Here is a 113,274-nt window from a genome sequence, read left to right as displayed (position 1 = left end):
AGCACGGGATCTGGCCCGGTGTATGGCACAGCCCACCGCCTCGAAGCACAAACACCGTTCACCCGCCATACAAACCCCCAACACCTCCCGCACCGAGGCATGGCAGGAACTGGCGCAGGACGGCTGGCTCGACCTGCCCGACCCCCGGACAGCGCCGTTGCAGGTGCGGCTGCTGGATGACGCGGCGCTGAACCAGGCCCCGGGCCGCAGCGCCCGCCGACGCGCCGCCCACTGGGCCCTCAAGCCCGCCCCGCTCATCGTTGCCGCAGCGGCAAACCCCGCAGACCGCCTGACCGCCCTGGTCCTAGCCGTCCACACCACCGCGACCGGCCCCGCAGCCGACATGGCCGTCATTGCCCGTCTGTGCGGGCACTCCCCCCAGCAGACCGAAGTGCTGCTCGACCGGCTGGTCGCCGACCGCACCCTGGCGGCCTGGCACCATCAGCGCGACACCGACGAGGTGCACTGGCAGCCAGCTGTCCTGCACCGGCCCGCCTCCGGCTCCGGACTCGTCTGCGCACTGACGCCGCCAGGCTCGGCCCGCCTGCCCTGTGCCGTTCGGAAACTCGTCATTCCTGGTCAGGCGGCGTATCTGTACTCGTTGATCACGCCGCCGAGTATTCGGGTGCGTAGAATCCGGTGAGTGGACGGGCCGACCATGGGCGTCGGGTGCTCCTGGGCGAGGGGAGGGAGCTGTCCGCGAGCCTGGTGGGGGCGATGACCGTTGTAATGCTGGGCATAGGCATCGAGGACCTGCCGAGCGTGCGTCTCGTTCCAGATCAAGAGGTGGTCGAGGGCCTCGCGGCGCAGGGTGCCGATGACACGTTCGCAGTGCGCGTTCATCCGTGGGGACCGTGGCGCGGTCCTCATGACCTGGATGTCGTCGGCTTTGAAGACCGCGTCGAAGGACTCGGTGTACTTCGCGTCCCGGTCGCGGAGCAGGAAACGCAGCGAGTCCACCCGAACACCCAACTCGACGGCGAGGTTTCTTGCCTGCTGCACCGTCCAGGGTGCGGTGGGATGGGCGGTCACTCCCGCGATGTGCAGTCGGCGTGTGCCGTGTTCGAGGAACACCAGCGCGTACACCCGGCGCAGATCGACCAGGTCGATGTGGACGAAGTCGCAGGCGATGATGGACTCGGCTTGCGCGGTCAGGAAATGGCGCCATGTCGGATGGCTGCGGCGTGGGGCTGGATCGATGCCCGCCGCGGTGAGGATCTCCCAGATCGTCGTCGACCCGATCGGGTATCCGAGCCGGACCAGCTCGCCCTGAATTCGTCGACAGCCCCAACGTGGATTCTCCCTTGCGAGCCGCAGCACCAGAGCCTTCACGGCACCCGCCGTCGAAGGTCTCCCGGGCCTGCGTCGGCGCTTGCTGTAGTCCCACTTCCTGGCGATCAGCCTGCGGTGCCATGCCAACAGCGTCGCCGGCGTCACCGGGAACACCTGCGCCCACCGGCGCCGGGGGATCAGCGAGGACAGCGCTGCGGACCACAGCCGGTCCGCATGCTCGTAGCGCACCGGCCTCGTGAGCTGCCTGCGCAGCGCCGCGTTCTCGTGCCGCAGCACGAGCAATTCCGCGTTCTTGGCTGTGTCCCGGCGCAGCAGCACCGCCGGGACCGTGAGCAGCTTCCGAGTCACCTGGTATACGAGCGACACGATCACCCGAACAGGGTTCCAGCAGACTGTGATGCACGCCAGACCACCCGCGAGCAGGGGCGATGAGTTTCCGAACAGCACACCCACAGGCCGGGTTGGAGCGGGAAGGCTTCACAGTCACCAAGCCGCCGCGGACGTTCATCAGGCGCATCGGTGACGTCCGGCCAGCACAAACAAGAAATGGCCCTGCTCCTCATAGGCCACTACTCCTGCTGTGTGCCATTGGCCAGGCCGTGGCTGGTGCACCGCGCCAGCGCTCATGGTCGGATACGCGCGCCGCGCTGGCCCCGCTTCTGGAGAAATACGGGGATGTCCAAACGGAGCAAAGGCTGCCCTGTACCCGTTCAATGCGCTCGTCAATGATGCGCTGTGGGTTATCTCGCCGAGCGACGCTTCGGGGCTGGTACCGACAAGCGAAGGGCGCCGTCACACACTGGAATCACTGAATCGCACAAATCCGATGGCCGGATTGCCTCAGGCTGACGACCAGTTGTTGCAATCCCAGCCCGAAGAAGCTGCCGAAGCCGCAGCCGGGCTGCTTCTTCGGTACTTCTACCCGCTGCCAGCTGAACTCTTGGATGATCTCGGACTCCGTGAACTACTCACGGGCAGATGGGCCGATGCACTTACGCCGGGAGAGTGAATCAGCGCGCCCCGCCGCCTCGGACAGCGCCGCAGTCGTACAAGCCGACCGACGATGGACGCCATGACCAACCGGGCGATCTCCGGGCCATGAGCACACCGCAGCCGCCCGGCTGGGCGCACTGCGGGCACGGCGCTGACCCCGCGACCGACCCGGTTGGCTGCCTATGAAGCCCAACCGTGATCGACAAGTGCGGCCCGTGGCGTAGCCGCACGCTAAGAGTAGCTAATGAAGAGGAGGTCAGTTCATGTCGAAGCGAACGATTGGCTCTCTCGAAATCCACACTTTCCCCCTGTCTCCAAAGGACTTTAATCCTCTCTCCGCGCCGCAAGAGGAACTTGCGCATCACGGGTTTCCGAGGCGGCCAGATATCGTAGAGATGCCGGATGCGGCAGCCAAATGGGTCTCGGCGCTTCGCCGCTACCCGCGGCTTGAGCACATCACACCGGAGTTTACGCTCATGAAAGATCGCCCCGGGCCCAACGTGAACATCCAGCCGAACGTGCCCATCCAAAAGGGAACGGAGGGACACGTTGACTCCACCTCAGACGTTTGGTCAGGCTCGGTGCTGTATGTTAGTAAAGAGGATCGGTTCATTTGGATCGGGGGCGCTTGGACAGTTCCGCATGCATACCAGAGCCCGAGCTCACCGGGCACCCAATACTCCTCGGTATGGCTTGGAATCGACGGCGTCCGCGAATCGAGAGACGTCATGCAGGCCGGCACAGAGACTGACTCCGACGGCACCTGCTACGCATGGTTCGAGTGGTTCCCTGCCAACACTATCCAGATCAACAACTTTCCAGTCAGCCCAGGCGATGTGGTCCACTTGCTCCTCTGCGCTACCAAACCCACGACAGCTTCTGTGTTCATTATAAATCTTACCTCGATGACCTACACTAGCTTCTCTTCCTCCGCGCCGCCCGGTACCTTTCTAGTCGGCAATTCTGCCGAGGCAATCGTGGAGCGCAGTACGGTGGGTGGGGTGACCAGCCAACTGCCCCGGTACGGCGAGGTCTTCTTCGATGACGTTATTGCCGGGACAGTCAATGGGCTCACATATCCCATCGGCTTGGGCACCCCGGTGCTGATGCTGGCTGACGACCTTAAGACGGTAATTTCGACTCCCATCTTCGAAGGGGATACGGACGCGCTCAAGGTGTCTTACACGGGACCCTAACCTGTGCCGTTCAGAAACCCGTCGCGGCAGGTCAGGCCGTGTACCTGTACTCGTTGATCAGGCCGCCAAGGACACGAGTGCGGACTAGCCATCGCCTGGTGCCCAGGTCGGTCAACGGCGCGGTCCGGTCGTCGGCGAGGGGAGGTAGTCGCCCTCGGGGCTGATGCGGGCGATGCCCGTTGTAGTGCCCGGCATAGGTCTCGAGAACGCGTCGAGCGTGGGCCTCATTCCAGATCAGCACGTGGTCGAGGGCCTCACGCCGTAACGTCCCAATGACTCTCTCGCCAGTGTGCGTTCATCCGCGGGGTCCGTGGTGCGGTCTTCACGGTTTCGACGTCCTCGGCCGCGAAGACCGCGTCGAAGGACGCGCTGTATGTGCCGTCCCGGTCGCGGATCAAGACGCGCAGCGACTCGAAACGCACGCCCATTTCGACGACAAGGTTGCGAGCCTGCTGAACCGTCCACCGCGCGGTCGGGTGTGCGATCACCCCAGCGACGTGCAGGCGACGCGTGCCGTGCTCAAGGAAGACCAGCGCGTAGACCCGGCGCAGGTCCACCAAGTCGATATGGAGGAAGTCGCAGGCGGTGATGGAATCGGCCTGTGCTGTGAGGAACTCACGCCACGCCGGCCCGCCGCGGCGGGGAGCCGGGCCGATGCCGGACGCCGTCAGGATCTCCCAGACCGTCGAGGCGCCGACCTTGTACCCCAACCGCGTGAGCCCGCCCTGGATCCTGCGGCAGCCCCAGCGCGGATTCTCCCGAGCCAACCGCACCACCAGATCCCTTACCACATTCGCGGTAGGCGGCCGCCCAGGACTGCTCCGGCACTTGCTGTAGTCCCATCTGCGTGCAACAAGCCTTCGGTGCCATGCGAGCAGGGTCCCCGGAGTCACCGGGAAAACCGCGTCCAGCGCCACCGGGGTATCAGCGAGGACAGAACCGCGAACCAGAGCCGGTCCGCCTGCTCGAACCGCACCCGGCCCGCAAGCTGCCCGCGCCGCACCGCATTCTCATGACGGAGCACCAGCAGTTCAGCATCCTGGGCCGCCTGCCGACGCAGCAGCACCACCGGGACCGACAACAGCTTCCGCGTCACCTGACACCAGCGAGACGATCACCCCGGCGTGTTCCCAACATCCCCGGTCTCGCCAGCCCCCTATGAGCAGCAGCGACGCATTTCTGAACGGCACAGGCCAGCCACTCAACCCCTACTCCCTGGTTTGACAAACCACCAGTAACGAGTACAGGTACACCACCGACTGCCCGCTACCCGCCCCTACCGCAGAATCGTGAGGCGGGGAGAGAGGTTGGGTGGTCAGTCGTTCAGCAAGTCTCGGGCTACCTCGACGTCAGTGATCAAGATGTTGATCCATCCACCCCGTGCCGCGCCGCGGATAGCGGCGACCTTGTCCATGCCGCCTGCCACTCCGATGCGGCGTTCCACCGCATGCAACCGTTCAGGCTCGATGCCGATGAGACGGTCGTTGAAGGGCGCGTCCACGGGATTGCCGTCGGCATCGAAGTACCGGGCGCAGACGTCGCCCACCGCGCCGAGCTTCTCGAGCTGCTGCTGGTCTTGGGCGGTGATGGCATTGCCCGAGCGGCGCAGCAGCGGTGAGGGGGCGAGGCTGCCGATGCCCAGGAGAGCCAGTGTGAGGCGGGACCACGCCTGCATGACCTCGGCCATCGCCGGCTCCCGTGACAGCAGGTCCCGCAACTCACTGCTGCCTACTAGGGCGGCGGACGGAGCGAACACCGGCCGAGCGCCAGTGAGTTCCGCCAGACGACTGGTCAGGCGGGTGGCGTGCAGCTGTACTTCCGGGCTGCCGGAACCGCCGACGATCTGGACGACCTCGTGTGCCACGGACGACGTCTTGGCGCGCATGACCTTGACCGACTCCAACAGGGTCGCGCTCCAGGAGGAAACGCCGATGACGTCCCCTCCCTTGAGCGTCGCATCGAGGTATGTAGCGGTTGCCGCAGCGAGCGCGGGAATGACATCGATCCCCGCGCCTTCCACCTCGACCACCACGGCGTCTCGCAGGCCGAACCGCTCCACGAGCGCGTCTTCGAGTTCGGCATGCACGCCCTCTGGGGGAACCACCACGGTGCGTACGACACCGCGGTCGACAGCTTCCTTCAACAGGCGGGAGATGCGCGGTTGGGACATGTTGAGATGCGCCGCGATCTCCGGCTGGCGTACTCCGCGCTCGTGGTACATGCGGGCTACTTTCACCAGCATCCGCATGTGGTCGGAGCTGGGAGTGGACGACGCTGCCGCCACCATGCCTCCATCCTCGTTCCTCCTGGCGGCCAGGCTGATTGCCGGGCTGCGTGTCTACGCCGCGCAACACCCTATCGCCGAGGGTTTGTGCGTGCTGCTGACAAGTGGCACGCACAGTCCCGTGCCTCAGCGCTTGGCGAAGACGCCGTACTCGTCGGCGTTCTTCTTGGTGATCAGCTCGCAGTCGATGGCCTGCTTCTCGGGCTGTCCGGTCTTACCCGTCTTGACGAACTTGTCCGCCTGCTCTACGGCACGCTCGGCACCCAGGGCGGCGGGCTGGAGCGCGGTCGCTCGCATGGTGCCGGCCTTGATCTGGGTGATGGCGTCCGGGCTGCCGTCGAAGCCGACCACGGTGACACCGGTTCGCTTGGCGGACTTCAGTGCGGCCACCGCGCCCAGGGCCATGGTGTCGTTTCCGGCGATGATCCCGCGGATCTTCGGGTGCCGCTGCAGGATGGTCTCCATCTTGGTGAAGGCTTCTTGCTGGTCCCAATTGGCCGTCTGCTTGGCCACCTGCTTCAAATCCGGGTACTGCGAGATGACGTCGGCGAAACCCTTGGAACGCACGTCGGCGTTGGTATCGGATTCCTTGCCGGTGAGCTCCACGTACTGGCCCTTGCCGTCCATCGCTGTGACGAACTCCTGCGCAGCGATCTGCGCTCCCTGGGCATTGTTCGACACGATCTGGGCCTTCGCGATGCCGGTCTGGTTGATCTCCCGGTCGATCAGGAAGACGGGGATGCCGGCCTTGGTGGCCTTACGGACGGGGCCGATCGAAGCGTCGGCTCCGGCGTTGTCCAGGATGATCGCGGCGGCCTTGCGGGAGATGGCGGCGTCTATCAGTTCGCTCTGCTTGTTGGGGTCGTCGTCGTGCGAGGCGACCGAGGTCTTGTAGCCGAGGTTCTCGGCCTTCTTCTTGGCGGCGTCCCCTTCCGCCTTGAAGAACGGGTTGTCCGGGGAGGGCGTGATGATGGCGACCAGGTTGCTCTTTGAACCGCTCTTGCTGGACTTCGAGCCGTCCGTCGAGTCGTCGGAACTCCCGCACGCGGTCAGTAGGAGCAGTCCTGCTGTGATGGCTGCGGTGGTGGTGACGAGTTGGTGGCGGGTGCGGTGGAACATTCTGGTCTCCTCACAACGGCGTGCGGATATGCAAACGGACAACGAGTCAGGGATAGGCTGAAGAGGTGCTGCGTGCCGACTGTGTCAGTGGGCCGTCGTCTTGCTGGAGCCGACTGGATGCTCGGCGTCGGGCTCTGACGGTTCGGCGTCAGGTTTGACGGCGACCGCGGACGCGTCCGCGCGGCGGCGCTGGAAGCGCTGTTGGCTCTGGTCGAGGATGACCGCGACGATGATGACGGCCCCCTTGATGAGCATCTGCCAGAACGTAGAGATGCCGAGGATGACGAGGCCGTCGGCGAGGAAGCCGATGACGAACGCCCCGACAAGGGTTCCGCGTACGGTGCCTCGGCCGCCGGACAGCGCGGCCCCGCCGATGACGACTGCGGCGATGGCGTTGAGTTCGAAGGTCTCGCCCGCCTGCGGTGCGGCGGAGGTGAGTTCGGAGGCGATGATGAGGCCGGACACCGCGGCGCAGGCGCCGGAGATCACATAGACGATGAGTTTGACGCGCTTGACGGGAACACCGCTGAGCTCGGTAGCGCGCTCGTTGCCGCCGGTGGCGTAGAGCCAGCGGCCGAAGGGGGTCGAGCGCAGCAGTACGGCGACGACCACTGCCAGCACAATCATGATCCAGATTGCGACGGGGAGTCCCAGCGGGCGGCCCTGGCCCAGCCAGTCGAAGCCGGTGTTATGGGTGCTGGGGTTGCCTGCAAGATCCGGGTAGGTGGCACCATCAGAGATCAGCAGAGCGGTGGCCCGGGCCACGTAGAGCATGCCGAGGGTGGCAATGAAGGGCGCCACGTTCAGACGGGTGATCAGGATGCCGTTGACGGTGCCGACCAGTGCGCCCACCGCAGTGCACAACACGATGACGGCCCAGACCTGTGGGTAGGCCACAACGTCCAGCAGGCTCAGGTGCAGCCCTTGGAGGAGTTCTCCGGCGATCACCCCGGACAGGCCGACGGTTGATCCGACGGAGAGGTCGATGCCGCCCTTGAGGATGACCAGGAGCATGCCGAGCGCGAGGATCGCGTTGATGGCGACGTGCTTGGTCATCGTGATGACGTTGTCGACGGTGAGGAAGGAGTCGGACAACAGGCTGAAGATGACGATCAGGACTCCGAGGGCTATGAAAGCGCGGAGTTCGAAGATCGAGTCGACGGTCTTGAGGCGCCGGGCCCGCGCCGCAGCTGCACGGCGCTGCTGGAGCACCACTTCGTGGTCCTTGGTCGGGGTGTCACTCATCATGTGCCTTCTCGGTGGTGTCGGCGCCGTCGGCCAGGCTCATCAGGCGGTCCCGGGTGATGTCACCGGCCTTGAGGTCGGCGACCAGCCGTCCACGGACCAGGACCAGGAGGCGATCGGGTATGTGCAGTGCCTCTTCGGCCTCGGATGTGGTGAAGAGCACAGCAAGGCCGCGCTCGGCCTGCTGGGCCATCAGCTTGAAGACGTCGGCTTTTGCGCCGACGTCCACGCCCCGGGACGGCTCGTCGAGGAGCAGGACTCGGGGGCCGGTCATCAGTGCTTTTCCGATGACGACCTTCTGCTGGTTGCCTCCGCTGAGGGACCCGACGGGCGCGCGGGGACCGGCGGTCTTGACCGTAACGTCAGCGATCATCGCGGTGACGGCATCGTCCTCGGCGCGGCGATTGAGCAGCAGCTTGCGGACGAATCGGGTGACCGAGGCCAGTGACAGGTTCTGGCCGACGGACATGGTCTGGACGAGGCCGTCGCGCTGGCGGTCCTCGGGGACGAGGGCCAGTCCGGCGCGGATGCGCTCGCGGACGCTCGCAGGGAGAGGGTCGCCGTGCAGGCGGATCTCCCCGGAGGCGGCGGGGAGCCGCCCGGCCAGGCATTCCAGGAGTTCGGTGCGGCCGCTGCCCATGAGGCCGTAGATGCCTACGGTCTCACCGGCGTGAACGGTGAGGGTCAGGGCGTTCACAGCCAGCCGTCCGGGGACGGCGGGGTCAGCGACGGAGAGTTCGGTGAGCTCCAGGGCGGCAGGTCCCAGGGCGGGATTGCGTTCGGGGAAGAGGTCGTCCTGGTTGCGGCCGACCATCTTGCGCACGATCCACCCCAGGTCGACATCGTCGGCCCGTGCGGTGGCCACCATCGTGCCGTCGCGCAGAACAGCGACGTCATCAGCGATGGAGAGAGCTTCCTCCAGGTGGTGCGAGATGTACACGATCGCTACACCCTCGGCCTTGAGCTCGCGGATCACGTGGAAGAGGATCTCCACCTCCGGAGCGCTGAGCGCGGAGGTTGGCTCATCCATGATCAGGACACGCGCGTTCTGGAGCAGAGCGCGGGCGATTTCCACCAACTGCTGTTGTCCCAGTCGCAGTTCGCCTACCAAGGTCTCCGGGCTCAGTTGCTTGTCGAGCCTGCCCAGCACCCCCTGTGCCCGTTCGCGCTGGACGCTTCGGTGGATCAGGGTGCCGCCGTGGCGGGTGTGTTCACGGCCGAGAAAGAGGTTGTCCTGGATGCTCAGATTGGGACACAGGCTGAGCTCTTGATGGATGATGGAGATGCCCTGGTCGGAAGCCTCACGGGCACTTGCGAACTCCACTGCTGTGCCGTCGAGTTCGATGTGCCCGGTACTGGGCGACTCGACGGCGCTGAGGATCTTCATCAGGGTCGACTTGCCAGCGCCGTTCTCGCCGAACAGCACGGTGGTGCGGCCCGCCGAGATGTCCAGGGAGACGCCTTTGAGTGCCTGGGTGCCGCCGTACACCTTGGTGATCTCCGCAGCGCGCAGGACGGGTGGGGCCGGTGCCTGGGTCTCGGCGGTCATGATGCCGCCTCGATGGAGACGGGGGTGATGGTCAGCACGTCGGCGGTCAGCGGGGTCACGGCTCCGACGACTGTGATCTTCTTGCCGCGAACCGCCGCTGCGTCGAAGGACTTCAGAACCTTCGCTTTCATCCGGGTATTCAGGGCGGTCGCGGCATCGGCGTACTCGACCTGATTGGTGAACTGGCCGAAGCTGACCAGGCCGGACGCATCTCGCAACGATGTGCCGTTGATGGCCGGGCCGATCTGCACGGACAGGCGCGCCTTGTCCAGACCGGGCACCGTCACCTGCATCAGACCGCTCTTCACGGCACCCGCGGTTCCAGTGAGTGTCACGGCGTAGGTGTAGGGGCCCGTGCCCGCGCGGTGCCCGTACTGTTTGCCGGCTGCTTCCGGGTCTGCGTCGATGGCCCGGTGGAGCTTGACGACGTCGACGGCGTTCTTCTTGATCGCCGGCACGATCTTCGGCTCGAACGTTGCGGCCGCGTACTTCGCGGGGTCGAATTTTGGTTTGCTGCCGGCCCTGGGCTCGCTGTCGGAGCGGTAAGTCGTCGTGGCTGCGATGGCAATAAGCAGGAGCGTGAGTGCGATGAGGGAACCGCGGCCCAAGGTAAACAGGCCCGGGCGAACCACCGTGCTCCTTTCCTCCTGCGTCACATCAGTTGTCGTCATGGTGTCCTTCGCTTTCCACGTGTCCCGAGGTGGCGAGCGGCTGTGAGGCGCTGATGCCAGTGCCCCACCGCACTGCGGCGCTCTGCGTCGTTCCAGGTAGGCATGAATGTCTGCAGGCCGCTGTCAGCGCGCTCTTCCAGGTCAGCGGCCGTCCACAGGCCGAGCCCGAGTCCTGCCAGATGCGCGGCGCCAACGGCGGACAGCTCGTGATATCGGGTGCGCGCCACGGTGACACCATTGACATCGGCTTGAAGTTGCATCAGTGTGTCGCTTCGGCTCAGACCGCCATCGGCGACGACCTGCCGCAGACCGGGCAGGGCTGCCAGGGCGTCGCCGACCTGGAAAGCGACCGATTCCAGGCAGGCGCGTGCCAGTTGGGCTCGCCCGGTTCCCAGGCTGAATCCGGCCAGGAGGGGGACGGCTTGGGCGTCCCACCAGGGTGCCCCGATGCCACCGAAGGCCGGCACCAATGTCACGTCGCCTGCATCAGTGTCGGCCGCGAGCCGGATGAGTTGTTCTGTCTCAGTACCGAGCAAGTCCGCCAGCCAGGTCAAGGTGCGTCCGGTGGAGCGGATGTTGGCCTCATGTGCATAGGAGGGTTGACCGGTGGACCAGGCGATGGTGCTGCACACGCCGTCGGCTTGTTCGGGCGAGTCGGCGATCGTCATGACGGAGGAGCCGGTGCCGTAGGTAGTCTTCACGGTGCCCGGCCGCCAGCCGGCGTGGGCGAACAGGGCGGCGTGCGAGTCACCCATGACGGCCAGCACCGGGGTGCCGTCGGTCAGTGGCGCGAGCCCTCGCAGCGCCCCGAAAGGGCCGGTGGAGGGGACGATCCGGCTCAACGCTGCCCGGGGGATGTCGAACCAGCCGAGCAGGTCGTCGTCCCAGTCGCCGGTGGCAAGACTGAGCAGTTGGGTCCGTGAGGCGTTGCCGATCTCTGTGACCAGCTCTCCGGTGAGCGCGTGCAGCAGATAGGCGTCCACAGTGCCCAGGTGGAGCGTACCGGCCGCGCTGCGTGCACGGGCGGGGTCATGGCTGTCGAGCAGGGCCGCCATCTTCAGAGCGGAGAACATCGGATCGAGCGGGAGCCCCGTCCGGCGACGGATCTCCTCGCTGACGCCTGCGGCGGTGAGCCGGGCCGCACGTTCCCCTCCCCGCTGGTCCTGCCAACTGACCAGCGGGGCGACTGGCTTGGCGGTCGCGGAGTCCCACAGCACGACCGATTCACGCTGGGTGCTCAGGGCGATCCCAGCCACGCTGCGCGGGTCGACGTCCCGCATGCAGTGGGCAACGGCGGTGCGCACACTGTCCAGGAGCGCTGTCGCGTCCTGTTCCACCAGACCGGGACCTGGGTGGGACTGCGGCAGGGCCGCTTGGCCGCGGGAGACGATGTCGCCCGCGGCATCCAGGAGCAGGGTCTTGGTGGAGCTGGTGCCCTGGTCGATGGCGAGAACGTGCGGCTTCATCACACCCGTCCCAGAACCTCACGGGCGGTGCCGGCGATACCGTCGGCGGTCAGACCGAAGTGGTCGAGCAAAAACGCCGCGCTGCCGGTCGGGGCGAAGGCGGGCACGCCCACCATGCGTACCGCGACCGGGTGGCTTTCTGCCACGACCTTGGCCACGGCCGCCCCCAGACCGCCGGAGAGCAGCCCCTCTTCCGCGGTGACGATGGCCCCGGTCTCACGCGCGGCAGCCACAACAGCGTCCACGTCGAGCGGCTCCACGAAGGTCATGTTGAGGACGCGAGCGGAGATGCCGTCCTTGCCGAGAAGGTCTGCTGCCTCCAGCGCGCGCGAGACCATCGTGCCCACCGCGATCAGGGTGACATCCGTGCCCTGGGTGAGGCGCACGGCTCGGCCGGCTTCGAAAGCCGCGTCGTCGGGGGTGATTGCCGGCACCTTGAACCGGGGCACGCGGATGTAGGTCGGCCGGCCCGATGCGGCCGCCCAGCGCACAGCGCTGCGGGTCTGCGCCGGGTCTGCGGGCACGATGATCTCCAGGCCCGGGATGGCGCGCATCCAGGAAAGATCCTCGATGGAATGGTGTGTGGGGCCCAGCTCGCCGTAGGCCATACCGGGGCTCTGGCCGCACAGGACGACGTGCCGGTGGGTGTAAGCGATATCGGCCTTGATCTGCTCCAGGGCGCGGCCGGTGAGGAAGGGCGCGGCAGCAGACGCGAACGGGATGAACCCGGCGTTGGCGAGGCCGGCTGAGACGCCTACCAGGTCTTGTTCGGCGATGCCCACGTTGACCAGGCGGGTGGGGAACTCCTCGCGAAACTTGACGAGGTTACTGGAGCCCACCGAGTCGTTGCACACGGCCACGATCCGCTCGTCGGTGCGCGCCAGCGCGGCGAGCTCGTCGGCGAAGTCGACCCTGCAGTCGAACGTGGGGGCGGGGGCAGGGGCGGCCACGGTGCTCATCGGTTCAGCTCCTCGAGCGCACGACGTACCTGGTCGTCGGTGGGCACCTTGTGATGCCATTCGACGCGGTCTTCCATGAACGACACACCCTTGCCCTTGGTGGTGTTGGCGATCACGGCGACGGGGCGCCCTGTGGTGGAGGGCGCGTACGCCTCCTTGATCGCCTGGTGGTCGTGGCCGTCGATGACGCGGACTTCCCATCCGAAGCTCGCCCACTTCGCGTCCAGCGGCTCGAGGGACTTGGTGTCCTCGGTGCGGGCGCCTTGCTGCAGCCGGTTTCGGTCCACCACGGCGGTCAGGTTGGCCAGTCCGTAGTGGGCGGCCGTCATCGCGGCTTCCCAGTTGCTGCCTTCCTGGAGTTCGCCGTCGCCGAGCACCACGATCGTCCGCCAGGTCTCACCGCGCAGCGTCGCGCCGAGCGCGCAGCCGGTGGCGACGGGGAAGCCATGGCCGAGCGGGCCGGTGTTGGTCTCCACGCCGGGAACCTTCAGTCGGGCGGGGTGGCCGTTGAGCGGCGACAGCGGGCCCATGAACTCGTTCAGCCGGGTTCGGGGGAAGAATCCGCAGGAGGCCAGCGTGGAGTACAGAGCTGCGGCGCAGTGCCCCTTGCTGAGAACGAATCGGTCGCGTCGAGGGTTGTCTGGTTCGGTGGGGTGCATATGCAGCGTGCCCCACATGGCGGTCACCAGCAGATCGGTAACGGAGAGGTCACCGCCCACATGTCCCATACCGGCGGCCTGGATGGTGGTGAGGATGTCGCGCCGTACGGATGTCGAGATCTCGGCGAGTTCGGCCGCCGCCTCGGCGGGTGCCGCGGTGCGCAGTCGTGCGCTGCGCTGGTGGTAGGCGCGGGCAGCGCTCTCGTCGACCTGCAGCGGCGCGGCGGTGTCCGGGGTAGCGGTCACGCGGACTCACTTTCTGCGAGGGCGCGAAAGAGCGCGCGCTTCGCCAGGCGCTGCGCCTTGAGGGCGTCCTGCGCCGCTTGCGCTGTGGCAAGTTCCTCTCGATCGAGGTAGGCGAGGGCCTGATGGAAGGCGCGCATCGTGCGGATGCCGGTGCGGGCGGCCTCGACCGGGTCCTCGCGGAAGGGAAACTGGTCGAGCTGCCAGACCCCTTGCCAGCCGGCGTCGTGCAGGGCGAAGAAGAACTCGAAGGTCTCCAGCAGGTGGACGGAGCCGACGACCATGTCGTCGTCCCAGCCGCGAAAGTTGTCGTTGACGTCGATCGCGAACAGCTTGTCGCGGGCGATCGCCAGCCGGGCGGCTTCGGCCGGCGTTTCACCGCCGTACAGGGAGTGTCCGAAGTCCAGCAGGACTCCTACGTTGTCCACCCCCATGTCCTGGATCGCGAGCAGGGTGCGGGCGGCGGAGGAGAAGACCATCCGGTTCCGCGGCTCGCGCGGCTTGTACTCGATCGCGAACTTCAGGTCGGGGTGGCCCTGGGCGAGTTCACGCAGCGCGTCGACCGACTTCGACCACAGGTCGCTGTAGTCGGCCTGGAAGGGGTAGTCGTAGCCGTCCTGTCCGGGCCAGATCTTGATGTAGTCCACGCCCAGTTCACGGCCGACCTCGGCCGAGGCGGCGACCAGATCGATGGCCTGGCGGCGAACGGCGGGATCGGGGTTGGTGAAGCCGCCCTTGGCGAACTTGCCGGTATAGAACTCCGGCGTCACGGCGATGGCCCTGAGGTTCTGCTCGGCCAGGGCCGCACGTACCTCGGTGGTGCTGATGTCGCCCGGCGGGAAGGGCCAGTTCAGGTCGAGAACAGACAGGTCACCGACCGCGCCGGCCAGCTTGATTGCGTCCAGGATGGTGCGCGGTTCGCCGTACCCGTCCGTGGCATACCGGTCGACGTAGGTCGCGAAGTGCCAGACTCCGGCGCCATAGACCGGCTCCTCCCGACCCGACTCCCGAATTTCTATGCGTTGTTGAGTCGACATGCGGGACAAGTTACGAACGCGAGTCCAGCGCGTCAACCCCTCTACCGCAAGGACGACTACAGAGTTTCTGCCGGCCCTTCCTGCCACCCGCAAGCCTCTTGAGCGACTTGCGTCCGACCCGTTGACAGGGTCGCGCGCCCCTCCCAGAATTCTGGCCTGTCAACTCAAGCATGAATAGACATGCGTAACGCGTCGTCAGACAACCACCCACGCCCGACCGGGCCGGAGGAGGCAACAGGGCGCAATCCAACGGAATGCCCCAGCGAGCGGACCACCCCGGCCAACACCGCGAACTGCGGTGCACCATGGGCCGTGCGCGCCCTGAGCACGCACATCAAGTAAGAGCACACAGCGTCAGGCCAACGCGGCACCACGCGGTAAGCGTCGTGTATGCGACAGCCACGCCACCGGCCAGGCGGCGCCGCTGGATGCGTCCACGCAATCAGCTCGAATCCAGGAAGACACGGGCGCTGCGGCAAGTTGGCTGCCACACAAATCTCAACACCGCCAAACTCACCGTTGCCACCCACACAGCCACCGAGGCGATCACCGGCCTCAAAGAACGCGAACGATGACGCCTCAACAACAGCGTCCGTTACGCCTCGCCAGGGGCGGTCCCCTCTGCGCCACCGCCCGAGGCAAGGCGGCGCCGGCGACCCTCCATCGACACCTCACCCAGCAGACACGCCGGCAGGCGCCGCACGACATCCGCCGAGAGGTCCTGCACCTCCCGCCGGAATCCACCGGACCCGCGGCGCCCGCACCTCCAACAAGGGAGACACATGTACGCACGTGCCTCAAGCCCCCGCCGACGTCGAAGGCTTGCCATGGCGACCTTGGTCGCCCTCACCGCTGCCGTCCTGCCGGCCGCAGCGCAGGCAGCACCCAACGTTTCCGCCAGCACGCTCTCCACGACAACGGGTTCGGGTCATCAGCAAAAGCCTCGTGTCATCCTGACGACAGATGGCGAGGTCGACGACATGGACTCGTTCATCCGCTACCTCTACTACGCCAACGAATTCGACACCGCCGGCATCGTCCTGACCAGCTCCCGCTTCCACTGGGCAGGCGACGGCGACACGGTGAAGCCGTACCGCTGGACCGGAACGAAGTGGGTCAACGACTACATCGACCGATACGCCAAGATCTACCCCAACCTCCGCAAGCACGCGGCCGGCTACCCCTCCCCCGACCACCTGCGTTCGCTGTACAAGATCGGCAACATCGCGAACGTCAGCGATACGGCCGCCCCCACCGCAGGATCCGATCTGATCAAGAAGGCCATCCTCGACAACAAGCCTGGGCCGCTGTACGTGCAGGCCTGGGGCGGACTCAATACCGTCGCCCGAGCGCTCAAGTCGATCGAGGCAGAGTACTCGGGTACCAAGAAGTGGGACGCCATCCAGCGCAAGGTCAACAGCAAGCTGGTGCTCTACAACATCCTCGAGCAAGACGCCACGCTGAAGGACTACATCAAGCCCAGCTGGCCGGGCGTGAAAGTCATCGACAACCAGTCCCAGTTCTGGAGCTTCGCCTACGCCTGGAAGCCAACCGTCCCGCAGCCCTTCCAGTACACCCTTCGCTCCTCCTATATGGAGGACAACTTCCTCAACGGCCACGGCCCGCTGCTGAAACAGTACCGCACCTACCGAGACGGCAACCCGACTCCCGGGGACGATGAGAACCTGCGCTGGCGGCCGGAGGCCAGCGAGGAGAACGAAAACGCCGGCTACGACGTCCACGACTTCATCTCCGAAGGGGACTCCCCCGCGTTCCTGCACCTACTGGAATTCAACGGGCTGCGGTCGTCGGAAGACCCGACGTTCGGCGGCTGGGGCGGTCGCTTCACACCGAACGCCTCAGGCTGGGGGGACACCTCTGACGCCAACCCCTACACGGGAAACCAGACGGACCGCAGCTACCCCCAGACCCGCTGGGTCGAGGACATCCAGAACGACTTCGCGGCTCGGGCCGACTGGGGTCGCGCCTCCTCTTATGCCGATGCGAATCACGCCCCCAAAGCTTCTGTGAAGCAGGGCACGAACCTCAAGGCCAAGCCGGGGTCCAAGGTCGCCCTGCGGGGCATCGCCAGTGACCCCGACGGGGACCGTGTGTCGTACAAGTGGTGGCAGTACACCGACGCCGACACCTATCCCGGCGAGGTGCCCCTGAACCACACCGACCGGCCCAACGTCGCCTTCACCGTGCCCGCGGATGCGACGCCGGGGTCCACCATCCATCTCATCCTCGAGGTCAGGGACGACGGCAGTCCTGCTCTCAAGCACTACCAACGCGTCGTCGTAACCGTTACCGGCTAGATGTATTGACCCGGAGCGTTGTCTACGCGGCTGATGGGTGGCCGGCCGCCGAGTGTGGTGTGGCATCGGTGGTGGTTGTAGGCGCGGAGGAAGCCTGTCAGGGCGGCGGTGCGCTCGTCGTTGCTGGTGTAGGGCCGTAGGTAGGCCCACTCGTCGAGCAGGGTGCGGGGTAGGGCCGGCCGAGCGGCGAGGTCCCTGCTGGGCAGGGCCTTTTCCGCTCGGCCTCCCTCCGAACCGGACGGGCCCGATTTCCGAGCATCCGGCTCTCCAGTGACTACTGTATGATCGTCGTGTCCGGCTTCCCGGTGTGGACGCGCTCGTGTCAGGCGCCGCAGACCACGAGGGCCTTGCGCCGACGCTCGGCCATGGCTTTTCACCCAGTCGGGGGATGGCCCGGCCACTCGGCTGAGGTCGTTGAGTGACCGGATGTGGTGAACCTCCGCCTCACCAGTCCGCTCGCAGATCTCGCCCGCCCGCAGGGTGAGACGGACGCCGCCGCTCTGTACAGGAATCGACGGGCGTGCTGCATCGGTGCCCCGAGTGCCCGCCCGATCAAGCTGAACGACTGCCCCTCGCGCCAGCGTCTCCAGATCTCATCCTGCTGAACTGGCGAAAACCCGTAGTCACGCACCCGTGCCTCCACGATCACATGATCATCCGAAGGTGGTGCGTTGATCACTTGAGAGTGCCATCGAATGACGACAGGCGTGGCGAGCGTCCAATGAATTTGGACTTTTCAGAACCTGACGACACAGCGGATCCAATGAGGTCCGATGGCGATTGGATGCCTGTGGCTTCAAGGAGACGGCAGCCGGACTGATCGCCCTATAACGCGGTGGGCCAAGCTCTTGGCCTGTTACACGGAATCTCAGTCGTCACGCACAGTGGTGTCACCACACAAGTTGAGCCAGAGCCTTTCAGGGGGACACCCGCGCTGTTCTGCCAGCGGCAGAACAGCAGCCCGACCGGGCTTGACGATCACTACAGTCCAGTCTCATGACGACGATTACGACGCGTACGGTCGAGTACCCGGCCGACGGTTTGACGATGATCGGGCACCTCGCGCTCCCGGCCAGTGTCGACCGCCGACCCGCGGTGCTGCTCGGACCAGAGGGCATGGGGCTCAGCGACGTCGAGCGCCGCCGGGCCGATGCTCTCGCCGAGCTGGGATATGTAGCGCTGGCCTTCGACCTTCATGGCGGGCGCTATTTGGGTGACCCCGAGGAGATGCTGGCCCGTTGCCTGCCGCTGCTCGCTGATCCCGAGCGGATGCGGGGCATCGGCCATGCGGCGCTCGACGTGTTGCGCACCGAACCGCGGACCGACCCCGACCGGATCGCCGCCGTCGGTTACGGCACCGGGGGCGCCATCGGGCTGGAACTCGGGCGTGATGGCGTCAGCCTGCGCGCGATCGGGACAGTCAACGCACTGACCACGGGCCGACCGGGCGAGGCGGCGCGCATCCGCTGCCCGGTGTGGGCCGGGGTCGGGTCGGAAGACCCGATCATGCCGCCCGCGCAACGGAACGCGTTCACCGCTGAGATGCAGGCCGCGGGCGTCGACTGGCGCCTCGCGGTCTACGGCGGCGCCTTGCACGCCTTCCACCACCCGCCGGTCGACCACCCCGCAGTCCCCGGCGTCGGCTACCACCCACGGCACGCGCAGCGCGCCTGGCGCGACGTCGTCGACCTGCTCGCCGAGTGCTTGCCCGTGACGGAGGATCTGGGGCATGACCCAGGTAAGCATGCTGGCTTCGGGCACTGACAGTCCACTCCCCTCAAGTCCGCACAGCAGAAACGCATTCGGGCGGTTACTCGATCGCGGAGACGTATGCACAACTACCTTAGTAAATACCGGATTTACTGCGGCAGAGCCCCTACCGTGATCACCGCGACCTGCGGCGGACCAATCCGGCCGCCGGGGCGAGGTGTACGCATTTACTGCGGCAGTACTGGAAGGGCGGGACGGCGTGACGATCGAACCGGTGACCGAACTCGGGAGCGGGGGCGCACTTCGGTTGCCGCACGCTCGGGTCGTGCCCCTGTCCGCCCCGCCGTCGTCGTACACCGCGGCGGTCGAGCGGTACCTCACCAGCGCGGGCATCGCGAAGTCCTCCGCCCGGATCTACCGGATCTCGTTGACGACCTGGGGGTGGATGCTCGCCGGGGCACCGGCGCCAACCGGACCCGCTCGCCGAGGCGCGAAACCGCCCGTCTTCCCCGTCACTGCGATCGACGACCCCGCGCTGCCGGAGGTGCTCGCCGAGCTGGCGGCGGCGCGGGCGGACGAGATGGACGCCGAAACCGTCAACCGGGAGCTGTCCATCGCGCGCAAGGCGATCGGCTGGTGGCAGCGCCAGGGCTGGATCGAGTGCGATCCGACGATCGGCATCGAGCGGCGGCCGGCACCGCCCGACCGCACCAAGGCTCTCGCGGAGAACCAGATCACCGCCCTGTGGCGCCTCGACGTCGCACTGCGGGAGAAGACGCAGTGGAAGATGCTCTATGAGTCCGCCGCACGGGGCGACGAGGTGCTGTGCCTCAACGTGGAAGACCTTTGCCCGCAGGACAAGCGCGGCAGGATCACCGCCAAGGGCGGCGCGACCGAGTGGATTCACTGGCAGTCCGGCACCGCCCAGCTCCTGCCCCGCCTCTTCGCCCGCCGCACCCGCGGCCCGCTGTTCCTCACCGACCGCAAGGCCCCGGCCGGAACACCGACGCTCGACGTGTGCCCGGAGACCGGCCGGGCCCGGCTCTCCTACCGCCGCGCTGAGGAGATCTTCGAGGAGAACACCCGGCTGCTGGCCAACCCCCTCGCCTCACCCGACGACATCGAGGGCCTGGACGGCTGGACGCTTCACCGGCTACGTCACAGTGCCCTCACGCACGACGCGGAAGACGGCACCTCCACCCCGATGCTGCTGGCCCGCTCCCGCCACGCCTCCGTCCGCTCCCTGGAGCGATACGCACGGCCCGGCGTCGACTCGGTCGCTCGGCACGTCGCCGAACGAGACCCCGCTGCACGTCGCCGCACGTAAAGCCGAGCGGATCAAGGCTTCAAGATCATCCCGTTGCCCCTTTGGCGCGCATCTCGGTCACACCCCTACGACCTGTTCCGCCGCTGGCAGCGGAACGGCACCTGGGAGCGGATCTTCACCGAACTGCAGGCCCGGGCCGACGCGAAGGACCTGATCACCTGGGACCTCAACGTCGACTCCACCATCGTCCGTGCGCACCAGCACGCTGCCGGGGCGCGAAAAAGGGGGGGATCTACAGAAGGAGCCGGCCCGGCGGCGTCGCCGCCGAGCCGGTCGACCATGGCCTCGGACGCTCGCGCGGTGACCTGACCACCAAGCTGCACCTGGCCGTCGAGCAGCGGCAAAAGCCCATGTCGATCGTCATCACCGCAGGGCGACCCGATTGACTACCGCGAGCGGCACGCGGTCGAGTGCGGTATTAACCGCCTCAAAAGACACCGGGCCGTAGCCACGCGGTATGACAAGCCAGCGGTCCGCTACGAGGCGACCGTCCTTGTCGCGGCCATCAACGAGTGGCTGTGACCAGCACATTCGATCCACGGCTAATGGGGGGGCGACTCGTCGGCGAGCTGGTTGCTGCGGTCGATCTCCGGCATGTGCGTCTCGGCCCAGACCCGCAGGGCGGAGAGCGGGATTTCGAGGGACAGGCCGAGCTCGGTGAGCCGGTAGTGGACGGCGGGCGGCACGGTGGGTTCCACGCGGCGCGCGACCAGGCCATCGCGGACCAGGCTGTGCAGGGTGACGGACAGCATCTTCTGTGAGATGCCCGGGATATGGCGCCGCAGTTCCGCGAAACGGAGCTCACCCGGAGCCTCCTCGGCCAGCACCTTGACCGCCATCGACGTCCACTTGGTGCCGATACGGTCGAGCAACTGGCGGGTCGGGCAGCGCGGATCCAGCAGGTCCCCGCGCTCACCGGGTCGCTGGTCACGTCCGCCGGGCCTCGACGTGGTCACCTGGGGCTCACCACCTGAAGGGAAAGTGCCGTCTTGGGCAGACCAGAGTAGTTCCCTAGCGTGACCTAGTCACCATCACTCACCAAGCACCTGGAGTCCCTCCATGCCCGAGCTGCGACGCGTCCTCGCCAACGGTGTCGAACTGAACGTCGCCCTCTCCGGATCGGGCCCGGCTGTCCTGCTGCTGCACGGCTTCCCGCACACCTGGGAGCTGTGGACGGACGTCATGGCCGATCTGTCCGGCCGCTACCGCGTCATCGCGCCGGACCTGCGCGGGTTCGGCGCGAGCAGCCGGGCCGCCTCCGGGTACGACGCGGGCACCCTGGCCGAGGACGCCGCGGCGCTTCTCACCACGCTCGACGTATCCTCGGCCGCGGCGGTGGGCATCGACGCGGGCACCGCGCCGGCCTTCCTCCTCGCCCTGCGCCGCCCTGGTCTCGTCCGGCGCCTGGTCGTCATGGAGTCCCTTCTGGGCAGGCTGCCTGGCGCCGAGGACTTCCTCGCCGACGGGCCGCCTTGGTGGTTCGGCTTCCACTCCGCCGCGCCCAGCCTTGCCGAGACCGTGTTGGAGGGCCACGAGGCCGCCTACGTCGACTGGTTTCTGAGCGCCGGCACGCTCGGCGACGGTGTGCGCCCCGCCCTCCGGGACGCATTCGTCCGCGCATACACCGGCCGCCAGGCGTTGAGCTGCGCGTTCTCGTACTACCGGGCCCTGCCCGAGAGCGCAGTACAGATCGAGCAGGCGGTCGCCACTGCCCGCCTGACGGTGCCAACGATGGCGCTGGGCGCCCGGCCCGTCGGTCCTGCGCTGGAACGCCAGCTCCGCCCGGTCACCGACGATCTCACCGGACACGTCATCGAAGACTGCGGCCACATCATCCCGCTGCACCGGCCGCACGCCCTGCTCACGCTGCTGCATCCGTTCCTGGCCGGTGAGGACGCGAAAGCGGCGTGACCGGGGTGGGGCTGACATTCGATACACGCCCTGGATCCGGCGGAGATCACGGGCGGAGCCAGAGTCGGATCGAAGCGACGATGACGGTGCCGTGGAAGATGTAGCCACGCTTGTCGAACCTCGTGGCCACGGCCCGGGAGTTTCGAAGGCCACGTCCACGCGCTGCGGACCTTGGGCGGGGTCCCGCGGAGCAAGGTCCGCTACGACACCATCATCGAAACCGGCACCGACTCCTACCGCCTCGCCTCCACCCGGGCACGAGCCGAGGAGTCCGCCAAGACCGGCTGACCCAGAGAGCTGCCTGCCTCGATTGCCAGCCGCCCTCGCAGGCGGCAGGCAATCCCATATTCGCGGTGCTACCGCCCAGGCACTTCCGGTCCAGGCCGCGCTCGGCCGCCGCGTTGTGTCAATGGACCTCAAGAGTCGAGCACGGCGGCGACGGCCTCAATCTCGACGAGCTGGTCCTTATAGCCGAGGACAGTGACGCCCATCAAGGTGCTGGGGACGTCGTGGTCAGCGAACGAGTCCCGGACCACCTCCCAGGCAGACACCAGGTCCTCCCGCCGGGCCGATGCGACGAGAACCCTTGTACTGATGACGTCCTGGAGTGACGCGCCGGCGGCAGCGAGAGCAGCCCGCATGTTCTCGACGGCCTTCAGCGCCTGACCCGCGTAGTCCCCGATCGCTGCCGTCGAGCCGTCGTCGTTCAGGGGACACGCCCCGGCGAGGAAGATCAGGCGGGAGTCGGCGGGCGCCGTAGCTGCGTAAGCGTACTCGGCGACGTCGGACAGGGAGGCGGAGCGGATCAGAGTGATGGCACGAGCCACGGTCGTCGGGTCCTTTCCCATCGAGTGTTGAGCGTGGACATCCTGCCAACGGCCCGTTGGCACCCGCCTCCCTTTTCCTCGCCGCGCCCACGGCAACGCCGTCATTTCTGGTCGACACTCGTGGACCCGGTGATCATCAACTGACTCCGGAACCCGTCGAGAAACGCTGTTCCTAGAGATCAACGAAGCCACTGTGACGGTCGCCGAGTTCGCGGAAGAGATTAGCGGCCTGGGTGTGAGCGTCGATGGCCTCACTGAACCGGCGCGGCAGCGAGCCGCCGCCGGAGACTGGGCTGCCTACGCCGCTGATGTGAGCCAACGAAGCAAGGAGGATCCGGCCCCATGATCCCGCCCACTACCGACCAACCAGCGAACCGCAAGCAGCCCACGGCTACCGGACCGAGCACGAGCCAGGAGATCTACCTCATCACCGGAATCCCCGCGGCGGGCAAATCGACGATCGCCCAACTGCTGGCCGAGCGGCTCCCGAGGTCAGTGCACGTGCGCGGAGATCTGTTCCGGCGCATGGTGGTCAACAGCCGAGCCGAGATGACTGCCGACCCGTCCGAGGAAGCAGTACGACCGGCTGCGTCATCAGCTGACCGCACAGACCATCGACAGCTACTTCGACAACGGCTTCACCGTCGTTGCCCAGGATGTCATCCTCGGAGAAAACCTTGCCAGGATGATCGCGCAGATCCGCAGCCGCCCTCTCCACGTGATCGCCTTTACCCCACACCCGGACGCCATCGCCACACGCGACACCGCCAGATCCAAGACCGCCTACGACGCGTGGACCATCGGCCCCCTCGATCACGCTCTGCGGCAGGAGACACCTCGCCTCGGACTTTGGATCGACACCTCCGAACAGACCCCCACCCAGACCGTCGACGAGATCCTCGCCAGAGCCCCGGGAGAGGCACGAATCGAGCTCCGCAACACGTGATCCGCCAGGCATTCGGACACTTCCAATGCCCGACTCCACCGTTATGCGTGTCCTCGGACTTCCGCACCCGCACCCTGCGGCGACTTCTGGACTCCACCATCGCCGCCGCCCTTCAGACCCGGACCGGGAGGCAATCATGAAACGCAAGGTCGGCTACACCTGGCGGCTTCGCGAGGTCATGGCCCAGCACCAGATCTTCACGGCCACCGAACTGGTGCCGCTGTTGCGCGAACGAGGCATCGACCTGTCCGCTTCCCAGGTGCACCGCCTGGTCTCCGGCACCCCCGAACGCCTGTCGTTGCAGGTCAGGACAGGAGGTCGGCGATGAGCTCGGCGAACTCGCCGGGCGAGACGATGCGGATGCCGAGGTCTTCGGCCTTGGCGCGTTTGGCGCCGGCGCCCTCTCCGGCGACCAGGAGGGAGGTGCGCTTGGAGACGCTGGAGGAAGACCTGCCGCCGGCCTGTTCGATGAGTTCGTTCATCTGGTTGCGGCCGAGCTGTTCCAGCGGACCGGTCATGGTGCCGGTGACGACCACCGTCATGCCATGGAGCGGGACTGCCGTCTCGGCGGTAAGGGCCGCGCCGTTGCCGGCAGGTGGAGTGGCGCCGGGTTCGTTCGTGTTCACTCCGGCGGCGATGAGTTTGTCGATGACGGGTGCGAGCTGGGCCAGCTCGGCGACAATCACGGGTGCTTTCTCGATTCCGATGCCGTCGACCTGCTGCATCGCATCCGCGTCAGCGGCCCGGACCGCCTCCATGGTGGCGAAGTGGCGCGCGATGCGGCGGGACATCGACCGGCCGGTGCCGCGCACACTCAGCGCGCACAGTACCCGCGACAGCGGCCGGGTCTTGGCCTGCTCGATCGCGGCCAGGAGGTTGTCGGCGCTGGTGGGGCCCATCCGTTCCAACGTCAGGAGCGCATCGCGGGTGAGGGAGAACAGGTCGGCGAAGTCGCTGATGAGGCCCGCGTCAGTGAGCTGGACGACTCGGGTCAGGCCGAGGCCCTCGATGTCGAGCTGGTCTCGGCCGACCGCGTAGGAGACGGAGGCGACCAGGTGGCAGTCGCGTCCGCGTTCGCACCGCCAGCGCTGCTCGGAGGCATCGATGCCGGATCCGCACTGCGGGCAGGTCTCGGGGAACGCGATGGGCTGCTCGGCCCCGGTGCGCAGGTGGGCGACGGGGGCTTCGACGCGCGGGATGATGTCGCCGGCCTTGTAGACCATGACCTGGTCGCCGATGCGCAGATCGCGGCGGGTGATGTCGGAGGGGTTGTGGAGGGTGGCGTAGGTGATGACGGAGCCGTCGATCTCGACCGGTTCCAAAACGGCGCGGGGAGCGATGATGCCGGTGCGGCCCACGTTCCATTCCACGTCCAGCAGTCGGGTGATCTTCTCTACCGCGGGAAGTTTCCAGGCGATGGCCCAGCGAGGCGCCCGGGATCCGGATCCGGCGGCCTGCCGGTCGGCGGCCAGGTCGGCCTTGATGACGATGCCGTCGATACCGAACGGCAGGTCGGCCCGCAGGCCCGCGAGCTCCTCGACGCGGTCCTGGACGGCCATCACGGAGGTGACGGTGCGGCCGGGCACCTCAGTGGCTGCCGCCGTTTGCACACCCCAGCCGACTATGCAGGCCATCACCTCGCTGTGAGAGGAGCCGGTCAGACGCTCCGCGAGCCCAGTGTCCGTGGTGGGCAGAGGCAGGCAGCCGTAGCCGAAGAACGTCATCTCCAGCCGGTACGCACGGTCTCTCGCCCGCAGCGTGCCCGCCGCGGCGTTGCGCGGGTTCGCGAACGGCTCCCCACCATGCTGGGCACGCACCGCGAGCGCCGTCTCGAACTGGACCGAGGTCATCAGCACCTCGCCGCGCACCTCCACCGTGACCGGCTCGGCCAGCTGACCGGGCAGGCCGCTCAGAGTGCCGATCGCGTGCGAGACGTCTTCCCCGGCTGTCCCGTTGCCGCGAGTGATCAGCTGCACCAGTCGGCCGTCGCGATAGCGCGCGGCTATCGCAAGGCCATCCAGCTTCGGCTCCACGCTCCACGCCTGAACCGGCCGGCGGATTCTCCGTTCCAGCGAGGCGGCCCAGGTGGTGAACTGCTCGCGGGAGAAGACGTTGTCCAGACTCAACATGGGCTGAGTGTGTGGCACATCCCCCTGCCCAACGCCTCCGGCCACCTTCCCCGTCGGCGACCCGGGCACGATCTGCTCCGGGTGGTCCGTCTCCCAGGCGGTGATCGCCCGTATCAGCCGGTCGTACGCGTCGTCGTCCAGCGCACTGTCCCCACCCCCGTAGTAGGCAGCCGCAGCCTTCACCGCGGACTCGACCGCTTGCACGTACCCAGTGTTATCGGCAATCACAGCATCAGTGATGGTCATGACCGCCATCGTGACTGCCACCACTGACAACGCTGCGAAAGCCGCAGCCGAAATGGCCGCCACCAGATGCGCCGAGCTCAGCCGCAGATCACCGGACTCAGCCAGGAGGTCGCCCGTGCTGTTCAGCGCGGTCCGTGCGCCATACGTGCAGTCGCAGCGCGAGCGGCGCACGCCAGGGCGTCTGTACGGGCCGTTCGTTCTACGGCTGGTTGCAGGCCGCGGTGTTCTCGCGGATGGCTTCGGCAACGGACCGCGCATATCCACGAAGGGACGGAGGCTGCCGTTAGGCCGCAACCGGACTGTTCCTCCAGAGCCTGGGCACGATGGCGTAGGACGGCACCATGCGGGACACCGCCGACAGCGCAGCGAAATGCGTGGCGTTTCTGATGACGACAGCCAGAAAGGGAGCGCGGTGATTAGGGTCCCCGGCGTTCGCGTCTGAGCACCAGTCCGGCGAACGCGGCGATGCTGGCGCCGAAGACACTAGTTGCGCAGGCCGGGGCATCGTGGTCGACCAGGTAATTCGTCAGCCAGAAGACGCCAGTGATACCTGTGGCCGCCAGCACGGCGCCGAAGACCCGGAAACCTACCTCCACTCGGTCCAGCCAGCGCCGGTGTTTGTAGTCGCTCGCCCTGCACCTGCTCCAGTCCAGTCTCGTGCATGTCAACACCCTGCTGCTTCAGCAGGTCCTCACCGAACCGGCCCGGGCGAAGAAGCTCACCGAGGAGGCCCGGCGCGGGCTGACCGCCTTGTTCTGGTCGAACATCAACTCGTACGGCACCTTCCGCCTCGATATGGACAAGCGGCTCGATCTGACGCCCATGGCCATTCCCCACCCCCCCCCGGCAGGCGGTGGACCGCATGGCACAGGCGGCGCGATCGACGCCGTAGGCGTCAAGGCATCGCAGGTGGCAGGTATAGCGGGCCTTCGAGATTGAATGGGGTCTGACCGCGTATCAGGGTCCTTGGGGGAAGTGATCTTGTCCGGGTTCATCCGGTGAGGCCGAGGCCGGTCAGGGATCGGCGGTAGTCGCGGGCGGTGTGGCGGAGGGCTGCGGCGATGTTTCGGTGGCCGTTTTGGCGGTGGAGGCCGATCGCGAGATTGCTGAGGCTGGCCATCATGCGGGGCAGACCGACGGTGCGGACCTTGAAGGCGTCCTCACAGCCTGCTGGGCTCGGACCGCTGCCTGGTGCCCTCGTTGACCAGGCGCTACACGCGCTGTGGTGTTCGGCCAGCAAGCTCACCCGGCCGTTCCGGTACCTCCAGCGCAGATCAGGCGGGGCACTTGGACGGGGGTGGTGTCCGGGCTGGTCGCTACGGTGTCGGCATGCGTACAGCGGAGCTCTTCGACAGCGGTGAACTGGCAACGATTTTACGGGAGGATCAGGACAAAGTCGGGTATGCGGTGCAGTCCGCGGCATACGACGATCGTCTGGATGTGCTCGAGTTCGTCCTGCGGCACGAGCCGTTGCAGTTCGATCTCGATGCCGCGTTGTCGACGGCGACCGAGCGTCGAGGGAGTGCGGCGTTCGTGCAGGCGCTCCTGGCCGCTGGGGCTCGGCCGACACCGGGGTGGCAGAGGTTCCCGCTGTGGGCCGCGGCGACAGCGGGGGATGTGGATACCGTGCGGCTGCTCCTGGAAGCCGGCGCGGACCCGAACGCGCGCACGGACGACCGGGACAGCCCGGACGGCTGCCGCCTCCCGCTGGTCGGCGCCATCCGCGCCGACGCGCACGCCGCGGTCGCGGCCCTGCTCGACGGAGGCGCTGACCCGAATGTGCTGACCGACGCTCTGCGTCGCCCGCTCGACGTCGCCCTGGAGACGGGCGACACCGCGACAGCGGAGCTGCTGTGCGCCCGGGGGGCTACGGTCTTCGCACCTGAAGAGGCTGACCTGGTCCAGGCGACACGGCGGGGCTTCCTCGCCCGGGTGCGGGAACTGCTGCCGACGCAGGAGCCGGCCGCACAGGGCCGCGCGCTGATCGTCGCCGTACAGGAGCGGCAAGTCGATGTCGCGGTGGTGGTCTTGGACCGTGGTGAGGTCGGGTCGAACGACCTGGGGGTGGCGCTGGGCCAGGCGATCGCTTTCGACGTGCCTGCGGTGGTACCGCACCTGATCGCCGCCGGGGTCAACATGGATGCACCCGACAACTACTACCGCACACCGCCGATCGTCCTGGCCGCCGACCGCGGGCGTGTCCAGGTGGTGCGCGACCTGCTCGACGCCGGGGCTGACATCCAAGCCCGCGACGAGGACGGCCGCAACGCACTCGCAGCGGCTCGGCAGCAGGGCCGCACTGAGGTCGAGCGGCTGCTGCGCACCGCCGGTGCGAACGCGCGGACGCCACAGGAGATCGCACGGGCGGTGAAGGCCAAGCTCGCCCATGTCGCCCGCCTCGCATGGAGCCCGCTCATCGGCGCCACAGACGGGGACGGCGAACCGGGCGCCTCGCGGTTCGGCGGCCTGCCCTGGCTGGGTGCGGATGAGCCGTGGCCTGGCTGCGCCGACTGCGTGGCCCCGCTGACGTTCTTCGTGCAACTCGACCTCGCGGGCGCGCCCAAGCAGGCGCGGGATCTGGGCACGGGGTTGTTGCAGTTGTTCCACTGCACCGCGTGCAACCCGTACCACGCCTTCTCGGGTGGCCACCTGGTTCGGGTCGTCGACGCGGCCGGCGAAGCGTCGTCGCCGACACCGCCCGACGGTGTCCGAGTGTTCCCGGAGCGGCCGATTGCCGGGTGGGCGCGTGCGGTCAGGGACTATCCGTACCGTGAGGCAGACGAGTCGGAACTGCTCCCGGAGGAACGTGCCGCCGTGTTCGGGCTCAACCGTCAGGGCGACAAGCTGGGAGGATGGCCGAACTGGGTCCAGGACCCCGGGTACCCGAACTGCCCCCGCGGGGACCGCCGCATGACGCAGCCGATCCTCCAGATCGACTCCGGACGCGGGGTGCCTCATGTGTGGGGCGACAACGGTGCGGGCTACATCGTGCAGTGCCCCACGCACCGCGACCAGGTCGCCTTCCTGTGGCAGTCGGCGTGACCGCAGCGCCCGGTCGAGGCGAAATTTGACCCAGGAAGGAAGACCGGGGGGCGTTTCATAGGTGGTCGCTCATGAAACGCCCCGCCGCGCAGTGCTCGACCTGCGGCGATCATGTTTCGTGAGTTGTTGCAAGAGACTGGGCGCCTGAAACACCCTCACGAATCAGGGCGTTCCTGGTGGCAGCGGGGTTGAGGGGGTCCCCCCGATGACCGAGACACTCATGATCCGTTCCAACCGGTTCAGGAGCGTCGCAGACAGTTCCGCACGGGCGGTATCAACATCGCCCAGTGCGCGATTGAGGGTTTCGGTCCGTCTGGCCTCCAGCGGAGGAATATTCTCTCCGAATCCCACCTGCCGGATCACTTCCGAGCGTATGAGGTCGGTCAGGCGGTTGAGAGCCTCCAGGACACGGAACTCGCCATTGTCGGGGACGGGAAAGGGAGCCCCGTAGTTGGTCTGGCTGACCCAGATGCCGTCGTGCAGGGCGTGGTCGAGGGCGGATTGCGAGGCGTCGCGGCAGATGGTTACCGCTTCGTCGAAGGCGGCATGGGTCACGGGAAGCCCCAGCCCGAGTGAGGTGATGGTCTGCGCCAGGTGATTGCGCCAGGCGCGGGTGGTGTTTCGCATGAGGATGACGCGCGTGATCTCGGCTTCTCTACGAGTCCGCGCTGCGGTTTCGCGGGCATCCTCGCGGGCGGCTTGCGCAACCCTCCAAGGGCCCCAATAGGCGGCGGCCGCGGTGATGAGGGCCCCACCGAGTGCACCCAGTAATCCGTAGATTGCCTCCGACACGAACTTGCTCCCCCTTCAGGGCGATGCGCTTGCGCGACTGCCTCGTGCCTGCCTGTCGCAATGGTCACACGGTGAGTGAACCGCCACTAGCCCATCAACCTGAGCGTGCTTCGCGCGTGCTGGACAGGGCGAGGTGCCCCAGACCCACTCAGTCCCCGGAGCGTCCACGGACACGCCCATGAGTGCAATCAGCCCGCTGCCACCACCCGCGAAGCCCGCCGGGCCTCGCACTTCCCACCGAGTTCACGTACCAGCAGCGACCCGAGAGCGGATGTGCCGGCACAGGTAGTCCGCTTCTTTCTCCAGCCTCTGGGTGATCTCCTTTTCGATCTCCCGGACCTGCCCCTGGAGGGTCTCGTCCTCCAGATGGGTCTCGTAGCAGCTGTTCAAAGCGGTGCGCGCCGCGTCGTCCGGGCTCGCGTCTTTGCCGCCGAACGCCAGCAGCCGCGGCAGCTGTGTCTCGAGGTCCTTCGGCAGCGGCTGTCACTCGTCGATCTGCGGGACCATCGTGGTTGGCGCGCCGAGGTCGAGCCGGTTGGCGATCCGCCCGGCGGTGACGTTGGCGAGCATCCCGGGGGCGTGTGTGGTGAGCGCTGCCAGCAGGTCTTCCTTGAGCGTGCCGGACGGGGTGAGGCCGTACTCGGCGACCGGTTCGGTCAGGTCCTTCTTCTTGAGCTGGCCCAGGCGCTGTATTGCGCCAGTTAGCGTCCGGGCGAGGAGATGCTGAGCCTCTCCGCCTGAGGGGCGGAACGCCGCATCCCGGTGAAGCCGGGCGCTGCGCCGGCACAGGGTTCGGCGAGCGTCTTGACCAGCGCGAACCGAAAAATGCACGTTTCCGCGCACTGCGGCTGTGAGCCGAGGTTATGGACAGGGCTTGTTCTTGTCCGTTGTCCATGGCTGAACGGGCTTGAGGTCCTGCCTGCCCGGGGCTTGGAGCTTGTGATCGGCTCAGAGGCTGCCGGGGCGGACCAGGCCGGTCCTCTTCACTCCGGTGAGGATGGGTGTGACCTCAAGGGTGGTGATGTGTTCGAGGGCGCCGATGGTACTTCACCATCACCGCAGGCCAGGCAGGTGATGCACCCTTCGAGACGGTGATGTCCCGCATCCGCGTGCCCCGCGCTGGCCCTGGCAGGCCCCAGACCCGGCCCCTGGCCGTTCTGGCCGACCGCGCGTATTCCTCACGTGCCATCCGCATCCACCTGGGGCGCCGGGGCATCCGTGCGCTCCTCCCACAGCCGTCCGCCCAAGCCAGCCACCGTCTGCGACGAGGCCGACTCGGTGGCCGCCCGCCCGGCTTCGACAGCGAGGCATACAAGCAGCGGAACACCGTCGAGCGGTGCATCAACCGCCTCAAAGCAGTGGCACAGCCTGGCCACACGAACCGACAAACCCGCGATCGCCTACCAGGCCGCACTCCACCTCGCGAGCATCGTCATCTGGACCCGACGCTGACCAAAGAGACAGAACCTAGGAGCGCGTCTCAGTAACCATGCGGGTTGATGGCGGCTTCTAGGTTGTTCAGGGTTGGCGGCGGGCTCGGAGCTCACGTACTCTGCGCGGGTGAGTGAGATCTTGACCTACGTCGAGATGACGTCGTGTGACCAGCTCAAACCGGCCGTTTCCGTGCCCAGCCTGGCTCTGGAGCCGCTGGACCGCGATTCATCGCTGATCACCGACCTTCAAGCCCGTATCGGCGCACCTTACGGCTGGGAGAGCGCCAGCCGCTCCGCCGAGGAGTGGGAGGCCTGGTTCGCCGGGTGCCCGGCCAGGAGATTCTGGCTGCTGTCGTTCGGCGGCAAGCCGGCGGGCATGGTCAACTACGACCTGCATCCTTCTCGCGAGATCGAGATTGAGACCTTCGGTCTTCTGCCGGAGTTCATCGGCAAAAGGTTGGGCGGTTTCGCGCTGACTCTCGCAGTACGACAAGCGTGGGAACTGCTGCCGTCGGCAACGCGTGTCTGGCTGCACACCTCGTCACTGGACCACCCCGCTGCGTTGCCCAACTATCACCGTCGAGGCTTTCGCACTTTCAAGATCGAGGAAGGCGATCGAAAGCCATTGCCGTACGGCGTCAGCTGACGCTGGTGGTCGATTCGCGCTCGGTCCCGGCGATTTGGCCGGACAGAAGCCGGCCAGCGCCCTGCGCGCATATCTCGGGCTCGACCACCTGCTGTCGCCGGTGCCCGATCCCGGGTCAGCGACGTTCAGGCCGTTCGCCCCGGAGCTGACAGACGCGGTCGCCTCGCGATGCTTTGCCCCCCCCTGATCAGTAACGGCGACCCGCATACAGATCGTGATCATTCATACGGGATGATCATGGCATCCGTGCTGAGGAGCGACTGTTTGAGGCCGAGCTGGTCGAAAAGAAGCGTCTGCAGGCCCGTGCAACCGGCGTGGGCAAGCGGTTCCGGGCGTTCGACCCGCACCAGGTCTTGCTGCTGCCGCAGTCGCTGGACGACTGGCTCCCCGAGGACCATCTGGCCCGGTTCGTCGCTGACCTGATCGACCAGACACTTGACCTCACGCCGATCCTGGACGACTACACGGAGAAGCGCGGCTACCCGCCCTATGACCCGCGGCTGATGGTGCGCCTGCTGATCTGCGGCTACACCACTGGCGTGCGCTCCTCCCGGGCGATCCAGCGCCGTTGCGTCGACGACGTCGCCTTCCGGTTCCTGGCCGCCGACCAGGCTCCCGACTTCCGCTCAATCGCCCGGTTCCGCCGCCGCCACCTGGACGCGCTTGCCGGCCTGTTCCTGCAGTCTCTGCATCTCGCGCAGAAGCTCGGCATGGCCACGATGGGCCGCGTTGCTCTGGACGGAACGAAGCTGGAAGCGAACGCCTCCAAGCACAAGGCGATGAGCTACGGGCGGCTGGTCCACAAGGAGGAACGCATCGAGGCCGAGATCCCCGCACTGGAGACGAAGGCGGCCGCCCTGCTGCCCGATGCCGAGGCCACCGACATGGCCGAAGACGCCAGGCTCGGCGTCGACGGCAAGGAGGTCGCTCTGCCCGCCGAGCTGGGCCGCCGCGAGCAGCGCCTGGTCAAGCTGCAGGCCGCCCGCGCCCAGATCGAGGCCGAGGCCGCCGAGAAGGCCCGCCGCCACGCCGAGGACAAGGAACGCCGTCGCCAGGAACGCGCCGGCAGCGGCGACGAGCAAGCCGTGACGAACGCCGGGAACAAGGCCGCAGACAAGGCCCGGCCCAAGCCCAAGGCGCAGGCCAACTTCACTGACCCCGCCTCGCGGATCATGAAGAACGGCGACGGCACTTACATCCAGGCCTACAACGCCCAGGCCGTCGTCGACGAGCAGCACCAGATCATCGCCGCCGCCGACGTGGCCACCAACGCCTCCGACGCCCTGAACTACACTGCCGTGCTCGACCAGTCTGCGCAGAACACCCGCGCCCACCCCAAGCATGCCCTGGTCGACGCCGGCTATTGTTCCGAGACCAACCTCGAAGCTGCCGGAGAGCGCCAACTGGCCTGCGGCACTGAAGCGTTCATGGCCACTGGCCGACTCAAGCACGATGAGCAGGTCCCGCCTGCACCCCGCGGACGCATCCCCCCAAGGACGCCACGCTGAAGGAGCGCATGGCCCGCAAGCTGCGGACCAAGACTGGTAAGGCCGCCTACGCTCGCCGAAAAGCCATCGTTGAACCCGTTTTCGGTCAGATCATGACCTGCCAGGACGGCCACCGGCTCCCCCTGCGCGGCGAGGACGGGGGGGGCGAGCCGAGTGGCGACTGCCGGCCGCATGCCACAACCTCCGCAAGATCTTCCGCCACGCCGGGACCGCGGGACTCGCCATCACAACCGGCTGACCCACCGGGCTTCTCGGCCCGGTCACCGGGTCCCGCCAGGTCGGCTTCCCACCCGACAGGCCCCCGAGTGTCGCCCCATCACTGACGCACCACGCTGCTGCCTGCCCGTTACCGAGACACGCTCCTAGCCGATATGTTCGGCCAGAGCGACGATGACTCCCGAGGGGCCGCGGAGGTTGCAGAGTCGGTAGATGTCCTCGTACTGCGCCACCTCGCCGAGGAGTTCGGCGCCATGGCGGCGCAGGCGGGTGATCGTGTCGTCGATGTCGTCGACGGCGAACATGACACGGTGCAGGCCCAGAGTGTTGGGTGGCGGGTTGAGCGGTCCGGCAGTGATCGCCGCGGGGGTGTGGAACTTCGTCAGCTCCAGCTTGCCGTGGCCGTCCGGGGTGCGCATCATCGCGATGGCGCTGCGGACCCCGTCGAGGCCGACCGTCTGGTCTGCCCAGACTCCCTCGATCTGCGCTTCGCCTTCCAGCTCCATGCCAAGCTCGGTGAAGAAGGCGATGGCAGCCTCCAGGTCGTCGACGACGATGCCTACGTTGTCCATCCGCTGAATCGTCACGGGGTGCTCCTTCTTCGTCGCGCAGTCCGTTCTGGCTACTGGTACCCCTGAGACGGAGCCAGTGCCGCATTCTCGACACCCGGAAGTGTCGATGTTTTGGGCGCTTCACATTGCCGACGACCTACGGCTCGCGATCGCCTACCAGACCGCACTCCACCTCGCGAGCATCCTCATCTGGACCCGACGCTGACCAAAGAGACAGAACCTAGCCCGTGCACGGCGTACTCCAGGACGACCACGGACTTATCGGCGTCGTGATGGACTGCCAGTTCGTCCGCGCTGGCCAGGACCGTCGCGTCCCCATAGCCGCGGTACAGGTCGGCGACCGCGCGCCGTCCCTGGACTCGCCGCGGGTAGCCGGGGACGGAGACCACGTACTCGACCACGACGTCCTCGGCCAGGAAGTCGAAGAAGTGCTCCCCGTCGACAAGGCCCGCGAGCCTTTCCTGGATGATCCGGAAGAACGGGTCCAGGGCCGCGAAACCCTCAAGGTTCTCCCTACGTTGTTGACCGGGACAGGGCGAACCCTTCGTATGGTTCTTCCACCCAGGGGCGTCGGGTGTGGCTTTCAAGGTTCTGCCGCTTGTGGCTTCCATCGATTGGCCGCCCGACGCCCCGCGACGACTCGGCTGCCAATGAGGAATTGCGAATGATCGCTCCGTAGGGAATCGACAGCGAGGTCGTCCGTCGGGAGGCACCAGCAACACCACCGCACGGAGGCACCACATGGCCGCGATCTGGGCCGGCATCGATGCAGGCAAGACCCACCACCATTGCGTCGCGATCGACGAGAGCGGCCGCCGGCTGCTGTCCCGACGCGTTACCAACGACGAGACCGAACTGCTCGAACTACTCGCCGATGTCCTGGCGCTGGGTGATGAGGTGACCTGGGGCATCGACCTGGCTGACGGCGGAGCCGCCCTGGCCATCGCGCTCCTCCTCAACCACGACCAGCCTGTGCACTACATCTCCGGCCGAGCCATCCACCGGGCTTCCGAGAGCTACCGAGGCGAGGGCAAGACCGACGCCAAGGACGCCGCGGTCATCGCCGACCAGGTCCGGGTCCGACGGGATCTGCAATTCATACGCTCCGGCGACGAGACCGTCACCGACCTCAAGATCCTCACTGGCCGCCGGATGGACCTGGTCGCCGACCGCACCCGCACCGTCAACCGGCCCCGCGCCCAGCTCACCAGCATCTTTCCCGGTCTGGAACACGCGCTGGACCTCACCGACACTGGCCCGCTCATCCTCCTGACTGGCTACCAGACGCCGGCCGCCATCCGTCGGCTCGGTGCCAAGCGGCTGGAGAGCTGGCTGCGCAACCGCAAGGTTCGCAGCGCCGACCAGCTCGCCGGGGCGGCCGTTGAGGCCGCCGACCGTCAACACACCAGCTTGCCTGGAGAGAAGTTGACCGCGCAGCTGGTGCACACGCTGGCCAGGGAGGTGATGGCCCTCAACCAGCAGATCGCCGAACTCGACAAGCTGATCGAGTCCCGGTTTCGCGACCACCACACCTTCGAAGTGATCACCAGCATGCCCGGCCTGGGAGTCATCCTCGGTGCCGAATTCCTCGCCGCCACAGGCGGTGACATGACGGCCTTCGGTACCCCCGACCGCCTTGCTGGCTTCGGCGGCGTCGCTCCGGTCCCGCGCGACTCCGGCAAGATCAGCGGGAACCTCCGACGCCCGCAGCGATACAACCGTCGCCTCCAGCGGGTCTTCTACACCTCAGCGCTGTTCAGCATCCGCAAGTGCGAGGAATCCCGCCGGTTCTACGATCGCAAACGAGCCGAGGGCAAGCGTCACACCCAGGCCGTTCTCGCGCTCGCTCGACGCCGCGTCAACGTCCTCTGGGCCCTCCTCCGCGACGGACGGTGCTATGAGCTCACGCCGCCCGTCGCCCTCACTGCTTGACAAACGGCATGAGGAATCGTTGGACATCGTCACACGGCCGCCGTTGCCGTCCGGGCGTGGGCGTTGCGCTGCGCGAACTCACGGAAGATGGTCGCCTTCTGGCCGGAGACCTTCTCGATGTCGTCGTTGGGCGTCGAGCCGTGGCCGGTGATGGTGGTGCCGGTCTGCCACCGGAGCATCACCGCGTAGTCGATGGGCACGATTCCGGCGGCGACGGCGCCGCCGATCCAGGCCTCGGGGTCGAGGTCCTGGTGCGTGACGGACTGTCCGGTCACGGTGGTGATGATCTCGGCGACTTCACCGACCGTGAGGGCCTGCGGGCCGGTGGGCGCGTACCGGGCCCCGTCGTGGACCGGGCGTGGTCGGCGCCGTAGGTGCTCAGGTAGGTGACGTGGCGTACGCCGGCGGCTTCGGCGAGGTCGAGGAAGATCGCGACCTGGTCGGCATACGCGACCCGCATGACGGGCGTGACGAGGTAGAGGCTGTCGACGCCGCACAGGGCGTCGGCGTGGGTGGCCGGGTTGTCCCAGTCGAACAGCACGTCCGCGCCGTGACGGGCCGCGGTGCGTGCGTTCCGCCCCCGCTCGGCGAGCCGCCTCGCCAGAAGCGAGCCGGTGCGGCCGGTGCCGCCGAGAACGAGGGTGGTCTGCAGTGATTCAGTCATGGATTCATCACGAGAGAGCCCTTAGGAGCGGATCAATGTGCGATTCGCTCGTTTTTTACGTTAGACGCTCTGATCGTTGCCGACGGCGATCGCTCTGCTGATGCTGGTTGGATGGACCTACTGCGTGATCACCTTGCGCGGGCACGCGCCGGCGGCGCGGTCTTCGCCTGGACGGTCGCCGAGCCCCCGTGGGGGCTGCGCCTGGCCGGAACGATCCAGCTGTCCGTGCAACACACCGTCGTCCGCGGCCGGGGATGGCTGTGGTTCGACGCCGACGACCCGGGGCACGCTGTGGAACTCGTACTCGGGGAGGTGACCCTCGTACGCGGCGGCACGGACCACTACGTCGGCCACGAGCCCGGCACCGACTGCCTCGAACCGGAGGAGTTCCGGGCCCGGCACGCCCACGACGGGGAGTCTGACACCCCCGGGCGGCGGTGTTCCTCTGCGGTGCCTACCGATTCTCCAACCAGAGTCGACGCGCGACAGGGGGGCGGCCGCCCGGCACCATGCAGGAGATAGAGGCGGGCTTGAACCCCCGTGACCGGGGTTCAAGCCCGTGTTCTTGACGATTGTGATCAGCCGGCGTTCGGGTCTTGCCCGACCAGCCGCGTGAGCAGCGCCACGATCTGCGCCTGGTTCCGGTCCATCTTCTGGCCGAGCTCCTCGAGGCGGTCTTCCAACCGGTCCACCTTCTGATCGAGGTTCCCAACCTGCAGACGCACCGCCGTCAAGTCGGACTTGATGATCCCGAACTCGCGATCGCTCTTCTCCGCGACCTGCTCGAAACGCCGGGTCAGAGCAGCGAGCTCACTGTGGGCTATGGGGTCCTCAGGCACTCGCAGCGCTCCCGACAGATCATGAAAAGCGGACATCAGGTCCCCACAATATCGCGCTCGCAGAGCCCAAGCCCGGTTCAGCTGGAGGGCTGTCGGGAGCGGGGCGCCGTTCTCTTCAAACATCAGCTGAGTACGGTGGTCCGCTGCCTCTAGGAGAGCGAGGCCGTAGGTCGTCAGCGCGCGACAGGTGCGCACCCCACCGGTTGCAGCACCTCGGTTCGAGTTATTTGCTAATAAGTACAAAACCGATTAAACGGGGCAGTCCTCGGGGTGCGAGTACCGAAGAATGCCGTCGGCGACGAGGGCATCGGAACGTGGGCGTGGATCACCAGCCCAGCAGAGGCTCACGGCCCTGTCTACAGGTCTCTGAACGAGTTACTTCAAGGAAGTCGACATCATGGGACAGCTCGATGACATGATCGCCCTGGTGACCGGCAGCTCGACCGGGATCGGTCTGGCCATCGCCCGTCGATTCGCCACCGAGGGCGCCACTGTGTACCTCACCGGTCGGCACAAGACCGGGCTGGATGCGGCCGCACAAGCCGTCGGTGAACGGGCCATCGGCGTCCAAAGCGATGTGTCGAATCTCGACGATCTCGACCGCCTCTTCGCGACCATCAAGGAGCGCAGCGGCCGGCTGGACGTCGTCGTCGCCAACGCCGGCGTCGCCGAGCTCGCGCGACTAGGCGAGATCACCGAGGAGCAGTACGACAACACCTTCGGCATCAACGTCAAGGGGACGATCTTCACAGTCCAGAAGGCACTCCCCTTGCTGCCGGACAGGGCTTCGGTGATCGTGCTCTCGTCCACCAATGCGTCGATGGGCGTCGAGGCGATGAGCGTCTACAGCGCCACCAAGGCCGCAGACCGCAACCTGGCCCGCACCTGGGCCGCCGAACTCGCGGGCCGCGGCATCCGGGTCAACGCTCTCAGCCCGGGCCCGATCGAGACCCCTGGCATCCGCGGCCTGGGGAGCCCCGCAAAGGGGGAACAGCAACTGGCGGACGGCCTCGCGGCGATGATCCCACTCGGCCGGATGGGCCGCGCCGACGAAGTCGCCGCCGCGGCCGTCTTCCTCGCCTCGGACCAGAGTTCCTTCACCACGGGAGCCGAACTCTTCGTCGACGGCGGCCTCGTCCAGATCTGAATTCCGAGCGCCAGCCGTCGGGATACGCGCCGGCTGTGCGCGGGTTCTGCCGGAGCCGATCCTTGTCGCCATCGATCTCGCTGAGATTTCTGTCGCCTGACCACGACGCGAGTACACCGCGCTGGCGTCCATCAGCGAGATCGGCCAGACGCCGTCCTTGCCGGATTTGCCGCCGCTCAGGGAGAGGGCCGACGGGTTGCCGTGCCGGTCGCAGACCCGCCTGCGGCGATCGCCGGCCACCACCCGGCACACCGATCTCATTGCGAAATGATCAGTTAAAGCCGCACCCCGACTACTTGGTGCACGGAGAACACGGCGCTTGCCCCCTCACCTACTGCGGCGGCGACGCGCTTGATCGATCCGTGGCGCACATCGCCTGCCGCGAAGACCCCGGGGATGCTGGTTTCGAACGGCAGTGGCCCACGCCCGAGGTTTTGCCAATGCTGGCCAAGATCTTCCGTCGGGATGTGCGCGTCGGTGCGGATGAATCCGTTCCCGTCCACGGAGCAGTCGCCGTACAGCCAGCCGGAAGCGGGATCCGCCCCGATGAAGCAGAACAGTCCTCTGCACGGCTTCACGGCTTCCTCTCCGGTCACCGAATTGGTCATCCGGACCGACTCCAGCGACGTATCGCCTTCAAGGGCAGTGATCTCGGTGGAGGCTCGGACTGAAATCATAGGGTCCGAAACAATCCGATTGACAAGATAGGAGGACATGCGAGCTCCGATATCCTCCCCGCGGACCACGAGATCGACGGTACAGCCCCTGCTGGACAGGAAGAGCGCGGCCTGTCCGGCGGAGTTCGCCCCGCCGACGACGGCTACTTCTCTACCCGCGCAGGAACGGACTTCCAGCTCCGTGCACGCGTAATATATTCCTGCGTTCTCGAACTCGCCCCATCTTGCAATCGGAAGGGACCGGATGGGCACCGGTCGCGATAATGACAGCTCGTGCGAGAATTTCTATTCCGCCGAACAGGGAGATTCTCAGCCGTTCGCCGCTTGTGTCGACGGTTGTCACCTTGCTCGGGAAGTACATGCGCGCACCGAATTTGAGAGCCTGGATCGAGGCGGCCTTGTTCTCGGTCATGGGTGATGGGTAGTTCTCTTTGCGGACGAAGAGTACATATTGCTGCGTGCGGGCGTTGTAGATGACCCTGGGCCGCCAGACTCCGGCGTTCCGCAGCTCGGGGCCGAGGTCAGGCTCAGCGCGCTATTGCGGAACTCCCAGGTATGGAGGTCGGTGGAGCGGTAAACCGGGATCGACGCGAAGGGGCCGTTGGGGTAAGTGTTTTCGCCGAACCAGTAATAGTATCCGCCCACTTTGATCATGCTGCCGCCATGCCCATGTACCGCGTCTCCGGCGGTGTTGATGAACTGGGTTCCATTGGTGAACGTCACCGGGACGGCCTGGGCTTTGTCGGAGCCCTGTAACGGTAGGAGGAATCCGATGCACACTGCGACGACTAATCGCAGAACGGCATGCAGTCCGCTACGCATAGCGATACGTCCTTTCTTGCGAGCTCCTTGATCCGGCAGCGCCTGCACGTGGCTGGTCCCTGCCGCAGGGCCCCGAGGGCTTTCAGCCGCAGTCGTTGCGATTGATACATAGAGAGCGGGTCCGGTCGTTGCGGTTGTAGCCGCGCAGGTCGTGGATGGAACCGCCACTCCTGGTGACGCACACCCACCGGCCGGCGAAGTTGCGCCTCTCGTAGACGCGTGCGGTGCCATCGGAGTTGTTACGCACCGAGCTGCCGCGATCGCGGATGGTGGAGGGCAGGTCCTTCACGCTGCCGTCGACGACTCGTTTCGCCCAAGGCTGTCCGCCGAAGTCGATCTCGGGTCGATGCACACGTAGCCGCCGGGGCAGTCGACCTCTACCGACCTGGTGGCCGCCGGCGCGGCGGCGGGAGCCGCGGGGCCTGGTCGGTGCAGCGGCCACCAGGCGGCGGGAGAGAACGTTCACGCCACAATGAAAAGCCCCGAGCGCCGCCCACGGGGGCGGCGGGACATAAAACCACACGATCGGGGGCGAGTATCCGCCGAACCTGATCGCATCACGGCCGAATCGATGCCTGACGCGATGTCAGTGGCTCGGGCCACGCTGGCTTCTGCTCCGACTGGCAGGGGCCAGCATGGCGTTCAGGGCCGTGCACGCGCAGTGGGGTGCCATCTTCGCGCACCTGCCTGACCTCGGGAGCGGACAGAGCGGGAAGCCGTGTGGAAGACCCGGCCCTCCGCGCCGCTACGTCAGCGACGAGTGCCGCCACCCGATGCACGCGAAGACCTCCCGCACCGGCTTGCGGTTCTTCGCCCACGCACCCGGCGCCCCCGCCTGCGCGCTCGGCCTTGAATCCGCCGCCCACCACCTCCTCACACTCGAACTGACGGCAGCCGCCCCCGACGCCGGCGCCCACGCCGAACTCGAAGTCCCCGGGCCTGGCAGCGCCTGGAGGGCCGACGTCCTGGCCACCGACCCCACCTGGGCCTGGAAGACAGCCCCCGGAGCCCAGCTCGCCTCCCCCATCACCAACACCGACATCACCGCCCGCACCGAGAAGACGCGGACCGACAGCCCCGCCCGCCCTGGCTCAGCACCGTCCCCTCCATACGGCTCACCACCGAGGTCTGGCGTCGGGCGTCGAGTACGCCACGTTCTCGGACTGGCCCTGGTGCTCCATCCCGCCGGGCCGGTACAGCGAGCGCCGCCTCACCATCGGCCTCGGCCGATGGTGACACGGTGGACCGGCCCATGCCGAACTCCGGGACATCGGGGGCCGGGGAGGAGTCCACATGGCCCAGAGCACCGAGCACAGTGTCGGCCGCGCCGCTCAGTTCGCGATCAGCTTCGGCGCCCTTGGCGCCCTTAGCACCCGGATCGCAGACGGTGGTCTTCAGGGACGGCCTGCATACTCGCGGGCGTCGTCATGGCGGTCGCCATGTTCACCATCCGGCTCGTCGGAATCCTGGCCGCTGCCCGGGGATGACATAAGGCAGCCGCGGAGCCCCAGGGCAGCTCCGGACGCGGCGCCCTGAGGAGAAGGCGCACCCGAGCAACGCGGACCCCATACCTACTGCAATCCGTCTTCCGCCCCGGGCGCCCTCGAAGTTGCTGATCCGCCACGCCGGTCATCAGCACACTCGCCCTCATGGGGCCACTCGCCGAGACCTGAGCACACATCCACGTCGCGCTCGGTGTCACTCGCACCATCAGGTGGCCGACTGCTCCGTTTTCCCCAGACTTTGAGGATGGGGGCAAGTGCGTTGGCCAGCGCGAAATCTGCCTGCCCCGGGGCGGGGCAGACCGTCTGTCCGTCGGAGTCGCGCGTGACTGTCGACATCTGTCCGGCCCTGCGGCCATCGCGCGTCGGGGCGTACATGGTAAGCGCCTCCATGCGGTCCAAGCGGTCGCGGGGAGGGAAGAAGATGGTGTCCAGCTCTTCTTCCCCAAATGCCCTCGCGATGTTGGTACGGCCCCTCCTCGGCGGCCACTGTTGCGGCCGTGTTCCCATGAGCTTCCGCACACAATTTGACGCATGCTGGGGCCCGCTCCATTGTGTTGCATCATTCGGCAGCCACAAGGAGGTTGGACATGCGTCGACCCTGGCGGGCGGTACTCATCCCCGTTGCGTTCGGAACACTCCTCAGCACCCAGGGATCCGCCCTCGCCAATCCGCTGGGAGGCGGCAGCCAGCGGGCGGCCGCAACCGTGGCGGTAAAGGAGTTCAAGGGCGACGTCGAGTACCCGACCGCCGGCCAGACCGGCACCTTCACCGCGAAGCTGGTCGCAGACAGGGCCATCACGGTCGACGAGCTCGTCTTCGCGGTACGGGACAGCTCGGACGCGCGCCTCGACTTCGGGCACCGTACGAACGTCCAGCTTGGCACGACGGCGCAGACGTTCACGGCCTCGCGGTCGTTCCCGGCGGGCACATTCAAGATCTGGATGGCCTACCGCCAGGGCACCACCTGGACGAACCTGGCGCCGAGTCCGGCGCAGACGTTCACTGCCACCAAGTCCTCGTCCGGTGGCGAGAACCCGCCGACCGGGGTGCAACCGCAGGGCGGCGGCACCGGCTGGAACGTCAAGTGGTGGGACGAGTTCAACGGCACCTCGGTCGACTGGGGCACCAAGTGGCGCGGCAACTCCAGCTCCCTCGTCGACAACGGCCGCGGCAACAAGGACAACCAGCAGCTGGAGTACAACCTCGATCGCAACTGCCAGGAGAGGGACGGCGCGGTCACCATCACCGCAAAGCGGGAGAGCTACACCTCTCCGTCGGGCACGGGCTACGGCTGGACGTCCTGCCTGCTCACCTCGACCGGCTCCAGCGGCTACACCTTCAAGCACGCCTTCATCGAGTCGCGCGCCAAGCTGACGTACAACGTCAAGGACGCGAACGGCAAGCCGGTCTCCGACAAGCGCGGCTTCTGGCCCGCCTTTTGGACCTGGCAGGCGGACGGCGTAAACTCCTGGCAGGAGACCGATGCCTACGAGCAGTACAGCGACAACCCGCGCAAGCTCTACCTGACCTCGCACGCGGGCTCCGGCGGCGGCTGCCAGCCGACGCTGGAGTTCGACCCGGGCGACGGCTTCCACACCTACGGTGCGGACATCTCACCCAGCGGCACGAGGTTCTACATCGACGGCCAGCTGGTGTGCACCGTGGCGGGCACCCCCTCGGAGAACACGAACATCATCGAGGACCTGTACGTGTACTCCAGCCCCGGTCATGAACCGAACCCGGCGACGGTCTCGGCGCAGAAGTCGGTCGACTACGTGCGCGTCTGGCAGAGGTAGACGGGCCACGTGATGCGGGGCAGGGCCGCTGCGGTTCTGCCCCGCATCATGCCCACTCAGCGCCGGACCACCTTGCTGGGGTGGGGAGCCGAGTACGACGCCGCGCTCGCGGAGCTGGGCCAGGGGCTCCAGCCCGTAGTTGGAGGCGCGGCGCCCTGTCGGACCCGGTTCCTCCGTCTCCTTTCAATCCGTGCGTGCGGCTTTCCCGCACACGGCTTACCGGTGGTCTTCTCGACATGGCTACGCCGCCTTCGGATAGCGAACCGTGCCACGCAGGCGGTACAGCCCATGCCCATTGTGGAACTCCTGGCCCGCACCGCAGAGCACGACGTTCTGAGCGCGGCCTTCACGCCCGAGGGGCACCTCGGTTACGACCTGACAGCGCGATCCGCCTTCACCTTCCGTTTCCTGGACTCCGGGGAGGAAGAAGCGTGGCTGACCGAGCGCGGCCACGCCCACGCCTCGGTCGCGGGACCCCGGTACCCCGAGCTCCTGTGCAAGGACTCCGTCCGGCCATCAACTAAACAAATCCTTGACTGCTCAAGCTCCTGATATGCTTGAGCAGTCAAGGAGGTGGCAATGAGTGATGCGCTGGATGCGTCGCTGCGTCTCGTGAGGGCCCAGACGGCCCTGGTGAAGCGGTTCGACGCGAGTCTGGGAGGGCTGCACGGGGTGAGCCTGGCCGACTTCACGATGCTGCTGCGTCTGGGGCAGGCGCCCGGCGGTCGGATGCGCCGGGTGGACCTGGCCGAGGCGCTGGGTCTGACTGCCTCCGGGGTGACCCGGGGACTGGCGCCGCTGGAGCGGATCGGGCTGGTGACGCGCGAGACGGACGCCCGTGACGGCCGGGTGGCCTACGCCGCGCTGACCGACACCGGCCGCGCACGTCTGACGGACATGCTCGCCACGGCGGAGCAGATCGCCGCCGAGATCTTCGCCGCGCCCCCGTGGAGCCAGGAGGACATCGGCCGGCTGTCTGCGCTGCTGACGCACCTGGGCGGCACCGGCCTGCCCGGTCACACCCTCGCCCGCTGACCCCCGCATGCCTCCCGACGGATGTCTCATCCGCACCCTGGAGAACACCCACATGAAACCAACCGCCGCCACCACGGCCCACGCCCCGACAGCCATCCGCATGGAAGGCCTGCGCAAGGTCTATCCTCACGCACAGGGTGGCCTTGTCGCCGTAGACGGCCTGGACCTGACGGTCCACCAGGGAGAGTTCTTCGGCCTGCTCGGCACCAACGGCGCCGGCAAGTCCACCACCATCGGCATGCTCACCACCCTGGTCGCGCCAAGCGCCGGAAAGGCGTGGGTCGCCGGGTACGAGGTGAGTGCCGGCCCGGTCGGCGTGAAGTCCCGCATCGGTGTGGTCTCTCAAGCCAACACCCTGGACCGCGCGCTCACCGTCGCGGACAACCTCGCCTTCCGCGGCCGCTACTTCGGCATGTCCGCCCCCGCCGCCCGCCGCCGCGCGCTCGAACTGCTGGAGCGCTTCGGCCTCGCCGACAAGGCCGGCGCCAAAGCCCACCAGCTCTCCGGCGGCCAGGCCCGCCGCGTCATGATCGGCCGGGCCCTGATGCACCTGCCGGAGGTGCTCTTCCTCGACGAACCCACCGCGGGCGTGGACCCGCAGGCACGCGACGACCTCTGGCAGATCATCGCAAGCCTGCACGAGACCGGCCAGACCGTGGTACTGACCACCCACTACCTCGACGAGGCCGAAGCCCTGTGCCAACGCCTGGCCGTCATCGACCACGGGCACCTGCTCGCCTGCAACACCCCCGGCGCGATCAAGGCGTCCAGGGGAGCGCAGACGGTCATCACCGTCCACTACGACGCCGATGCCACCCCGGCCACCGAAGCCCTCCACAGCATCCCCGGCGGCCCCCACGACGTGGCCGTCGACGGCCCGACCGTACGGGTCAGCACCACACATCCCGACGGCCTCCTGGGCCACCTGCTGCGAGCCGGCAGCGCGGCCGGCCTCACCGTCCGCGACGCCACCACCACGCCCCCCAGCCTGCAGACCGCCTTCCTCACCCTGACCGGACGTGACTACACGCCATGACCACCGCGAACCCCCTCGCCACCACCCCCCGCCCGCTGTCGTCCCCCCGGGCCGCCTGGCACGCCTACCGCGCGCTGACCACGCGCGACCTCCACGTCCTGGGCCGCAATCTGCCCGCGCTGCTCGTCCAGGTCGGCCTCCAGCCACTGCTGTTCACCTTCGCCTTCGCCTACGTCATGCCCAGCATCGGCAGCGGACTCGGCGGCGCGACCTCGTTCTCCACGATCCTGCTGCCCGGCCTGATCGCCAGCACCCTCACCTTGCAGAGCATCATGTCCGTCACCGGGCCGCTGGCCGCCGAACTCGGCCCCGGTCGCGAGATCACCGACCGCGCCCTGGCGCCCCTGCCCGTCTGGGCCCTGGGCCTCCAGAAGATCACCTCATCCGCGATCTTCGGCCTCGTCTCGACCCTCGTCGTCGTCCCGATCGTCTGGCTCGTCCACGCCCCCGGCAACGCGCCCCGAGCCCACATCGACAACTGGCCCCTGCTGCTGACCACACTGGTACTCAGCGCGCTGCTCGCCTCCACACTCGGACTGCTGCTCGGAACCGCGGTCGACGCCTCCGCCTTCGGGCCGCTGCTCGGCCTGCTCCTGGCCGCCGCCACCATGCTGGGCTGCGTCTACTACCCATGGACCGCTCTGCAACCGATCCGCTGGGTCCAGGTCCTGACCCTGGCCAACCCGCTCGTCTATATGAGCGAGGGCCTCCGCGCCAACGTCACGCCCTCCACCGGCCACATGCCCACCTGGGCCTACCTCACCGCCCTCACCCTCGGCACCGCCGCTCTGGGCTACCTCGCCCTGCGCCGCTTCGCCCGGCGAGTGCAGACCTGACTCCGGTCCTGCCGCAGCAAATACCGGATTTACTGCGGCAGGACCGGAAGGGCAGGGCACCCGCCCGCCGGGGCGCGAGGCCGCCCGTCCTCCCCGTCGCCGCGATCGACGACTCGGCGCTGTTGGAAGCCCTGCGTGCCCGGAGACCGGCCGGGCCCGGCTCCCCTACCGCCGCGCCGAGGAGATCTTCGAGGAGAACACCCGGTCGCTCGCGAACCCGCTCGCCTCGCCCGAGGGCATCCAGGACCTGGACGGCTGGCCCCTTCACTGGCCACGTCACAGCGCCCTGACACACGATGCCGAGGCCGGCACCTCCACCCCGATGCTGCTGGCCCGCTCCCGCCACGCCTCCGTCCGATCTCTGGACCCGTACGCCCGCCCCTGCGTCGACGCAGTCGCCCGACATGTTGCTGAGCGCGACCCCGCCGCACGGCGCCGGACCTGACACCGCCCTCGTTTGCGGCTGGTGACAGCGTTCCTACCGGCACGTCGGCCGTGGGTTCAGCGTGACTGAAGTGCTTTCACTGGGAACCCACGGCGTTTCCGGCAGGCAGGCGTGAAAGTGCGGCGGGTCCGTTGCCGCTGAATCGGCAGGTCCTTCACCACTGGGCTCACTCGGCCCGCTGTCCGACACGGAGGACGCTCAGGTAACGGCGTGATGCTCGATCGCCCATCCGCGTGCGGATGCGCTCGGCTACGGCGTCGAGCAGGGGCTCTCGGACGTCGCGGTCGAGCCTCCGGTACAGCGACAACGAGCGAAGGTGATCGGCAAAGCCGTCCCCGTTGAACCACTGAACGGTCGGATACCAGCGCACGATCGTTGGGCCGAACAGTCCTCCGGGGTCTTCGACCAGGCCCCAGCCCTCGTCGGTGGTGCGCACGTCGTCCTCCAGGGGAGGATGACCCCAGTCGGGGTTCCCGGGGCAGAACTGCTCGAGGAGATCGGCGGTCTCGGCGTACACCTCCGGCTCTCCCGGCCGGCGGACAACGACGTGGCCGAGCAGCGCCATCCAGCCTCCGGGATGGAGCACGTCGTGCGCCCGCTGCCAGCCGATCGACGGGTCGACCCAGTGCCACGACTGCGCGGCCACGAGAGCATCGAAGCGTCGGCCACGGTCGTCCCACTCCTCGAACGTCGACGTCTCGACTTCGACGTTGCGGAAGGAGGCGATCCGTTGGCGAGCGAGTGCGGCCATGTCTGCGCCCGGCTCGATGGCGGTCACTGAGCATCCGAGTGCTGCCAGCGAGCGCGTCGCCTGACCGGTTCCGCAGCCCACCTCCAGCACCGACGACCTGTCGTCCGTGCCGGTGACGGCGACAAGGTCTGCGAACAGCTCGTCGGGGTATCCCGGCCGGACCCGGTCGTAGAGCTCCGGCACCTCGTTGAACACCCGGCCGAGGTCGTGTGGATTCGGGCGCATCTTCGGAGCGTCAGTCACGAGTGCACAAGCTATGAGGTTCGTCGGCGGGGACGCCACTGGTTTAACGGCAGCTCCTCGACAGCAGCCGTGTCGTCGAGCAGGTTCTGGGCGATGGCCGCGTAGCTGCTCGCGGTGGTGTGGGACAGGTTGAAGACCAGGGCGAGGTGCAGCGGGTCGGCGCCGGCGGTCAGTGCTTCGTGCAGGACCCGGTCGCCGCGGATGCGTTCGAGGTAGACGCCCTGGTGCAGTAGGTGCCGCTTGAGGTATTCGGGGCTGACGGGCCTGGTTCCCAGGGCGGTCTTCGCGTTGATCAGGACGTGCCGGTTGGGGGTCTTCGGCCAGGTGGCCCGGCGCTGGTCGAGCCAGGCCAGCAGGGTCTGGTGGGGCAGTTCGCCGAGCCGTTGGCCGTGTCCGGCGATGGTGATCCTACGGTTGGGCAGGTCGAGGTCGTCCAGTGTGAGGCGGCGGATGGCGGTGGCGCGGGCGGCGTGGACGGCGGCCAGGGCGACGATCAGCCGTTGCGCCGGGGTGACGGCGATCCGTTGGACGGCGAGCACTTCGGCGTCGGTCATCGGCAGCAGGCTGCGTGGGATGTCTTCCATCCTGAGGCGAGTGGTGGGGTTGGCGAAGATCAGGCCGCGCTTCTTGGCGAAGCGGAACAGTGAGCGCAGTGCGGCGATGGCGTTGCGCCGCTGCCATCCGCGCAGGGGTGACAGCGCGGCCGTGACGTCGGTGACGGTGATCTCGCGCAGGTGTCCACGGGTCGTCGCCCAGTTCTCCAGCAGGGGGTGGACGCCGAAGTAGACGTAGACGCAAGCGTGGGACCGGGGCTTGGCACGGCTGTCGCCGTCGAGCAGGACCAGCAGCCAGGCGCGGACGTCGCTGGCGAACCCGGCGGGCAGCTCGGCGGTGCGGTTCTCGATCCAGGTGCGGACCGCCAATACGCTGTCGTTTTCCAACAGCTCCAGGTCGGTGAGGACCTCGGCGACCCGAAGGCTGGAAGCGTGTCGCGGTATTCGCGCACGGACTTCGGTGAGTTTCACGGGCTTGCCGGGCGGGCGGTCGGCCAGCACCGCAGTCAGGCCGTCCATCGCGCACCGCACGAGTGACGGCGACCATCCGTTGGCCTCGCTGAGCTGCTTGGCATGTGCTGCGGCCGACCGCAGCACTGGGTTGTCCGAGGTGAGGGCGGGGTGCTGCCAGTGTGGTGGGGGTGGGACACCCGCCTTGCGCCGGTAGTAGGAGCCCAGGCCCCGGCACTTGTTGTCGCAGTACGCCCGGTCCCGCCGCGATTCTTCGGGCAGCGGCTTGCCGCAGTGCACGCAGGTCATCGTGGCGGCAGGGACCGGCCGGTGCGAGGACGCGGGGCGACGGCGCGTGGCTGGCCCACCGCAGTGGCCTGTGAGTCAGTTGCTGGTGTCGGCTCCGGCACTCGCGCCGGCTCGGGCAGCAGCAGTTCGTCGACGCCGCAGGCGAGCACCGCGCAGATGACGTCCAGCTCGTCGAGTTTGACGGTGTTCGGCTGACCGGACCACAGGCCCGACATCTTCCCCGCGCTGATCACCACGCCGCGTTCGGCGAGCATCCGCTGGAGTTCGCTGGCCTTCCAGATGCCGCGGTTGGCGGCCGCCAGGCGAAGGTTCCACTTCACTGGGCCAGTCCTTTCCATCGGTCGGTGGCGCGCTGCTGTCCGGCGACCCAGGCGTCTTCGACATGGGTGCCGTGGACGTGGATATACCGGGCCGTGGTACCGGTCCAGGTATGTCCGAGGAGCTCCTGGATCGCGAACAAGGTCATGCCGGCGAGATAGAGCTGGGAGGCGCAGAAGTGCCGCAGCACGTGCGGGGTGAGCTTCCCGGCCCAGGTGGGCAGGTGCTGGGCGGCGGCGTCGGCCAGCGACCGGCGGAAGACGTCGGCGGTCGCCCGCGAGCACGAGCCGTCCTGGTTCTTGCGCTCGGAGGGGAACAGTGGGGCGCCCGGCCGGGTGTGGTCGGCGTCGAAGTGGCCCCACACGTCCTCGATGAATCACCGCAGGTTGCGGTCGGCGCCGTTGATCAGCGGCACCAGCCGTGGCTTCGGCCCGCGTCTGCGGGAGCCCTTGCCGTGCCGGATGTTGAGCTTGCCGAAGCGGCCCAGCTCCCACCGGACGTCGTCCAGGTCGAGCATCCGTGCCTCGTTGATCCGCAGCCCCACGTCCGCCGCCAGCCGGGCCACCGCGTAATTGCGGGCGGCCGGGCCGAACTTGCGGCAGGTCACCAGCTCCTCGCGCCACCCCGCGAACAGCTCCTCGATCTCTGCTTCGCTGGGCGGGATCCGCAGCTGCGGTTCCAACGAGGCCCGCGGCCGGTTCATCTCGTCCAGCGGGCACTCGACCACACGGCCGGTGAGGTTGTGCAACTCGACCTTGTGCCGCAGCTCAAGGAATTGGAAGAACACCGCCAGCGCACTCGCCCGGCCGGTCCGGGTCGACGGTTTGGCGCCGCGCAGCACCTTGCCGAAATAGACGTCGGCGTCGGCCGGCTCCATCTCCCACAGCGGACGGCCGAACCAGTCCCGGATCAGCTCCAGATGGTTGGTGTCGTTGCGGATCGTGCTGTCGACCAGACCGGCCGAGGCCCGCGCGAGTACGAACCCCGCCAGCACGTCGGTCTCGAACTCGGCGAGCTCCTCCTCGCTCACCGGCGCCCGGTACTCACGCAGATCGCGCACTACGGCCAGAGCCAACCCACGCCTCCACGACTTCACCCAGACTGAAGGAATCCCGACAGGGATGAGAGTTGCGCACTACGGATGAGGTTGGGTCAGAACGGCCGGCAGTCACCCGGACGAGGTAACAGGCCCAGGTCCAGGCACTCTCAGTCGTGCCAGGGAACTGCGGACGAACACGGAACCCGGGGACTATTGCTCACCCATGTCCTGTGACGGCTGCCACGGCGCCCAGCTCGAGCGCTTCGACGAGAGCTTGCACGTCGCCTGGACCGTCTACCGGCTCGCCCCCGCACCGCCAGCCGGCCCGCTGCTCGCCGCCTACGTCGCGACGCGGAGACCCCCGCAGGGGTCGGAACAGGAAGACACCGGGAATGGCGGAACGCTCGGCTCACGCAGGCGGATTGGGGTGGGCAGCCGAGTACGCCGCGCTCGCGGAGCTGGGCCAAGTGCTCCAGTCCGCCGGGCCGGCACAGCGGCGCCGCCTCGACATCGGCCTCGGCCGCACTGCGGAACCACGGGACCTGGGGGTGCGGGCCGCAGCCCAGCGGCCGACGCGCGGTGCTCATGATCGGCCAGTTCCGCGGACCGCCGCCTGGCGCGGGTGAATGGCGCCCGCAGTCCCGGGGTGGTTCGCCTCGACTTGCAGGCGAAGGCGGGCGAGTCCGGGAGCAGATCGGGCTGCCTGGTCTCCAGGTGGAACGCGACGGCGTCGACGTGGCTGGGCAGCTGCGGAGCGACGACGGCCGCAGTGTCGGGCCATTGACCCAGCACCCTGCCCCCCAGCGGCCAGCGCGGCGGTCTTCACGCCGCGGGTGCAGCAGGCGCTGTCGGCGGGTGCGTCACGGTTCGGGCAGTCATGACTTTCCAGTGCCAAATGCAACCTGATCGGATGTCAAGTCCACCGTCGTCGGCCGTGGAGCGCTGTCATGACAGCGGGGCCTGATCGTGTGTGGTGGTGAAGCGCTTGCGGTACTCGGTGGGCGTGATGCCCAGATGGCGGGCGAAGACGCGGCGCAGGGTCTCGTCGCTGCCGAGGCCGCTGTGGTGGGCGGCGGAGGTGATGCTGTGTCCGTCGAGGAGGAGTTGCTGGGCACGGTCGAGACGCACACGCTCGACCCAGCGGGCGGGGGTGGTGTGCAGGTCGGTCTGGAACAGCCGGGTCAGGTGCCGGGTGCTGACGGCGGCGGATGCGGCCATGGCGGGCAGGCTGTGGTCGGCGGTGGGGTCGGCGAGCACGGAGGCGGTCAGCGTGCGCAGCAGGTCGCTGCGTGCGGGTGGGGTGGCCAGTGCGGTGGAGAACTGGGACTGGCCCCCGGGACGCTGCATGAACACGACCAGCTCGCGAGCGATGTCGCGGGCGGTGTCGGGGCCGTGGTCGTGTTCTACCAGCGCCAGCATCAGGTCGATGCCAGCGCTGATGCCTGCCGAGGTGATGTAGCGGCCGTCGTGGATATGCAGGGCGTCCGGTTCGACGTGCACGCGAGGGTGGCGGCGGGCGAGGGTGCGGGCGTGGCGCCAGTGGGTGGTGGCCCGGCGGTCGTCGAGTAGGCCGAGTGCGGCCAGGACGAAGGCGCCGCTGCAGACCGAGGCGACCCGTGCCGTCTGAGCGGCGAGGGCGTCGGCCGCGGCCAGCAGTTCCTCCTGGGGACCCTGGTCGGCGAGGTGGTCGGCCCCGGCGACCACGAGGGTGTCGACGGGCCCGGCATCGGCCGCGGCGGTGGTGCCCGCCAGCACCGGCCCGCTGGACGTAGTGACGTCACCGCCGCGGGGCGAGACCAGGGCACAGGTGTAGGGGTGCCCGAGCCGGCCGGCCTGGTGCAGCACCTCCAGGGGGCCGCTGACGTCGAGCAGGGTCACGCCGTCGAACACGAGGAAGGCGATCCGATGCGTCATGTCTGAATCTGTGGTTCATATGGCTGGACAGACATGGTGCCAGCCTACGGCACGGGCGAGGGTGGAGGAGTCCACCGACCAGGTGCCAAGGAGAGGAAACCCTGATGAGCGAGACGATCGCAGGTGTGCGGATCCCGGACAGCGCCCTGGCGCGTGAGGCGACCGAGCTGGTGCGCGAGGTCAGTCCGCCGCTGCTGTTTGACCACTCACGCCGGGTGTTCTTGTTCGGGTCGCTGCGCGGCGCCGAGCAGGGGCTGCACTTCGACCCTGAGCTGCTGTACGTGGGGGCGATGTTCCACGACCTGGGGCTGACGGAACGCTTCCGCCGTACCGACCAGCGCTTCGAGATCGACGGCGCCGACGAGGCCCGCCGCTTCCTGCAGACCCACGGCATCACCGGTGAGCCGGCCGAGCGGGTGTGGACGGCCATCGCCTTGCACACCACCCCGGAGATCCCGCTGCACATGGCTCCCGAGATTGCTCTGGTCACCCGCGGCGTGGAACTGGACGTCCTGGGCATCGGCTACCACGCGGTCCCCGACGAGCAGCGCGCTGCGGTGATCGCTGCCCATCCCCGCCCCGACTTCAAGAACCGGATCCTCGCCATGTTCACCGAGGGCATCAAGGACCGCCCGGACACCACGTTCGGCAACGTCAAAGCCGACGTCCTCGCCCACTTCGTCCCCGGCTTCCGCCGCGGCGACTTCGTCGACGTCATCAAGAGCTCCGACTGGGCCGAATGAGCCCCTCTGCTACGGACAGCGCAGCTCGGCGCGTAAGAACCACAGAGGTGCGGGCGGGCTGCCCGCGGATACGGCGACAGCGGACGCGGGGTGCCCGCTGCGCGCCCGCGCCGTGGGCGGCGTGGGAGAAGGAGGCCGTCCGAGGCGCTTGAGCTGTGGCTTCTCGCGGCCTTCGCGTCAGGTCCTCAGCATCGTCGTCCAGTTCGACCACGTCCGGGTCGCGCAGCAGCCTCAGGCCCTCGTGCGATACAGACTCGATGAGGCAGAGATGTAGGTACGAGCCGCAGGCTGTCCGAGGCGCGGTGGATCCGGGCTGGTCGCGTAGGCGTCCTGGCCGCGTCCGGGCCGAACTACCCCGCCGGCACCGGGGCGCACGACGACATCACGACCATCCGTGGCCTCTCCTCAGCAGCACTCGCCGAAGTCCGACGGATCGAACGTCGGAAGAAGTACCCGTGCGCCGGGCTCGACCGGCTCGGCGCTGGCGCCGGCGGAGCTTCGTCCACCAGCCGAATCGACGGCTGTGGGGGTACGAGACGGGCGGCTGCACGGAGTGGGCCTGCTGTGGCGACCCATGGCAGGCCCGCGAGTTCCTCGAAGGGGTGATGCTGGCGGTGTCCCGCCGCAGAGCGCGCGAACTCCGGGGCCTTGCAGAGGCTTTGGACCGGCAGTACTGATTTGAGGCGCACCGCCGTCACTGCTCGGGATCAAGGCTCCCGGTTCTCCGGCGGCGAGGTCTCCTTCGACGTGGATGTTCACGAGAAATAGCAGCAGTCCATGGGGGACAGCCCGCCGCTCGGAGGGCGGCGGGCTGCCGAGTAGGAACCCGCGGTCGTCAGTCGGCCTTGGCAGGCCTGCACTGGTCCGGTTCCGTGCAGCAGAACGGCAGGTCCGGTTGCTGGTTCGCTGCCTCAGCGCCCCACGTCTACCCGAAAAGCGGGTTGTGGAAGCGTTCGCGGAACGGTCGCTCTGACCGTTCCGCTTCTCCCGGAGGCCGACCAAGCCGGGCCGTGCGCGGCGGACAAGCTCAGGCGGGCAGCTTCGTGTCGACGACGAAGCTGATCTCGATGACCTGGCCGGGGAAGGTCAGCTCGGTGACGCCCAGGACCGTGCTGGCCGGGCGGTGGTCGCCGAAGTACGCCAGGTTGCCCTCGGCCGTCGCCGTGGCATTCTGCCGCAGGTTCACCACGTACAGGGTCTGGGAGACGACCTGGTTCCGGGTGACGCGGTAGTGGTTCAGGACCTTGTCCAGGTTGACGTAGGTCTGCTTCAGCTGGGCGGCGAAATCGTCCGCGTAGAGGAACTCGCCCACCTTGTCGAGCGAGAGCTGTCCGGAGACGTGGATCAGATCGCCGGACTTGATCGCCTGCGAGTAGCCGAAGTCGCTCTCGGCCGGCACGTTGTGGTTGAAGACATCGATGGTGGTCAACGGGGTTCGCCCTCCTGGCTTACTCTCTCACGGTTACTCAGAAACTGTAGGAGAGTGAAAGTCGACCTGGAAGAACGCACTTTTCGGTGACTGAGGAACCTGATGGTGACCAAGCAGCTGCTCAAGGGCCTGCCCGAGGACGCTGACCTGAGGCGCGCGGACTCCCTGGCGCGGGAGATCTTCTCGGACGTCGCCGACAAGTGGGCATTCCTGATCATTGAGGCGCTCGGCGAGTGCACCCTGCGCTTCAGCGAGCTGCGGCACGAGGTCGAGGGGGCGTCAGCCACAAGATGTTCACCCAGAACCTGCGCATGCTGGAGCGCACCGCCTGGTCGAGCGGACGGTGCACCCCACCGTGCCGCCGCTCTGCTGAACCTAGGTCTGGCTGGTCCACCTTCACCGGCCCCGGCACGCCACTGCGGTGGTAACGCCCGGATGCATGGACCACAACTGCGTGCTTGGTGACTTGGTGTGCTCGCGGCGGGCTCGCCTGCGTCCCGAGGATGCGGGGGTGGCCTTCGGTCTGGCCCTGCCCGCCGACCCCGGCCTGAGCATCTGCCTCTACACCACCGAGGCGGGCTCCGCCTCTAGGCCAGGCCCTCAGCCGAGCCGCGTCAGCAGTGGCCCCGGCCGGCCCAGCGCACGACATGACACCCCTCCGGGCCAAGAAAGACCCGCGCGCACATCCGCAGCACGAATAACGCATTTGTCCCAGTAAGGAACAAACGTCTTGGCCAAGGGCTCGGGCACATCGAGGCGTTGGCCAGTGGCTACCGCCACGTCCCAGGCGTGGATGGCGAATTCCGTGATGAGGATTCCACCAAGTGCTTCGGCGGGCATGGGGCGGCCCACCGAGGCCCGCCTCTCCCTGCCACGCCGCCGGCTCGGACCAGGCTCTGGCCGCCGGCTCCGCCTGGCTGTTCACGAGCCGGGCCCACTCCGTCTCCGGCCGCCCGGCAAAAAGGGGCACCGGGTTCGCAGCCAGCAGGGCGGAATCCCAATCCGTGCGGGTGCCCACATCCCGTGTCAGCACGAGCATCATCGCGATGTGATTGACGAGGTCTTTCACCCTCCATTCCGAATCCGGAGTCGGATTCTCGTACTGGTCCACCGGCGTACCGCCGACAGCGTCGGCGACCAGGCCGATGCTCTGCGCCAACTGTTCCGCTCTGGCCACTGGCACCATGAGAGGTCCTTCCTTCGTGGCGCCGCGAGGCCGCACGCCTCGCGCGCGGATGGACATACCGCGGCTCGCCCCTCGCCACGTAGGCCTTCGGCCTAGTCGATGAAGACGCTCCAGGCGACCGCGTTGAGGTTGTCACGCAGGAAGATGTCGGTTCCTGCCAGGCGCTCGTCCCAGGAAGGCATCAGCTCCGCCGCGTGCGTGACGACCGCGTCCATCCAGACCTTCAGTTCGGCCTGTCGGTTGTTGTGCGGCACCTTGGCGGCGGCTGCGGCTTCCTTCAGGTCGACCGTCCGCAGCGCCTCGGCGGCTGCGGTGCGCAGGTCGCGGATGAACTCGCGGTTCGTCGCGACATCCTCGGGGGTGCCGGGCAGCGCCATGTGGCCGGTCACGATGGTGTCGAAGTCGTACTCGAGCAACTCGTCCATGGCGTCGTAGTACGCGGGCACGTGCGCGGAGAAGTACAGCCGGAAGAACGGTGCGCTCTTCGGCGCGAAGCTGTCCATCGCTCCCAGGAGTCTCTGCTCCGGGAGGTGGATGAACAGGTTGCCGGCCACGTGCCAGTCCCCCGTGTAGTCGAGGACGAACCTGACCCCGTCGATGTCCATCTCCTGGTGCCGACCGCTGAAGGTCTCGGTGGGCAGCGGGCGCCGGTCGTCCTTGGCCTCCTTGATGAGGTCGCCGGTGATCTCGTGCGCGATGATCTTCAGGCCGTCCCGGTTCAGCAGGTGAGCGGCCCCGATGTGGTCGGCGTGCGCGTGGCTGTAGATGAGGTGGGTGAGGGGCTTGGGGGTGACCGACTCCATGGCCCCCAGCAGTTTGTCCCCGAGGAACGGCGAGGCGTCCACGAGGACGACGCCGTTCTTGGTCACCAGGAACATCGTGTTGATCATCCCTTGCGTGACGAGGTAGACATCGCCGCCCAGGTCAGTGACGGCATACCCGGTGGACTCCGGAATGTCCGGCCCGAGGGCGAAGTCAGGCACGGGCTTGAACTCGGTCACGGTGATCTCCTTTGTGCGGTCCGTCCAGCGGACGGCGTGGCGATGCGGCTGTGAACGGAGCATGTTCGGGGCCCGCTCGACCCCGGGAGTTCGAGACCCGGGACGGCGAACTCGTCGGTGGCGGCGATGGGCGTTCCGGCCGAGTCGGAGCCGGTCAGGCGGGCGGCGATCTTGTGACCCATGCTCCGTCGGCCGGCTGGACGGTGCGGGCACGGTCCCATTGCGGAGCCCCGCCGTACAGCGTCGAAGAGGCCGGCGGTGTGACCGTATCCGGAGTTGAAGGCGATGCGCGGCTGTACAGAAGTTGCCGGAGGCGTCGAAAGCCTCGACTCTCTAATGGTTTCCAATGTAGACCACGTCTCCTTTGAGGGGCCCAGTGCCCGATGGAGTCCCACAGCGGCGGCTTCTTCAGGGGTCGTCATTTGGTCACCGCCAGGGCGCGCGCGGCCCGAGCTCGCAGCGGTCGCCAGATTGCACAACGGAACTCGCATCGCCCTCGGCGGGCGGGTGACTCGTTGGCCTGTCCTTGTCCGTCGCCGACGAGCGGGCCGAGCGGTTGCCGGTGACGGACACCGCCATGGTTTCGCGGAGCGGCCGACAACGACATCACCTGAATATGTGATCGGCCATCCAGGCGCAGCGTGGCCCCTCCGGCGGCTTTCCCTGCCGGGTCTTGTGCGGGCGGATATGAGGCTGAGCGGGCCGCGGAACGCCGTCGAGTGGAGGACGGGACGGCGTCGGGGCCGCTGTCTCCGGCAGCACTCCTGAAAGCCCCGTTCACTCCCCGACTCGTGCTGCCCTCACTCAACGGATCAGCCATCTCCGCTGCGGCAGACGGTTCGACGGTCATTGCCAGCTGCCTGCGTCACGCAACAGCTGTCGGCCGATGGCTGGCATCGACGCGGGGCGATCGGTTTATTCCACATCCGAGGACGTGCCGCCCGGGTCCACCACAGGGTTCGGAACCTCCGAGCGCATCCACCCTTCGGATCGAAGGACAGGTGGCCCGTCACCCGCCGCGACGTGGGGAAATCCGTCAAAAACCCCGAGACTCTGGTCGAGCGAGACCACGCCGTCCTCCGGCCGTTCATCGGTCCGCTTCCGAGCCCGGCCGATCTCGGCCTCGTCAGGGGTGAAGGGAGGTGGGGCCGTTGTTCACCGGTGATTCGATCACCGACTGCCAACGGCTGGAGAGCGAAGACGGTCTCGGGTTCGGCTACCCGCTGCGCGTCGCGGGCGAGTGGGGACTCCGGCACCCGAACCGGCCCGTGACCTGGCTGAACACCGCGAACGCGGGCGACAAGGTGATGGACCTCGAAGCCCGCTGGCAGACAGACGTACTCGATGCCCGCCCGGACGTGGTATCAATCCTCGTCGGGGTCGACGACATGGGCTGGCACACCCTGGACCGAAGGGGTACGTGATCCCCGTGGAGGAGTTCGAAGCGAGTTATGACCGCCTGCTCGCGCCCCTCGCCGAGGCGGGCACAAAGCTGATTCTCATCGAGCCGTTCCTCACACTCGCCCGCAAGTGCGGCGCGCAACTGCTTGCCGCCGACCGCATGTTCGCCAAGCTCGCCGCGACGACCGGGCCGGAGTACTGGGCCGCCGACGGCGTACATCCGACGCCGGCCGGTCACGCCGCACTCGCAGCGGCCTGGCTGCGCCTGGTCGCGTGACCAGGCCTCGCGATCACCCGCAACACCGGTGATCCATGGACACGCGGATGTGGGACGCGCTGGTCAGCACGTGAAGAACGTGTACACCACCGGCCGACCATCAGGCCGCTGGCGCGCGGCAAGCAGGTCGGCGCCGACGGGGTGATGCTCGCCCGGGAGAGGCACGACATCGCCACCGCCACCAGGCCGAGGCCGTCGCTCGTCCACGTCTCTCCTGTCAGTGAGTCAGGAGAAGTTCTCGGTACAACGGTGAGGGTCCCTGCGGACCAAGCCGCCGGAGACTGGTGCGGTGCCGAGGTCGCTGTCGCCGTCCTCGTGGCGCAGCACCCAGTCGTCGAGGTCGAGGGCCGTCTCCAGCGGTTGCCTGGCCATGTGGGCCCGCAGGCTGGTCACCTCGGCGGCGGCTTCGCCCGAGCGAGTCTCCTCGGGGGAGAGCAGTTCTTCCCGGAAGGCCGTCTCGGGCATCGCGAACCGCATCCGAGCGGTGTGGGGAGTCACGTACAGGACCTCGCCGATGAGCTGCCAGTCGGTGCCGCCCATCCGCTCGAACACGGCGGCGGCTTCGAAGAACCGCTGCGCGGCGGCGAGCACTCGGGCGGCATCGGCCAGCACAGTGCCTGGCGCACGGGTGGTGCCGTCGGGGTTCAGCTCATGCTCGCCGATGGGGACGGCGGCACGCGCGAGGTCGGCCAGTTCGCATGCTTCGTAGGCCATCACCAGCCTCGCTCGCGCCGCGTCCGTGTAGGGCGCGGTGGCTCCCGCGCCGCTTTCGGTCATGTCGTCAGCCTCCGTTTCGGACGAGGGGCGGTGATTACTGCGGCTCCCCGTGTGGTCAGCCGCGCAGGAAATACAGGACGGTCGTGATCACGGCGGTCGCCGGGACGACGCCCCGAGGCAGCCAGGCGGGAAGACGACGGGCGAGATGGGCGTCGGCGAAGCCCCCGGCCACGGCGCCGACCAACATGGCGGTGAGGAACAGCACCTCGCGCTGAGATAGATGGCCGCGAGCTGGGCGATCCGCATCGGTTTGCCGACCGCGGCGTCAAGGCCGAGGCCGATGCTCCACAGGGCCAGCATCAGGATGCCTACGGCTCCGCCGAAGTATCCGCCGTACACGGCGAGGACGAACTGTCCGATCAGGACGGCTCGTGAGTTCAACACGCTGTCAGCGCCTTCGTAGACGTAGGCCCGAAAGCGGCGACGTCGCGTCGGTACACCCACGCGCCGGCCACGGCGCCGGGTACGCGGAAGGCCCGTGACACTGCGTTCGCCGTCACCGGTGGCAGGCCGAAGGCGACGAGAGCGGGCAGCGCCACGAACGTGTCCCCACCCCCTATGGCGTTCAGGACTCCGGCTGCGACACCGGCCAGCAGGACGAGGGAAAACTCGGTCACACACCGAGCATCGCTCCGTGACGCGTGGGTTCACAATGCGTGATCGGCGTACCCAGCCTAAGCCTGTGCCTTAGCCTGAGTCGGTGCGCTATGACCTGGACGACCTGCGGCTCTTTCTCCACATCGTCTCGGAGGGGTCGATCACGGGGGGCGCTCATCGCATGCACCTGAGCCTGCCCTCGGCCAGTGCCAGAGTGCGCTCGCTGGAACACCACGCCGGCGTGGCACTGCTGATCCGTGGCCGCCGGGGCGTGCGGCCCACGCCGGCGGGGACGGCCCTGGCCCGGCACGCACGCGACGTACTCGCCCAGACCGTACGGCTCGAAAGCGCCGTCGCGAGCTACACCCGGTCCCCGTCCGCTCCCCTGACCCTGCTCGGTGGCGGCTCCGCGATGCACCGGCTCGTGCCGCAGGCCCTCATCTCGTTCCTCCGCGCCCACCCGGACATCGACGTCACAATGTCCGAGAGTCGCACCCCCCAAACCGTGCGGATGCTCGCCGACGGCGAAGCGGACCTGGGGGTCGTCCTCGACGACGAGGCCCGCGACTGCGGCCTGCACATTGAGCCCCTCGGCGACGACTCCCTGGTCGTGATCGGCCAGGCCGGAGGAATCCTCGCCGGACGGACCGCGCTGACCTACAGCGAGGTCGCCGAACACCCTCTCGTCGGCCTCGACGCCGAATCCTCGCTGCGCCGCTGGATCGAGGAACACCTCGGACCGCACGCGCCGGTGGTACGCCACCGCACCACGGTCGCCAGCTTGAGCGTCCTCGTCTCCCTCGCAGCCGCCGGCGTCGGGCTCGCCGTCGTACCACGCCGCGCCATCGACCCCCACCAGCCCCTCGACGTCTGCGAACTGGGGGACCCCTGGGCCCGCCGCCACCATCTACTGGCCTGGGGCGTCAAGGATCGCACCGCGTCGACGGCCACCACGGCACTCGCCGAACACCTGCGCCACGCCGCCCTGTCCGAGCCTTCATTCCGCAACGCACACGCACACGCACGCGCAGACGCAGACGCGGACGCGGACGCCGTCGGTCAGCAACCCTTCCACGACGGCTGACCGAACATCACACGTTGGCGTTACATGTCTGCTCGACGAAGCTATGCGAGAGCAGGGCCATCACGCCGCATCCGTGTCGCGTGACCACTCTCAAAATCCCGTGGCAGGTCACGATGGGCAGGTGGCACACTGACCGTGTCAGAGGGGCGTAGCTCAGCCCGGCCAGAGCAGCGGACTCCAAACCCGCGCGCCGCAGGTTCACATCCTGCCGCCCCTGCCAGTCGCACCTCCTGGAGCGCCGAGAACGGGTCATGATGTGCTCGTGTGGGCGGCCAGCTGTCCTTGTGGCCCCCGGCCGGCGAGGTGTTCAATCTGTCTCGGAGAGCAGCGGTGTCCCGGTAGTTCGGCGCCAGTAGGGCGGTGCGGCCGAGAGATCGCGCAATGCGTTGGTCACACAGTGAATCTCTCCTCCCACGGTGCCGACGGCATGGGCGTAGTCCCAGTCCTCCACCCAGGCGACCCGGGTGCCGATGGCCGACAGCGCTGTCTCGGTGGCGCGTTCGAAGACGTCCCGGCCGTCGGGGCCGGCGTGGGAGTGGGGGGCCGGAGCAAGGTAGGTGCGGGTACCCGTGGCGACCCCGTTGGCGATGGCGGGCAGGCGGTTGGCGACGATGTCCTGGCGGGGATAGCCAGGGACCTCGAGACGGGTGAAGATCGCCGGTGCAGGCACGATGTCCTGGTTGCTCAGGCCGAGTTGGCCGGCCAGCAGGTCCAGTGCCCGGTCTATGCCGGCCGTGGCCAGATGGTTGCCCTCGAGCACGGACTTTTCGCGGAGCAGGCCGCTCGCCCCGGCCTTGCGCAGGAGGTCCGTGCCCAGGGCCGGGTCGGCGACGACGGCGGCCCAGCCGCGTTCGGTGTCGGCGGGGACGAACGAGAGGAACTCGTCGATGTGCCCGACGGCCAGCCAGCTGGTGTCGACCGCCAGCGGTGACTGTTCTCGCTGAGCCTGAAGCAGCTGGGTGAAGGTCGGATCCGGGGCGGCCTGTCCCCCGTCGGATCCGTACAGCACCCGTCCCGGGGGGAAGCGTTTGTCGGGCGGCGCGACCAGGAAGTTTCCGGTGGAGCTGAACGAGCCCCACAATTTGCTGCGTTCGCTGTCGCCGACCCGGCCGGTGTCGTACTGCTGCACGGCGGCGGTGCCCGGGCCGCGCAGTACGGTGAACGCGGAGCGTCCGGCGTCGCGCAGCGGGAAGGCGCGGGTGCTGCCCTCGGGCATCACATCGCTCGAGCGCAGCAGCACCCGCATGCGGCGCGGTGTGCCGGCGGGGCCGGGGACCTCGAAGTAACCGGTGATGAACTGGTCGCGCATCCAGCGGTCGCCGCCGGTCGGATACTCCAGCAGGCGGTCGTTCAGCCCGGCCTCGGCCAGGGCCGCGCGGAGCCGGCCGCGGAAGGTCTTCTCGCCCTTCTCGACCGGGCGGGCGGGGACATCGGGGTCGTGGCCGTGGCGCTCGGCACTCTCGGGGGTCGTGCTGTTGTCGCTGATCACCATGCGGTCGACGGGCAGCAGGTCGTGGGTGAGGATCAGTGGCGCGACCCGGAGCCGCGCCGTGTCGCGGGTGACGCGGTCACCGTCGACGACCTCGAGGGTGACGTCGATCAGGCCGTCGAAGACCTTCGGGTCGCGCACCAGGTCGCGGGCTTCCAGCGCCAGATCGACACCGGAGCGCAGTTCGTCGGCGGTGAGCCGGGCGTCCGTTCCGAGCGGCGTGGGTAGTCCGCCCTCGTGCCGTCGGAACAGGCGTGTGTAAGGGGCGGCCGTGTGATTCACGCTGATCCTGCCGTACGCTCCAGGGCCCAGTTTCGGCAGGGCGGCCAGCCGCAGCGGAGCCAGGTCGAGGGCGTCGCGGGCGCCGTTGACCTGCTCGTCGGCCGCGTCGTTGCACGCGGCCAGGGCGTCGTCGCCGAGCCGGGATCCGTTGTCCCCGAGGGTTGGGCAACGGTCGGCGCTGTCGTCCAGGTTGGGCATGACCAGCGCGCCCCGGCCGTCGCTCCAACTGCCGCGGCCCGGGAGGTCGGCGTCGGAGAGCCGGCCGTCACGGTTGGTGTCGGCGATCAGGGTGACGGCGTGGGGTGCGGCGTTGACGCTGGGCAGGTGGACGGCGGTACCGGCGAGGGTGACCACGGCGATGGCGGTGGCGCGGAGCGGCCGGGATGCACTGCGAGTCGAGGCGATGTTCGGCATGGCCCCAGCATTCGACGCGAACATCGGGTGGCGCATCGGCGCGTTGGCAGATGTTGCGGCCTCGGTCTCCGGTGAGATCTCTGCCATTCGGCAGAGGCGGCCCGACCTGCGGCGTCGATAAGCTGGCCGGATGCGTGGCGCGGAAGTGGCCTGTGGTGTCGCGGCGGCCGCCGTGGCCGTCGCGGCGGTCGTCGCACTCCCTGAGGCCGGACCCCTGATCACTCTGCCCGCCGTGGCGGCCGCCGGCTCGGCGCTGTTGCGACGACCGCGCTGGGGGGCGTGGGCCGCCGTCGTGTCGGTGGCTGCCACGGTGGCCTACCGGGGGCCTGCCGGGGGCCTGCCGGGAACGAGACCGGGCCATGGTGGCTCGTCGAGACGGCCGGGCTGCTCACCCTGCTGGTACCGGCCGCACACGCCGCCGAAGGCCGCCGCGGGTGGGCGTTGTGTGTGCTACCGGCGACGACGGTCACCGTCCTGCCGCTGCGCATCACGCCAAACCTGGAGCCACCCGCGCAACCGGCCGAGACAGCGGTCATCTGCGGACTGGCCACGATCGCCGCCCTCGCCACTCTGCTCGCCGGCCGGTATCTGCGCGCGCTCGACCGGAGGCGGGCCGGTGCGGTGGCGGAGGCCAGGCGGGCCCAACGCCTCGCGCTGGCCCGGGACCTGCACGACTTCGTGGCCCACGAGGTCAGCGGAATGCTCACCCAGGCGCAGATGGGCCAGGTAGTGGCGGCAACGGATACACACCAGGCGGTGGCCACGCTGCGGCGCATCGAGGAAGCGGGACTGCGGGCGATGGAGACCCTGGACCGGACCGTGCGGATGCTCGACGAAGAGACGCATGGAGGTGAGTGCGAGCAGCCCGCCCTGGCGGAGCTGGCCGCAGTGGTGGCACGGTTTCGTGAGGGAAGCGCCGCGCAGGTGGAACTGGACCTCGACCCGCGCATACGCGAGGTGCCGACACTGGCCTACCGGATGGTGACGGAGGCCCTGACCAACGTGCGGCGCCATGCCCCCGGTGCGACACGGATCCGGGTGGCGGTGCGCCGTACAGGCAGAGCCCTGTCGGTGAGCATCGTCAATGACGTCCGCGACATCAGCGCGTCCGGAGGTGACGCGCCGACCGGACTGCCGGGTGGCGGCAGGGGGCTGGCCGCCCTGCGCGCGCGGCTCGCGGCTGAGGCGGCCACACTCACCGCCGGACCGACGGGGACGGGCGGTTGGCAGACGGCGGCCAAGTGGCCCGACAGCCGCATCGAAAGGCGGACAGCGCAGTGATCCGGGTACTGATCGCGGACGACCAGGAGTTGGTGCGCCACGGGTTCCGGATGGTGCTCGACGCTCAGCCCGACATGATGGTCGTCGGGGACGTGGCGGACGGAGTGACCGCGGTCGAGGTGGCGCGTCGACAGCGTCCGGACGTCGTTTTGGCCGACATCCGCATGCCCGGCCTCGACGGCCTCGAAGTGGTCCGTCGGCTCGTGCCGGAAGGCCATCGAGTCGTCGTGGTCACCACATTCGACGACGACACCTACCTCGGTCCCGCCCTGCGCGACGGAGCCTCCGGTTACCTGCTGAAACGCTCCGGCCCCACGATGATGGTGGAAGCCGTACGGGCGGCGATGGCGGGCGACACCCTGATCAGCCCGTCGCTGACGGTCCGCCTGCTGCGTGGCCTGGCGTCGCCGGTCAAAGCGTCCGTGCCTGACCGCTCGTTGCTCACCGCACGGGAGACGGAGGTGGTACGGCTGGTCGCCCGGGGACTCACCAACGCGGAGATCGGGGCCGTGTTGCATGTCTCGCCAGGCACGGTCAAAAACCCACATCGCCGCCGTGCAGCGCAAACTGAACGCCCGCAACCGGGTAGCCGTCGCCGCCTGGGCATGGGCCTCGGGGCTGGCCGACCCCTGTCAACCGCAGGCCGGTCCCGGACGGGCGTGAACCCGTCCCGGCGGCGGACGGCCGATCAGGAAGGGGACGGGGAACGAGTGTGGTCCCGCCCGTCCAGCGAGCAGGTGTTCAGGAGGGTCGCGGCGTCCGCCCCGGCGGGCAGGCCGACGGTCCGGGAAGAGGGCGGTCGATGGCCTGCGGTGAGCCAGCTCTCGAGCGCCGTGAACGCCGTTCGGTGGCACGGGGTGAGGGGACGGAGCCGGTCCGGGAACATGTCGACCAAGGAGTCGGTGTGGGTGCCGCCCTCGATGCGGTAGTAGCGGTACAGGTGGCCGCGGCCGGCCTCGCGCACCATGCGGGCGTAGACATCGGAGTCCTGGCTGATCGGCAGCAGAACGTCCAGCGTGCCCTGCACGGTGATCAGCGGCCTGCCGATCCTCCCGGTGAGTGCGATTTTCTCCACGGCCTGCCTGACCTCGTCCGGACGCGCCGCGTAGTCGTAGTCGGTGTCGCAGGCCGGAGTCCCCGTCGGGCAGTACGGGGTACCCGCCTCGGCCGCCCCGTCGAAGCCGGGGTCGATTTCCTCGCGGTAGATGCGCTGGGTCAGATCCCAGTAGAACTGGTAGTAGTAGGGCCAGAGGAACTCCGACCCGGCCGGGAACCCTGCGGCGTGCAGGGCTTCTCGCGCCTGCCGGGCGCCCTCGCCCCCGGCGGCGTACACGGGGTAGTGGCGCAGCGCCTTGGGCAGGAAGCCCAGCAGGTTGGGTCCGTCGGAGCGCCACAAGGTGCCCTCCCAGTCGACTCCCCCGTCGTAGAGTTCGGGGTGGTTCTCCAGCTGCCAGCGCACCAGGTACCCGCCGTTGGACATGCCCGTCACCAGGGTGCGGGAGGGCGGGCGGTGGTAGCGCTGGGTGACCGTGGCACGGGCGACCCGGGTGAGCTGGGTGAGGCGGTCGTTCCATTCGGCTATGGCGTCGCCCGGTGCCTTCCCGTCCCGGTAGAAGGCGGGGCCCGTGTTCCCCTTGTCGGTGGCGGCGTAGGCGTAGCCGCGGGAGAGCACCCAGTCGGCGATGGCCCGGTCGTTGGCGTACTGCTCACGGTTGCCGGGGGTGCCGGTGACCACCAGACCGCCGTTCCAGACGTCGGGCAGGCGGATGACAAACTGGGCGTCGTGCCTCCAGCCGTGGTTGGTGTTGGTCGTGGAGGTGTCGGGGAAGTAGCCGTCGATCTGAACGCCGGGGACGCCGCTGGGGACGGCCAGACGCTCCGGTGTCAGCCCGGCCCAGTCGGCCGGGTCGGTGTGTCCCGAGGCAACCGTGCCCGCAGTCGTCAGCTCATCCAGGCAAGCCGACTGCTGACGCTCGGCACCCGGTACGCGTATCTTCGCCAGGTGCGCGCAGTGAGCGCCCGGGTTTCCTGGTGCGGCCGTGGCCGCCGTGGGGGCGAGCAGGAGAGCGGCCAGGGCGAGGGCTGTCGGAACACTCCGTCGCCGGATACATGGTGTGGAGCTTGGAGAGAGACGCATCGGTGTGCCTCCGAGAGTGTGCAACGATGCGCGCGAGGCTATGAGGCCCGACGTGCCCCGGTACATAGGTCTGCCGACCACCATCCATCTCCTCACAGTGGTTCGGAACTCCACCTCCTGGGCTCGCGCCGCGAGGGACGTGACCGGCCTCCAGGTCCGCGTCCGGGGCGTCCATGGTGACCGCGGCGGGCGCGTGTCCGGCAGGTACCTCGACCTGCGTCTCGCCACCGGCGACCCGGATGGCCGGCGCTCCAGCGGCCGGTCGAGGTTCCTGCGGGTGCCCGAGCGGTACGACTCCGATGCAGCGGCCGTGGTGGTCGAGCAGACGCCCCATGTGCTTGACCGCCCGCAGTACCACCGAGCGGTCCGACACGGTGAGGCGCGGCAGCTTGCGCGACAGGTGGGCCTCAAAGGCGTGCACGTCGCGCAGGTCCCGCAACCAGACGTCGATCACCAGATTGTGCGGGCCGGCCGTGATCGCGCATGAGCAGACCTCCCGCACCTCGGACAGTACCCGGCTCATCCCCTCCACGTGCTGGCCCGGGACCGATGCGAAGTAGACGGCGGACAGCGGCCATCCCGACAGCGGCCGGGCCAGATCGCAGCGCAGGCTCAGCCGGGACGTCAGCAGAGATTGCAGCCTGCGGCGCACCGTGGTCAGACTCGTGTCGGTCGCCGCCGACAGGTCGCGGCACGCCCCACAGGACCGACACCACCGTGGCGGCCAGGGCCAGCTCCAAGGTGTTCGGGAGTCGTTCCTTGATGAGCTCGAGGACCGGCATACCGTTGTAGACCGAGAGACCGAAGTCACCGTGGAGCAGCCTGCCGAGCCACAGCAGGTACTGCTCGGTGACCGGTTGGTTGAGTCCGAGATCCTCCGCCAGCCGTGCCCGGGTCGCCGCGTCGGAGTACGGTCCGGCCAAAACGTCCGCCGGATTACCCGGAAGCAGCCGGACGAGCCCGAACGCGACGACCGACAGGACGAACAGGACGGCCAGTCCACGAAGGACCCGTCGGGCGACGAACGGTGGGTACTGCGTGCGGTCCCATGCGGGATACGTACTGAGTACGGCGGATGGTGAGCGGTACCTTGCCCATTCGGATACGGAGGGCGAAGCCACTCGTCCCGCTCAGCGGACCCCCTGTGCGTCGGGAGAGCGCGGCACTACGGCTCTGTGCCAAACAGCGGGCCAGCCGCCGGGGGCAAACCACGCGCCGGCGGGTGTGGTGGGACTGCGTCGACCAGGAACGGCGGATCGCGCGTTGCCCCGACAGGTGTCGGCATCCCGAGGGGAGGGTGTCGGGCGCCTGATCGTGTGTCAGCCCCGGGCCGCGATCGCCAAGGCGGTGGAGGTATGCGGCCGCGCCGAACGAGTCATCGTCAAGGCCTATGGACGGGAGCCGCACCGACCCAGCGGTGATAGGCATCCACGTCGACGTTGCTGCCGCACACGATGGTGACCACGTGTCGGCCGGCGAAGCGGTCGCGGTCTTCGAGGATCGCCGCGATGCCGAGCGCGGCCGACGGCTCGACGACCAGGCCGGCGTGGTCGAGGAGCATCCGCATACCGGCGATGATCGACGCCTCCTGGACCAGGACGGCGTCGTCGGCGACCAGCAGGAGGTCGTCCAGGACGGCCGGGATGGGACACCGGCCGGCGACGCCGTCGGCGATGGTGTCGGTCGAGTCGGTGGTGACGACGCGCCGCCAGCGCCACGAGTGTGTCATCGCCGGTGCGCCCAGCGGCTGGACGCAGATCACCTCGGCTTCGGGCGCCATGGCCTTCACCACATGACCCACGCCGGTGGCCAGTGCCCCGCCGCCGAGAGCGATCAGCACGGCGTCGAACGACGGCGCGGCGTCCACCAGCTCCAGGCCGATGGTCGCCGCGCCCTCGCAGGTCTCGAGGTCCAGGCTGTCCTCGACCAGCCGGATGCCGTCGCGGCGCGCGATGGCCGCGGCCCGCTCGCGCGCCATCTCGTGGTCGCCGTCCACCAGTTCCAGCCTGGCGCCCAGTGCGCGGATGCGGTCAAGCTTGGCCACCGTCGCGAAGCGGGATGCCACGACGGTGACGTCGAGCCCCCGGCCGCGACCGGACCAGGCGAGGGCCTGGCCGAGGTTGCCCGCGCTGGCGCACACCACGGCTCGCGAGCCATGGTCGGCGAGCAGGCTCGCGACCACCTCGGTGCCGCGGGCCTTGAAGCTGCGGACCGGGTTCGCCGTTTCGAGCTTGATGCTCACCGTGCACCCGAGGGCTGGCTCCAACGCCTCGCAGCGGTACAGCGGGGTGTCGAGAAAAATCGGGTCGATCACCCGGCGAGCCGCCCGGATCCGAGCAGTGTCGAGGCGTGTCTCCTGCATGGCACAGCAGCGTAGCGCCGCCGGCCATGTTCGATGCGTTGATCAAGCGCCCGGGTCGGGGCGGGCCTGGTCACGATGGCCGCGGATGATCTCCGCGTAGCGGTGGCCGGTCCCCTTGATGGTGCGGGCCTGGGTGCGGTAGTCGACGTGGACGAGCCCGAAGCGCTTGTCGTATCCGTAGGCCCACTCGAAGTTGTCGAGCAGCGACCAGGCGAAGTAGCCGGCGAGCGGGGCGCCCTTGCGGGCTGCCGAGGCGCAGGCCACGAGGTGTTGGATGAGGTAGTCCTGGCGCTCGGGGTCGTCGACGGTGCCGTCCGGGCGTATGACGTCGGGGTAGGAGGAGCCGTTCTCGGTGACGTACAGCTTGCGGGCGCCGTATTCGTCGGTCAGACGCAGCAGGAGGGTTTCGATGCCGGTGGGGTCGATCTCCCAGTCCATGCCGGTGCGGGGCACGTCCGGGCGGCGGATGCCGTGGGCGTGGGGGGCCGGGGCGGTGGGGGCGTCGGTGACAGTGACCGGGAAGTAGTAGTTCAGGCCCAGCCAGTCCAGGGGCGCGGCGATGGTCTCCAGGTCGCCGGGTTGTTCCGGCAGTTCCACCCCGTACACCTCGCGCATGTCCGCGGGGAAACCGCGGCCGTGGACGGGGTCCAGCCACCAGCGGTTGGTGTGGCCGTCCAGGCGCCGCGCGGCCGCCAAGTCCTCGGGCCGGTCGGTGGCGGCGTGAACGGTGGAGAGGTTGTTGACGATTCCGACCTCGGCGCCCGGTGCGGCGGCCCGGATCGCCTGGGTGGCGAGGCCGTGGCCGAGCAGCAGATGGTACGAGGCGCGGACGGCTGCGGTCAGATCCGTAAGGCCGGGCGCCATCACGCCGTCGAGGTGGCCGATCCAGGCCGAGCACAGCGGTTCGTTGAGCGTGGTCCAGTGGTGGACCCGGTCGCCGAGGCGGCCGGCCGTCGCCGAGGCGTACGCGGCGAAGTGCTCCGCGGTGTCGCGCACGGGCCAACCGCCCCGGTCCTGGAGCACCTGCGGAAGGTCCCAGTGGTACAGGGTGACGGAGGGGGTGATGCCCGCTTCCAGCAGACCGTCGATCAGCTCGTCGTAGAAGGCCAGTCCCTTGGCGTTGACCGGCCCGTCGCCGCCCGGCATCACCCGTGGCCAGGCGATGGACAGCCGGTAGGCGTTGGTGCCCAGCTGCTTCATCAGGCCGATGTCCTCGCGCCAGCGGTGGTAGTGGTCGCAGGCCACGTCGCCGTGGTCGTCGCCCGCGATCCTGCCGGGGGTGTGCGAGAAGGTGTCCCAGATCGAGGGCGACCGCCCGTCCTCGGCGACGGCTCCCTCGATCTGGTAGGCCGAGGTGGCCGTGCCCCAGAGGAAGTCGTGCGGGAGGGCGGTGAGGTCCAGGAGTTCGGACACGTACGTCCTTTCGGAGAGGGGATGGCCGGTCACTTCACGGCTCCGGCGGTGAGTCCGGCGACGAGATAGCGCTGTAGCAGGAGGAATCCGGCGACCACGGGGACGCTCACCACGAGGGAGGCGGCCATGATCTGGTTCCAGTAGACGTCGTTCTGGCTGGCGTAGCCCTGGAGGCCGATGGCGAGGGTGCGGGTGGTGTCGTTCGTCATCACGGATGCGAAGAGCACCTCGCCCCAGGCGGTCATGAAGGCGTAGACGGCCACGGCGACGATGCCGGGGGTCGCGGCCGGGACGACGACCCGCAGCAGCGCGCCGAGGGGGCCGCAGCCGTCCACCAGCGCGGCCTCGTCCAGGTCGCGCGGGACCGAGTCGAAGTACCCGATGAGCATCCAGATCGAGAACGGCAGCGAGAAGGTGAGATAGGTGAGGATGAGGCCGCCGCGGGAGCCGAAGAGGGCGATGCCGGTGGTGTTGCCGATGCTGACGTAGATGAGGAACAGGGGCAGCAGGAAGAGGATGCCGGGGAGCATCTGTGTGGAGAGCACGGTGACGGTGAACACGCGCCTGCCCCGGAAGCGGTAGCGGCTGACCGCGTAGGCGGCGAAGACCGCGATCACCACCGAGCAGACCGTGGCCGCGCTCGCCACGATGGCCGAGTTCACGAAGTAGTCGGCGAGCGGGACGGTCGACCAGATGTCGATGTAGGGGCGGATGGTCAGCCCGCTGGGGAGCCAGCGGAATGTCCCCGACACGTCCTGGAGCGGCTTCAGGGAGCTGGAGATCATCACGTACACCGGCACCAGGACGAAGCCGGTGAGCAGGGTGAGGAAGATCCGGCGGGCCCAGAGGAAGGACCTCGGGGCGGCCATCGGTGAGCGGGGCTTGGATGTGGCGCTAGACATCGGCCGTCTTCCTTCGTCGGGAGGTCAGCAGCAGGTAGACGCCCGTCACCACGAGAAGGAAGAGCAGCAGGAGGACGGACATGGCGGAGCCGGTGCCGAAGTTCCAGGTGACGAACGACGACTGGTAGATGTGGATCGAGATGAGGTCCGCGGCCTCCGGCGCCGCCTTGCCGAACAGCGCGAACGGCGTGTTGAAGTCGTTGAACGTCCACAGGAACAGGACCAGCACCAACACCTGGTTGACCGGACGCAGCGAGGGCAGGGTGATGTGGCGGATCTGCTGCCACATACCCGAACCGTCGAGAGCTGCCGCCTCGTAGAGCTCCCGGGGGATGTTCTGGAGGCCGGCCATGACGATGAGAAACGCGAACGGCCAGCCCTTCCACACCGACACGGTCAGCAGCGCGATGAAGCTGTTGTCGCCGATGAGCCAGAAGGAGGGCTTGTCGGCGAGGCCGAGCTGGTCGTGCAGGACGTGGTTCACCAGGCCGTTGTCGTGCTGGAACATGAACGCCCAGGTGATGACGGCGGTGTATACGGGGAGCGCGTACGGGATGAGGAACAGGGTGCGCAGGAGGCCGCGGCCGCGGAAGGTGTCCTGGAGGAAGATGGCGGTGGCGGTGCCGAGCAGCCAGCACAGTCCGACCGACAGCAGGGTGAATCCGCAGGTGACCAGGAACGAGTGGAGCAGCGCCTCGCCGACCGGCGCGTCGAAGTCCACCGAGAGCTGGTAGTTGTCGAAGCCGGACCAGGGGGCGGTGGTCCAGTCGCGGATGAAGAACTGGGTGAGCTCCTTGAAGCTCATCAGGATGCCGATCGCCATCGGCACCAGATGGACCAGGAGTTCCAGCAGCAGGGCCGGCAGGAGCAGCAGATACGGCAGTGCGATGCGGCGGATCCGCCCGGTGCGGCGCGGGCCTCGCGCCGCACCGGGGGATGTCCCCGGCGCCGCCTGCTGGTCGACCTGTGCGGTGGCGGTCGTGGTGGTCATGGGGATGTCCGCGGTCACTTCGCCGGCATCTGCTGCTGGGCCTTGTGGAGCCGTGCCTTCACCGACTCTGTGGTCACGGCGCGCCCGGCGGCGGCGTCGGCGAACAGCTCCTTGACGGCTGTGCCCACCGCCGTCTCGAACTGGGACTCCTGGGGGACCTGCGGCAGCGCCTCGGCGCTCTTGGCGAGGGTGTCGCGCAGGACGGTCGTGGCCTGGGTGTTGAACGCGGGGTCGGACTGGGCGGCCTTGACCGGCGGGATGGAGCCGTACGCCGTGTTGAGGATCTTCTGCTCGGCGTCGCTGGTCATGAACTTCACGAACTTCAGTGCGCCGTCGTGGTTGTCGGTGTTCTTGAAGACGGCCATGTTGATGCCGGCGACCATCGAGTTGACGGAGGTGCCGGTGCCGGGGGTGCCGGAGGGGGTGGGCGCCGGGGCCACGCCCCACTCGTCGTCCTTCATGCCCAGCGATTTGAAGGTGGCGGAGGCCGTCTGCCACAGCACCATCGCGGTCTTGCCCTTGGCGAAGTCGCTCAGGGACTGGTTCTGGGCGTATTCGGCGTTGCCCGGCGGGATGGCCTTGTCCTTGGCCATCAGGTCGACGTACTGCTTGACCGCGGCGACCGCGCCGTCCGAGGTGAAGTCCGGCTTGCCGTCGGCGGTGAAGAAGTCAGCGCCGTGCTGCTTGGCGAAGACGAAGGCGTGGTGGATGTTCTCCGACAGGTTCGCCCCCTCGGCGCCCAGCGCCGCCGCGCCGTGCTGCTTGATCTTCTTGGCGTCCGCGACCAGCTCGTCCCAGGTGGCAGGCGGCTTGGCGATGCCCGCGTCGGCGAAGATCTTCTTGTTGTAGTAGAGCGCGTACGCCATCGAGTACAGCGGTACGGCGGCCGGGTCCTTGCCCTGCGCTCCCGTCGAGCCGAGGGCCGAGTCCACGAAGCGGTCCTTGCCACCGATCGTGCGGAAGTTCTCGGCGTCCCATGGCAGCAGGGCCCCGGATGCCTGGAGTGAGGCGCTCCAGGTGTTGCCGATGTTCAGCACGTCGGGGCCCTGGCCGGAGGTGGTCGCGGTGAGGATCCGGTTCAGCAGCTCCGACCAGGGCACCACCTCCAGCTTGACGGTGATCCCGGTCTGCTCTTTGAACTTGTCGAGTTCGGGCTGGAGGACCTTCTTGTCCACGTTGATGCTCGCGCCCTGGTTGGAGGCCCAGTACGTGAGCGTCTTCGGCGAGTCGTTGGACCCGTTTCCGGCCGTGGACGAACCGCCTCCGCAGGCCGTGGCGGCAATGGCGAGTGACAAGGTGACGGCGCCGATGGCCGCGGCTCGGATGCTGCGCATGGCTCCAGGTGTCCCTTTCCGGGAGTCGAGTACGCCGAAGAGGGCCCGGGCACGTCGATGTGCGTTCAACTCCCGAAGCCTCTCATGGCTTAATTTACGACGTGAGTTAAACCTCAAGAGATAGGCGCGTCAAGAGATCCGGCAGTAGGTATCTTGTTACGCGGAGCCGGGACTTGAGGAGGTCAGGTGGCTGCACACAACAGCCGCACGGTGCGTGACCTGCGGCGGGAGAACCGCACCGCCGTGCTGCGCCGGTTGTTCTTCGACGGGCCGATGAGCCGCCTCTCGCTTGCCCCCGCGACCGGGCTGAGTTCGGGCTCCATCAGCAATGTGGTCACCGAACTGCTCACCGAGGGGCTGGTGGAGGAGGCCGGAAGCGTCGACTCCGACGGCGGCCGCCCCCGCACGCTGCTGCGCATCGCCCCGCGCAGCGGCCATTTGATCGGGGTGGACGTCGGCGAGACCCGGGTCCGCGTCGAGCTGTTCGATCTGTCGCTGGCCGAACAGGGCCGCGCGGAACGGCCATTGCCCACGCGCGGGACCGCCCGCCCGGACCGCTACGACAGCGAACTGATCGCGGGCCACATCCGAGACGGCATCACCGAGGTCCTGAACACTGCCAGGCTCACCCCCGGGCAGATCCTCGGTGTCGGCATCGGCACCCCCGGAATCATCGAACACTCCGAGGAGGACGGCGCGGTGGTGCACTGCACCCCGATCGGCTGGGAAGCGGTCCCGCTGGAACGGATGCTGCGCCGCCCTGGCCATCTCCCCCAACAGGTGCCCTACTTCATCGAGAACGGCGCCAAGACGCTGGGCCAGGCCGAGATGTGGTTCGGCGCCGGGCGCGGTGCGCGCAGCGCGGTGGTCGTCCTCTTCGGATCGGGCGTCGGCGCCTGCGTCGTCACCGATGACGTCGAGCACGGCCGGGCGGTGGAGTGGGGCCACCTCACCGTGCGGGTGCGGGGCCGGCGGTGCCGCTGCGGGGCGCTGGGCTGTCTGGAAGCCTACGCGGGCGCGGAAGCACTGCTCGAACGCTGGCAGGAGGCGGGCGGGCAGCCGCCGCCCGACACCGACGAGGAGACCGCCCTGACGGCGATGCTGGCCAGCGCCTACCCCCCGGACGGCGCCGGTCCCACGGACGGCGCCAATCCCACGGCCGGAGCTGACGGTGGCGCCCCGGACCCGGTGGCGGCCGCCGTCCTCGACGAGACCGCGGAGTACCTGGGCGCGGGGCTGTCCGACCTGATCAATCTCTTCCAGCCCGAGCGCATCCTCGTCGGCGGCTGGGCCGGTCTCCAGCTCGGCTCGCGTTTCCTGGAGTCGGTGCGCCGCCACGCGCTGTCCTACGCGCTGCCGTACCCCTCCGGACGTGTCGGCATCGACTTGGGCGCGCTGGGGCCTGACGCGGTGACCGTCGGCGCCGCGACCCTGCCGCTCGCCGACTTCTTCGCACGCGGCGGGCGCCGCCTGCCCGCGCCCCCCGTGCCGGAGCCGGCCCCCGGGTGGCGCACCAGCCTTGGCACGCGACTGGTGTGAGGGCTACGCCGACTCCCGTATCACCAGCTCCGGTTCGAAGAGGACCGAGGTCGGCTCGGTGCGCATGCCCCGCACGTGTTCGTCGAGCAGCCGGGCCATGGTCGCCGCCATGTCCTCCACCGGCTGGCGCACCGAGGTCAGCGGCGGCCGGCAGGTGGTGGCCACGCTGGAGTCGTCGAAACCGATGACCGCGACATCGTCCGGCACCCGTCGGCCGCGTTCCCTCAGCACCTGGCAGACCCCCTGCGCCATCAGGTCGTTGGCAGCGAACACCCCGTCCACATCGGGATGTTCGGCGAGCAGTGCCGTCATCGCCGTCACCCCGCTGTCCAGTGTGAAGCCCCCCTCGGCCACCGGAACGTACGGATGGCCCCCGCGGGCCATGGTGTCGCGAAACCCCGCGAGCCGCTCCTGACTGGCGGACACGGTCGACGGCCCCGACACGGTGGCCACCCTCCGGCACCCCCGGGCCAGCAGACGCTCGGCCGCGAGGCGGCCGCCATCCCAGTGCGCAAGGTCCACATGGCTGAGCGCGACCGGCCGCACGGGCCGGGCGAACAGCACGGCGGGCAGTCCGGCCTCGGCCAGCAGCGTGGGCAGCGGATCGCCGGAATGGGTGGACACCACGAGGGCGCCGTCCGCGTTCCCCTGCCGCAGATACCTCAGCACCTCCTGCCTGGCCTCGGAGGACTCGGCGAACATCAGCACCGGGTGCATCGAGCGAGGCCGCAGAAATCCGACCACCCCACCGACCACCCGGCCGAAGAACGGGTCGGTGAACACCCGCGCGGCGAAAGCGTTCTGCTCCTTCTCCGAGGACTCGCCGACCCCGGAGACAACGAGCGCAACGGTCCCGGTTCGCCGGGTCACCAGCGATCTGGCCGCCCGGTTGGGCGTGTATCCGGTCCTCTCGATCGCGAGGCGCACCAGGTCCTGGATGGCCGGATCCACATTGCGGACACCATTGACGACCCGGGAGACGGTCGCCCGGGAGACACCGGCCTCCCGGGCGACATCCTCCAAGGTCGGGGCCTGTCGGTTCATGCCCGCACCCTAATGGCAGCGCGCTCTGCCGTCATAGAGCGCTCTCCCGCCCCGCCACGGGTCAGCGGTAGACGCCGAACTCGTAGAGCGAGTAGCCGTAGCCGGTGCCGCGGGCCGTGCCATGGACACGGACGTAGCGGCCAGTGCCCGAGACGTCGAAGTCGTCGACGCCGCCGTTGCCGTCGGTCACCTCACGGACGGTCCGCCAACTCTGGCCGTCATCGGAGGTCTGGATCGTGTACGCCTTGGCGTACGCGGCCTCCCAGGCCAGCTGCACGTGAGTGAAGGCGGTGGACGCCCCGAGGTCCACCTGGAGCCACTGCGGATCGCTCCAGTCGCCGGCCCATCGGGTGTCCATCTTGCCGTCCACGGCGTTGGCGGCGGTGCAGGGGCAGTCGCCGCCGCCCGTCTGGTGGGAGGAGGCGGTGGCCGACTTGCCGAGGGCCACATTGGTGCCGTTCACGGCGGGTGGGACGATCCGTACGGAACGGGTCTCGATGCCGACGTTGCCCTTGCCGTCGGTGGCCTTGACATAGACCTTCCACACGCCGAGCCGGTCCGGCGCGGTGACCCTCAGCCGGCCGCCGCCGAGGTCGGTGGCGGGCAGCGGGGTGAGCTTCTTGCCCTTGTCGATGTACATGCTGCTGCCCAGCACCTGGTAGGAGATGGCGTCGCCGTCGGGGTCGGTGGCCTTGGCCGTAAGGGTCAGGGGGCGGCCTGCCTCCACCTTGGTGGCATCGCCGTCCACGGCCAGTCCGGAGAGGACCGGTGGTGTGTTGTCGCGCGAGGTGTCCGCGCCGTACGCGTTCTTCACCGCGTAGTACGACAGCCGCTTCTGTCCGGCGGGCAGCAGGTTGAACCAGACGCCGCCGAAGTCGTCCTCGGTGCCGTAGTGGAACATCGTGGCGCCGAGCGCGACGCCCTTGTGGCCGGTGACGCAGTTCCACGCCTTGGCGTAGCCCTCGGCCTTGGCCCGGTCGGTGGGCTCCTGTGGCACGCCGTTGGGGTCGTCGGGGACCTCCCACTCCCCCGCGGGGCCGGTCTCGGTCACGATGTACGGCTTGGTGTAGCCGCCCTGTTCCCAGGTGGCCTTGATGTCGCAGACGGCGTTGTAGGAGTTGACGGCGTACAGGTCGAGGTCGGGGGCGTTCTTCCGGTAGTACGGCCAGGCGCCGGTCCACGCGTCGGTGGAGGTGACCGGGTGGTCGGGGTCGATGCCATGGATCTTCTTGGCGATGTCGTTGACGAACGTGGTGTAGGCGTCACGCTGTCGTTCCAGCTCATCGCCGGTGTAGCAGTTCTGAAGGCCGAGTACCGACTCGTTACCGACGTTCCACATCAGCACGCCCGGGTGGTCCTTGTAGGCGGAGACCCACGTGGGGAACTCGGCGAGCATCTGGTCCTTGTAGGCGGTGTCCGTCCGGTAGTTCACACAGCCGCCGCTGCCCGGCCCGCCGCCGGGTTGTAGCCAGAAACCGGCGATCACCTTGATGCCGTGGGCGGCCGCGGAGTCGAAAAGGGGTTTGCTGGTGGCGTCGGTGCCCCAGGTGCGGATGGTGTTGACGCCCATCGACCGCAGGTCGGGCAGGTAACGGTCGGCGTCCGCGATGGCGGGGCCCCAGGTGAGGCCCTTGATCTGATACGGCTGGCCGTCCACGGTCAGCCGCCAGTCACCGGGGGCTCCGGCGACCTTGACGACGCTTCCGGCGGCGTGTGCCTGCTGGCCGGGCAGCGCGAGGGCGCCGGCAGCCAGCAGGCCGGCGGTGAGGGGCGCCGCGATGCGGCGTGGAACGGTACGGGTCCGGGTCATGGTCGGGTGTCTTTCGGAGTGTGGGGAAGTGGGGGGAAGCGGAAGTGGCCCGGCCGCGCCGGTGTCCACCCGGGCGGCCGGACCACGGTTCAGGGCAGTTCGTAGTGGTCGTTGAGGGCCGCCCCGGCCTCGGGGTGGGTCTGGTCGTAGCCGCGGGCGTCGCACTGGAGCGCCCCGACGACGCAGTGGTCGACGAGCGCCTTGAGCGTGCGCGCGTCCCAGGCGTTGAAGAAGTCGTAGTGGAACGACCAGCTCGGGCCGCTGGCCAGCCTCACCTGGGAGAGGTCACCGTTGACCGGGAAGGCCATCTTGAACTCGACCATCGGCAGCGCGACCGGGTGGTCGGCGGGGCACACATTGTTGTTCGTCCCGGGGTTGACCACGGGGTACGCCATATGGCTGCGGTGGTCGGGCGTGTCCAGGTACTTGCCGTCCCAGCAACTGGGCGCCTGGAACCGAATGTTGAGCTGAACGTCCGGCCGGCTCGGGCAGTCCTTGGGGAACTCGACGTTGAAGAAGCTGTCGCCGCACTCCCAGCCCTCGACGAAGCCGGGGTGGCGGCGGAACTCCTCGGCGCTCTGCATCGGGTTGCCCACCACGAACCGCAGCCCCTTGGGGAACGGCCGCACGCTGGTGTAGTCGGTCACGCCGGCCTTGTAGTAGATGGTCTGCGGGCCGACCGGCAGCACCGGCCGATCGCCCTGGAAGAGCGTGGGCATCCAATAGCCCGACTTGTCCCCCGGCGCCTTGCAGGTGGTGCGGCCGGCGTCGAGGGAGGCTGTGGTGCTGGCCGCGTCGGTGGTGGTGTTGCCCATGAAGGTGTGGTCATGGGACGCGCCCGGCTGCCGCGGATACACGATGGGGTCGTCCGCCTTGGTGTGGCTCACCGAGCAGTTGGCCTGGAACTCGTGGAAGTAGCGGTGGGGCGGCTCCTTCGTGGACGGGGTGACGCCGGTGACCGGCGGGTCCGCGGGAATGTAGCCGTCGCCGTCCGGGTCCTCGGGCGAGGAGGTGGACGGCGCCGCCATGGCGTGCCCCGCGTGGGCGGCCGTGATGCCGCCCACGGGCTGCGCCGGGGGCGCTTCGGCGCTCATCGCGATGCCACCGAGCCCGAGCGAGGTCAGCAGCAGCGCGCCTGCGATCAGGGTTCCTGAGACGATCTTCGATCTCCGTGCCATGAAGACTCCTGCCACATGGAGAGAAGGCGAAAGTGGTCAGGCGGCCGGGCACTGCGAGGATCCGCTGCGCCGTGGGGTGCGGGCCCGGCCGCCCGTATGACGGGCCGTCACAGGCCCGCGACAACGAGTGGGAGAGCGCTCTCCGAGATGGGAGTGTCACGGCGGTGACGCGACAGTGTCAAGGCGTCGAGCGAAGAGGATCAGCGCCAACTTCTATTACTTCTTGAAGAGAACGACCACAGACACCGGCGTCCGCATCCCACCCAAGAGAGCCTAAAGCACCCCAGCGACCACGGGAGTTGGCGATCGAAGAGCAACAACGGACAAGGAGTACGGTCACAACTCTTGACGTGTCGTTCACATGGATGAAGCATGCGACGGCAAGAGAGCGCTCCCTCACCCCCCATCTCGTTCATTTACTGAACCAGGAGAGTCGCCCCCATGACGCCTTCCCCCAGGCATTCCTCCCCCGACCGCGCCCCCGACCGCCCCGCCGTCGGCCGTCGAGCGGTCCTCGGCGTTGCGGCCGCCGCCGCATCGGCCCCCGCCCTCGTCGGCCTGTCCGCTCCCGCCTCCGCCGCCCCCGCGGGCCGGGGCAGGAGCCCGCGCGCCCTGCCGGGCGGCGGCGACCTCGGTCCGAACGTCATCGTCTTCGACCCGTCCACGCCCGGCATCCAGGCCAAGCTGGACGAGGTGTTCAAGAAGCAGGAGTCGGCACAGTTCGGCACCGGGCGCTACGCCCTGCTGTTCAAACCCGGCACCTACCAGGGCCTCAACGCCCAGCTCGGCTTCTACACCTCGATCGCGGGGCTGGGGCTGTCCCCCGACGACACGACGATCAACGGTGATGTCACCGTCGACGCCGGGTGGTTCAACGGCAATGCCACGCAGAACTTCTGGCGTTCCGCGGAGAACCTTGCGCTCGTACCGGTCAACGGCACCAACCGCTGGGCCGTGGCGCAGGCCGCGCCCTTCCGGCGGATGCATGTCCGCGGCGGCCTCAATCTCTCCCCCGACGGCTACGGCTGGGCGAGCGGCGGTTACATCGCGGACAGCCGCATCGACGGCCAGGTGGGACCGTACTCCCAGCAGCAGTGGTACACCCGCGACAGCGCCGTCGGCGGCTGGCTCAACGCCGTGTGGAACATGGTGTTCTCCGGTGTCGAGGGCGCGCCCGCGCAGAGCTTTCCGAACCCGCCGTACACCACGATCGACACCACCCCCATCTCCCGGGAGAAGCCATTCCTGTACCTCAACGGCACCGAATACCGGGTCTTCCTGCCCGAGAAGCGGACCAACGCCCGCGGGGTCACCTGGGGCAACGGCACCCCCAGAGGCACCTCGCTGCCTCTGTCGCAGTTCTATGTGGCCAAGCCCGGCGTCACCGCGGCCACCCTCAACGAAGCACTCACCCAGGGGCTCCAGCTGCTGCTCACCCCGGGGATCTACCACCTCGACCAGCCGATCCAGGTGAACCGGGCAAACACTGTCGTCCTCGGGCTCGGCTATGCCACCCTCATCCCCGACAACGGTGTCACCGCACTGAAGGTCGCCGACGTCGACGGGGTCCGGCTGGCCGCTTTCCTCATCGACGCCGGACCGGTCAACTCCGCCACCCTGCTGGAAGTCGGCCCGCAAGGGGCCTCGGCCGACCACTCGGCCAACCCCACCACCGTGCAGGACGTGTTCATACGCATCGGTGGCGCGGGGCCCGGCAAGGCCACCACCAGCATGGTGATCAACAGCCGTCACACCGTCGTCGACCACACCTGGGTCTGGCGCGCCGACCACGGAGACGGCGTCGGCTGGGAGACCAACCGCGCCGACTACGGAGTCCGGGTCAACGGTGACGACGTCCTCGCCACGGGTCTGTTCGTGGAGCACTTCAACAAGTACGACGTGCAGTGGTTCGGTCAGCGGGGCCGCACCATCTTCTTCCAGAACGAGAAGGCATACGACGCCCCGAACCAGGCCGCCATCCAGAACGGCTCCCTGAAGGGCTACGCGGCCTACAAGGTGGCCGACTCGGTGACCACGCACGAAGGATGGGGGCTCGGCAGCTACTGCTACTACAACGTCGACCCGAGCATCGTGCAGCACCACGGCTTCGCCGCCCCGAACGCGCCGGGGGTGAAGTTCCACAATCTGCTGGTCGTCTCGCTCGGCGGCAACGGCCAGTACGAACGCGTCATCAATGACACCGGTTCCCCCACCTCGGGCACCTCCACTGTGCCCTCCACCGTGGTGTCATATCCCTGATCCGCGATTCCTCGCGAGCCGGGGCCCCGATGAGCCAGGGGGTCCGGGTGGACCGTCCAGCCGAACGAGGCGCGGCACCCGCCCGGCCCCCGGCGACGACGGTGCGGAGTCAGCCCAGCAGCAGGGACCTTGGCTGTGCGGACAGTGCCCGGTCGAGGACGAGGGACGCCGCCCCCACCGCGGCCACGTTCTCACCCAGGGTGGTGGAGAGGACCGTCGTCGGATGGGTCGCCCTGACGAACGGGGACTGGGCGACCATCGGTTCGATGGTCGTGAGCAGACGGTCCGCGAGCAACTGCCAGGTGGGTCCGCCGAAGACGATGGTGCCGACGTCAAGGAGTGTCGCCGCCGCACACACGCCTCGGCCGATGCGGATGCCCAGGCGCTCGATGATGCCGTCCGCCTGCGCCTCCCCCTCGCCGGCGAGCTCCGCGAGCCGCTTCAGGCCGCGCTGGGCATCGGCCGGGTCGCGGACCGTGAACTCGGCTCCGAGCGCGCCCAGGGAGATGGCCTCGTCGACGAGCGTCCGGGTCGAAAAGGCCGCGCCCAGTCCGCCGACCTCGCCGGCGTTCCCCGACACACCTCGCAGCACGGTGTCATCCACCACGAGCCCCATTCCGGAACCGGTGCCGAGGTAGAAGAAGAGCAGGTTGCGGCTGTCGGTTGCCGCCCCGGCCCAACGCTCCGCGACGACGGCGGCCGTGACGTCCTTGTCGAGCAGGGCCGGAAATCCGGTTGCCTCACTGAGCCGGTCGCGCAGCGGATAGCGGCCCCAGCCACGCAGTTCCGGCGGGTCGACGACCCATCCGGCGGCCGCATCGATCGGCCCCGGCGCTGCGATGCCCAGACCCAGGACCGCTGCCGTGTCAACCAACGCTTCCGCCACGAGCGCACCTACCGAGGCAGCCATGTCGGCGACGATCCCGTCGGTGTCGCCGCCGCTCGGGGTCCGCCGGCTGCGCTGGGCCACGACCGTGCCGAGCAGGTCCACCAGGACGCAGCTGATGACGGCCGGGTCGAGGTGGACTCCCACGGCATAGCGGGAGGTGGGGACGGCTTCGAGAAGTGTGCGAGGCTTTCCGCTGCCTGTGTTGTGCTTGCCCGATTCGCGGGCCACACCTTGGTCGAGCAGCCGCCGGGTGATGTTCGAGACGGTCTGCGCGGACAGGCCGGTGGCCTGTGCGAGTTCCACGCGGCTCAGGCCGGTGGGGTGGCGGCGGATGGCGTCGAGAATCACGGATTCATTGAAGTCGCCCATGCGCGGCAGGTTGGTGCCGCGCCGAATGGCGGCCTTCTCGGTTCTCGCCGTCTTGGCCGTCAATGTGCCTCCCCGGCCACGTCGGGGCGCAGGCGCAGAGTACGGATCTGGAAGGGCCGGAACCGGAGATCGACGGCCCGTTCGTCGTCGGGGCGGGCCGTCAGTTGCTGAGCCGGCACTTCCAGCAGGTCGCAGTCGAACGCCGCGGCGAGCGGGAAACCCACGCGCAGGCGCGCGGCGACCGCTCCACCGCATGCCTCGTACAGGCGGACCACAACGTCCCCGCTCCGGTCGTCCGCGAGCTTCACCGACTCCACCACGATGTCCGTGGTGTCGAGTCCGGCCAGGGAGCGGGCCGAGGCCGGGGCCGGACGCAGCGGCAGGTTCAGCGCGTAGCCCCCGGCGATCGCCCCCTCGATCCCGGTGCCCGCGAGGAGGGCGTAGCTGAAGCTGTGCCGCCCGCGATCGGCCTGCGGGTCGGGGCTGTGCGGGGAACGCAGCAGCGAGAGCCGGACCGTGGTGGTGGTTCCGCCGTCCTCCCGGGTGTCGCGGCCCACATCGTGGCCGTATGTCGAGTCGCTCAGCAGGGCCGCACCCCAGTGCCGTTCGCCGACGTGCACCCAGCGGTGCGCCCACAGTTCGAAGCGGGCCGCGTCCCAGCTGGTGTTCTCGTGTGTGGGGCGCTGCACATGGCCGAACTGGATCTCGGCGCTCTCCCGGTCCGCGTGCACATCCAGCGGCCAGGCCGCCTTGAGGACGGTGTCCCGCTCCTGCCAGTCGATGTCGTTGCGGACGATCACCTGGCGGGACTCGGCGGCGACCTCGACGTGCTGGACGAACCGGGACGCTCCGTAGGCGCGCTCGACCCGGACCGACGCGAGCAGCGGTCCCTCGTCCACGAGGGTCACCGACTCGGCCTCGTCCAGGTCGCGCACGGTGTCGCGGTAGTACGGGTCGATGTTCCACGCCGACCACAGGTTGGGGTCGTCGGGGTGGAGCTGGAGGAGGTTGCCCGCGGTGCCGGGGGCGATGGCCTCGCGCTGTGCCGTGTGGTCGTACACCGACGTGATCAGGCCGCGGCGGTCCACGACGACCGTCAGCACCCCGTTGTCGAGGATGAAGCCCGCGTCCTGTGCCGTGGCGGTCACGGAGCCCCGGTGCGTGTCCACCGGGCCGCCCGTGGCGAGCGGCGGGACGTCGGCGAGGACGGCGCTGCGTCCGTCGAAGAGACGCTGCGCTCCCGCGAACTCCCCGCCGGTGACGACGGCGACCTCGCGACGGGCGTAGGGACCGGCGTTGAGCAGCGCGGGCGCGCCGGGCAGGTGACCGACCGCGTCGGCGATCAGCATCTCGAGCTCGGCGTGGATCTCGGCGTACTCACGCTCGGCCTGCTGGTGCACCCAGGCGATGGACGAGCCCGGCAGGATGTCGTGGAACTGGTTGAGCAGGACCCGCCGCCACAGCGAGTCCAGGCGCTCGTACGGATACGGCGCCCCGGCCCGGACAGCGGCGGTCGCGGCCCAGAGTTCGGCCTCGCGCAGCAGGGCCTCGCTGCGCCGGTTGCCGCGTTTGGTGCGCGCCTGGCTGGTGTAGGTGCCGCGATGGTTCTCCAGGTACAGCTCGCCACGCCAGACGGGGAGTCGGTCGCGTTCGGAGCGTGCCGCCGCGAAGAAGTCGTCCGGCGCCTCGATGACGACCTTGGGCGAACCTTCGAGGTCGCGCAGGCGGCGGGCCCTCTCCAGCATCGAGCGGCTGGGACCGCCACCTCCGTCGCCGTAACCGAACGGGACGAGCGAGCGCGTCGCCACGCCCTTGTCCTGGAAGTTGCTCTCGGCGTGCGCGAGTTCGGCCGCGGTGAGGGAGGCGACGTAGCTGTCGACGGGCGGGAAGTGGGTGAAGATACGCGAGCCGTCGATGCCCTCCCACGCGAAGGTGTGGTGCGGCAGCTTGTTGGTCTCGTTCCAGGACAGCTTCTGGGTGAGGAACCACTCGGCTCCCGCGAGCTTCGCGAGCTGCGGGTAGGCGGCGGTGTACCCGAACGAATCGGGCAGCCATACGCCCTTCTGCTCGACGCCGAACTCCTCCGCGAAGAAGCGCCGCCCGTAGACGAGTTGGCGTGCGAGCGCTTCGCCGCCGGGGAGGTTCCCGTCGGCCTCGACCCACATACCGCCAACAGGCACCCAGGTGCCGTCGGCGACCGCTCGCTTCATCCGGGCGAAGATATCCGGGTGGTGTTCCTTCATCCACGCGTACTGCTGTGCCGAGGAGCAGGCGAAGATCAGCTCCGGATACTCCTGGGCGAGGGTGGTCATGTTGGTGAAGGTGCGCGCGCATTTGCGCACGGTCTCCCGGACCGGCCACAGCCAGGCCGAGTCGATATGGGCGTGGCCGACCGCGGCGATGGTGTGCGCGGAGGCGTGTGCGGGCCGGGCCAGCACATCGGCCAGCCGGCCGCGGGCCTGCACCGCGGTGCCCGCCACGTCGCCCGGGTCGACGGTGTCGGCGGCGCGGCGCAGCGCGTAGCGGATCTCGTGACGCCGCGATGAGCCGAGCGGCAGCTCATGCATCAGCTCGTCGAGCACCTCGATGTCGTGGATGAGGTGCCATACGTCGTCCTCGCGTACTGCGATCTCGGCCTGCTTGAGGCGGTAGATGTGCTCGGCGCCGGCGGTCTCGCGCGAACCGTGGTGGATGTGCAGACCCGCGCTGGCCACGATGGGCGGGTTGGCGGCGAGCTCGATCAGCAGGTCCACGCGGGCGCCACCGTTGGCGGAGTCGGTGAGCAGCGCGCTTCGGTGGTAAGGGTGCAGGCCCTGGATCGGTGTGCCGTGGGCATCGTGCACCAGGCCCTCGGCCTGACCGCCGGGCCCCTTGGTGAGGTCGAAGTCGAGGTCGAAGACGGCCTCGACGCGACGCCCCGTCCACTGCTCGGGTATCTCCGCAGTCGCCCGCATCCACGTTGTCGCCCACGGGCCGCCCCAGGTGGAGCCGAGGGTGAAGGGCTCGTAGTCGGCGCGCAGGGCGTCGGCCACGGGGACCGGTTCGCCTTCGACGAGCCAGGCGCTCAGGGTGAGCGGGCAAACGGAGCTGTAGAGGGCGGGGCGGATCACACGGTCCAGCAGTTTGCGGATCCGTGTCTCGATGATCCGGCGGTCGTCATGCACGGAGCTGGTCCTTCCAGGCCTCTTTTTCAGCGGCGGGCAGTCGAATGGCGTCCCGTGCGCCGTCGGCCCAGGTCACGTCCGCGACCAGGGTGGTCCCCTCGGCACGGGTGGTGACCCGCGGCAGGGAGTCGGGATCCGAACCGCCGAGGTGAACGAGGGCGACGTGGAGGGTGCCGTGGGCGACCGGGCCGTCGGTCCGCACGACGGGGGTGGCGGATGCGGCGCCCAGCGCGTTGCTGTCGGCTCCCGGCACTACGGACGCGGCGGACAACCCGTGTGCTCCGATGAGAGAGGAGACCAGCCCGTCGACGCCTGCTACGCGGGCGGTGGCGCCTTGCGCAGCGCACGGCGCGCCCTGCGGATCGACAGCGAGGGACCATCCGCCGATCCGCAGCACATGACCGGTCGACTCATCCCCGGCGGCGGGGTCGACGCGCACGGCCCGTACCTCGATCGACCCGCGCAACGCGGAACCGACGGTGACCCAGGGACCGAGCACGTAAGGGGTATCGGGCCCGCCGAACGGGTCCCACGTCGCGTCCTGTGGCCAGTGCGCGCGCGAGCGCGAGACGGCTGTGGCACCGGCCATGGAGATCCTGGTCGCCGGGCGGCGGTGCGAGGCACGGCCCGCCGCGTCGAGGAGCACGACCGCGTTGTCGAGCGGGCCGGTGTCCGCGCAGGCGCCCGGACCGGCCGTGGGGTCGCCGGGGGTCTCGGGTGCCGTGTGTGTCGAGTAGGCGAACCGGGCGTAGCAGGGGTCGTCGGCATGGGGCCGAGCCGGGTCAGCGTGGTCGCCGCCGTGGTTGACGACTCGTACGACACCGTCGGCGGCCGTACCGGAGACCAGCCAGCCGGGCGCGGGCAGGGCGCGCGTGACGTTGCCCTGATCTATGGCGAGTTGTGCCTCATCCTCGGTCCACACCGGGTGGTCCGGCGGCAGAGCGAGACCGATGAAGCCCTTGCTCGCCCAGTACGGGGACGCGGGTCCCGAGTACGCCTGGAGGATGCCGCGGTAGGGCCGGTGCCAGCCGAGCGTGAGCAGTCCCCGCTCGTCCATGGCGCCGTGGTCGGTGAAGTGGTGGAGCATACGGTTCGCCAGTGCCCGGGTCTCCCCCGGTGCCAGTGGCGTCGCGTCGAACAGGGCGCCGGTCCACAGCGAGGCGAGCGCGGCGTGGCGGTACGTAAGGGAGCGGCCCTGGATGAGCGGTGAGCCGTTGGCGCCGATCAGGAGGCGCTGGTCCGCCAGGAAGCGGTGCAGCCGGGCCCGGTAGCGGTCGAGGAGTCCGCCGGGTGCCGCATCGCCGAGGATGCGGCAGAACCACAACGGGTACAGGTGCATGGCCCAGCCGTTGTAGTGGTCGAAGTTGCGGTGGGCGCCGCCGGTGAGGCCGTCGGAGTACCAGCCGTCGCCCGCGTACCAGCCGTCCGTCAGGGCGATGATCCGGTCCAGGTCCTGTTGCCGCCACTGACCGCCGACCGTGCGGGCGAATGCCTCGGTGATGCCCTGGAACCAGATCCAGTTGTTGCCGGGCATCGGGTCGCCGACCATCGGGGCGAGCCAGTCGAGGACCCGCTGCCGCACCTGGTCGTCGAGCCGGTCCCAGATCAACGGCCGCGTCTCGTGCAGCGCGAGCGCGATGGACGCGGCCTCGACCTTGGCCTGGTTGCACTCGGTGAACGTGGGCCAGCGCTCCGGGTTCTCCGGGTCGGTGCCGGCGGCCAGGCCCCGCGCGTACCACCCGGCGATGTCGTGCGGATCGTTCCCGCCCCCTCCCGCGAGCCGGAAGCCGGCCAGCAGGAAGGTGCGGGCGAAGCCTTCGAGTCCGTCGCTGTGCGCACCGTTCGCGCTCGGCACGCCGGGCAGGTCGATCAGGGCGTGCTCGTCGGTGGCGTAGGGCCGGACGGCGAGCAGCAGCTGGTCTGCGGTCCGCTCCCAGTGGGCACGGTCCTCGGCTGGGGTGCGATTCATGACCGCGGCAGGCGCAGGGTCACCATCTGGAACGGTCGCAGTGCGAGCACGACGCCACCGTCGGCGTGTGTCGGTGGCCCGGCGTCCGGGAGCGGCCGCTCCAGCAGATCCGTCGGAGCAGCGTGTTCGATGGCGAAGCCGTCGATGCGGACGATGGCACGGGCGCGGCCGCCGTGCGCCTCGTAGAGGCGGACGACGAGGTCGCCGCTGCGGTCGTCGGCCAGCTTCACCGCGCTGACCACCACGGCGTCGTTGTCCACGGCGACCAGAGGCGCGACCGCTTCGGCGGTTCCGGTGATCCGGCGCTCGGGCAGGTTGGCCCGGTGGCCCTCGCGGACGGCGTCACCGATCGTCGCACCCGGCGCGAGCGCGTGATGGAATCGGTGCACACCCTGATCGGTCTCCGGGTCCGGGTAGCGAGGCGCGCGCAGCAGCGAGGCCCGCACCGTGGTCGTCGTACCCGCGTCGGCACCCGTACGGACGGCGCGGGTCACGTCGTGGCCGTACGTCGCGTCGTTGACGAGCGCCACGCCCCAGCCCGGCTCCTCGACATGGACGAAGCGGTGGTTGCAGGCCTCGAATCTGGCCCACTCCCAGCTCGTGTTCTGGTGGGTGGGACGGTACACATGGCCGAACTGCGTCTCGGAGGCGTACCGGTCGGCCTTCACATCGAGCGGGAACGCCAGCTTCAGGAACTTCTCCGTCTCGTGCCAGTCGACCTCGGTGTCGATGTCGAGCCGCTTCGCGTCGGCAGGAACGGACAGCAGCTGAACCGCCTTGGAGCGCCCGAAGACCCGCTCAATCCGCACCGCGCCGCCGTCGACACGTACGTCGGCTGCCTCGGTGAGGTCGCTTCCGACGTTGCGGTAGAAGGCGTCCACGTCCCAGGCGTCCCACTGGTTGGGAAAGTCGGGGTGCAGCTGAAGCAGGTTGGCCGCCTGCCCCGGAGCGATCACCTCCCGGTCGCCGATGCGGTCGTAGACGGAGACCACCAGGCCCCGCCCGTCGATCTCGACCCGGAGCAAGCCGTTGTCCAGGACGTAGCCGCCCCCGTCACGCGGGACAGGAGTAACACCGTCCCCGTCCGTGGCCTGTGCGGAGGCTCCCCGGGCGGGGACCGAACGGCGGTTGTGGGGAGCTGAGTTGAAGACGATCTCGGTGCCTCCCGATGGATCACCGGCCAGCGCGCGCTGCGCATCCGCGATGATGCCCTCGAGTTCCGCGGCGAGGCGCGCATAGGTCTCGCGTGCCTCTCGGTGCACCCATGCGATGGACGAACCCGGCAGGATGTCGTGGAACTGGTGCAGCAGCACCGTCTTCCAGATCCGGTCCAGCTCTTCGTACGGATACGGGAAACTGCGGCGCACCGTCGCCGTCGCGGCCCACAGCTCCGCCTCGTACAGGAGGGACTCGCTGCGCCGGTTGCCGCGCTTCGTCTGCGCCTGGCTGGTGAGGGTGGCGCGGTGCAGCTCGAGGTAGAGCTCGCCGACCCAGACGGGCGGGTTCGGGTATTCGGCCTCGGCCTTGCTGAAGAAGGTGGCGGGGGTCTCCCACACGACGGCCGCGGCGCCCTCCAGGCTTCGCATCCGGGCCGCCTTGGCGACCATCTCGCGCGTGGTGCCGCCTCCGCCGTCGCCATAGCCGGTCGGCGCGAGGGAGTGCGTGGCGACACCCTTCTCCTTGAAATTCTTCGCGGCATGGGCCAGCTGGCGGCCCGTCATCTCGCAGTTGTACGAGTCGACGGGCGGGAAGTGCGTGAAGATGCGGGTGCCGTCGATGCCCTCCCAGAAGAAGGTGTGGTGCGGGAACGTGTTGGTGCGGCTCCACGAGATCTTCTGGGTGAGCAGGCGTGTCGAGCCCGCGGCTTTGATGATCTGCGGCAGGCCGGCCGCGAAGCCGAACGTGTCGGGCAGCCACGCCTCGTCGCTCTCGATACCGAACTCTTCGAGGAAGAAGCGCTTGCCGTGGACGAACTGGCGGGCCATCGCCTCCGACCCGGGCATGTTGGTGTCGGACTCGACCCACATCCCGCCGACGGGTACGAACCGCCCGTCGGCGACGGCCTTCTTGACCCGGGCGTACACCTCGGGCCGGTGCTCCTTGATCCAGGCGAACTGCTGCGCCTGGGACATGGCGAAGATGAACTCGGGCTCGTCCTCGATGAGTTGCGTCATGTTCGACGCCGTGCGGGCGACCTTGCGAACCGTCTCGCGCAGCGGCCACAGCCACGCGGAGTCGATGTGGGCGTGGCCGACGGCACTGACGCGGTGGGCCGCGGGGACGGCGGGCGCGGCGAGCACACCGGCCAGTTCGTCCCGTGCGGCCTGCGCCGTACCGTTGACGTCCTGGAGGTCGACGGCGTCCAGGGCGCGGCCGACCGCGCGCAGGATCTCCCAGCGGCGGGCCCCGTCGACGGGAAGTTCCGCCATCAGTTCCCCGAGCACCTCCAGGTCCATGGCCAGGTTCCAGACCGTCTCGTCGAAGACGGCCAGCCGCATCTCGCCGAGCACGTACTGGGGTGCGTCACCGGCGGTGGCCTTGTCGCCCATCGGTGTCGGCTGGAACGGGACGCCGCTCGCGTCGAGGTCCGGGTTGGAGGCCGCCTCGATGCGCCAGTGGATCCGCTCGCCGCCGGACACGGGCGAGCCGACGCCGACGTGGTTGTTGCGCGGGTGGAGTCCCTTGACCGGGGTGCCGTCGGGGGCGTGGACGAGGCCCTCACACTGGAAACCCGGGGTGCGCGGGGTGAATCCGAGGTCGAGGACGGCCTCGACGGTGCGGCCCGCCCACTCGGCGGGGACCGTCCCGGTGACCTTGAACCAGCTCGTCCCCCACGGCGTTCCCCACGGGGTGCCGGGGGCGATGGGGCGGGTGGGTGCCGCAAGGCCCTCGGCCACCGGCACGGGTTCTCCGGGGGTGGACCAGATCTCCACGGCGAGGGGTGTCGTGAGGGGGTGGACGGCCGGCCGGATGCGCTCTCTGAGGACGCGTTCCAGGCGTGCTTCGACCAGCTTCCGGTCGTCGTGCATGAAAGGGGTCTCCCTGTTGCTGCGAGCGGGCGAGAGGTGGTGCGGGTGTCGTTCAGCGACCGTCCACCGGAGCGGGGCGCTCGCAGGAGCTGGTCACCTGGAGCGCTCGGCCCTGGGCCGCCGCGTCCATGAGGGTGAGCATGATGTCCAGGACGTGTGCGGCGAGTTCGGCCGACGCCCGGTGCGGTCGTCCGGCCGACAGCGCATCGGCCAGGTCGGCGAGGCCCACGCCGCGTCCCGCGTCCGGGTAGCCGGCGGAGACGGGCAGCATCTTCCAGCCGTCTCCGCGGTGGATCTCGACGGCGCCGTCGAAGCCGTTCGGGTCGGGCAGGGACAGCGAGGCTTCGGTGCCGTGGACCTCGATGCGCGGCAGCCGCGCTGCGTGGATGTCGAAGCTCATCACGAGCGTGGACAGGGCTCCACCCGCGTGCTCCAGGACGCCGGTGATGTGGGTGTCCACCTCCACCGGGAAGGTGTGTCCGGCGCGCGGGCCGCTGCCGATCGTGCGCTGTGCGCGCGGTCGGGAGGAGGCGCCGGTCACCCTGACCACCGGGCCGAGCAGGTGGACCAGGGCCGACAGGTAGTAGGGCCCCATGTCGAGCAGTGGGCCGCCACCCGGCTGGTAGTAGAACTCCGGGTCCGGATGCCACTTCTCATGGCCCGCGGTGGTCATGAACGCGGTGGCCGCGACCGGCGCGCCGATCAGGCCGTCGTCCACCGCCTTGCGCGCCGTCTGGGTTCCGGTGCCGAGGACCGTGTCGGGCGCGCAGCCGACCCGCAGGCCTGACATGCGCGCCGCCTCCAGCACGGCGTCGGCCTCCTTGCGGTTGGCCGCCAGGGGCTTCTCGCCGTACACATGCTTGCCCGCGCCGAGCGCCGCGAGGGCGACCTCGGCGTGCGCGGCCGGGATCGTCAGGTTGAGCACGGCGTCCACGTCGTCCCGGGCCACCAGGTCGGCCACGGACTCCGCGACGGCCGGTTCTCCCCCGCCCGTGCCCTGCTCCGCAACGGCCCGGGCGCGGCCGCGGTCGAGGTCGGTGACGGCGGTCAGCCGCAGCGAGGTCAGCCGCTCCAGCGTCGCGAGGTAGGCGCCGCTGATCTTTCCCGCGCCCACGATGCCGATGTTCAAAGGCTTCAGCGGCTCGCCCACAGCAGTCCCCTTTCGGTCAGCGTGCGCACCTCGGGCACGTCGAAGTCGTCGGGCTTGTGCCCGATGGTCGAGACGAAGACCCGGCCCGCGCCCCAGGTCCTGGTCCACACGGCGGGCATCACCGCGGGCCGGTCCCGCAGTTCGTCGGCCGCGAAGGTGGTGGTGGCGAGGACGTCGATATGCGGGTCGGTGAGCACCCAGTACTGCTCGGTGTGCACGGTGAAGTCGTCGAGGCCTTCGATGACGGGATGGTCGGCTCGCTCGGGCAGCAGGCGCACGGTGTGGTCGTGGAAGCCCGGCGGGTGCATCACGAACTTGCCGCCGGTCAGCAGGTGGTAGCCGTGGTCGTGGAAGCAGTCGACAATGCCGCCGTGCCAGCCGGCGAGGCCGGTGCCCGCGCGCACCGCCACGGCGAGGTTTTCGCTCTGCTCGCGGGTGATGGTCCCCATCGTCCAGCACTGCACGATCAGGTCGGTCGCGGCCAAGCGCTCCCCGTCCTCGTACACGGCGAGGTCCTCGGAGGTTTCCACAGTGAATCCGCGGTCCTTGAGAAACGGTACGAAGCTGTCGCTGATCGTCACGGGCTGATGCCCGTCCCAGCCGCCACGGACGACGAGCGCCCGCCGGATGTCGCTGGTCAAGGTAATGACACGCTCCCATCGGCGCCGCAGGGTGGAGTGCGGCGGTCGGAGTCGGATGAAGTCGCTCAACGGGTCGTCGCGGCCCAGCGGAAGTTGATGCTGAGCGAGAAGCTACGAACCGCCGTCGCATTTTGTCAATACGTTGGAGGAAGCATGGGAGGGCCCGCGCACCCCGAGTCGACGAAGGTCTTGTTCACGCCTACCGGCTCAGGTGTCAGGCCACTTATTTTCCACTCTCCACTCAATTTACTACCGGCAACAAGAATTCTCCTTGACCAGTTTCCGATTCGCGGGAGAAATGCCCACGCCGGCCATTGACGCCGGGCGACGCCATGGTTTTGCTGGCACGCGGAGAAATACCCCCACTCCCCCAACCCCACTGGAGGAACTCCATGGCCCTCACCAGGCGCAGAATGATCGGCGGCGCGATCGCCGCGACCGCGGGCCTGGGCACCGTGGCCGGACTGACGCGGGCCGACGCGGCCGAGAGCACCGGCGCTCAGCCCGCCGCCAGCGGGCCAGGTGATGTCGTCGGCAAGATATCTGTCGGCTATCAGGGCTGGTTCGCCTGCACAGGCGACGGCTCCCCCATCAACAGCTGGTGGCACTGGAGCAGGGACCGGTTCCAATCTCCGTCACTGTCCAACACAACCATCAAATCATGGCCGGACATGGCCGATTACCAGCGCGGGTTCACCACCGCGTACCCGAACCTCAACAGCGGCGGGCCCGCTCAGCTCTTCTCGTCGTGGGACCAGCAGACCGTCGACACGCACTTTCGCTGGATGCGCGAGAACAACATCGACACGGCCGCTCTTCAGCGCTTCAACCCCTTCGGCGACGAGGGTCCGACGCGTGACGGCATGGCACAGAAGGTGCGTCAGTCGGCCGAGGCGAACGGGCGCAAGTTCTACATCATGTACGACGTCACCAGCTGGACGTCCATGCAGTCCCAGATCAAGCAGGACTGGACGGAAAAGATGAAGGCGCACACCGCGTCCAGCGCTTATGCGCGACAGAACGGCAAGCCGGTGGTGTGTATTTGGGGGTTCGGCTTCAATGACTCGGGGAGACCATTCGAGCCAGGGCCATGCAAGGACGTCGTGGACTGGTTCAAGGCACAGGGCTGTTATGTGATCGGCGGTGTGCCCACACACTGGCGTACCGGTACCGAGGATTCACGGCCCGGATTCTCCGCCGTGTACCACTCGTTCAACATGATCTCCCCATGGATGGTCGGGCGCATCTCCAGCCCTTCCCAGTCCGACGACTTCTTCACCGACATCAATTCGCCGGACAAAGCGGATTGTGATGCGAACGGCATCGACTATCAGCCGTGCGTCATGCCGGGCGATCTCCAGGAACGCCACCGCAGGCACGGTGATTTCATGTGGCGGCAGTTCTACAACATGGTGCGGCTGGGTGTGGGCGGCATCTACATCTCCATGTTCGATGAGTTCAACGAGGGCAATCAGATCGCCAAGACAGCGGCGAGGGCGGCCGATGTGCCGTCGGGTTCGGGGATCTGGGCGCTCGACGAGGACGGTACGGCGTGCTCGTCCGACTACTACCTGCGGCTGACCGGTGACGGCGGCCGGATGCTCAAGGGGCAGATCGCTCTCACCCCCAACCGGCCGACACCGACCACGTGAGGGCGGCCGGGGCCGAGGCGGGGCGCTCCCCCTGCCTCAGCCCCGCTCGCGTCCCTTCAGGCGCGGGGTGAAGGTGGCGTGGAACAGCGTCGACGCGGCGCCCACCGCGGCGGCTTCCGCGCTCAGCACCGAGCGCTCCACGTGGACGCGCCGCAGCCGGCGGGCGGTGGGGAACTCGTTGACGGCGCGGCCGATCTCCTCCAAGTAGCAGTCGGCGACGTCGTCGGTGAAGAACGGGCCGCCCAGGACGATCAGGTCGATGTCGAGAAGGTCGACGAGTCCCAGGGCTCCTCGTCCGACGGCACGTGCCACTTCGCGCAGGGCGGCGGTGGCGGCCGGGTGTCCGGCCGCGGCCGCGCGCCCGACGGCGCGGTATGCCTCGGTGCTGCTGTGCTCCGTGCCGACGGTGCGCAGGCCGAGCCGCTCGGCGAACTGCGGCACGGACACGGGCGGGTTGCACTCGGGCAGGATCTCGGGCCGTCCGTCCGCGGCGACACGGTCGAGGGCGAGCGCGCACAGCTGCCCGAACTCCCCCGCGTTCGCGCTGACTCCACGGTAGAGGTCGCCGTTGAGGTAGAGGCCGGAGCCGACGCCGGTGCCGAGATAGAGGTAGGCGAAGTCCCGGGCCCTGCGGTCGCGCCCGATCCAGCGCTCGCCCGCGGCGGCGGCGAGCGAGTCCTTCTCGATGAGGACCGGGCAGGGGAAGTGCTCCTTCAGCAGGTACAGGAGGGGCAGGTCCTGCCAGGCCCGCATCAGGGGCGGCCCGAGGACGGTGCCGGAGGCGATGTCGACCGGCCCCGGCACGGCCACGCCGACGCCGAGGAAGCCGTTGGGCTGAACGGCGCCACGCGCCTTGCCGAGCGCTTCATGGCCCACCTCGACGGCTTGCGCGACGAACTCCGCGGGGTCGATGTCGGCACTGATGGTGCGTGTGCACGTACACACGAGGGCTCCGTCGAGGTCGATCACGACGGCGGTGAGCACCTCCGGGTCGATGTGCAGGCCGAGCGCGTGCGCGGCGGAGCCGCACAGCCGCACCGGTGTGCGCGGCTTGCCGGAAGTGGCACGGCGCTGGGCGTCCTCCACGAGAAAGCCACGGTCCAGCAGCGACCGGGCGATACGGGACACGGACTGCTGGGTGAGGCCGGTCCGGTGGGCGATCTCGCCGCGGGTGACGGTGCCGACGAGGCGTACGGTCTCGATGACCACGCACTCGTTGAAGGATCCGAGGTCGAGCTGGTTGACTCCGCTGAACGACGGTGCGTCCGGGGCGTGCCAACCGCCATCCGGACGGCTCTGGTGCTCGGCGACGCGCTCGCGCAGCCAGCGGACCGAGCGCCCGGCCGACTGTGCGGGGCGCTCGAGCGCGGCCACCAGGTCGAGGAAGACCCGGCGTGACGACTCCGGGTGGCTCGTGCTGTCCAGGGCGATCAGGGCATTGAGGAAGCCGCGCCAGCTCGCGCGCACCGGCAGGTCGTGGTGGCTGACGAGCGATCCGGCGGGCCACCGCTCATCGGTCGACCACAGCGTGACGGCGTGCAGGGTGATGTCCGCGTGCAGGGCCGCCGCGTCGGCGAGGAAGGCGCTGAACTCCTGGTCCTCCGAGGCGGGTTCGAGGCGCAGCGTGTCCAGGGCCCGGTCGAGTCCGGCCAGCACCTCGGCGTCGATCACGGTGACCGCGGCCGCGGGCCTCGGGGCCTCCGTGCGGGTGCCGACGAGCAGGACGCCGCGGTCGGCGTCGGCGTACAGGCCCATCACCCATGCATCGGCGCCGGGCAGTGGCGGACGGGTCGGGATGCGGGGGACGATCGGCTGGTCCGGCATGATGTTCCAGCGGCGGCGGATCGCCGCGACCGTGGCGTGGGAGACGCCGAGTTCGCGGGCGACGGCACGGCTCGCGCCGCTGCCGCCGGGCGCGAGCAGGGTCCGGGTGACGACGTCCGCCTCGTCGACCGTGACGGGCCGTCCGGTGCGCCTGCGCTGTTCGAGCGCGGCGAGTCCGCCGCTGTACCAGCGGTGCCGCCAGGCGCCCACGGTCTGCCGGGACACGCCGAGGCGCCGTGCGATCTCCGCGTCGCGCCGGCCCTCGGCGGCCAGCAGCACGATCCGAGCGCGCAGCGCGAGGGGCCCGTCGGCCGCGGCCCAGTCGCGCAGCGTGGCCCGGGCCTGGGACGTCAGCGTGTCGGCGTGGAGGGGATCAGGCACCGAGCGGCTCCTCGTCGGCCTCGGCCCGGCTGATCCTCAGGGTGCGGATCTCGAACGGGCGAAGTTGCAGGTGGATGTGGGGTCCGTCGTGGGCGTGCGGGACGGCGTTCTCCTCGAGCAGGTCGGTCGTACACACTTCGGCGACGTTGAAGTCTGCGGTGAGCGTGGTCAGCGCAGCGTTGCCGCCGGCTTCGTACAGACGTATGACGACGTCTCCGCTGCGGTCCTCGGCGAGCTTCACCGTCTCCACGACGACGTCCGGGTGGTCGACGCGCACCAGCGGACGCAACGACGACGCCCCGTCCGACAGGCGCAGAGGCATGTCCAGGCGGTAGCCGTCCACGACAGCGTCGCCGACGGTGGCGCCGGGGCGCACGGTGTGCCGGAAACGGTGCACTCCCCGGTCGGCGTACGGGTCAGGGCTGTGCGGGGCGCGGAGCAGGGTGTGCCGCAGCGTCGTGTCCGTGCCGCCGTCGCACCGTTCGCGACGGACGACGTCGTGGCCGTGGGTGACGTCGCCGGCGAAGCCGACCGTCCACGTGGGGGCGCCGACATGGATCCAGCGCTGCGCCACCCGTTCGTCTCCGTCGCCCGGTGCGTGCACGGTGTGGCCGAAGGCGATGCCGCAACGTACCTGGGATGCTTGCCCGCTGAGCGGCCAGGCCTGTTTGAGGGTGGTGTCGCGCTCGCGCCAGTCGACCTCGGTGTCGACGGTCAGCGAGGGGCCGCCAGCGGTCAGCGTCAGATCCTGTGTGAAGACGGAACGGCCGTTTCCGCGGCGTACCCGCACCGTGGCCACCAGCGGCCCGCTCGCGAGAAGTTCGACGTCCTGCGCGTGGATCAGGTCCCGGCGCGTCCGGTCGCTGCCGAGCGCGAGTGTGCGGGCAGGATCGGCGACCGGCTCGTCACGGTGGAGTTCCAGCAGGTTTCCGCGCCCGCCGGGGGCGATGACATCGTGACCCGTGGCCGGGTCGACGAGGGAACGCACGAGACCGTCGCCGTCGATGGTGACGCGCACCAGGCCGTTGTCGAGGACGCGGTGCCCCTCGCGGGTGCGGCGGGCCATGACCGGTGCCGTACCGTCCAGTGCGATGCCCACCGGGCCGCTGCCGTGGGCGGGCGCTTGGGCGAGCATCGCGCACCGCCCGTCGGGCAGCCCCTGGGCGACGGCGGCGCCCTCGACCACGCCGTCCAGCACGACGACCTCGCGGCGGGCGAACGGTGCCGCGTTGTGCGCGGCGACGTCCCCGCCCGGCCCGAGGGCGCGGTGGACGATCCGGGTGAGCCGGCGCGCGGCCTGGTGGTGCGCATCCTCGGCGTCCTGGCGGGCCCGGGCAACCGCGGCGCCGGCGAGGACGTCGTGGCTCTGCTGGGTGAGCACCGACTGCCAGATGCGGTTCAGTGCGTCGTACGGATAGGGAATGCCGCGCCGCACCGCCGCCGTAGCCGACCACAGCTCCGCCTCATGGAGCAGCACTTCGCACATCCGGTTGCCTCGCTTGGTGCGCGCCTGGCTGGTGTACGCGCCCGCGTGCGGGGCGAGGTCGAGGGCGCCACGCATGGTGGCGCCGACGTCCGTGTCGTGTGCGGGGTGCAGGGTGTGTGACCGCGGACCGTCCAGGTCCGCAAGGCGGCGGGCCCGCTCCAGCGTGGCGCGGTCGGGGTTGCGCAGGGTGTGGCAGGACCGGGCAGAGGCGTCATCGTTCCCGGGGCCGGCCGCACGGCCCGCGAGGCGGGTGAACATGGTGGTGCCGTCGATGCCCTCCCAGGCGACGGTTGGCCCCGACCGCGACTCGTCCAGTCGGGAGACCAGCAGCCAGTGCGCGCCCACGGCCCTGGCGATCTGAGGCAGGGCCGGCGAGACACCGTCCGCGTCGGTCAGCCAGACACCGTCGCTGTCGGCGCCGAATTCGCCACGGAGAAACCGACGCCCGTGTACGAACTGCCGTACCAGCGACTCCGCTCCGGCCAGTTCGGTGTCGGCCTGCGCCCACAGGCCGCCGACCGGCAACCAGGCGCCGTCGGCGACCATCTTGCGCAGCCGCTCGAAGACATGCGGCTCATGCTGTTTCATCCAGGCGTAGTGCTGCACCGCGGGCGTGGCGGAGACGAATCCGGGGTACTCGTCGGCGAGCGCGGCGAGCGTGCTGAAGTCACGGGCGCAGGCACGGATCGCCTCGTGCAGGGGCACCGCGCCGAGCGAGGCGGGTGCGCTCTCTCCCACCACAAGGGCGGGACGGCTCGACGGCGCGACGGCGCGGGCGAGTTCGGGCGCGAGCACGGCGCATGCGGCGGAGGCGGTGCGGCCGACGGCGCGCGGGTCGACGGCGTCCATCGCGCGCTCCAGGGCGTCGCGGATGCGGGCCCCGCGCGGTACGTCGTCGGACAGCGAGCGCTGGAGTCGGTGCAGCGCCCGGATGTCGTGCGACAGCCGCCACACCGCCTCGTCGCGCACGGCGAGGTCGGCACGGCCCACCCGCAGCGGCAGGGCATCGGCTGCGGCCGCGGGGACGGAGGCCTCGACGAAGAGTCGTACGTCGTCGCCTCCATGAGCGCGCCCGGCGACGAGGACCGGGTCCGGATGCCCGGCGCCCAGTCCTTGCAGCGGCGCTCCGTACGCGTCGCGGACGAGCGCCTGCGGCCTGGCGCCTTCCCCACCGCCCAGGTCGAGGACCGCCTCGACGCGGCGGCCCGCCCAGCGCTTCGGTACGGTCGCCCGGAGCGTGAACCAGGAGGTTGACCACGGCCGCCCCCATGTGTCACCCACGGAGAACGGTTCATAGTCGGCGCGCAGGGCGACATGTGCCGGCACGGGCTCGCCCGGCAGATGCCAGGCGCCGACATCGAGAGGGATGCGGAGCGGGTACAGCGCCGGTCGCAGCCTTTGGGCGAGGAATGCGGCTATGCGCTCTTCGAGCATGGGCGGTCCCCTTCGCGTCCAGCCAGTAACCGCTATGTAAAACCATGTGTGTTATCAAGTCAACGCTTCGCACCGGCGCCCTTGAATTGCAGATGAGAGCCGGGGAGATTTCTTTTGTCAGGGGACTTAGATTCCAAATCCGAGATCGCTTGTAAAGAAAAGGATTGACGTTTCGGGTATGCGAGCGCGACGAGAGCACACCCAGCGGGTGTGCTCTCGTCGCGCTCGGTGCCTTAAGTCAAATCGATGGACTTACACGGGGCGCCGTAGAGCTCCCCTGTGTGCGCGACGGACTCAGGGCCGCTGCACACTGCCGTCGGTGTTCCGCAGCAGCGCCCACCGGTCGTGGCCGAGAGGCTCGGGCACGGGGTAGCGCCGGGCCGCGGCCTCGTCGAAGTCAACGCCGTGGCCTGGCGCTCCGGAGGGCACAAGCAGCCCGCCGTGTGCCACCACGGTGCCGGGGAACACCTCGTGCACCGGCTCCTTGAAGACGGCTGCCTCCTGAACGCCGAAGGCCTGGCTGCTGACGTCGAGCGCGAGGGTCGCGGCCTGGGCGACGGGGCTGACGTCCGCCGGTCCGTGCGGGGCGAGGCGAACCCCGTGCAGTTCGCACAGGGCTGCCAGCTTCCGGACAGGGGTCAGGCCACCGAGGGTGGGGATGCGCACGCGCGCGAAATCGATGTCCGGCCCCCTCAGGAGCGCCACGAACTGCTGTGGGTCGCTGAAGAGCTCTCCCACGGCGAGGGGAACCGGCGAGACGGCGTGCAGCCGCGCGAAGTGCGCGGCGTCCTCGGGGGCGAGCAGGTCCTCGACGAAGTACAGGCCGATGTCCTCGACACGGCGCAGAAAGTCCGCGGCCTGACGAGGATCGAGCCGTTCGTGCACATCGTGCAGCAATTCGACGTCCTCGCCCTCGAGTTCGCGCACCCGTGCCAGCACCCGGGGGACGGTTCGCAGATACGCCGCGGAGTCCCATGGCACCCGGCGCTCGCGCACCGCCTGCGGATCGGCACCACCACCTGCCCCGTAGGTGTCCGATCCCGGCACCGCGGCCTGGATTCGCACATGCCGGTAGCCGCGCTGCCGGGCCGCGCCTACCTTGTCGGCGATCTCCTCGGCGTCGACTCCGTCGACATGCGTGTACGCTTCGGCGCCGGTGCGCACGCGGCCGCCGAACAGGGAGTACAGCGGCACGCCCAGGCGCTTCGCCTTGAGGTCCCACAGGGCCACGTCGACGCCACCGAGGGCGTTGCCGGTCACTGAGCCGCCCCGCCAGTAGGCGCTGTTGAGGATCAGCCGGTGCAGGTCTTCGATGTCGTCCGGGTCGCGTCCGGTGAGCAGCGGGGCGAGGTAGTCGTCGAGGACCGAGCGGACGGCAAGGGTGCGCTGCGGATCGCTGGCGCAGCCCAGGCCGTACAGCCCCGGCTCGTTGGTCTCGACGCGGACGATGAGATGGGGGCAGCCGTGCGGGGCGGTCAGGAAGGTGCGGACGGCCGTGATGCGGATCTTGGACCCGCGCTCATCGACCCAGGGGGCCGGAGCGAGCAGGCGGGCGAGGGCGATGACATCAGGCTCCGTCATGCGGACTCCAGCATTCGAGTAGCAGAATGACGTACTGCTATCCGAACGTATGAAGCGGGAATCCTTTTTGTCAACGGCCATGCAGATATGGCGCTTGAGGGCCGGGGGCTCGAGCTCCCGGCCCTCAAGCGCGCATGGCGCCTCGCGTATGCGCTCAGTGCTGACCGAGGCGCTTGAGGAGCATGCTCAGGGAGTGCGCCGCCTCGGTCACCGCCTGGGCCACTTCTTCGATCCGGTCGTCGCCCATCCTGCTGCGCGGCGCCGAGCAGCTCACCGCGTCACCGCCGTCCGGGGACACACCCAGCGGCACGGCGACGGACCGGATGTCCACCGCGTTCTCCCCGTCGTCCATGGCCCAGCCGCGCAGCCGCGCCTCCGCGAGTTCGGCCAGGAAGGCGTCCGGGTCGACGACGGTGTCCGGCGTGAGCTTCTCCAGCGGCCAGGTGAGCCGGCGCTGCACCTCCGCCTGGTCCAGCTGGGAGAGCACGGCCTTGCCCAAAGCCGTGGCGTGCGCCGGCAGCCGATACCCCACCGCGGAGTACGTCCGCAGCGCATGCCGTGACTCGCGCTTGGCGAGGTGGACGACGTGCGTGCCGTCGAGCCTGCCGAGATGCACCGCCTCTCCGGTCTCCTCAGCCAGGGCGTCGAGCACCGGCCCGGCCAGGCTCGCGACGTCGTCACCGGCCAGATACGCGGTGCCGGTGAGCAGGGCCTTCAAGCCCAGGCTGTAGCGCGTGCCGGACGGGTCGACGTCCACCCAACGCCTGGCCTGCATGGTCCGCAGGATCGCGTGCAGGCTGCTCTTGGGCACGGCCATCGCGCTCGCCATTTCCGCGAGCGAGAGGCGGGCACCGTCCCGCCCGAGGAGTTCGAGCACCTCCAGGACCCGAGCCGCGGACTTGACCTCTTCGACCTTGCGGACCCCCGCGGCGTCCGTCACCGATTCCACTGCCCCTCCGCTTCCCGCCCAGATCCCGACTGGACCGTCACCCACGCTCAATCCCGCCCTGCGTCTTGACGCTATATCACGACGAGCCTAAGTTCAGTCACTCCAACGCCATTCGGCCTTCTGAACGGTCGACCCTAGGTAGGGGTTCATGCGTATCTCAACTTCCCGCAAGGCCAAGTACGTCGCCACCGCCGTGGCCACCACGCTGACACTCAGTGCTCTGACGGCTTGCGGCGGCAGCGGCTCCGGTGGCTCGGACGCCAAGAGTCTCAAGATGTGGACCTTCAAGCAGTCCCATGTCAAGGCTCTGCGCAACGCAGCCAAGGAGTTCAAGAAGGAGACCGGCATCTCCGTCGGCATCGAGGTCTTCACCCCTGAAGAGGCCTATATGACCAAGGTGCAGAGCGCCGCCAAGACCGGCGATCTGCCCGACGTCCTCGAGGTGCACTCCGACGGCGAGGACCGCGTCCTCGGCGCGGCCGGCATCGCCGTAGACCTGCGCGACGACTACAAGGGCGACTGGCTCAACGAGATCCAGGACTCCGTGCACGAATCCGGCCTCATCACGCCCGAACGCTTCAAGAAGTCCCAGAACACGAAGTCCTCGGACAACGGCATCAAAGAGGGCGCGCGCTACAGCGTCCCGCTGACCATCGGCACGTTCGGCATCGTCTACGCGAACAAGCAGAAGCTGGTCGACGCCGGGATCAAGCAGCCCCCGGAGACCTGGGAGGACCTGATCTCCGCCCTCAGGGCGACGACGAAGAAGGACCCGAAGAACGGCGGCCTCACCACAGGTCTCAAGGCCAAAGGCCCCGGCCTCAACTGGATACTTCAGCCGCTCGCCTTCGCCCAGTTGGGCAAGAAGGGCTACGAGGACCTGTGGGGCAAGGACAAGAGCGCCGACTTCGGCTCCCCGAACGGCGTCAAGGTGCTCTCCCAGTACAACCAGCTCACCCCGTACTGGACACCCGGCACTCAGTCGCTCGACGTCGACCAGGCGGACCAGACCTTCGCCCAGGGCAAGGCTGCGTTCGACGTCGGCGGCACGTTCACCCTCGCCTTCCTCCAGCAGAACGGCATGAACCCGGACGACGTCTACGCCTTCGGCCTGCCCGCCCCCAAGAGCGGCGCGGTCCCCGACCGGGCGCTGGCCCCGATGGCGCTCACCGGCATCACCCTCAGCTCGGCGAGCAGGCAGCCGGACAACGCCAAGAAGTGGATGCGGTTCCTGGCCGGCAAGAAGGTCGCCGCCCAGTTCGCGCAGGACGCCACCGACCTGCCGGCCACGGACCTCGGCGCCGACGCCGCCAAGGCGCTCGGCCCGACGCTCAACTCCATGGTCCAGAGCTTCAAGGGCACGCCCGAGACGACGTACGACGCCAACCTCAACCAGAACTTCCAGTCCCCCGGCTACGAGCAGAACGACGTCGGCGACATCCTCGCCGACATGTCCCCGCTCAAGCGCGCCTCCGTCGAATCCACCGCGCGCAAGATCAGCAACCTGAACCAGTCGTACTGGAAGGCAGCCGGCCAGTGACGCTCCAGCCCACGCTCCCCGCGAGGGTGGAGAAGGGCCGCACCGCGGTGCCCGGGGGCGGGCCCTCACGACGCAAGGACCGCCGGTACGAGGCGCTCACGGGCTATCTGTTCATCGCGCCGGCCGTCGTGCTGTTCCTGGTGATGGGCCTGTACACGGTCGGCTACGGATTCACTCTGTCCTTCGCCAAGTGGAACGGTTTCGCCCCGAACTGGGAGTGGGTCGGCCTCGACAACTACAAAGACCTGTTGTGGCGCGACCCCGTGTACGCGCCCCGCGTCCGGCATGCCGCCGCCAACACGATCTGGGTGATGGTCGCTGCCCCCGCACTGACCGTTGTCGTCTCGTTTCCGCTCGCGGTGCTCCTCAACCAGGTCAAGCGGTTCCAGGGCGTCCTGCGCTCGGTCTACTTCCTGCCATATGTCACCAGCGGCGTCGCGGTGTTCTTCGCCTGGCAGTACATCCTCCAGCCGGACGGGGCCATCAACTCCCTGCTCAGCGGCCTGGGTCTGGGCTCGCTCCAGCAACCCCAGGGCTGGCTCGGCAATCCCTCCACGGCCATGCCCACCATGATCTTGATCACCGTGTGGGGCCATGTCCCCGTGGCGATGCTGCTGTACCTGACGGGGCTACAGGGCATCGACCGCAGCATCCTCGAAGCCTCCGAACTGGACGGCGCGGGCTGGTGGCGCACCAACATGTCCGTCGTGTGGCCGCTGGTCAGACCGATCACCGCGATCGTCCTGCTGCTGAATCTGCGCGAGGCGCTCCAAGGGTTCCAGACGTTCCTCGTGATGACCAACGGGGGCCCCGGAGACCACACCAATGTCCTCGGCCTGGAGGCCTACCGGCTGGCCTTCCTCAAAAACCTCTCCCCCACCCTCGGCCTGGCAAGTGCCCTGGGCTGGCTCCTGTTCGCGGCCGCCCTCGTCCTCGCCCTGATCAACCTGCGAGCGCTGCGGAGCAAGACATGACAACGATATCAACGGCCCGGCCCCAGCCGGTCCGCCCCGCCCGACGAGCGCCGTCCGGCCGCTCGTCGGCCCGGATCGTCATGGGCGTGCTGCTCACCCTGTACGCGCTGGTCAGCGTCTACCCGTTCCTGTGGATGGTGTCGGCGGCGTTCAAGGACCAGGTCGAGGTGGTGCGCGGCGGTCATCTGATCCCGGACCACCCCACGCTCCAGACCCTGGTCGACACCTGGAACGAGCTGCACTTCTTCGACTTCTTCGTCAACAGCGTCCTGGTGACGCTGTACACGGTCGTACTGACCGTGGTGTTCTACGCGGCGGCCGGCTACGCGTTCGCGGTGCTGCGCTTCCCAGGACGCGGTGCGCTACAGAAGCTGTTCGTCGCGCTGCTGTTCGTGCCGGGTGTGACGGTGATGCTGCCGATCGTGCTCCTGGAGAACAGGATGGGCATCCTCGGCACACACTGGGGGCTGGTGCTCCCGTTCGTGAACGGCGGAGCGCCCCTGTCGATCCTGCTGATGACCGGGGCGTTCTCCGCGGTCCCCACGGAGCTGCGCGACTCCGCGCGGGTCGACGGCGCCGGGGAACTGCGCATCTTCACACAGGTCTATCTGCCACTCGCCCGGCCCGCGTTGATCACCGTCGCCCTGCTCACGGCGATCCCCACCTGGAACGAGTACCTGCTGACCCGTGTGTCGCTCAACGATCCGTCCCAGTACACCCTGCCCCTCGGTCTCCAGGTGCTCTCCTCCGAGAACGTGCCGCACTACAACAACCTGATGGCCGGCGCCCTCATCGTGGTGGTCCCCGTGATCCTCCTCTTCCTGTGCCTCCAGAAGTACTTCGTCAACGGCCTGGTCGGGGCGGTGAAGGGCTGATGCGTGTCCTGATCACCGGCGCCGCGGGACACATCGGCGTCCATGCCACCCGCGCACTGGCCTCCGCAGGACACGAGTTAACGCTCATGGACCGGGTGCCGTTCGACGCCCCTGCCCGTACCCGTGTCCTGATCGGCGATCTGCGGGACGCCGACCTCGTCCGCAAGGCGGTGGACGGTGCGGAGGCCGTCGTCCACCTCGGGGCGATCCCCCACCCGAACGCGGAGGACGGCAGCGCCCTGTTCGCCGCCAACTGCCTCACGGCCCACCGCGTCCTCGACGAGGCCGGACGGGCGGGCGCGCACCGCATCGTCGCGGCGTCCAGCCTGGCAGCCGTCGGTCTCGCCTGGTCACCGATCCCCGTCTCACCCCGCTACGTCCCCCTGGACGAGGACCACCCGACGCTCGTACGCGACCCGTACGGCCTGTCCAAACTCGTCCTGGAGGAGACGGCCCGCAGCACACACCGACGCTGGGGCACGGACATCGTCTGTCTGCGCTTCCCCTTCACCGGGACCGGTCAGCGACTCACGGACCAACTGGCCCACGTCGCGGCCGATCCCGGCGCCCACCGGCACGACCTGTGGGCCTGGCTCGACACCCGGGACGCGGCCGCCGTGATCAGCCGTGCCCTGGCTGCCACCGTGACCGGCTGCCACGTCCTCAACGTCGCGGCAGCCGACACATCATCACCGCTGAACACCGGCGAACTGCTGCACCAACACCACCCGGGCGTACCGGCCTTCGAACCGCTGCCCGACCGCATTTCACTGATCGACACCAAGGCATGCGCGGACCTGCTCGGCTTCACCCCGCGCCATTCCCGTCCATCCGTCCAAGGAGAGTGCCCCGGATGACCGCACACCCCAGATCTCTGTCCCGTCGAGGATTCCTCGCCGCCGGCGCCGCTGCGACCACCGCCGTCGCGGCGGGTACCGGCAGCGCCACAGCAGCCCCGACACACAAGCCATCCGCACGCGCCCACATCTTCTACTACCCCTGGTACGGGAACCCTGAGGTGTACGGCGAGTGGCGGCACTGGCAGCAGGGCGAGCTGACCCCGCCCGAGGCGCTCAGCTCCAACTACTACCCCGTGCTCGGCCCCTACGACTCCGGTGACCGGCGCGGCGCCGTCGACCGGCACATGCGCTGGCTACGGCAGGCCGGCACCGGCGTGCTGGTCAGCAGCTGGTGGGGGCAGGGCAGTTACGAGGACCGGATGGCACCGGTTGTCCTCGACGCCGCGGCCGCCGCCGGCCTCCAGGTGGCCTGGCACATCGAGCCGTACGGGGGCCGCGACGCCACCTCGGTGGTCGCCGACATCCGCTATCTCACCGAACACTACGGCGACCACCCGGCCTTCCACCGCGACGCGGAGCGCGGCGGGCGGTGCGCCTATTACGTCTTCAACAGCCTTCTGACGGTGGACTGGTCGCCGCTTCACGAGGTCGACGACCGGGCGATCGTGATGGCCCAGACCTGGGACCTGTCCCGGATCGGCGACTTCGGCGGCGTGTACACCTACGACGCGATCGCCACAGCCAACAAGCCGGACTGGTCCCAGGTCGCCGCCTTCTGCGCGGAGCGCGGCATGGTGTGGGCGCCGTCGCTCGGCCCCGGTTACATCGACGACCGGGCCGTCCCCGGCAACACGACACCGACCCTGGACCGGTCGCGGGGACGGACGTACGACCTGGAGTGGGAGTACGCCCTGTCCACCGGGAACTCGGGCGGCGTCCCGGACTGGGTGAGCATCACCTCGTTCAACGAATGGCACGAGGGCACCCAGATCGAACCGGCCACCGCCGACACTCCAGGCCCTCTCGACTACCTCTCGTACGAGGGAGCCTACGGCCGTAAGGGCGACCGCGCGCAGACGGCCTACCTGGACCGCACGGCGTATTGGGTCGCCCGCTTCGAAGCCGCCCACGCTCGGCAGCGGGACTGACGCGGCGTTGCCGGTGCCCGGGGCGCCGCGCCCCGGGCACCGGGGGGCTCACCTCTTCTGCTCGACCCGGACCCAGTCGATCTCCGCCTGCACTCCCCCGGCGGCGATCTTGTCGACGCTGGACTGCGGCAGACCCCAGTAGGGGGTGGTGACCTGGTTCCAGCCGGCCGGGTAGGCGCCGCCGAGGGCGAGGTTCAGGATGACGTGCTGATTGCGGTCGAAGACCCACTGGCCCCGCGTGGACTCCAACTTGTTGCGGGTCGTCTCCTGCACCAACTGGTCGTCGACGTAGAACCGCATGGTCGTCGGCGTCCACTCCACGGCATAGGTGTGCCACTGGTCGGCGCGGCCGCCGCTCGGGTAGATCTTGGCGCGCGCCGATGTTGCCGTCGGCGGAGTAGCCGGGTCCGTGCAGTGCGGTGCTGGTCCAGTCGGCGTAGCCGATGTTCTCCATGATGTCGGTCTCACCGGAGGAGGGCCACGACACGGCCGGGTCGTCGACATTGCTGCCGAGCAGCCAGAACGCGGGCCAGAAACCGTCCCCGACGGGCAGTTTCATACGGGCGCTGACCCGGCCGTAGGTGAAGTCGAACTTGCGGAGGAGACCTCGATCTGCTGCGGGATGTCCTGCTCCGTCCGCACCCGGCAGCGGTGCGGACGGATCTGGCCCGTACGGCAGCCGGTATCACCGGGCCGCGGGCGGAAGAACGTGCGGAGTGCGGACGCACCCGCCCCCGCTGGACCGTCGTGGGCCCGGGGCCCGCAGTTGCGCCCGGCTGGGGTGACGGCCCGGTTCGGCCGCGTCAGGGAGCGGTGTCGGGGCCGATGCCCTGCGCACGGGCGAGGCGAACAGATCGGCTGGTCCCCCGGCACGCCGACGGCGTCGAAGGAAATCAGGGGCGACAGCCAGACGGACAACGCACGGCGTCCACTTCGCCAGCCAGGTGACATTCACAGTGGTGTCCTCGGCCGACGGCGCACGGAGCCTACTCGCTTCCGGTGAACATGTTGATCAGGCCGTGGGGTGCGTCGTATCCGTAGAACAACTCGTGGACGTAGGCGCCTTCGGTGGCGGCCGCGGAGATCCCGACCGCCGAGCCGAACTGGGTGCACGTGTACAACAGCCCGCCCTCCAGGCCCTGATCGTCCTTGGCCACGCCGTCGGTCGCTGCGATGGTGAGCGGACCGTAAGCGAGGGCGAAGGCGTGGCCCGCGATGATCAGGCTCAGAACACCGGGGCGAAGAACACGCGCTGCGCCCCCTCCGCAACCCAGGCCGCCCCCTTTATCTGTACCCGGAGGTTCGCGTGAGTGCCCAGCGCAGAGGTTAAAGATCAAGCTAAGCTAAGTTCCCGTTCCACATCCCGAACCCGTTCAGACCAGCAGTGCATGACCGGCCATCATGAATTCCGACCCGTAATGTCGATAGTAGCCACACTGGCGCCATAATGGCACATCGAGCTTGTAATGAATTTAGGTGATTAACATGTCCGAGGTCAGGGTGGCGTTTACCCGGGGCGTTGAGTTTGATGAATTGGTCGAGCATGCTCGCGATCAAGGCTGGAGAGCGGAGACGCCTTCAGGTTATCCGGTTCCCGCTACCGACCCCCTTGAAGCAGATGCCTACGTTTTCCTCTGGCGGTTCGGTGTCGATGGAATCGCTCGATTCGTGGACGACGAGGTGACTGAGGTCCAGTTCATTCAACTAGACGGAGAGGGTGCTCATACTACCGCCACCATCTTGGCGGAAAAGTTTTCAACTGTAAGTTATGCCGACTGCCTCAATCTCCTTAATGGCCAGATTTCCACCGACGAGAGCGTCTTCCGGGGAGCCGAAGGGCAAGCCGCTGGACAGTACGCTGTCCGCATAGCCGCCACTGGCGAGATAGAGGGCGAGGCCCCAGGTGTGCAGGATGCCGGTGAACGGTAGTCGGCACAGCGGAAGCGGATCGCTGTCGGGCAACTCGCCTGCTGCATAGGCAATCCGCTGAGGTAGGTCACACCTGTCAGCTGCGGCCAGTTTTGGCGGGCGTGGTCGTTCAGCCGTTGGCACAGGTGGTGCTGCATGGACTCGGGCGGTGTGCGGCGGTGGCCGTGGTCGTCGACGAACAGACTCGCAGGGCATTGCTGCGGATCGCCTCCGCGGCAAAATAGCAGGTCAGGCAGGTGCTGCGAACCCGGATCGTGCTGGCGGCACCGGACGGGGTGGGCAGACGAATGGACTATGACCGTCTGCTGCAACGCAACGCCACGCGTTGCGCAGGCGTCGTTCGGCGCGCTTGACACCTACCAGTGCGGAGCGGTCCGAATCGCGTCGGCTGCGGCACGCAGAAGGCAACAACTCTCAGGATGACACTCCGTAGCAGGTGGCAATCGCGGCGGCGCGGTCGCGCAAGGAGGAGCGCAACCACTGCGGGGCCAGGGCTTCCGCGTTCGTGGCGAGCTGCCACAGCGCCCATTCGGCGTGTCGTGAATCCTGGAAGGTCACCTCCAGCCGCAACCAGCCGTCAGGGTCGGTTTCTTCGGCGATGACGGCCAGCGCTGTGCCCACCAGGTCCTCGCGCCGCGCCGGGTTCACCCGTACCAGCACCGCGACTTGGTCGCCGCCGGTCCGGAACCGTGTGCTGCGTTCCTGCCAGGCCCGGTCCAGATCGACCCGGTCTGGTCGCTGTGCGGGTTCGTCGAGTTCCTTGGCGGCCAACACCCGGGCCAGCCGGTAGGTGCGGTCCGCGCCAGACCTCGTGGCCAGCAAGTAGCCCTGGCCGCGTACGGTGACCAGGCCGATCGGGTCCACGGTGCGCCACTTCGGGGCCTGGTCCACAGCCGCGTAGTGGATGCGCAGCTTGTGTCCGGCGAACACCGCGCGCCGGACCTCGGCCACTACGGTGTCGGGCACCTCCTCAGCGACCACGCGGCGCGAGAGGAGGTCGGTCTCCGGGTCGATGAGCAATCGCTGCGCCGCGCCGGCCGCGGTGTCCCGATGGCCTTCGGGCAGCGCGTCAACCACCTTGAGCATGGCCGAAGCGAGCGCCGAGCCGAGGCCGAACACCTGCGCGCCACGCCGTGATCCGGCGACCAGCAGGGCGAGCGCCTCGTCGTGGTTCAGTCCGGTGAGCTCTGTCTGGAAACCGGGCAGCAATGCGAAACCGCCGTGCCGACCGCGTTCGGCGTAGACCGGGACGCCGGCTGCGGACAACGCCTCGATGTCACGCAGCACGGTCCGGGTGGACACGTCCAGCTCGCGGGCCAGCGTGGCCGCGGACAGTCGACCGCGCTGGCGCAGCAGCAGCACCAGTGAGACCAATCGGTCGGCGCGCATACGAAAAATTCTACCGGAATACACGACACAGGATGTCGTGGTTCGTTGAGAGGCTTTCAACACGACGTCAGCGATTGGCCGGCTACCGAGCCGATGGACGTACGTACGCCTAATGAATCGAATGGAGCCGATGTGGCATTGGAACGAACGGCAGTCAACCCGGTGACGTGGTCGATGGAGATGGGATTCAACCAGGGTGAGATCGTCTCCGGGCACACCCGCACCCTGTACTGCTCCGGGCAGACCGCGATGAGCAGCGACGGCAAGCCCCAGCACGACGGTGACATGGCGGCCCAATTGGCGCTGAGCCTCGACAACCTGGAGGCCGTGCTCGGCGAGGCCGGCATGTCCCTCACGAACCTCGTCCGGCTCAACGTCTACACCACCGACGTCGATCTGCTTTTCCAGCACTACGGCGTGCTGGCGTCGCGGTTGGGCGCTGCCAGGGTGGCGCCGACCACCACGATGCTCGGGGTGACACGGCTGGCGATCCCCACACTGATGGTCGAGCTCGAGGGGACCGCCGTCGCGTGATGCGACCTCGCCACCTCCGCTGCTCGTGCCGGTTGAACCGGCACGAGCAGCAGGCAGGTGGGTGATTTCCGGTGCTCAGAATGGTGACGATCGGAGACGGAGCGATCGTTGGGGGCTGCGACGCTACCGCGGGTAATCACTGGCCTCGGCTCCCAGGACGTTCAGCAGGGCCAGGGCCTCGGCGTCGGGGGATTCTGGCGGCGCGCTGTAGAGCACGAGGTGCTGGTCGCGGTCCGTGAGTGCGAGTGTGTCGCAGTCGAGGGTGATCTCGCCGACGGCCGGGGGACGGAAGGTCTTCGTGAGCATCGGCGCGGCCTGTACGTCGTGCCGTTCCCAGAGCCGGTGGAAGTCGGGGCCGGCGTTGTGGAGTTCGTCGATGAGGCCGGTCACCGCGGGATCGGTGGGGCAGCGGGCGAGGGTGGCGCGGAGCTGCATCACGACGTTCAGCCGGAACTCGGCGGCGATCCCGTAGAGCGTCACGTCGGCGCGCTGTGGCCCGGGGAAGGCCCGGCGCGCGAGGTTGCGGTCCTCGGGGGCGAGTGGGGCGAAGTCCTCCATGAGGGCGGCCGCGAGGTCGTTCCAGGCGAGGACCTCGAACGCTGCGGACATCACGAAGCCGACCGTCTGCGGCAGCCGCTCGAGGAGTGCGAGGATGCTCGGGCGGACGTCGCGCCGGTGCAGCCGGGCACGGGTCGGCGCGGTGCCCGCGAGGACGTGGAGGTGGTCGGTCTCGGCGTCGGTGAGCCGCAGCGCGCCTGCGATCGCGGCCAGGACATCGCCCGAGGGGCGTGGCGCCCTGCCCTGCTCGAGCCGGATGTAGTACTCCGTGGAGATGTGCGCGAGGACCGCCACTTCCTCGCGGCGAAGACCCGGTGTCCGGCGTCGCGGGCCGGAGGGAAGGCCGGCGTCCTGCGGCCGGAGCCGCTCGCGGCGGCTGCGGAGGAACACCCCGAGTTCCTGCTTGTCCATACGCCCAGTGTGCGCGGCGCGGCGGCGGATCCTGGTACCGCTTGTGCCTGTATCGGGCCGGCAGCGGGCCGGACGCTGTTGCCATGACGAACAACACGAACAACATCGACAGCGCACCCATCGGCCTGCTCACCGGCAAGGTCCTGTTCATCACCGGCGCCAGCCGCGGCATCGGGGCCGCCGCGGCCCGGCTCTTCGCCTCCGAGTGCGCCGGTGTCGTGCTCGCCGCCCGCAGCACCGACGCCCTCGACCGCATCGTGAAGGAGATCCGCGCCGACGGCGGTGTCGCCGACGCCGTCACCCTGGACCTCGGCGACCCCTCAAGCATCCGCGCCGCCATCGACCGCGTCGAGGAACTGCACGGACGGCTCGACGGCGCCCTCAACAACGGCGCGGTGATCCAGCAACCCGGCCCACTCGACACCACCAGCGACCAGGACATCAACACGCAGTTCGCCGTCAACTTCCGCGCGCACTGGACCGCCATGACCGCCGAGGCCGCAATCATGCGCCGCAACGGCGGCGGGGCGATCGTCAACACCTCCAGCATCGGCAGCCGCCGCGCGAACCCCGCCCTGCCCGCGTACGCCGCCATGAAGCGCGCGCTCAACAGCCTCACCGAGACCGCCGCCGTGACCTGGGCCGGTGACAGTATCCGAGTGAACGGCATCACCCCCGGCGGCACCGCCACGGAGATGATCGACGAGTGGGAGGCAGCGACTCCCGGCATCGTCAAGCAGATGACCGCGACGATCCCGCTCGGCCAGATGGCCGAGCCCCGGCAGATCGCCGAGGCGACCGCGTGGCTGCTCAGCGACCGGGCCTCTTACGTGACCGGCGCGATCCTGCCGGTCGACGGCGGCGCCGGCGCCTGAAAGGGAGAGCCTGGGCAAGCCGTGGCGGCACCACGCCGTACCTCATCAGCAGCAGCAGCCCAGGGCCTCGGCCAAAGCCCGGAGCCGGGCTGTAGCCGCCATCAGCCTGCGCAGTGGTGCCCCCTACGATCCAAGGTCAGCCGT

Annotated in this window: 102 protein-coding genes, 1 tRNA gene and 10 pseudogenes (1 of these 113 only partly in view); 45 read left to right on the top strand and 68 right to left on the bottom strand. The window is 68.7% G+C overall.

What is annotated here, in order from left to right:
• Positions 1-643: pseudogene (locus ACZ4WQ_RS37515) on the top strand (hypothetical protein); the annotation flags it as partial.
• On the opposite strand, the gene ACZ4WQ_RS37510 reads toward ACZ4WQ_RS37515, so the two are convergent.
• Positions 580-1,665, bottom strand: coding sequence for an integrase core domain-containing protein (locus ACZ4WQ_RS37510; RefSeq protein WP_398375207.1), 1,086 nt, complete (start codon positions 1,663-1,665; stop codon positions 580-582). The pseudogene ACZ4WQ_RS37515 and the gene ACZ4WQ_RS37510 overlap by 64 nt on opposite strands.
• 56 nt (positions 1,666-1,721) lie before the next feature.
• On the opposite strand from ACZ4WQ_RS37510, the gene ACZ4WQ_RS37505 reads away from it, so the two are divergent.
• The 3 genes from ACZ4WQ_RS37505 (at position 1,722) to ACZ4WQ_RS37495 (ending at position 3,482) form a co-directional block, all read left to right on the top strand.
• Positions 1,722-2,105 (top strand): phosphorothioated DNA-binding restriction endonuclease family protein, encoded by a 384-nt coding sequence (locus ACZ4WQ_RS37505; protein WP_468022746.1) that lies wholly within the window; start codon positions 1,722-1,724, stop codon positions 2,103-2,105.
• Positions 1,994-2,302, top strand: coding sequence for a phosphorothioated DNA-binding restriction endonuclease family protein (locus ACZ4WQ_RS37500; RefSeq protein WP_468022753.1), 309 nt, complete (start codon positions 1,994-1,996; stop codon positions 2,300-2,302). The genes ACZ4WQ_RS37505 and ACZ4WQ_RS37500 overlap by 112 nt, the downstream gene beginning before the upstream one ends.
• Positions 2,303-2,549: 247 nt before the next feature.
• The gene (locus ACZ4WQ_RS37495) at positions 2,550-3,482 is read left to right on the top strand and encodes a G1 family glutamic endopeptidase (protein WP_398375205.1); all 933 of its coding nucleotides are present in this window, start codon (positions 2,550-2,552) and stop codon (positions 3,480-3,482) included.
• A 31-nt stretch (positions 3,483-3,513) separates the two neighbouring features.
• On the opposite strand, the gene ACZ4WQ_RS37490 is transcribed toward ACZ4WQ_RS37495, so the two are convergent.
• From ACZ4WQ_RS37490 to ACZ4WQ_RS37435, 12 genes are all read right to left on the bottom strand, one after another.
• Positions 3,514-3,723 carry a hypothetical protein gene (locus ACZ4WQ_RS37490; RefSeq protein WP_398375204.1) on the bottom strand — a complete coding sequence of 70 codons (210 nt, stop codon included), beginning with the start codon at positions 3,721-3,723 and terminating at the stop codon, positions 3,514-3,516.
• A 13-nt stretch (positions 3,724-3,736) separates the two neighbouring features.
• Positions 3,737-4,375 (bottom strand): helix-turn-helix domain-containing protein, encoded by a 639-nt coding sequence (locus tag ACZ4WQ_RS37485; protein WP_468022752.1) that lies wholly within the window; start codon positions 4,373-4,375, stop codon positions 3,737-3,739.
• On the bottom strand, positions 4,372-4,578 hold the full coding sequence (locus ACZ4WQ_RS37480; RefSeq protein ID WP_398375203.1) for a hypothetical protein: 207 nt from the start codon (positions 4,576-4,578) through the stop codon (positions 4,372-4,374). The genes ACZ4WQ_RS37485 and ACZ4WQ_RS37480 overlap by 4 nt, the downstream gene beginning before the upstream one ends.
• A gap of 219 nt (positions 4,579-4,797) precedes the next feature.
• Positions 4,798-5,769: a sugar-binding transcriptional regulator gene (locus ACZ4WQ_RS37475; RefSeq protein ID WP_358842859.1), complete on the bottom strand. Its 972-nt coding sequence runs from the start codon at positions 5,767-5,769 to the stop codon at positions 4,798-4,800.
• A gap of 123 nt (positions 5,770-5,892) precedes the next feature.
• Positions 5,893-6,885: a D-ribose ABC transporter substrate-binding protein gene (locus tag ACZ4WQ_RS37470; protein ID WP_361193463.1), complete on the bottom strand. Its 993-nt coding sequence runs from the start codon at positions 6,883-6,885 to the stop codon at positions 5,893-5,895.
• An 84-nt stretch (positions 6,886-6,969) separates the two neighbouring features.
• Complete coding sequence (locus ACZ4WQ_RS37465) at positions 6,970-8,130, bottom strand: ABC transporter permease (protein ID WP_385337923.1); 1,161 nt, start codon at positions 8,128-8,130, stop codon at positions 6,970-6,972.
• Positions 8,123-9,679, bottom strand: a complete 1,557-nt coding sequence (locus ACZ4WQ_RS37460; RefSeq protein WP_398375200.1) for a sugar ABC transporter ATP-binding protein — start codon at positions 9,677-9,679, stop codon at positions 8,123-8,125. Before ACZ4WQ_RS37460 ends, ACZ4WQ_RS37465 begins: the two co-directional genes overlap by 8 nt.
• Complete coding sequence (locus ACZ4WQ_RS37455; protein ID WP_398375198.1) at positions 9,676-10,350, bottom strand: DUF2291 family protein; 675 nt, start codon at positions 10,348-10,350, stop codon at positions 9,676-9,678. The genes ACZ4WQ_RS37460 and ACZ4WQ_RS37455 overlap by 4 nt, the downstream gene beginning before the upstream one ends.
• Positions 10,347-11,816 carry an FGGY family carbohydrate kinase gene (locus ACZ4WQ_RS37450; protein ID WP_398375196.1) on the bottom strand — a complete coding sequence of 490 codons (1,470 nt, stop codon included), beginning with the start codon at positions 11,814-11,816 and terminating at the stop codon, positions 10,347-10,349. The genes ACZ4WQ_RS37455 and ACZ4WQ_RS37450 overlap by 4 nt, the downstream gene beginning before the upstream one ends.
• Positions 11,816-12,775 carry a transketolase family protein gene (locus ACZ4WQ_RS37445; protein WP_398375195.1) on the bottom strand — a complete coding sequence of 320 codons (960 nt, stop codon included), beginning with the start codon at positions 12,773-12,775 and terminating at the stop codon, positions 11,816-11,818. The genes ACZ4WQ_RS37450 and ACZ4WQ_RS37445 overlap by 1 nt, the downstream gene beginning before the upstream one ends.
• Positions 12,772-13,680: a transketolase gene (locus ACZ4WQ_RS37440; RefSeq protein ID WP_358842852.1), complete on the bottom strand. Its 909-nt coding sequence runs from the start codon at positions 13,678-13,680 to the stop codon at positions 12,772-12,774. The genes ACZ4WQ_RS37445 and ACZ4WQ_RS37440 overlap by 4 nt, the downstream gene beginning before the upstream one ends.
• Positions 13,677-14,750: a TIM barrel protein gene (locus ACZ4WQ_RS37435; protein ID WP_468022745.1), complete on the bottom strand. Its 1,074-nt coding sequence runs from the start codon at positions 14,748-14,750 to the stop codon at positions 13,677-13,679. The genes ACZ4WQ_RS37440 and ACZ4WQ_RS37435 overlap by 4 nt, the downstream gene beginning before the upstream one ends.
• A 791-nt stretch (positions 14,751-15,541) precedes the next feature.
• Here ACZ4WQ_RS37435 and ACZ4WQ_RS37430 point away from each other — a divergent pair.
• Positions 15,542-17,032 (top strand): DUF1593 domain-containing protein, encoded by a 1,491-nt coding sequence (locus ACZ4WQ_RS37430; protein WP_385337939.1) that lies wholly within the window; start codon positions 15,542-15,544, stop codon positions 17,030-17,032.
• Here ACZ4WQ_RS37430 and ACZ4WQ_RS37425 read toward each other — a convergent pair.
• Positions 17,029-17,205: pseudogene (locus ACZ4WQ_RS37425) on the bottom strand (integrase core domain-containing protein); the annotation flags it as partial. The gene ACZ4WQ_RS37430 and the pseudogene ACZ4WQ_RS37425 overlap by 4 nt on opposite strands.
• 306 nt (positions 17,206-17,511) lie before the next feature.
• Positions 17,512-17,663, bottom strand: a pseudogene (locus ACZ4WQ_RS37420) (IS30 family transposase); the annotation flags it as partial.
• A gap of 365 nt (positions 17,664-18,028) precedes the next feature.
• On the opposite strand from ACZ4WQ_RS37420, the gene ACZ4WQ_RS37415 reads away from it, so the two are divergent.
• From ACZ4WQ_RS37415 to ACZ4WQ_RS37405, 3 genes are all read left to right on the top strand, one after another.
• Positions 18,029-18,796, top strand: a complete 768-nt coding sequence (locus tag ACZ4WQ_RS37415; protein ID WP_398375193.1) for a dienelactone hydrolase family protein — start codon at positions 18,029-18,031, stop codon at positions 18,794-18,796.
• Positions 18,797-19,067: 271 nt separating this feature from the next.
• The gene (locus ACZ4WQ_RS37410; RefSeq protein ID WP_398375191.1) at positions 19,068-20,069 is read left to right on the top strand and encodes a tyrosine-type recombinase/integrase; all 1,002 of its coding nucleotides are present in this window, start codon (positions 19,068-19,070) and stop codon (positions 20,067-20,069) included.
• A 33-nt stretch (positions 20,070-20,102) separates the two neighbouring features.
• On the top strand, positions 20,103-20,378 hold the full coding sequence (locus ACZ4WQ_RS37405) for a hypothetical protein (protein WP_398375190.1): 276 nt from the start codon (positions 20,103-20,105) through the stop codon (positions 20,376-20,378).
• Positions 20,379-20,611: 233 nt separating this feature from the next.
• Here the strand turns inward: ACZ4WQ_RS37405 and ACZ4WQ_RS37400 are convergent, their stop codons facing one another.
• Positions 20,612-21,025: a winged helix-turn-helix transcriptional regulator gene (locus tag ACZ4WQ_RS37400; protein ID WP_398375188.1), complete on the bottom strand. Its 414-nt coding sequence runs from the start codon at positions 21,023-21,025 to the stop codon at positions 20,612-20,614.
• Between the two features lie 103 nt (positions 21,026-21,128).
• On the opposite strand from ACZ4WQ_RS37400, the gene ACZ4WQ_RS37395 reads away from it, so the two are divergent.
• On the top strand, positions 21,129-21,980 hold the full coding sequence (locus ACZ4WQ_RS37395; protein ID WP_311730871.1) for an alpha/beta fold hydrolase: 852 nt from the start codon (positions 21,129-21,131) through the stop codon (positions 21,978-21,980).
• 46 nt (positions 21,981-22,026) lie between these two features.
• Here the strand turns inward: ACZ4WQ_RS37395 and ACZ4WQ_RS37390 are convergent.
• Positions 22,027-22,128: pseudogene (locus ACZ4WQ_RS37390) on the bottom strand (IS5/IS1182 family transposase); the annotation flags it as partial.
• A gap of 59 nt (positions 22,129-22,187) precedes the next feature.
• Here ACZ4WQ_RS37390 and ACZ4WQ_RS37385 point away from each other — a divergent pair.
• Positions 22,188-22,268: pseudogene (locus tag ACZ4WQ_RS37385) on the top strand (ATPase); the annotation flags it as partial.
• 128 nt (positions 22,269-22,396) lie between these two features.
• On the opposite strand, the gene ACZ4WQ_RS37380 reads toward ACZ4WQ_RS37385, so the two are convergent.
• The gene (locus ACZ4WQ_RS37380) at positions 22,397-22,807 is read right to left on the bottom strand and encodes a RidA family protein (RefSeq protein ID WP_100568610.1); all 411 of its coding nucleotides are present in this window, start codon (positions 22,805-22,807) and stop codon (positions 22,397-22,399) included.
• A gap of 685 nt (positions 22,808-23,492) precedes the next feature.
• Here ACZ4WQ_RS37380 and ACZ4WQ_RS37375 point away from each other — a divergent pair.
• Entirely contained in the window at positions 23,493-23,753 is a 261-nt protein-coding gene (locus ACZ4WQ_RS37375) for a hypothetical protein (protein ID WP_398375186.1), read from the top strand.
• A gap of 136 nt (positions 23,754-23,889) precedes the next feature.
• A complete protein-coding gene (locus ACZ4WQ_RS37370) occupies positions 23,890-24,081 on the top strand; it encodes a helix-turn-helix domain-containing protein (RefSeq protein WP_398375184.1) in 192 nt (63 codons plus the stop codon).
• Here ACZ4WQ_RS37370 and ligA read toward each other — a convergent pair.
• Positions 24,059-26,137 (bottom strand): NAD-dependent DNA ligase LigA, encoded by a 2,079-nt coding sequence (gene ligA, locus ACZ4WQ_RS37365; RefSeq protein WP_398375225.1) that lies wholly within the window; start codon positions 26,135-26,137, stop codon positions 24,059-24,061. The genes ACZ4WQ_RS37370 and ligA overlap by 23 nt on opposite strands.
• Before the next feature lie 624 nt (positions 26,138-26,761).
• On the opposite strand from ligA, the gene ACZ4WQ_RS37360 reads away from it, so the two are divergent.
• Positions 26,762-27,067, top strand: a complete 306-nt coding sequence (locus tag ACZ4WQ_RS37360; protein WP_468022751.1) for a Tn3 family transposase — start codon at positions 26,762-26,764, stop codon at positions 27,065-27,067.
• A 52-nt stretch (positions 27,068-27,119) separates the two neighbouring features.
• Here the strand turns inward: ACZ4WQ_RS37360 and ACZ4WQ_RS37355 are convergent, their stop codons facing one another.
• A complete protein-coding gene (locus ACZ4WQ_RS37355; protein WP_398375180.1) occupies positions 27,120-27,251 on the bottom strand; it encodes a hypothetical protein in 132 nt (43 codons plus the stop codon).
• A gap of 164 nt (positions 27,252-27,415) precedes the next feature.
• Between ACZ4WQ_RS37355 and ACZ4WQ_RS37350 the strand changes: the two genes are divergently transcribed.
• Complete coding sequence (locus ACZ4WQ_RS37350) at positions 27,416-29,170, top strand: ankyrin repeat domain-containing protein (protein WP_398375179.1); 1,755 nt, start codon at positions 27,416-27,418, stop codon at positions 29,168-29,170.
• A gap of 162 nt (positions 29,171-29,332) precedes the next feature.
• Here the strand turns inward: ACZ4WQ_RS37350 and ACZ4WQ_RS37345 are convergent, their stop codons facing one another.
• The 3 genes from ACZ4WQ_RS37345 to ACZ4WQ_RS37335 form a co-directional block, all read right to left on the bottom strand.
• A complete protein-coding gene (locus ACZ4WQ_RS37345; RefSeq protein ID WP_398375178.1) occupies positions 29,333-29,962 on the bottom strand; it encodes a hypothetical protein in 630 nt (209 codons plus the stop codon).
• 243 nt (positions 29,963-30,205) lie between these two features.
• Positions 30,206-30,352 (bottom strand): hypothetical protein, encoded by a 147-nt coding sequence (locus ACZ4WQ_RS37340; protein WP_311724163.1) that lies wholly within the window; start codon positions 30,350-30,352, stop codon positions 30,206-30,208.
• Positions 30,353-30,445: 93 nt separating this feature from the next.
• The gene (locus ACZ4WQ_RS37335) at positions 30,446-30,805 is read right to left on the bottom strand and encodes a hypothetical protein (RefSeq protein ID WP_398375176.1); all 360 of its coding nucleotides are present in this window, start codon (positions 30,803-30,805) and stop codon (positions 30,446-30,448) included.
• A gap of 209 nt (positions 30,806-31,014) precedes the next feature.
• On the opposite strand from ACZ4WQ_RS37335, the pseudogene ACZ4WQ_RS37330 reads away from it, so the two are divergent.
• From ACZ4WQ_RS37330 to ACZ4WQ_RS37320, 3 genes and pseudogenes are all read left to right on the top strand, one after another.
• Positions 31,015-31,414 (top strand): annotated as a pseudogene (locus ACZ4WQ_RS37330) (transposase); the annotation flags it as partial.
• A 108-nt stretch (positions 31,415-31,522) separates the two neighbouring features.
• Entirely contained in the window at positions 31,523-32,041 is a 519-nt protein-coding gene (locus tag ACZ4WQ_RS37325; RefSeq protein WP_385338013.1) for a GNAT family N-acetyltransferase, read from the top strand.
• A gap of 314 nt (positions 32,042-32,355) precedes the next feature.
• Positions 32,356-33,787: pseudogene (locus tag ACZ4WQ_RS37320) on the top strand (IS1182 family transposase).
• 124 nt (positions 33,788-33,911) lie between these two features.
• On the opposite strand, the gene ACZ4WQ_RS37315 reads toward ACZ4WQ_RS37320, so the two are convergent.
• Complete coding sequence (locus ACZ4WQ_RS37315) at positions 33,912-34,352, bottom strand: VOC family protein (RefSeq protein WP_358842830.1); 441 nt, start codon at positions 34,350-34,352, stop codon at positions 33,912-33,914.
• A 170-nt stretch (positions 34,353-34,522) separates the two neighbouring features.
• The gene (locus ACZ4WQ_RS37310) at positions 34,523-34,948 is read right to left on the bottom strand and encodes a hypothetical protein (protein ID WP_398375174.1); all 426 of its coding nucleotides are present in this window, start codon (positions 34,946-34,948) and stop codon (positions 34,523-34,525) included.
• Between the two features lie 130 nt (positions 34,949-35,078).
• On the opposite strand from ACZ4WQ_RS37310, the gene ACZ4WQ_RS37305 reads away from it, so the two are divergent.
• Positions 35,079-36,269: an IS110 family RNA-guided transposase gene (locus ACZ4WQ_RS37305; RefSeq protein WP_398375172.1), complete on the top strand. Its 1,191-nt coding sequence runs from the start codon at positions 35,079-35,081 to the stop codon at positions 36,267-36,269.
• A 29-nt stretch (positions 36,270-36,298) separates the two neighbouring features.
• On the opposite strand, the gene ACZ4WQ_RS37300 is transcribed toward ACZ4WQ_RS37305, so the two are convergent.
• Both ACZ4WQ_RS37300 and ACZ4WQ_RS37295 read right to left on the bottom strand, forming a co-directional pair.
• On the bottom strand, positions 36,299-36,544 hold the full coding sequence (locus ACZ4WQ_RS37300) for a hypothetical protein (RefSeq protein ID WP_311724160.1): 246 nt from the start codon (positions 36,542-36,544) through the stop codon (positions 36,299-36,301).
• Positions 36,541-36,933 carry an SDR family oxidoreductase gene (locus ACZ4WQ_RS37295; RefSeq protein ID WP_385338019.1) on the bottom strand — a complete coding sequence of 131 codons (393 nt, stop codon included), beginning with the start codon at positions 36,931-36,933 and terminating at the stop codon, positions 36,541-36,543. Before ACZ4WQ_RS37295 ends, ACZ4WQ_RS37300 begins: the two co-directional genes overlap by 4 nt.
• Before the next feature lie 111 nt (positions 36,934-37,044).
• On the opposite strand from ACZ4WQ_RS37295, the gene ACZ4WQ_RS37290 reads away from it, so the two are divergent.
• A complete protein-coding gene (locus tag ACZ4WQ_RS37290) occupies positions 37,045-37,455 on the top strand; it encodes a cupin domain-containing protein (RefSeq protein WP_398375170.1) in 411 nt (136 codons plus the stop codon).
• 56 nt (positions 37,456-37,511) lie between these two features.
• Here ACZ4WQ_RS37290 and ACZ4WQ_RS37285 read toward each other — a convergent pair whose 3' ends face one another.
• Positions 37,512-37,772: a hypothetical protein gene (locus ACZ4WQ_RS37285; protein ID WP_311724157.1), complete on the bottom strand. Its 261-nt coding sequence runs from the start codon at positions 37,770-37,772 to the stop codon at positions 37,512-37,514.
• 397 nt (positions 37,773-38,169) lie between these two features.
• Here ACZ4WQ_RS37285 and ACZ4WQ_RS37280 point away from each other — a divergent pair, with 397 nt between their 5' ends.
• Complete coding sequence (locus tag ACZ4WQ_RS37280) at positions 38,170-38,919, top strand: SDR family oxidoreductase (protein WP_311724156.1); 750 nt, start codon at positions 38,170-38,172, stop codon at positions 38,917-38,919.
• 275 nt (positions 38,920-39,194) lie between these two features.
• On the opposite strand, the gene ACZ4WQ_RS37275 is transcribed toward ACZ4WQ_RS37280, so the two are convergent.
• The 3 genes from ACZ4WQ_RS37275 to ACZ4WQ_RS37265 all read right to left on the bottom strand — a co-directional run bounded on the left by ACZ4WQ_RS37275 (position 39,195) and on the right by ACZ4WQ_RS37265 (position 40,884).
• Positions 39,195-39,848, bottom strand: a complete 654-nt coding sequence (locus tag ACZ4WQ_RS37275; protein ID WP_398375168.1) for an NAD(P)/FAD-dependent oxidoreductase — start codon at positions 39,846-39,848, stop codon at positions 39,195-39,197.
• Complete coding sequence (locus ACZ4WQ_RS37270) at positions 39,748-40,008, bottom strand: hypothetical protein (protein WP_398375230.1); 261 nt, start codon at positions 40,006-40,008, stop codon at positions 39,748-39,750. Before ACZ4WQ_RS37270 ends, ACZ4WQ_RS37275 begins: the two co-directional genes overlap by 101 nt.
• A gap of 492 nt (positions 40,009-40,500) precedes the next feature.
• Positions 40,501-40,884 (bottom strand): peptidase inhibitor family I36 protein, encoded by a 384-nt coding sequence (locus tag ACZ4WQ_RS37265; RefSeq protein ID WP_311724154.1) that lies wholly within the window; start codon positions 40,882-40,884, stop codon positions 40,501-40,503.
• Between the two features lie 1,626 nt (positions 40,885-42,510).
• Here ACZ4WQ_RS37265 and ACZ4WQ_RS37260 point away from each other — a divergent pair.
• Genes ACZ4WQ_RS37260 through ACZ4WQ_RS37240 form a run of 5 tightly spaced genes read left to right on the top strand, consistent with a single transcriptional unit; the run spans position 42,511 to position 46,626 of the window.
• Complete coding sequence (locus ACZ4WQ_RS37260) at positions 42,511-43,719, top strand: glycoside hydrolase family 16 protein (protein WP_398375166.1); 1,209 nt, start codon at positions 42,511-42,513, stop codon at positions 43,717-43,719.
• A gap of 12 nt (positions 43,720-43,731) precedes the next feature.
• Entirely contained in the window at positions 43,732-44,271 is a 540-nt protein-coding gene (locus tag ACZ4WQ_RS37255) for a DUF6204 family protein (protein WP_468022750.1), read from the top strand.
• Positions 44,272-44,298: 27 nt separating this feature from the next.
• Positions 44,299-44,754, top strand: a complete 456-nt coding sequence (locus ACZ4WQ_RS37250) for a MarR family winged helix-turn-helix transcriptional regulator (RefSeq protein ID WP_358842817.1) — start codon at positions 44,299-44,301, stop codon at positions 44,752-44,754.
• A 52-nt stretch (positions 44,755-44,806) separates the two neighbouring features.
• Complete coding sequence (locus ACZ4WQ_RS37245; RefSeq protein WP_468022744.1) at positions 44,807-45,790, top strand: ABC transporter ATP-binding protein; 984 nt, start codon at positions 44,807-44,809, stop codon at positions 45,788-45,790.
• On the top strand, positions 45,787-46,626 hold the full coding sequence (locus ACZ4WQ_RS37240) for an ABC transporter permease (RefSeq protein ID WP_311724150.1): 840 nt from the start codon (positions 45,787-45,789) through the stop codon (positions 46,624-46,626). The genes ACZ4WQ_RS37245 and ACZ4WQ_RS37240 overlap by 4 nt, the downstream gene beginning before the upstream one ends.
• Before the next feature lie 611 nt (positions 46,627-47,237).
• On the opposite strand, the gene ACZ4WQ_RS37235 is transcribed toward ACZ4WQ_RS37240, so the two are convergent.
• The 6 genes from ACZ4WQ_RS37235 to ACZ4WQ_RS37210 all read right to left on the bottom strand — a co-directional run bounded on the left by ACZ4WQ_RS37235 (position 47,238) and on the right by ACZ4WQ_RS37210 (position 52,649).
• Positions 47,238-48,065, bottom strand: a complete 828-nt coding sequence (locus tag ACZ4WQ_RS37235; RefSeq protein WP_358647821.1) for a class I SAM-dependent methyltransferase — start codon at positions 48,063-48,065, stop codon at positions 47,238-47,240.
• Between the two features lie 11 nt (positions 48,066-48,076).
• Positions 48,077-49,369 carry a hypothetical protein gene (locus ACZ4WQ_RS37230; RefSeq protein WP_398375158.1) on the bottom strand — a complete coding sequence of 431 codons (1,293 nt, stop codon included), beginning with the start codon at positions 49,367-49,369 and terminating at the stop codon, positions 48,077-48,079.
• Between the two features lie 5 nt (positions 49,370-49,374).
• Complete coding sequence (locus ACZ4WQ_RS37225) at positions 49,375-49,698, bottom strand: helix-turn-helix domain-containing protein (protein ID WP_358647817.1); 324 nt, start codon at positions 49,696-49,698, stop codon at positions 49,375-49,377.
• Positions 49,695-50,060, bottom strand: a complete 366-nt coding sequence (locus ACZ4WQ_RS37220; RefSeq protein ID WP_398375156.1) for a tyrosine-type recombinase/integrase — start codon at positions 50,058-50,060, stop codon at positions 49,695-49,697. Before ACZ4WQ_RS37220 ends, ACZ4WQ_RS37225 begins: the two co-directional genes overlap by 4 nt.
• A gap of 12 nt (positions 50,061-50,072) precedes the next feature.
• Positions 50,073-50,771 carry a hypothetical protein gene (locus ACZ4WQ_RS37215; RefSeq protein ID WP_385338052.1) on the bottom strand — a complete coding sequence of 233 codons (699 nt, stop codon included), beginning with the start codon at positions 50,769-50,771 and terminating at the stop codon, positions 50,073-50,075.
• 909 nt (positions 50,772-51,680) lie between these two features.
• Positions 51,681-52,649, bottom strand: a complete 969-nt coding sequence (locus tag ACZ4WQ_RS37210) for a GlxA family transcriptional regulator (protein ID WP_398375155.1) — start codon at positions 52,647-52,649, stop codon at positions 51,681-51,683.
• Between the two features lie 104 nt (positions 52,650-52,753).
• Here ACZ4WQ_RS37210 and ACZ4WQ_RS37205 point away from each other — a divergent pair, with 104 nt between their 5' ends.
• On the top strand, positions 52,754-53,392 hold the full coding sequence (locus ACZ4WQ_RS37205) for an HD domain-containing protein (protein WP_398375153.1): 639 nt from the start codon (positions 52,754-52,756) through the stop codon (positions 53,390-53,392).
• A gap of 1,027 nt (positions 53,393-54,419) precedes the next feature.
• Here the strand turns inward: ACZ4WQ_RS37205 and ACZ4WQ_RS37200 are convergent.
• Positions 54,420-54,821 carry a RidA family protein gene (locus ACZ4WQ_RS37200; protein WP_311724145.1) on the bottom strand — a complete coding sequence of 134 codons (402 nt, stop codon included), beginning with the start codon at positions 54,819-54,821 and terminating at the stop codon, positions 54,420-54,422.
• A gap of 102 nt (positions 54,822-54,923) precedes the next feature.
• Here ACZ4WQ_RS37200 and ACZ4WQ_RS37195 point away from each other — a divergent pair.
• A pseudogene (locus ACZ4WQ_RS37195) lies at positions 54,924-55,185 on the top strand (winged helix-turn-helix transcriptional regulator); the annotation flags it as partial.
• A gap of 914 nt (positions 55,186-56,099) precedes the next feature.
• Here the strand turns inward: ACZ4WQ_RS37195 and ACZ4WQ_RS37190 are convergent.
• The gene (locus ACZ4WQ_RS37190; RefSeq protein WP_398375152.1) at positions 56,100-57,008 is read right to left on the bottom strand and encodes an MBL fold metallo-hydrolase; all 909 of its coding nucleotides are present in this window, start codon (positions 57,006-57,008) and stop codon (positions 56,100-56,102) included.
• 1,151 nt (positions 57,009-58,159) lie between these two features.
• On the opposite strand from ACZ4WQ_RS37190, the gene ACZ4WQ_RS37185 reads away from it, so the two are divergent.
• Together ACZ4WQ_RS37185 and ACZ4WQ_RS37180 are read left to right on the top strand one after the other, a co-directional pair.
• A complete protein-coding gene (locus ACZ4WQ_RS37185) occupies positions 58,160-58,432 on the top strand; it encodes a GDSL-type esterase/lipase family protein (RefSeq protein WP_398375150.1) in 273 nt (90 codons plus the stop codon).
• Entirely contained in the window at positions 58,429-58,686 is a 258-nt protein-coding gene (locus ACZ4WQ_RS37180) for a hypothetical protein (RefSeq protein ID WP_468022743.1), read from the top strand. Before ACZ4WQ_RS37185 ends, ACZ4WQ_RS37180 begins: the two co-directional genes overlap by 4 nt.
• Before the next feature lie 225 nt (positions 58,687-58,911).
• Here ACZ4WQ_RS37180 and ACZ4WQ_RS37175 read toward each other — a convergent pair whose 3' ends face one another.
• From ACZ4WQ_RS37175 to ACZ4WQ_RS37165, 3 genes are all read right to left on the bottom strand, one after another.
• Complete coding sequence (locus ACZ4WQ_RS37175; RefSeq protein ID WP_398375148.1) at positions 58,912-59,463, bottom strand: hypothetical protein; 552 nt, start codon at positions 59,461-59,463, stop codon at positions 58,912-58,914.
• A gap of 55 nt (positions 59,464-59,518) precedes the next feature.
• Complete coding sequence (locus ACZ4WQ_RS37170) at positions 59,519-59,650, bottom strand: hypothetical protein (protein WP_398375146.1); 132 nt, start codon at positions 59,648-59,650, stop codon at positions 59,519-59,521.
• Positions 59,651-59,840: 190 nt separating this feature from the next.
• Positions 59,841-60,002 carry a hypothetical protein gene (locus ACZ4WQ_RS37165; protein WP_468022749.1) on the bottom strand — a complete coding sequence of 54 codons (162 nt, stop codon included), beginning with the start codon at positions 60,000-60,002 and terminating at the stop codon, positions 59,841-59,843.
• Between the two features lie 161 nt (positions 60,003-60,163).
• On the opposite strand from ACZ4WQ_RS37165, the gene ACZ4WQ_RS37160 reads away from it, so the two are divergent.
• Positions 60,164-61,144: a LysR family transcriptional regulator gene (locus tag ACZ4WQ_RS37160; protein WP_398375143.1), complete on the top strand. Its 981-nt coding sequence runs from the start codon at positions 60,164-60,166 to the stop codon at positions 61,142-61,144.
• 142 nt (positions 61,145-61,286) lie between these two features.
• A tRNA-Trp gene (locus ACZ4WQ_RS37155) sits at positions 61,287-61,364 on the top strand.
• An 87-nt stretch (positions 61,365-61,451) separates the two neighbouring features.
• Here ACZ4WQ_RS37155 and ACZ4WQ_RS37150 read toward each other — a convergent pair.
• Positions 61,452-63,329 (bottom strand): protein-arginine deiminase family protein, encoded by a 1,878-nt coding sequence (locus ACZ4WQ_RS37150; RefSeq protein ID WP_398375141.1) that lies wholly within the window; start codon positions 63,327-63,329, stop codon positions 61,452-61,454.
• A 447-nt stretch (positions 63,330-63,776) separates the two neighbouring features.
• On the opposite strand from ACZ4WQ_RS37150, the gene ACZ4WQ_RS37145 reads away from it, so the two are divergent.
• Both ACZ4WQ_RS37145 and ACZ4WQ_RS37140 read left to right on the top strand, forming a co-directional pair.
• On the top strand, positions 63,777-64,610 hold the full coding sequence (locus ACZ4WQ_RS37145; protein WP_398375140.1) for a sensor histidine kinase: 834 nt from the start codon (positions 63,777-63,779) through the stop codon (positions 64,608-64,610).
• A 50-nt stretch (positions 64,611-64,660) separates the two neighbouring features.
• Positions 64,661-65,273 (top strand): annotated as a pseudogene (locus ACZ4WQ_RS37140) (LuxR C-terminal-related transcriptional regulator).
• A 25-nt stretch (positions 65,274-65,298) separates the two neighbouring features.
• On the opposite strand, the gene ACZ4WQ_RS37135 reads toward ACZ4WQ_RS37140, so the two are convergent.
• Positions 65,299-66,747 carry a 3-hydroxybutyrate oligomer hydrolase family protein gene (locus tag ACZ4WQ_RS37135; protein WP_398375138.1) on the bottom strand — a complete coding sequence of 483 codons (1,449 nt, stop codon included), beginning with the start codon at positions 66,745-66,747 and terminating at the stop codon, positions 65,299-65,301.
• A 193-nt stretch (positions 66,748-66,940) separates the two neighbouring features.
• Here ACZ4WQ_RS37135 and ACZ4WQ_RS37130 point away from each other — a divergent pair, with 193 nt between their 5' ends.
• The gene (locus ACZ4WQ_RS37130; RefSeq protein ID WP_398375229.1) at positions 66,941-67,234 is read left to right on the top strand and encodes a hypothetical protein; all 294 of its coding nucleotides are present in this window, start codon (positions 66,941-66,943) and stop codon (positions 67,232-67,234) included.
• Here the strand turns inward: ACZ4WQ_RS37130 and ACZ4WQ_RS37125 are convergent.
• The 6 genes from ACZ4WQ_RS37125 to ACZ4WQ_RS37100 all read right to left on the bottom strand — a co-directional run bounded on the left by ACZ4WQ_RS37125 (position 67,155) and on the right by ACZ4WQ_RS37100 (position 73,749).
• A complete protein-coding gene (locus tag ACZ4WQ_RS37125; protein ID WP_385338087.1) occupies positions 67,155-67,868 on the bottom strand; it encodes an ABC transporter permease in 714 nt (237 codons plus the stop codon). The genes ACZ4WQ_RS37130 and ACZ4WQ_RS37125 overlap by 80 nt on opposite strands.
• 260 nt (positions 67,869-68,128) lie before the next feature.
• Positions 68,129-69,109, bottom strand: a complete 981-nt coding sequence (locus ACZ4WQ_RS37120) for a threonine/serine dehydratase (RefSeq protein ID WP_398375136.1) — start codon at positions 69,107-69,109, stop codon at positions 68,129-68,131.
• A gap of 42 nt (positions 69,110-69,151) precedes the next feature.
• Positions 69,152-70,522, bottom strand: coding sequence for a GH1 family beta-glucosidase (locus ACZ4WQ_RS37115; protein WP_398375134.1), 1,371 nt, complete (start codon positions 70,520-70,522; stop codon positions 69,152-69,154).
• Between the two features lie 29 nt (positions 70,523-70,551).
• Positions 70,552-71,424, bottom strand: coding sequence for a carbohydrate ABC transporter permease (locus ACZ4WQ_RS37110; protein WP_311724130.1), 873 nt, complete (start codon positions 71,422-71,424; stop codon positions 70,552-70,554).
• Positions 71,417-72,415 carry a carbohydrate ABC transporter permease gene (locus ACZ4WQ_RS37105; RefSeq protein ID WP_398375132.1) on the bottom strand — a complete coding sequence of 333 codons (999 nt, stop codon included), beginning with the start codon at positions 72,413-72,415 and terminating at the stop codon, positions 71,417-71,419. The genes ACZ4WQ_RS37110 and ACZ4WQ_RS37105 overlap by 8 nt, the downstream gene beginning before the upstream one ends.
• A 14-nt stretch (positions 72,416-72,429) precedes the next feature.
• Entirely contained in the window at positions 72,430-73,749 is a 1,320-nt protein-coding gene (locus ACZ4WQ_RS37100) for an ABC transporter substrate-binding protein (RefSeq protein WP_385338098.1), read from the bottom strand.
• 186 nt (positions 73,750-73,935) lie between these two features.
• Here ACZ4WQ_RS37100 and ACZ4WQ_RS37095 point away from each other — a divergent pair, with 186 nt between their 5' ends.
• Entirely contained in the window at positions 73,936-75,288 is a 1,353-nt protein-coding gene (locus ACZ4WQ_RS37095; RefSeq protein WP_468022742.1) for an ROK family transcriptional regulator, read from the top strand.
• A 3-nt stretch (positions 75,289-75,291) separates the two neighbouring features.
• Here the strand turns inward: ACZ4WQ_RS37095 and ACZ4WQ_RS37090 are convergent, their stop codons facing one another.
• The 3 genes from ACZ4WQ_RS37090 to ACZ4WQ_RS37080 all read right to left on the bottom strand — a co-directional run bounded on the left by ACZ4WQ_RS37090 (position 75,292) and on the right by ACZ4WQ_RS37080 (position 79,320).
• On the bottom strand, positions 75,292-76,332 hold the full coding sequence (locus tag ACZ4WQ_RS37090) for a LacI family DNA-binding transcriptional regulator (RefSeq protein WP_358842794.1): 1,041 nt from the start codon (positions 76,330-76,332) through the stop codon (positions 75,292-75,294).
• 61 nt (positions 76,333-76,393) lie between these two features.
• Positions 76,394-78,142: a discoidin domain-containing protein gene (locus ACZ4WQ_RS37085; RefSeq protein ID WP_468022741.1), complete on the bottom strand. Its 1,749-nt coding sequence runs from the start codon at positions 78,140-78,142 to the stop codon at positions 76,394-76,396.
• 89 nt (positions 78,143-78,231) lie between these two features.
• Positions 78,232-79,320 (bottom strand): DUF1996 domain-containing protein, encoded by a 1,089-nt coding sequence (locus tag ACZ4WQ_RS37080; protein ID WP_468022740.1) that lies wholly within the window; start codon positions 79,318-79,320, stop codon positions 78,232-78,234.
• 441 nt (positions 79,321-79,761) lie between these two features.
• Between ACZ4WQ_RS37080 and ACZ4WQ_RS37075 the strand changes: the two genes are divergently transcribed.
• Complete coding sequence (locus ACZ4WQ_RS37075) at positions 79,762-81,579, top strand: coagulation factor 5/8 type domain-containing protein (protein ID WP_468022739.1); 1,818 nt, start codon at positions 79,762-79,764, stop codon at positions 81,577-81,579.
• Between the two features lie 109 nt (positions 81,580-81,688).
• On the opposite strand, the gene ACZ4WQ_RS37070 is transcribed toward ACZ4WQ_RS37075, so the two are convergent.
• The 6 genes from ACZ4WQ_RS37070 to ACZ4WQ_RS37045 are packed head-to-tail and all read right to left on the bottom strand — an operon-like array spanning position 81,689 to position 92,790.
• Positions 81,689-82,837 carry an ROK family transcriptional regulator gene (locus ACZ4WQ_RS37070; RefSeq protein WP_311724184.1) on the bottom strand — a complete coding sequence of 383 codons (1,149 nt, stop codon included), beginning with the start codon at positions 82,835-82,837 and terminating at the stop codon, positions 81,689-81,691.
• 59 nt (positions 82,838-82,896) lie between these two features.
• A complete protein-coding gene (locus ACZ4WQ_RS37065) occupies positions 82,897-86,001 on the bottom strand; it encodes an alpha-mannosidase (protein ID WP_468022738.1) in 3,105 nt (1,034 codons plus the stop codon).
• Positions 85,994-87,970, bottom strand: a complete 1,977-nt coding sequence (locus tag ACZ4WQ_RS37060) for a DUF2264 domain-containing protein (RefSeq protein ID WP_468022737.1) — start codon at positions 87,968-87,970, stop codon at positions 85,994-85,996. The genes ACZ4WQ_RS37065 and ACZ4WQ_RS37060 overlap by 8 nt, the downstream gene beginning before the upstream one ends.
• Positions 87,967-90,999 (bottom strand): alpha-mannosidase, encoded by a 3,033-nt coding sequence (locus ACZ4WQ_RS37055; RefSeq protein WP_468022736.1) that lies wholly within the window; start codon positions 90,997-90,999, stop codon positions 87,967-87,969. Before ACZ4WQ_RS37055 ends, ACZ4WQ_RS37060 begins: the two co-directional genes overlap by 4 nt.
• A 52-nt stretch (positions 91,000-91,051) precedes the next feature.
• Positions 91,052-92,149, bottom strand: a complete 1,098-nt coding sequence (locus tag ACZ4WQ_RS37050; RefSeq protein WP_398375118.1) for a Gfo/Idh/MocA family protein — start codon at positions 92,147-92,149, stop codon at positions 91,052-91,054.
• On the bottom strand, positions 92,134-92,790 hold the full coding sequence (locus tag ACZ4WQ_RS37045; protein WP_311724118.1) for a ThuA domain-containing protein: 657 nt from the start codon (positions 92,788-92,790) through the stop codon (positions 92,134-92,136). Before ACZ4WQ_RS37045 ends, ACZ4WQ_RS37050 begins: the two co-directional genes overlap by 16 nt.
• A 392-nt stretch (positions 92,791-93,182) precedes the next feature.
• Here ACZ4WQ_RS37045 and ACZ4WQ_RS37040 point away from each other — a divergent pair, with 392 nt between their 5' ends.
• Entirely contained in the window at positions 93,183-94,442 is a 1,260-nt protein-coding gene (locus tag ACZ4WQ_RS37040) for a glycoside hydrolase family 71/99-like protein (protein ID WP_398375117.1), read from the top strand.
• A 36-nt stretch (positions 94,443-94,478) separates the two neighbouring features.
• Here the strand turns inward: ACZ4WQ_RS37040 and ACZ4WQ_RS37035 are convergent, their stop codons facing one another.
• The 4 genes from ACZ4WQ_RS37035 to ACZ4WQ_RS37020 form a co-directional block, all read right to left on the bottom strand.
• Complete coding sequence (locus ACZ4WQ_RS37035) at positions 94,479-96,647, bottom strand: ROK family protein (RefSeq protein ID WP_398375115.1); 2,169 nt, start codon at positions 96,645-96,647, stop codon at positions 94,479-94,481.
• Positions 96,640-99,567, bottom strand: a complete 2,928-nt coding sequence (locus ACZ4WQ_RS37030) for an alpha-mannosidase (protein WP_398375113.1) — start codon at positions 99,565-99,567, stop codon at positions 96,640-96,642. Before ACZ4WQ_RS37030 ends, ACZ4WQ_RS37035 begins: the two co-directional genes overlap by 8 nt.
• Before the next feature lie 294 nt (positions 99,568-99,861).
• The gene (locus tag ACZ4WQ_RS37025) at positions 99,862-101,148 is read right to left on the bottom strand and encodes an enolase C-terminal domain-like protein (protein ID WP_398375111.1); all 1,287 of its coding nucleotides are present in this window, start codon (positions 101,146-101,148) and stop codon (positions 99,862-99,864) included.
• Positions 101,149-101,302: 154 nt separating this feature from the next.
• Positions 101,303-102,097, bottom strand: coding sequence for an IclR family transcriptional regulator (locus ACZ4WQ_RS37020; RefSeq protein ID WP_014181960.1), 795 nt, complete (start codon positions 102,095-102,097; stop codon positions 101,303-101,305).
• 148 nt (positions 102,098-102,245) lie between these two features.
• Here ACZ4WQ_RS37020 and ACZ4WQ_RS37015 point away from each other — a divergent pair, with 148 nt between their 5' ends.
• Genes ACZ4WQ_RS37015 through ACZ4WQ_RS36995 form a run of 5 tightly spaced genes read left to right on the top strand, consistent with a single transcriptional unit; the run spans position 102,246 to position 107,434 of the window.
• The gene (locus ACZ4WQ_RS37015) at positions 102,246-103,637 is read left to right on the top strand and encodes an ABC transporter substrate-binding protein (RefSeq protein ID WP_398375110.1); all 1,392 of its coding nucleotides are present in this window, start codon (positions 102,246-102,248) and stop codon (positions 103,635-103,637) included.
• A complete protein-coding gene (locus ACZ4WQ_RS37010) occupies positions 103,634-104,611 on the top strand; it encodes a carbohydrate ABC transporter permease (protein ID WP_385338141.1) in 978 nt (325 codons plus the stop codon). Before ACZ4WQ_RS37015 ends, ACZ4WQ_RS37010 begins: the two co-directional genes overlap by 4 nt.
• Positions 104,608-105,486 carry a carbohydrate ABC transporter permease gene (locus ACZ4WQ_RS37005; RefSeq protein WP_311724111.1) on the top strand — a complete coding sequence of 293 codons (879 nt, stop codon included), beginning with the start codon at positions 104,608-104,610 and terminating at the stop codon, positions 105,484-105,486. Before ACZ4WQ_RS37010 ends, ACZ4WQ_RS37005 begins: the two co-directional genes overlap by 4 nt.
• Complete coding sequence (locus tag ACZ4WQ_RS37000) at positions 105,486-106,343, top strand: NAD-dependent epimerase/dehydratase family protein (protein WP_398375109.1); 858 nt, start codon at positions 105,486-105,488, stop codon at positions 106,341-106,343. Before ACZ4WQ_RS37005 ends, ACZ4WQ_RS37000 begins: the two co-directional genes overlap by 1 nt.
• The gene (locus tag ACZ4WQ_RS36995; protein WP_311724109.1) at positions 106,340-107,434 is read left to right on the top strand and encodes a glycoside hydrolase family 99 protein; all 1,095 of its coding nucleotides are present in this window, start codon (positions 106,340-106,342) and stop codon (positions 107,432-107,434) included. The genes ACZ4WQ_RS37000 and ACZ4WQ_RS36995 overlap by 4 nt, the downstream gene beginning before the upstream one ends.
• A 48-nt stretch (positions 107,435-107,482) precedes the next feature.
• Here the strand turns inward: ACZ4WQ_RS36995 and ACZ4WQ_RS36990 are convergent.
• Both ACZ4WQ_RS36990 and ACZ4WQ_RS36985 read right to left on the bottom strand, forming a co-directional pair.
• Positions 107,483-108,029, bottom strand: a pseudogene (locus ACZ4WQ_RS36990) (glycoside hydrolase family 16 protein); the annotation flags it as partial.
• 391 nt (positions 108,030-108,420) lie between these two features.
• Positions 108,421-108,591 carry a hypothetical protein gene (locus tag ACZ4WQ_RS36985; protein WP_358842772.1) on the bottom strand — a complete coding sequence of 57 codons (171 nt, stop codon included), beginning with the start codon at positions 108,589-108,591 and terminating at the stop codon, positions 108,421-108,423.
• 328 nt (positions 108,592-108,919) lie between these two features.
• Here ACZ4WQ_RS36985 and ACZ4WQ_RS36980 point away from each other — a divergent pair, with 328 nt between their 5' ends.
• Entirely contained in the window at positions 108,920-109,363 is a 444-nt protein-coding gene (locus tag ACZ4WQ_RS36980; RefSeq protein ID WP_398375107.1) for a hypothetical protein, read from the top strand.
• Positions 109,364-109,777: 414 nt separating this feature from the next.
• Here ACZ4WQ_RS36980 and ACZ4WQ_RS36975 read toward each other — a convergent pair whose 3' ends face one another.
• Positions 109,778-110,752 carry a helix-turn-helix transcriptional regulator gene (locus ACZ4WQ_RS36975; RefSeq protein ID WP_311724100.1) on the bottom strand — a complete coding sequence of 325 codons (975 nt, stop codon included), beginning with the start codon at positions 110,750-110,752 and terminating at the stop codon, positions 109,778-109,780.
• A 138-nt stretch (positions 110,753-110,890) separates the two neighbouring features.
• On the opposite strand from ACZ4WQ_RS36975, the gene ACZ4WQ_RS36970 reads away from it, so the two are divergent.
• Positions 110,891-111,286: a RidA family protein gene (locus ACZ4WQ_RS36970; RefSeq protein ID WP_385338443.1), complete on the top strand. Its 396-nt coding sequence runs from the start codon at positions 110,891-110,893 to the stop codon at positions 111,284-111,286.
• 123 nt (positions 111,287-111,409) lie between these two features.
• Here ACZ4WQ_RS36970 and ACZ4WQ_RS36965 read toward each other — a convergent pair whose 3' ends face one another.
• Positions 111,410-112,255, bottom strand: coding sequence for a helix-turn-helix transcriptional regulator (locus tag ACZ4WQ_RS36965; protein WP_398375104.1), 846 nt, complete (start codon positions 112,253-112,255; stop codon positions 111,410-111,412).
• Between the two features lie 83 nt (positions 112,256-112,338).
• Here ACZ4WQ_RS36965 and ACZ4WQ_RS36960 point away from each other — a divergent pair, with 83 nt between their 5' ends.
• Positions 112,339-113,130, top strand: a complete 792-nt coding sequence (locus ACZ4WQ_RS36960) for an SDR family NAD(P)-dependent oxidoreductase (RefSeq protein ID WP_398375102.1) — start codon at positions 112,339-112,341, stop codon at positions 113,128-113,130.
• A gap of 136 nt (positions 113,131-113,266) precedes the next feature.
• Here the strand turns inward: ACZ4WQ_RS36960 and ACZ4WQ_RS36955 are convergent, their stop codons facing one another.
• On the bottom strand, positions 113,267-113,274 hold the end of the coding sequence (locus ACZ4WQ_RS36955) for a serine hydrolase domain-containing protein (protein ID WP_398375100.1). Its footprint extends 1,111 nt past the window's final position; 8 of the gene's 1,119 nt are visible here — the last part of the coding sequence; its start codon lies off the right edge, out of view — the gene reads right to left on this strand; the stop codon is at positions 113,267-113,269.

The sequence above is a fragment of the Streptomyces sp. NPDC028305 genome (assembly GCF_055569495.1).
Note: the sequence above shows the minus strand (reverse complement) of the source record. Positions and strands in the feature narration are given on the sequence as shown.

Bases quoted from the DNA above. Each gene is read 5' to 3' on its own strand.
- ACZ4WQ_RS37505 (WP_468022746.1), top strand. From the start codon at position 1,722: ATGAGTTTCCGAACAGCACACCCACAGGCCGGGTTGGAGCGGGAAGGC.
- ACZ4WQ_RS37495 (WP_398375205.1), top strand. From the start codon at position 2,550: ATGTCGAAGCGAACGATTGGCTCTCTCGAAATCCACACTTTCCCCCTG.
- ACZ4WQ_RS37475 (WP_358842859.1), bottom strand. From the start codon at position 5,769: ATGGTGGCGGCAGCGTCGTCCACTCCCAGCTCCGACCACATGCGGATG.
- ACZ4WQ_RS37470 (WP_361193463.1), bottom strand. From the start codon at position 6,885: ATGTTCCACCGCACCCGCCACCAACTCGTCACCACCACCGCAGCCATC.
- ACZ4WQ_RS37465 (WP_385337923.1), bottom strand. From the start codon at position 8,130: ATGAGTGACACCCCGACCAAGGACCACGAAGTGGTGCTCCAGCAGCGC.
- ACZ4WQ_RS37460 (WP_398375200.1), bottom strand. From the start codon at position 9,679: ATGACCGCCGAGACCCAGGCACCGGCCCCACCCGTCCTGCGCGCTGCG.
- ACZ4WQ_RS37455 (WP_398375198.1), bottom strand. From the start codon at position 10,350: ATGACGACAACTGATGTGACGCAGGAGGAAAGGAGCACGGTGGTTCGC.
- ACZ4WQ_RS37450 (WP_398375196.1), bottom strand. From the start codon at position 11,816: ATGAAGCCGCACGTTCTCGCCATCGACCAGGGCACCAGCTCCACCAAG.
- ACZ4WQ_RS37445 (WP_398375195.1), bottom strand. From the start codon at position 12,775: ATGAGCACCGTGGCCGCCCCTGCCCCCGCCCCCACGTTCGACTGCAGG.
- ACZ4WQ_RS37430 (WP_385337939.1), top strand. From the start codon at position 15,542: ATGGCGACCTTGGTCGCCCTCACCGCTGCCGTCCTGCCGGCCGCAGCG.
- ACZ4WQ_RS37415 (WP_398375193.1), top strand. From the start codon at position 18,029: ATGACGACGATTACGACGCGTACGGTCGAGTACCCGGCCGACGGTTTG.
- ACZ4WQ_RS37395 (WP_311730871.1), top strand. From the start codon at position 21,129: ATGCCCGAGCTGCGACGCGTCCTCGCCAACGGTGTCGAACTGAACGTC.
- ACZ4WQ_RS37375 (WP_398375186.1), top strand. From the start codon at position 23,493: ATGATCGCGCAGATCCGCAGCCGCCCTCTCCACGTGATCGCCTTTACC.
- ACZ4WQ_RS37370 (WP_398375184.1), top strand. From the start codon at position 23,890: ATGAAACGCAAGGTCGGCTACACCTGGCGGCTTCGCGAGGTCATGGCC.
- ligA (WP_398375225.1), bottom strand. From the start codon at position 26,137: ATGGCGGTCATGACCATCACTGATGCTGTGATTGCCGATAACACTGGG.
- ACZ4WQ_RS37355 (WP_398375180.1), bottom strand. From the start codon at position 27,251: ATGATGGCCAGCCTCAGCAATCTCGCGATCGGCCTCCACCGCCAAAAC.
- ACZ4WQ_RS37310 (WP_398375174.1), bottom strand. From the start codon at position 34,948: ATGGAAGCCACAAGCGGCAGAACCTTGAAAGCCACACCCGACGCCCCT.
- ACZ4WQ_RS37305 (WP_398375172.1), top strand. From the start codon at position 35,079: ATGGCCGCGATCTGGGCCGGCATCGATGCAGGCAAGACCCACCACCAT.
- ACZ4WQ_RS37295 (WP_385338019.1), bottom strand. From the start codon at position 36,933: ATGACTGAATCACTGCAGACCACCCTCGTTCTCGGCGGCACCGGCCGC.
- ACZ4WQ_RS37290 (WP_398375170.1), top strand. From the start codon at position 37,045: ATGGACCTACTGCGTGATCACCTTGCGCGGGCACGCGCCGGCGGCGCG.
- ACZ4WQ_RS37280 (WP_311724156.1), top strand. From the start codon at position 38,170: ATGGGACAGCTCGATGACATGATCGCCCTGGTGACCGGCAGCTCGACC.
- ACZ4WQ_RS37270 (WP_398375230.1), bottom strand. From the start codon at position 40,008: ATGACCGAGAACAAGGCCGCCTCGATCCAGGCTCTCAAATTCGGTGCG.
- ACZ4WQ_RS37260 (WP_398375166.1), top strand. From the start codon at position 42,511: ATGCGTCGACCCTGGCGGGCGGTACTCATCCCCGTTGCGTTCGGAACA.
- ACZ4WQ_RS37255 (WP_468022750.1), top strand. From the start codon at position 43,732: ATGCGGGGCAGGGCCGCTGCGGTTCTGCCCCGCATCATGCCCACTCAG.
- ACZ4WQ_RS37250 (WP_358842817.1), top strand. From the start codon at position 44,299: ATGAGTGATGCGCTGGATGCGTCGCTGCGTCTCGTGAGGGCCCAGACG.
- ACZ4WQ_RS37245 (WP_468022744.1), top strand. From the start codon at position 44,807: ATGAAACCAACCGCCGCCACCACGGCCCACGCCCCGACAGCCATCCGC.
- ACZ4WQ_RS37240 (WP_311724150.1), top strand. From the start codon at position 45,787: ATGACCACCGCGAACCCCCTCGCCACCACCCCCCGCCCGCTGTCGTCC.
- ACZ4WQ_RS37210 (WP_398375155.1), bottom strand. From the start codon at position 52,649: ATGACGCATCGGATCGCCTTCCTCGTGTTCGACGGCGTGACCCTGCTC.
- ACZ4WQ_RS37205 (WP_398375153.1), top strand. From the start codon at position 52,754: ATGAGCGAGACGATCGCAGGTGTGCGGATCCCGGACAGCGCCCTGGCG.
- ACZ4WQ_RS37175 (WP_398375148.1), bottom strand. From the start codon at position 59,463: ATGACCGAAAGCGGCGCGGGAGCCACCGCGCCCTACACGGACGCGGCG.
- ACZ4WQ_RS37170 (WP_398375146.1), bottom strand. From the start codon at position 59,650: ATGTTGGTCGGCGCCGTGGCCGGGGGCTTCGCCGACGCCCATCTCGCC.
- ACZ4WQ_RS37150 (WP_398375141.1), bottom strand. From the start codon at position 63,329: ATGCCGAACATCGCCTCGACTCGCAGTGCATCCCGGCCGCTCCGCGCC.
- ACZ4WQ_RS37135 (WP_398375138.1), bottom strand. From the start codon at position 66,747: ATGCGTCTCTCTCCAAGCTCCACACCATGTATCCGGCGACGGAGTGTT.
- ACZ4WQ_RS37120 (WP_398375136.1), bottom strand. From the start codon at position 69,109: ATGCAGGAGACACGCCTCGACACTGCTCGGATCCGGGCGGCTCGCCGG.
- ACZ4WQ_RS37110 (WP_311724130.1), bottom strand. From the start codon at position 71,424: ATGTCTAGCGCCACATCCAAGCCCCGCTCACCGATGGCCGCCCCGAGG.
- ACZ4WQ_RS37105 (WP_398375132.1), bottom strand. From the start codon at position 72,415: ATGACCACCACGACCGCCACCGCACAGGTCGACCAGCAGGCGGCGCCG.
- ACZ4WQ_RS37100 (WP_385338098.1), bottom strand. From the start codon at position 73,749: ATGCGCAGCATCCGAGCCGCGGCCATCGGCGCCGTCACCTTGTCACTC.
- ACZ4WQ_RS37090 (WP_358842794.1), bottom strand. From the start codon at position 76,332: ATGAACCGACAGGCCCCGACCTTGGAGGATGTCGCCCGGGAGGCCGGT.
- ACZ4WQ_RS37085 (WP_468022741.1), bottom strand. From the start codon at position 78,142: ATGACCCGGACCCGTACCGTTCCACGCCGCATCGCGGCGCCCCTCACC.
- ACZ4WQ_RS37080 (WP_468022740.1), bottom strand. From the start codon at position 79,320: ATGGCACGGAGATCGAAGATCGTCTCAGGAACCCTGATCGCAGGCGCG.
- ACZ4WQ_RS37075 (WP_468022739.1), top strand. From the start codon at position 79,762: ATGACGCCTTCCCCCAGGCATTCCTCCCCCGACCGCGCCCCCGACCGC.
- ACZ4WQ_RS37070 (WP_311724184.1), bottom strand. From the start codon at position 82,837: ATGGGCGACTTCAATGAATCCGTGATTCTCGACGCCATCCGCCGCCAC.
- ACZ4WQ_RS37060 (WP_468022737.1), bottom strand. From the start codon at position 87,970: ATGAATCGCACCCCAGCCGAGGACCGTGCCCACTGGGAGCGGACCGCA.
- ACZ4WQ_RS37055 (WP_468022736.1), bottom strand. From the start codon at position 90,999: ATGCACGACGACCGGAAGCTGGTCGAAGCACGCCTGGAACGCGTCCTC.
- ACZ4WQ_RS37040 (WP_398375117.1), top strand. From the start codon at position 93,183: ATGGCCCTCACCAGGCGCAGAATGATCGGCGGCGCGATCGCCGCGACC.
- ACZ4WQ_RS37030 (WP_398375113.1), bottom strand. From the start codon at position 99,567: ATGCTCGAAGAGCGCATAGCCGCATTCCTCGCCCAAAGGCTGCGACCG.
- ACZ4WQ_RS37025 (WP_398375111.1), bottom strand. From the start codon at position 101,148: ATGACGGAGCCTGATGTCATCGCCCTCGCCCGCCTGCTCGCTCCGGCC.
- ACZ4WQ_RS37015 (WP_398375110.1), top strand. From the start codon at position 102,246: ATGCGTATCTCAACTTCCCGCAAGGCCAAGTACGTCGCCACCGCCGTG.
- ACZ4WQ_RS37005 (WP_311724111.1), top strand. From the start codon at position 104,608: ATGACAACGATATCAACGGCCCGGCCCCAGCCGGTCCGCCCCGCCCGA.
- ACZ4WQ_RS37000 (WP_398375109.1), top strand. From the start codon at position 105,486: ATGCGTGTCCTGATCACCGGCGCCGCGGGACACATCGGCGTCCATGCC.
- ACZ4WQ_RS36995 (WP_311724109.1), top strand. From the start codon at position 106,340: ATGACCGCACACCCCAGATCTCTGTCCCGTCGAGGATTCCTCGCCGCC.
- ACZ4WQ_RS36980 (WP_398375107.1), top strand. From the start codon at position 108,920: ATGTCCGAGGTCAGGGTGGCGTTTACCCGGGGCGTTGAGTTTGATGAA.
- ACZ4WQ_RS36975 (WP_311724100.1), bottom strand. From the start codon at position 110,752: ATGCGCGCCGACCGATTGGTCTCACTGGTGCTGCTGCTGCGCCAGCGC.
- ACZ4WQ_RS36965 (WP_398375104.1), bottom strand. From the start codon at position 112,255: ATGGACAAGCAGGAACTCGGGGTGTTCCTCCGCAGCCGCCGCGAGCGG.
- ACZ4WQ_RS36960 (WP_398375102.1), top strand. From the start codon at position 112,339: ATGACGAACAACACGAACAACATCGACAGCGCACCCATCGGCCTGCTC.